115 protein-coding genes and 2 tRNA genes (1 of these 117 cut by a window edge) are annotated in these 109987 nt (G+C 68.5%); 59 read left to right on the forward strand and 58 right to left on the reverse strand.

The features are described from left to right. Window positions 1-114: 114 nt before the first annotated feature. Window positions 115-1389, reverse strand: coding sequence for a helix-turn-helix transcriptional regulator (locus tag ACZ6YV_RS05820; RefSeq protein ID WP_465508555.1), 1275 nt, complete (start codon window positions 1387-1389; stop codon window positions 115-117). 134 nt (window positions 1390-1523) lie between these two features. Between ACZ6YV_RS05820 and ACZ6YV_RS05825 the strand changes: the two genes are divergently transcribed. Continuing rightward, window positions 1524-2411: an NADP-dependent oxidoreductase gene (locus ACZ6YV_RS05825; RefSeq protein ID WP_465508556.1), complete on the forward strand. Its 888-nt coding sequence runs from the start codon at window positions 1524-1526 to the stop codon at window positions 2409-2411. Between the two features lie 219 nt (window positions 2412-2630). Here the strand turns inward: ACZ6YV_RS05825 and ACZ6YV_RS05830 are convergent, their stop codons facing one another. The 4 genes from ACZ6YV_RS05830 to ACZ6YV_RS05845 form a co-directional block, all read right to left on the reverse strand. After that, window positions 2631-3545 carry a lysophospholipid acyltransferase family protein gene (locus tag ACZ6YV_RS05830; protein ID WP_465508557.1) on the reverse strand — a complete coding sequence of 305 codons (915 nt, stop codon included), beginning with the start codon at window positions 3543-3545 and terminating at the stop codon, window positions 2631-2633. Then, window positions 3542-4324 carry a GNAT family N-acetyltransferase gene (locus ACZ6YV_RS05835; RefSeq protein WP_465508558.1) on the reverse strand — a complete coding sequence of 261 codons (783 nt, stop codon included), beginning with the start codon at window positions 4322-4324 and terminating at the stop codon, window positions 3542-3544. Before ACZ6YV_RS05835 ends, ACZ6YV_RS05830 begins: the two co-directional genes overlap by 4 nt. A 176-nt stretch (window positions 4325-4500) precedes the next feature. Then, on the reverse strand, window positions 4501-5460 hold the full coding sequence (locus tag ACZ6YV_RS05840; protein WP_465508559.1) for an electron transfer flavoprotein subunit alpha/FixB family protein: 960 nt from the start codon (window positions 5458-5460) through the stop codon (window positions 4501-4503). A 25-nt stretch (window positions 5461-5485) separates the two neighbouring features. Continuing rightward, window positions 5486-6271: an electron transfer flavoprotein subunit beta/FixA family protein gene (locus tag ACZ6YV_RS05845; protein ID WP_378237992.1), complete on the reverse strand. Its 786-nt coding sequence runs from the start codon at window positions 6269-6271 to the stop codon at window positions 5486-5488. A 243-nt stretch (window positions 6272-6514) separates the two neighbouring features. On the opposite strand from ACZ6YV_RS05845, the gene ACZ6YV_RS05850 reads away from it, so the two are divergent. Further along, complete coding sequence (locus ACZ6YV_RS05850; protein ID WP_465508560.1) at window positions 6515-7366, forward strand: DegV family protein; 852 nt, start codon at window positions 6515-6517, stop codon at window positions 7364-7366. Here ACZ6YV_RS05850 and ACZ6YV_RS05855 read toward each other — a convergent pair. Further along, window positions 7347-7787: a hypothetical protein gene (locus ACZ6YV_RS05855; protein ID WP_465508561.1), complete on the reverse strand. Its 441-nt coding sequence runs from the start codon at window positions 7785-7787 to the stop codon at window positions 7347-7349. The two genes, ACZ6YV_RS05850 and ACZ6YV_RS05855, sit on opposite strands and share 20 nt — an antisense overlap. A gap of 70 nt (window positions 7788-7857) precedes the next feature. Here ACZ6YV_RS05855 and ACZ6YV_RS05860 point away from each other — a divergent pair, with 70 nt between their 5' ends. The 5 genes from ACZ6YV_RS05860 to ACZ6YV_RS05880 all read left to right on the forward strand — a co-directional run bounded on the left by ACZ6YV_RS05860 (window position 7858) and on the right by ACZ6YV_RS05880 (window position 12208). Further along, window positions 7858-8631 carry a class I SAM-dependent methyltransferase gene (locus ACZ6YV_RS05860; protein WP_465508562.1) on the forward strand — a complete coding sequence of 258 codons (774 nt, stop codon included), beginning with the start codon at window positions 7858-7860 and terminating at the stop codon, window positions 8629-8631. After that, window positions 8628-10139 (forward strand): 1,4-alpha-glucan branching protein domain-containing protein, encoded by a 1512-nt coding sequence (locus ACZ6YV_RS05865; RefSeq protein WP_465508563.1) that lies wholly within the window; start codon window positions 8628-8630, stop codon window positions 10137-10139. The genes ACZ6YV_RS05860 and ACZ6YV_RS05865 overlap by 4 nt, the downstream gene beginning before the upstream one ends. A 12-nt stretch (window positions 10140-10151) precedes the next feature. After that, on the forward strand, window positions 10152-10640 hold the full coding sequence (locus tag ACZ6YV_RS05870; protein WP_465508564.1) for a glutathione peroxidase: 489 nt from the start codon (window positions 10152-10154) through the stop codon (window positions 10638-10640). A gap of 276 nt (window positions 10641-10916) precedes the next feature. After that, window positions 10917-11981: a chymotrypsin family serine protease gene (locus ACZ6YV_RS05875; RefSeq protein WP_465508565.1), complete on the forward strand. Its 1065-nt coding sequence runs from the start codon at window positions 10917-10919 to the stop codon at window positions 11979-11981. Beyond that, window positions 11981-12208, forward strand: coding sequence for a hypothetical protein (locus ACZ6YV_RS05880; protein WP_465508566.1), 228 nt, complete (start codon window positions 11981-11983; stop codon window positions 12206-12208). Before ACZ6YV_RS05875 ends, ACZ6YV_RS05880 begins: the two co-directional genes overlap by 1 nt. Here ACZ6YV_RS05880 and ACZ6YV_RS05885 read toward each other — a convergent pair. Beyond that, a complete protein-coding gene (locus ACZ6YV_RS05885; protein ID WP_465508567.1) occupies window positions 12196-13962 on the reverse strand; it encodes a glycoside hydrolase family 2 protein in 1767 nt (588 codons plus the stop codon). The genes ACZ6YV_RS05880 and ACZ6YV_RS05885 overlap by 13 nt on opposite strands. Window positions 13963-14081: 119 nt before the next feature. On the opposite strand from ACZ6YV_RS05885, the gene ACZ6YV_RS05890 reads away from it, so the two are divergent. Beyond that, window positions 14082-15335: a glycosyltransferase family 4 protein gene (locus ACZ6YV_RS05890; protein ID WP_465508568.1), complete on the forward strand. Its 1254-nt coding sequence runs from the start codon at window positions 14082-14084 to the stop codon at window positions 15333-15335. A 252-nt stretch (window positions 15336-15587) separates the two neighbouring features. Here ACZ6YV_RS05890 and ACZ6YV_RS05895 read toward each other — a convergent pair whose 3' ends face one another. From ACZ6YV_RS05895 to aceA, 3 genes are all read right to left on the reverse strand, one after another. Next, a complete protein-coding gene (locus ACZ6YV_RS05895) occupies window positions 15588-15719 on the reverse strand; it encodes a hypothetical protein (protein ID WP_465508569.1) in 132 nt (43 codons plus the stop codon). A gap of 340 nt (window positions 15720-16059) precedes the next feature. Beyond that, entirely contained in the window at window positions 16060-17664 is a 1605-nt protein-coding gene (gene aceB, locus ACZ6YV_RS05900; RefSeq protein ID WP_465508570.1) for a malate synthase A, read from the reverse strand. Window positions 17665-17768: 104 nt separating this feature from the next. Then, complete coding sequence (gene aceA / locus ACZ6YV_RS05905) at window positions 17769-19055, reverse strand: isocitrate lyase (protein ID WP_378237980.1); 1287 nt, start codon at window positions 19053-19055, stop codon at window positions 17769-17771. 228 nt (window positions 19056-19283) lie between these two features. On the opposite strand from aceA, the gene ACZ6YV_RS05910 reads away from it, so the two are divergent. Next, window positions 19284-20711, forward strand: a complete 1428-nt coding sequence (locus tag ACZ6YV_RS05910; protein WP_378237979.1) for a short-chain fatty acyl-CoA regulator family protein — start codon at window positions 19284-19286, stop codon at window positions 20709-20711. A 76-nt stretch (window positions 20712-20787) separates the two neighbouring features. Beyond that, entirely contained in the window at window positions 20788-21576 is a 789-nt protein-coding gene (locus ACZ6YV_RS05915; protein ID WP_465508571.1) for an SDR family oxidoreductase, read from the forward strand. 8 nt (window positions 21577-21584) lie between these two features. On the opposite strand, the gene ilvA is transcribed toward ACZ6YV_RS05915, so the two are convergent. Then, window positions 21585-22841 carry a threonine ammonia-lyase IlvA gene (gene ilvA / locus ACZ6YV_RS05920; RefSeq protein ID WP_465508572.1) on the reverse strand — a complete coding sequence of 419 codons (1257 nt, stop codon included), beginning with the start codon at window positions 22839-22841 and terminating at the stop codon, window positions 21585-21587. 106 nt (window positions 22842-22947) lie between these two features. Between ilvA and ACZ6YV_RS05925 the strand changes: the two genes are divergently transcribed. Then, window positions 22948-23514: an NADAR family protein gene (locus ACZ6YV_RS05925; RefSeq protein WP_465508573.1), complete on the forward strand. Its 567-nt coding sequence runs from the start codon at window positions 22948-22950 to the stop codon at window positions 23512-23514. A 137-nt stretch (window positions 23515-23651) separates the two neighbouring features. Here the strand turns inward: ACZ6YV_RS05925 and ACZ6YV_RS05930 are convergent, their stop codons facing one another. Further along, window positions 23652-24410 carry an acyltransferase gene (locus ACZ6YV_RS05930; RefSeq protein WP_465508574.1) on the reverse strand — a complete coding sequence of 253 codons (759 nt, stop codon included), beginning with the start codon at window positions 24408-24410 and terminating at the stop codon, window positions 23652-23654. Window positions 24411-24463: 53 nt separating this feature from the next. On the opposite strand from ACZ6YV_RS05930, the gene ACZ6YV_RS05935 reads away from it, so the two are divergent. After that, on the forward strand, window positions 24464-25423 hold the full coding sequence (locus tag ACZ6YV_RS05935) for a nucleoside hydrolase (protein ID WP_465508575.1): 960 nt from the start codon (window positions 24464-24466) through the stop codon (window positions 25421-25423). Then, complete coding sequence (locus ACZ6YV_RS05940) at window positions 25423-26547, forward strand: C40 family peptidase (RefSeq protein ID WP_465508576.1); 1125 nt, start codon at window positions 25423-25425, stop codon at window positions 26545-26547. The genes ACZ6YV_RS05935 and ACZ6YV_RS05940 overlap by 1 nt, the downstream gene beginning before the upstream one ends. Before the next feature lie 33 nt (window positions 26548-26580). On the opposite strand, the gene ACZ6YV_RS05945 is transcribed toward ACZ6YV_RS05940, so the two are convergent. The 3 genes from ACZ6YV_RS05945 to ACZ6YV_RS05955 all read right to left on the reverse strand — a co-directional run bounded on the left by ACZ6YV_RS05945 (window position 26581) and on the right by ACZ6YV_RS05955 (window position 29898). Beyond that, a complete protein-coding gene (locus ACZ6YV_RS05945; RefSeq protein WP_465508577.1) occupies window positions 26581-27942 on the reverse strand; it encodes a flavin monoamine oxidase family protein in 1362 nt (453 codons plus the stop codon). A 159-nt stretch (window positions 27943-28101) separates the two neighbouring features. Further along, entirely contained in the window at window positions 28102-29235 is a 1134-nt protein-coding gene (locus ACZ6YV_RS05950) for a cytochrome P450 (RefSeq protein WP_465508578.1), read from the reverse strand. A gap of 12 nt (window positions 29236-29247) precedes the next feature. Further along, on the reverse strand, window positions 29248-29898 hold the full coding sequence (locus ACZ6YV_RS05955) for a helix-turn-helix domain-containing protein (protein WP_465508579.1): 651 nt from the start codon (window positions 29896-29898) through the stop codon (window positions 29248-29250). A gap of 62 nt (window positions 29899-29960) precedes the next feature. Between ACZ6YV_RS05955 and ACZ6YV_RS05960 the strand changes: the two genes are divergently transcribed. Beyond that, window positions 29961-30491 carry a hypothetical protein gene (locus tag ACZ6YV_RS05960; protein ID WP_465508580.1) on the forward strand — a complete coding sequence of 177 codons (531 nt, stop codon included), beginning with the start codon at window positions 29961-29963 and terminating at the stop codon, window positions 30489-30491. Between the two features lies 1 nt (window position 30492). Here the strand turns inward: ACZ6YV_RS05960 and ACZ6YV_RS05965 are convergent, their stop codons facing one another. The 3 genes from ACZ6YV_RS05965 to ACZ6YV_RS05975 all read right to left on the reverse strand — a co-directional run bounded on the left by ACZ6YV_RS05965 (window position 30493) and on the right by ACZ6YV_RS05975 (window position 33922). Beyond that, window positions 30493-31626 (reverse strand): FAD-dependent oxidoreductase, encoded by a 1134-nt coding sequence (locus tag ACZ6YV_RS05965; protein WP_465508581.1) that lies wholly within the window; start codon window positions 31624-31626, stop codon window positions 30493-30495. A gap of 99 nt (window positions 31627-31725) precedes the next feature. Further along, a complete protein-coding gene (locus ACZ6YV_RS05970; RefSeq protein ID WP_465508582.1) occupies window positions 31726-33003 on the reverse strand; it encodes a carboxylesterase/lipase family protein in 1278 nt (425 codons plus the stop codon). A 13-nt stretch (window positions 33004-33016) separates the two neighbouring features. Beyond that, the gene (locus ACZ6YV_RS05975) at window positions 33017-33922 is read right to left on the reverse strand and encodes an MBL fold metallo-hydrolase (RefSeq protein WP_465508583.1); all 906 of its coding nucleotides are present in this window, start codon (window positions 33920-33922) and stop codon (window positions 33017-33019) included. Window positions 33923-34024: 102 nt separating this feature from the next. Between ACZ6YV_RS05975 and ACZ6YV_RS05980 the strand changes: the two genes are divergently transcribed. After that, window positions 34025-34963: a helix-turn-helix domain-containing protein gene (locus ACZ6YV_RS05980; protein ID WP_465508584.1), complete on the forward strand. Its 939-nt coding sequence runs from the start codon at window positions 34025-34027 to the stop codon at window positions 34961-34963. On the opposite strand, the gene ACZ6YV_RS05985 is transcribed toward ACZ6YV_RS05980, so the two are convergent. Next, a complete protein-coding gene (locus ACZ6YV_RS05985) occupies window positions 34868-35239 on the reverse strand; it encodes a VOC family protein (protein WP_378237965.1) in 372 nt (123 codons plus the stop codon). The two genes, ACZ6YV_RS05980 and ACZ6YV_RS05985, sit on opposite strands and share 96 nt — an antisense overlap. A gap of 53 nt (window positions 35240-35292) precedes the next feature. Between ACZ6YV_RS05985 and ACZ6YV_RS05990 the strand changes: the two genes are divergently transcribed. Continuing rightward, window positions 35293-35742, forward strand: a complete 450-nt coding sequence (locus tag ACZ6YV_RS05990) for a MarR family winged helix-turn-helix transcriptional regulator (RefSeq protein ID WP_465508585.1) — start codon at window positions 35293-35295, stop codon at window positions 35740-35742. Window position 35743: 1 nt separating this feature from the next. Here the strand turns inward: ACZ6YV_RS05990 and ACZ6YV_RS05995 are convergent, their stop codons facing one another. Further along, a complete protein-coding gene (locus ACZ6YV_RS05995) occupies window positions 35744-36178 on the reverse strand; it encodes a hypothetical protein (RefSeq protein WP_378237963.1) in 435 nt (144 codons plus the stop codon). Window positions 36179-36362: 184 nt separating this feature from the next. On the opposite strand from ACZ6YV_RS05995, the gene ACZ6YV_RS06000 reads away from it, so the two are divergent. Genes ACZ6YV_RS06000 through ACZ6YV_RS06010 form a run of 3 tightly spaced genes read left to right on the forward strand, consistent with a single transcriptional unit; the run spans window position 36363 to window position 37712 of the window. Next, a complete protein-coding gene (locus ACZ6YV_RS06000) occupies window positions 36363-36698 on the forward strand; it encodes a nuclear transport factor 2 family protein (RefSeq protein ID WP_465508586.1) in 336 nt (111 codons plus the stop codon). Then, a complete protein-coding gene (gene lexA / locus ACZ6YV_RS06005; protein ID WP_465508587.1) occupies window positions 36676-37332 on the forward strand; it encodes a transcriptional repressor LexA in 657 nt (218 codons plus the stop codon). The genes ACZ6YV_RS06000 and lexA overlap by 23 nt, the downstream gene beginning before the upstream one ends. Window positions 37333-37370: 38 nt before the next feature. After that, window positions 37371-37712: a VOC family protein gene (locus ACZ6YV_RS06010; protein ID WP_465508588.1), complete on the forward strand. Its 342-nt coding sequence runs from the start codon at window positions 37371-37373 to the stop codon at window positions 37710-37712. A gap of 2 nt (window positions 37713-37714) precedes the next feature. Here ACZ6YV_RS06010 and ACZ6YV_RS06015 read toward each other — a convergent pair whose 3' ends face one another. Further along, entirely contained in the window at window positions 37715-38062 is a 348-nt protein-coding gene (locus ACZ6YV_RS06015; protein ID WP_378237959.1) for a DoxX family protein, read from the reverse strand. 156 nt (window positions 38063-38218) lie between these two features. Here ACZ6YV_RS06015 and ACZ6YV_RS06020 point away from each other — a divergent pair, with 156 nt between their 5' ends. From ACZ6YV_RS06020 to ACZ6YV_RS06035, 4 genes are read left to right on the forward strand one after another with little or no spacing between them, the layout of a single operon-like run. Then, window positions 38219-38827 (forward strand): TetR family transcriptional regulator, encoded by a 609-nt coding sequence (locus ACZ6YV_RS06020; protein ID WP_465508589.1) that lies wholly within the window; start codon window positions 38219-38221, stop codon window positions 38825-38827. 2 nt (window positions 38828-38829) lie between these two features. Continuing rightward, entirely contained in the window at window positions 38830-39486 is a 657-nt protein-coding gene (locus ACZ6YV_RS06025; protein WP_378237957.1) for an enoyl-CoA hydratase-related protein, read from the forward strand. Between the two features lie 17 nt (window positions 39487-39503). Further along, complete coding sequence (locus ACZ6YV_RS06030) at window positions 39504-40532, forward strand: sigma-70 family RNA polymerase sigma factor (RefSeq protein ID WP_465508590.1); 1029 nt, start codon at window positions 39504-39506, stop codon at window positions 40530-40532. Between the two features lie 58 nt (window positions 40533-40590). Then, on the forward strand, window positions 40591-41442 hold the full coding sequence (locus ACZ6YV_RS06035) for a DUF4436 family protein (RefSeq protein WP_465508591.1): 852 nt from the start codon (window positions 40591-40593) through the stop codon (window positions 41440-41442). 55 nt (window positions 41443-41497) lie between these two features. On the opposite strand, the gene ACZ6YV_RS06040 is transcribed toward ACZ6YV_RS06035, so the two are convergent. The 5 genes from ACZ6YV_RS06040 to ACZ6YV_RS06060 form a co-directional block, all read right to left on the reverse strand. Next, window positions 41498-42475: an acyl-CoA desaturase gene (locus ACZ6YV_RS06040; protein WP_465508592.1), complete on the reverse strand. Its 978-nt coding sequence runs from the start codon at window positions 42473-42475 to the stop codon at window positions 41498-41500. A gap of 134 nt (window positions 42476-42609) precedes the next feature. Then, entirely contained in the window at window positions 42610-42891 is a 282-nt protein-coding gene (locus ACZ6YV_RS06045) for a hypothetical protein (RefSeq protein ID WP_465508593.1), read from the reverse strand. Window positions 42892-42933: 42 nt separating this feature from the next. Further along, on the reverse strand, window positions 42934-43785 hold the full coding sequence (locus tag ACZ6YV_RS06050; protein WP_465508594.1) for a nitroreductase/quinone reductase family protein: 852 nt from the start codon (window positions 43783-43785) through the stop codon (window positions 42934-42936). A gap of 849 nt (window positions 43786-44634) precedes the next feature. Continuing rightward, a complete protein-coding gene (locus ACZ6YV_RS06055) occupies window positions 44635-45060 on the reverse strand; it encodes an acyl-CoA thioesterase (protein WP_465508595.1) in 426 nt (141 codons plus the stop codon). Between the two features lie 28 nt (window positions 45061-45088). Continuing rightward, on the reverse strand, window positions 45089-45874 hold the full coding sequence (locus ACZ6YV_RS06060; RefSeq protein WP_465508596.1) for a helix-turn-helix domain-containing protein: 786 nt from the start codon (window positions 45872-45874) through the stop codon (window positions 45089-45091). Window positions 45875-45941: 67 nt separating this feature from the next. Here ACZ6YV_RS06060 and ACZ6YV_RS06065 point away from each other — a divergent pair, with 67 nt between their 5' ends. Next, window positions 45942-46661 carry a hypothetical protein gene (locus ACZ6YV_RS06065; protein ID WP_465508597.1) on the forward strand — a complete coding sequence of 240 codons (720 nt, stop codon included), beginning with the start codon at window positions 45942-45944 and terminating at the stop codon, window positions 46659-46661. Between the two features lie 72 nt (window positions 46662-46733). Here the strand turns inward: ACZ6YV_RS06065 and ACZ6YV_RS06070 are convergent, their stop codons facing one another. From ACZ6YV_RS06070 to ACZ6YV_RS06095, 6 genes are all read right to left on the reverse strand, one after another. Further along, window positions 46734-47108 carry a DUF427 domain-containing protein gene (locus ACZ6YV_RS06070; protein ID WP_465508598.1) on the reverse strand — a complete coding sequence of 125 codons (375 nt, stop codon included), beginning with the start codon at window positions 47106-47108 and terminating at the stop codon, window positions 46734-46736. Window positions 47109-47174: 66 nt separating this feature from the next. Further along, window positions 47175-47939: an HAD family acid phosphatase gene (locus ACZ6YV_RS06075; RefSeq protein ID WP_465508599.1), complete on the reverse strand. Its 765-nt coding sequence runs from the start codon at window positions 47937-47939 to the stop codon at window positions 47175-47177. Window positions 47940-47950: 11 nt separating this feature from the next. Beyond that, on the reverse strand, window positions 47951-49120 hold the full coding sequence (locus ACZ6YV_RS06080; protein ID WP_465508600.1) for a class I SAM-dependent methyltransferase: 1170 nt from the start codon (window positions 49118-49120) through the stop codon (window positions 47951-47953). A 3-nt stretch (window positions 49121-49123) separates the two neighbouring features. Continuing rightward, on the reverse strand, window positions 49124-50086 hold the full coding sequence (locus tag ACZ6YV_RS06085; protein ID WP_465508601.1) for a methyltransferase domain-containing protein: 963 nt from the start codon (window positions 50084-50086) through the stop codon (window positions 49124-49126). 5 nt (window positions 50087-50091) lie between these two features. Then, window positions 50092-50871, reverse strand: a complete 780-nt coding sequence (locus ACZ6YV_RS06090) for an enoyl-CoA hydratase/isomerase family protein (RefSeq protein WP_020630952.1) — start codon at window positions 50869-50871, stop codon at window positions 50092-50094. Between the two features lie 96 nt (window positions 50872-50967). Continuing rightward, a complete protein-coding gene (locus ACZ6YV_RS06095) occupies window positions 50968-51780 on the reverse strand; it encodes an ABC transporter ATP-binding protein (protein ID WP_378237944.1) in 813 nt (270 codons plus the stop codon). Between the two features lie 340 nt (window positions 51781-52120). Here ACZ6YV_RS06095 and ACZ6YV_RS06100 point away from each other — a divergent pair, with 340 nt between their 5' ends. Together ACZ6YV_RS06100 and ACZ6YV_RS06105 are read left to right on the forward strand one after the other, a co-directional pair. Continuing rightward, a complete protein-coding gene (locus tag ACZ6YV_RS06100; protein ID WP_465508602.1) occupies window positions 52121-52669 on the forward strand; it encodes a cysteine dioxygenase in 549 nt (182 codons plus the stop codon). Beyond that, window positions 52666-53061 carry a rhodanese-like domain-containing protein gene (locus ACZ6YV_RS06105; protein WP_465508603.1) on the forward strand — a complete coding sequence of 132 codons (396 nt, stop codon included), beginning with the start codon at window positions 52666-52668 and terminating at the stop codon, window positions 53059-53061. Before ACZ6YV_RS06100 ends, ACZ6YV_RS06105 begins: the two co-directional genes overlap by 4 nt. Before the next feature lie 4 nt (window positions 53062-53065). On the opposite strand, the gene ACZ6YV_RS06110 is transcribed toward ACZ6YV_RS06105, so the two are convergent. Both ACZ6YV_RS06110 and glgP read right to left on the reverse strand, forming a co-directional pair. Further along, on the reverse strand, window positions 53066-53899 hold the full coding sequence (locus tag ACZ6YV_RS06110; RefSeq protein WP_465508604.1) for a hypothetical protein: 834 nt from the start codon (window positions 53897-53899) through the stop codon (window positions 53066-53068). 115 nt (window positions 53900-54014) lie between these two features. Beyond that, complete coding sequence (gene glgP / locus ACZ6YV_RS06115; protein WP_465508605.1) at window positions 54015-56555, reverse strand: alpha-glucan family phosphorylase; 2541 nt, start codon at window positions 56553-56555, stop codon at window positions 54015-54017. 138 nt (window positions 56556-56693) lie between these two features. Here glgP and ACZ6YV_RS06120 point away from each other — a divergent pair, with 138 nt between their 5' ends. Next, complete coding sequence (locus ACZ6YV_RS06120) at window positions 56694-58166, forward strand: neutral zinc metallopeptidase (protein ID WP_378237938.1); 1473 nt, start codon at window positions 56694-56696, stop codon at window positions 58164-58166. Between the two features lie 246 nt (window positions 58167-58412). On the opposite strand, the gene ACZ6YV_RS06125 is transcribed toward ACZ6YV_RS06120, so the two are convergent. Beyond that, a complete protein-coding gene (locus ACZ6YV_RS06125) occupies window positions 58413-59390 on the reverse strand; it encodes a tetratricopeptide repeat protein (protein WP_465508606.1) in 978 nt (325 codons plus the stop codon). Between the two features lie 130 nt (window positions 59391-59520). On the opposite strand from ACZ6YV_RS06125, the gene ACZ6YV_RS06130 reads away from it, so the two are divergent. After that, window positions 59521-59904: a hypothetical protein gene (locus ACZ6YV_RS06130; RefSeq protein WP_465508607.1), complete on the forward strand. Its 384-nt coding sequence runs from the start codon at window positions 59521-59523 to the stop codon at window positions 59902-59904. Here ACZ6YV_RS06130 and ACZ6YV_RS06135 read toward each other — a convergent pair. After that, window positions 59901-60203 carry a thiamine-binding protein gene (locus ACZ6YV_RS06135; RefSeq protein ID WP_465508608.1) on the reverse strand — a complete coding sequence of 101 codons (303 nt, stop codon included), beginning with the start codon at window positions 60201-60203 and terminating at the stop codon, window positions 59901-59903. The two genes, ACZ6YV_RS06130 and ACZ6YV_RS06135, sit on opposite strands and share 4 nt — an antisense overlap. 87 nt (window positions 60204-60290) lie before the next feature. Here ACZ6YV_RS06135 and ACZ6YV_RS06140 point away from each other — a divergent pair, with 87 nt between their 5' ends. Continuing rightward, window positions 60291-60791 (forward strand): MarR family winged helix-turn-helix transcriptional regulator, encoded by a 501-nt coding sequence (locus ACZ6YV_RS06140; RefSeq protein ID WP_378237932.1) that lies wholly within the window; start codon window positions 60291-60293, stop codon window positions 60789-60791. Between the two features lie 73 nt (window positions 60792-60864). On the opposite strand, the gene ACZ6YV_RS06145 is transcribed toward ACZ6YV_RS06140, so the two are convergent. Both ACZ6YV_RS06145 and ACZ6YV_RS06150 read right to left on the reverse strand, forming a co-directional pair. Then, on the reverse strand, window positions 60865-61230 hold the full coding sequence (locus ACZ6YV_RS06145; RefSeq protein ID WP_465508609.1) for a DUF3817 domain-containing protein: 366 nt from the start codon (window positions 61228-61230) through the stop codon (window positions 60865-60867). A gap of 203 nt (window positions 61231-61433) precedes the next feature. Next, complete coding sequence (locus ACZ6YV_RS06150; protein ID WP_465508610.1) at window positions 61434-63824, reverse strand: GH92 family glycosyl hydrolase; 2391 nt, start codon at window positions 63822-63824, stop codon at window positions 61434-61436. Between the two features lie 284 nt (window positions 63825-64108). Between ACZ6YV_RS06150 and ACZ6YV_RS06155 the strand changes: the two genes are divergently transcribed. The 5 genes from ACZ6YV_RS06155 to ACZ6YV_RS06175 are packed head-to-tail and all read left to right on the forward strand — an operon-like array spanning window position 64109 to window position 68984. Then, window positions 64109-65095, forward strand: a complete 987-nt coding sequence (locus tag ACZ6YV_RS06155) for a LacI family DNA-binding transcriptional regulator (RefSeq protein ID WP_465508611.1) — start codon at window positions 64109-64111, stop codon at window positions 65093-65095. Further along, complete coding sequence (locus ACZ6YV_RS06160) at window positions 65092-66147, forward strand: class I mannose-6-phosphate isomerase (RefSeq protein ID WP_465508612.1); 1056 nt, start codon at window positions 65092-65094, stop codon at window positions 66145-66147. The genes ACZ6YV_RS06155 and ACZ6YV_RS06160 overlap by 4 nt, the downstream gene beginning before the upstream one ends. Next, a complete protein-coding gene (locus tag ACZ6YV_RS06165; protein WP_465508613.1) occupies window positions 66144-66908 on the forward strand; it encodes an ATP-binding cassette domain-containing protein in 765 nt (254 codons plus the stop codon). The genes ACZ6YV_RS06160 and ACZ6YV_RS06165 overlap by 4 nt, the downstream gene beginning before the upstream one ends. Then, the gene (locus tag ACZ6YV_RS06170; protein ID WP_465508614.1) at window positions 66905-67966 is read left to right on the forward strand and encodes an ABC transporter permease; all 1062 of its coding nucleotides are present in this window, start codon (window positions 66905-66907) and stop codon (window positions 67964-67966) included. Before ACZ6YV_RS06165 ends, ACZ6YV_RS06170 begins: the two co-directional genes overlap by 4 nt. 28 nt (window positions 67967-67994) lie before the next feature. Further along, entirely contained in the window at window positions 67995-68984 is a 990-nt protein-coding gene (locus ACZ6YV_RS06175; protein WP_465508615.1) for an ABC transporter substrate-binding protein, read from the forward strand. A 31-nt stretch (window positions 68985-69015) separates the two neighbouring features. On the opposite strand, the gene ACZ6YV_RS06180 is transcribed toward ACZ6YV_RS06175, so the two are convergent. Beyond that, entirely contained in the window at window positions 69016-69498 is a 483-nt protein-coding gene (locus ACZ6YV_RS06180) for a hypothetical protein (protein ID WP_465508616.1), read from the reverse strand. Window positions 69499-69569: 71 nt separating this feature from the next. On the opposite strand from ACZ6YV_RS06180, the gene ACZ6YV_RS06185 reads away from it, so the two are divergent. From ACZ6YV_RS06185 to ACZ6YV_RS06210, 6 genes are all read left to right on the forward strand, one after another. Then, on the forward strand, window positions 69570-70616 hold the full coding sequence (locus ACZ6YV_RS06185; RefSeq protein ID WP_465508617.1) for a sensor histidine kinase: 1047 nt from the start codon (window positions 69570-69572) through the stop codon (window positions 70614-70616). Further along, a complete protein-coding gene (locus ACZ6YV_RS06190) occupies window positions 70613-71383 on the forward strand; it encodes a LytR/AlgR family response regulator transcription factor (RefSeq protein ID WP_465508618.1) in 771 nt (256 codons plus the stop codon). The genes ACZ6YV_RS06185 and ACZ6YV_RS06190 overlap by 4 nt, the downstream gene beginning before the upstream one ends. Then, window positions 71380-71727 carry a hypothetical protein gene (locus ACZ6YV_RS06195; RefSeq protein WP_378237922.1) on the forward strand — a complete coding sequence of 116 codons (348 nt, stop codon included), beginning with the start codon at window positions 71380-71382 and terminating at the stop codon, window positions 71725-71727. The genes ACZ6YV_RS06190 and ACZ6YV_RS06195 overlap by 4 nt, the downstream gene beginning before the upstream one ends. After that, window positions 71727-73460 carry a sodium/solute symporter gene (locus tag ACZ6YV_RS06200; protein ID WP_465508619.1) on the forward strand — a complete coding sequence of 578 codons (1734 nt, stop codon included), beginning with the start codon at window positions 71727-71729 and terminating at the stop codon, window positions 73458-73460. Before ACZ6YV_RS06195 ends, ACZ6YV_RS06200 begins: the two co-directional genes overlap by 1 nt. 67 nt (window positions 73461-73527) lie before the next feature. After that, entirely contained in the window at window positions 73528-73869 is a 342-nt protein-coding gene (locus tag ACZ6YV_RS06205) for a DUF485 domain-containing protein (protein WP_378237919.1), read from the forward strand. After that, on the forward strand, window positions 73866-75494 hold the full coding sequence (locus tag ACZ6YV_RS06210) for a solute symporter family protein (RefSeq protein WP_465508620.1): 1629 nt from the start codon (window positions 73866-73868) through the stop codon (window positions 75492-75494). The genes ACZ6YV_RS06205 and ACZ6YV_RS06210 overlap by 4 nt, the downstream gene beginning before the upstream one ends. Window positions 75495-75551: 57 nt before the next feature. On the opposite strand, the gene ACZ6YV_RS06215 is transcribed toward ACZ6YV_RS06210, so the two are convergent. Both ACZ6YV_RS06215 and ACZ6YV_RS06220 read right to left on the reverse strand, forming a co-directional pair. Beyond that, entirely contained in the window at window positions 75552-76295 is a 744-nt protein-coding gene (locus ACZ6YV_RS06215) for an isocitrate lyase/PEP mutase family protein (RefSeq protein ID WP_465508621.1), read from the reverse strand. Continuing rightward, window positions 76292-76756 carry a carboxymuconolactone decarboxylase family protein gene (locus tag ACZ6YV_RS06220; protein ID WP_378243038.1) on the reverse strand — a complete coding sequence of 155 codons (465 nt, stop codon included), beginning with the start codon at window positions 76754-76756 and terminating at the stop codon, window positions 76292-76294. Before ACZ6YV_RS06220 ends, ACZ6YV_RS06215 begins: the two co-directional genes overlap by 4 nt. Window positions 76757-76802: 46 nt before the next feature. On the opposite strand from ACZ6YV_RS06220, the gene pdxR reads away from it, so the two are divergent. Further along, window positions 76803-78182, forward strand: coding sequence for a MocR-like pyridoxine biosynthesis transcription factor PdxR (gene pdxR / locus ACZ6YV_RS06225; RefSeq protein ID WP_465508622.1), 1380 nt, complete (start codon window positions 76803-76805; stop codon window positions 78180-78182). Here the strand turns inward: pdxR and ACZ6YV_RS06230 are convergent. Then, entirely contained in the window at window positions 78179-78859 is a 681-nt protein-coding gene (locus tag ACZ6YV_RS06230; protein ID WP_465509276.1) for a peptidylprolyl isomerase, read from the reverse strand. The genes pdxR and ACZ6YV_RS06230 overlap by 4 nt on opposite strands. 146 nt (window positions 78860-79005) lie before the next feature. Between ACZ6YV_RS06230 and ACZ6YV_RS06235 the strand changes: the two genes are divergently transcribed. The 3 genes from ACZ6YV_RS06235 (at window position 79006) to ACZ6YV_RS06245 (ending at window position 80459) form a co-directional block, all read left to right on the forward strand. Then, window positions 79006-79593: a hypothetical protein gene (locus ACZ6YV_RS06235; protein ID WP_465508623.1), complete on the forward strand. Its 588-nt coding sequence runs from the start codon at window positions 79006-79008 to the stop codon at window positions 79591-79593. A 136-nt stretch (window positions 79594-79729) separates the two neighbouring features. Further along, on the forward strand, window positions 79730-80083 hold the full coding sequence (locus ACZ6YV_RS06240) for a beta/gamma crystallin domain-containing protein (RefSeq protein ID WP_465508624.1): 354 nt from the start codon (window positions 79730-79732) through the stop codon (window positions 80081-80083). Window positions 80084-80105: 22 nt separating this feature from the next. Continuing rightward, window positions 80106-80459 (forward strand): beta/gamma crystallin domain-containing protein, encoded by a 354-nt coding sequence (locus tag ACZ6YV_RS06245; protein WP_465508625.1) that lies wholly within the window; start codon window positions 80106-80108, stop codon window positions 80457-80459. A 46-nt stretch (window positions 80460-80505) separates the two neighbouring features. On the opposite strand, the gene meaB is transcribed toward ACZ6YV_RS06245, so the two are convergent. After that, the gene (meaB, locus tag ACZ6YV_RS06250) at window positions 80506-81474 is read right to left on the reverse strand and encodes a methylmalonyl Co-A mutase-associated GTPase MeaB (RefSeq protein WP_465508626.1); all 969 of its coding nucleotides are present in this window, start codon (window positions 81472-81474) and stop codon (window positions 80506-80508) included. A gap of 5 nt (window positions 81475-81479) precedes the next feature. Further along, window positions 81480-82661: an acetyl-CoA C-acetyltransferase gene (locus ACZ6YV_RS06255; protein WP_465508627.1), complete on the reverse strand. Its 1182-nt coding sequence runs from the start codon at window positions 82659-82661 to the stop codon at window positions 81480-81482. A 131-nt stretch (window positions 82662-82792) separates the two neighbouring features. On the opposite strand from ACZ6YV_RS06255, the gene mce reads away from it, so the two are divergent. Further along, window positions 82793-83242, forward strand: a complete 450-nt coding sequence (gene mce / locus ACZ6YV_RS06260; protein WP_465508628.1) for a methylmalonyl-CoA epimerase — start codon at window positions 82793-82795, stop codon at window positions 83240-83242. Here the strand turns inward: mce and ACZ6YV_RS06265 are convergent. Then, window positions 83236-83799: a TetR/AcrR family transcriptional regulator gene (locus ACZ6YV_RS06265; RefSeq protein ID WP_020630991.1), complete on the reverse strand. Its 564-nt coding sequence runs from the start codon at window positions 83797-83799 to the stop codon at window positions 83236-83238. The two genes, mce and ACZ6YV_RS06265, sit on opposite strands and share 7 nt — an antisense overlap. 16 nt (window positions 83800-83815) lie before the next feature. Further along, window positions 83816-84184, reverse strand: coding sequence for an SPW repeat protein (locus ACZ6YV_RS06270; protein ID WP_378243053.1), 369 nt, complete (start codon window positions 84182-84184; stop codon window positions 83816-83818). 204 nt (window positions 84185-84388) lie between these two features. Here ACZ6YV_RS06270 and ccrA point away from each other — a divergent pair, with 204 nt between their 5' ends. The 6 genes from ccrA to ACZ6YV_RS06300 all read left to right on the forward strand — a co-directional run bounded on the left by ccrA (window position 84389) and on the right by ACZ6YV_RS06300 (window position 89890). After that, the gene (ccrA, locus tag ACZ6YV_RS06275) at window positions 84389-85729 is read left to right on the forward strand and encodes a crotonyl-CoA carboxylase/reductase (RefSeq protein ID WP_465508629.1); all 1341 of its coding nucleotides are present in this window, start codon (window positions 84389-84391) and stop codon (window positions 85727-85729) included. Window positions 85730-85833: 104 nt separating this feature from the next. Then, window positions 85834-86943 (forward strand): chromosome segregation protein, encoded by a 1110-nt coding sequence (locus ACZ6YV_RS06280; protein ID WP_378243584.1) that lies wholly within the window; start codon window positions 85834-85836, stop codon window positions 86941-86943. Window positions 86944-87050: 107 nt separating this feature from the next. Next, entirely contained in the window at window positions 87051-87500 is a 450-nt protein-coding gene (locus tag ACZ6YV_RS06285) for a universal stress protein (RefSeq protein ID WP_465508630.1), read from the forward strand. Beyond that, the gene (locus ACZ6YV_RS06290; protein ID WP_465508631.1) at window positions 87500-88663 is read left to right on the forward strand and encodes an adenylate/guanylate cyclase domain-containing protein; all 1164 of its coding nucleotides are present in this window, start codon (window positions 87500-87502) and stop codon (window positions 88661-88663) included. Before ACZ6YV_RS06285 ends, ACZ6YV_RS06290 begins: the two co-directional genes overlap by 1 nt. 499 nt (window positions 88664-89162) lie before the next feature. Next, window positions 89163-89579, forward strand: coding sequence for a hypothetical protein (locus ACZ6YV_RS06295; RefSeq protein ID WP_465508632.1), 417 nt, complete (start codon window positions 89163-89165; stop codon window positions 89577-89579). Between the two features lie 29 nt (window positions 89580-89608). Next, entirely contained in the window at window positions 89609-89890 is a 282-nt protein-coding gene (locus ACZ6YV_RS06300; protein ID WP_465508633.1) for a hypothetical protein, read from the forward strand. A gap of 137 nt (window positions 89891-90027) precedes the next feature. Here ACZ6YV_RS06300 and ACZ6YV_RS06305 read toward each other — a convergent pair whose 3' ends face one another. Genes ACZ6YV_RS06305 through ACZ6YV_RS06315 form a run of 3 tightly spaced genes read right to left on the reverse strand, consistent with a single transcriptional unit; the run spans window position 90028 to window position 93007 of the window. Then, window positions 90028-91266, reverse strand: a complete 1239-nt coding sequence (locus ACZ6YV_RS06305) for an aldehyde dehydrogenase family protein (protein WP_465508634.1) — start codon at window positions 91264-91266, stop codon at window positions 90028-90030. Window positions 91267-91317: 51 nt separating this feature from the next. Then, window positions 91318-92031, reverse strand: coding sequence for a M50 family metallopeptidase (locus ACZ6YV_RS06310; protein WP_465508635.1), 714 nt, complete (start codon window positions 92029-92031; stop codon window positions 91318-91320). Window positions 92032-92074: 43 nt separating this feature from the next. After that, window positions 92075-93007 (reverse strand): DNA-3-methyladenine glycosylase family protein, encoded by a 933-nt coding sequence (locus tag ACZ6YV_RS06315; RefSeq protein WP_465508636.1) that lies wholly within the window; start codon window positions 93005-93007, stop codon window positions 92075-92077. 141 nt (window positions 93008-93148) lie between these two features. On the opposite strand from ACZ6YV_RS06315, the gene ACZ6YV_RS06320 reads away from it, so the two are divergent. The 3 genes from ACZ6YV_RS06320 to ACZ6YV_RS06330 all read left to right on the forward strand — a co-directional run bounded on the left by ACZ6YV_RS06320 (window position 93149) and on the right by ACZ6YV_RS06330 (window position 96313). After that, window positions 93149-93919 carry a class I SAM-dependent methyltransferase gene (locus ACZ6YV_RS06320; protein ID WP_465508637.1) on the forward strand — a complete coding sequence of 257 codons (771 nt, stop codon included), beginning with the start codon at window positions 93149-93151 and terminating at the stop codon, window positions 93917-93919. Next, on the forward strand, window positions 93916-95244 hold the full coding sequence (locus ACZ6YV_RS06325; RefSeq protein ID WP_465508638.1) for a M20 family metallopeptidase: 1329 nt from the start codon (window positions 93916-93918) through the stop codon (window positions 95242-95244). Before ACZ6YV_RS06320 ends, ACZ6YV_RS06325 begins: the two co-directional genes overlap by 4 nt. A 91-nt stretch (window positions 95245-95335) precedes the next feature. Next, window positions 95336-96313, forward strand: a complete 978-nt coding sequence (locus tag ACZ6YV_RS06330; protein ID WP_465508639.1) for a trypsin-like peptidase domain-containing protein — start codon at window positions 95336-95338, stop codon at window positions 96311-96313. A gap of 100 nt (window positions 96314-96413) precedes the next feature. On the opposite strand, the gene ACZ6YV_RS06335 is transcribed toward ACZ6YV_RS06330, so the two are convergent. Further along, window positions 96414-96791 (reverse strand): DUF3224 domain-containing protein, encoded by a 378-nt coding sequence (locus tag ACZ6YV_RS06335; RefSeq protein WP_465509277.1) that lies wholly within the window; start codon window positions 96789-96791, stop codon window positions 96414-96416. Between the two features lie 47 nt (window positions 96792-96838). Then, window positions 96839-98353: a helicase HerA-like domain-containing protein gene (locus tag ACZ6YV_RS06340; RefSeq protein WP_465508640.1), complete on the reverse strand. Its 1515-nt coding sequence runs from the start codon at window positions 98351-98353 to the stop codon at window positions 96839-96841. Window positions 98354-98465: 112 nt separating this feature from the next. Between ACZ6YV_RS06340 and orn the strand changes: the two genes are divergently transcribed. Further along, window positions 98466-99074, forward strand: a complete 609-nt coding sequence (gene orn / locus ACZ6YV_RS06345; RefSeq protein WP_465508641.1) for an oligoribonuclease — start codon at window positions 98466-98468, stop codon at window positions 99072-99074. A gap of 77 nt (window positions 99075-99151) precedes the next feature. Further along, a tRNA-His gene (locus ACZ6YV_RS06350) sits at window positions 99152-99227 on the forward strand. A 204-nt stretch (window positions 99228-99431) separates the two neighbouring features. Here the strand turns inward: ACZ6YV_RS06350 and ACZ6YV_RS06355 are convergent. Then, window positions 99432-100652 carry a L,D-transpeptidase gene (locus ACZ6YV_RS06355; protein WP_465508642.1) on the reverse strand — a complete coding sequence of 407 codons (1221 nt, stop codon included), beginning with the start codon at window positions 100650-100652 and terminating at the stop codon, window positions 99432-99434. A 194-nt stretch (window positions 100653-100846) separates the two neighbouring features. On the opposite strand from ACZ6YV_RS06355, the gene ACZ6YV_RS06360 reads away from it, so the two are divergent. Continuing rightward, window positions 100847-100919 (forward strand) — tRNA-Lys (locus ACZ6YV_RS06360). A 187-nt stretch (window positions 100920-101106) separates the two neighbouring features. On the opposite strand, the gene ACZ6YV_RS06365 is transcribed toward ACZ6YV_RS06360, so the two are convergent. The 6 genes from ACZ6YV_RS06365 to ACZ6YV_RS06390 all read right to left on the reverse strand — a co-directional run bounded on the left by ACZ6YV_RS06365 (window position 101107) and on the right by ACZ6YV_RS06390 (window position 108497). Next, window positions 101107-102171: an integrase core domain-containing protein gene (locus ACZ6YV_RS06365; protein ID WP_465508643.1), complete on the reverse strand. Its 1065-nt coding sequence runs from the start codon at window positions 102169-102171 to the stop codon at window positions 101107-101109. A gap of 260 nt (window positions 102172-102431) precedes the next feature. After that, on the reverse strand, window positions 102432-103178 hold the full coding sequence (locus tag ACZ6YV_RS06370; protein ID WP_465508644.1) for a hypothetical protein: 747 nt from the start codon (window positions 103176-103178) through the stop codon (window positions 102432-102434). After that, entirely contained in the window at window positions 103178-105508 is a 2331-nt protein-coding gene (locus ACZ6YV_RS06375; RefSeq protein WP_465508645.1) for a hypothetical protein, read from the reverse strand. Before ACZ6YV_RS06375 ends, ACZ6YV_RS06370 begins: the two co-directional genes overlap by 1 nt. Continuing rightward, a complete protein-coding gene (locus ACZ6YV_RS06380; protein WP_465508646.1) occupies window positions 105505-105990 on the reverse strand; it encodes a hypothetical protein in 486 nt (161 codons plus the stop codon). Before ACZ6YV_RS06380 ends, ACZ6YV_RS06375 begins: the two co-directional genes overlap by 4 nt. A gap of 1047 nt (window positions 105991-107037) precedes the next feature. Continuing rightward, on the reverse strand, window positions 107038-107583 hold the full coding sequence (locus tag ACZ6YV_RS06385) for an STAS-like domain-containing protein (RefSeq protein WP_465508647.1): 546 nt from the start codon (window positions 107581-107583) through the stop codon (window positions 107038-107040). Window positions 107584-107657: 74 nt separating this feature from the next. Continuing rightward, window positions 107658-108497, reverse strand: coding sequence for a hypothetical protein (locus tag ACZ6YV_RS06390; protein ID WP_465508648.1), 840 nt, complete (start codon window positions 108495-108497; stop codon window positions 107658-107660). 215 nt (window positions 108498-108712) lie between these two features. Between ACZ6YV_RS06390 and ACZ6YV_RS06395 the strand changes: the two genes are divergently transcribed. Together ACZ6YV_RS06395 and ACZ6YV_RS06400 are read left to right on the forward strand one after the other, a co-directional pair. Further along, on the forward strand, window positions 108713-109732 hold the full coding sequence (locus ACZ6YV_RS06395) for an SMODS domain-containing nucleotidyltransferase (protein WP_465508649.1): 1020 nt from the start codon (window positions 108713-108715) through the stop codon (window positions 109730-109732). Continuing rightward, on the forward strand, window positions 109729-109987 hold the start of the coding sequence (locus ACZ6YV_RS06400; protein WP_465508650.1) for a ThiF family adenylyltransferase. 1289 nt of this gene lie beyond the right edge of the window; the window shows 259 of its 1548 coding nt (coding positions 1-259); it begins with the start codon at window positions 109729-109731; its stop codon lies beyond the right edge, outside the window. The genes ACZ6YV_RS06395 and ACZ6YV_RS06400 overlap by 4 nt, the downstream gene beginning before the upstream one ends.

A 109987-nucleotide genomic window follows, 5' to 3' on the forward strand; every position in this document is an offset into this window, starting at 1 on the left:
AATAGGGACGTCGAGCGTCCCTATTTCCACACACCCCTCACCCTGAGTAACAACTCGCGCCCTCGTCGACCCGACACCTTTGCCTTACCCCTCAAATAGAACCCGAAACGCCACTCACGACACCTGGCTGACGGGCGCCAGCCGCAGCTCCCGCGCCAGCACGGCGGCCTCGCCGCGCGACGTGACTTCCAGCTTTCCCAGGATCTTCCGCACGTGGAACTTCACCGTGTGCTCGGTCAGCTGCAGCTCCTCGGCGATCTGCCGGTTCCGCTTGCCGCGCGCGATCCCGGCGAGGACTTCGAGTTCACGCGAGTTCAGCCTGTCCAGCGGGCGCAGCTCCGGGGTTTCGGGGACGCCCAGCGGCAGGATCGCGGTGATCGTGGCGCCCCAGCCGGGCACGGCGTCGACCTCCCAGCGGCCGTCGAGCGGGGTGATCCGCTCGGTGAGACCGGTGGCGGGTACGGCGCGGGCGACGTCCGGGCCGTCGTCGCGCACGGTGATCCGGAGCGCTCCGCCGTCGATCGTCCAGGAGGCCCGGACCCGGGAGCTGCCGCGCTCCAGGGCGCTGAGCACGAGGCCCCGGGTGACCGTGCGCGCGGTGTGCGCGATGTCCTGCGGGAGCGGCCTGTCGTCGCCGGGCCCGGCGAGGTCGACGGTCATGTCGTTGTGGCGTACCAAGGGTTCCAGCTGCGCGGCGAGGGTGTCGAACGCCGCCGACGCCGGTTCCGCCGAGAGCTCCTGATCACGATCGGCGACCGAGCGCAGCTCGACCAGCGCGGACGCGGCGAGGTCGGTGGCCGTCTGGCGGGCGGCGGCGTCGCCGAGCTGCCGGGAGCGCAAGACCGCGAGCAGGGACGCCAGCGTGGTCGCGTGGGTCTGCCCCAGATCGGTGATCGTCTGCGCCCGCGCGGTCGCGGCCGCCAGGTTGCTCGCGATGATCTCGGGTTCGGGATCCGTGGCGCGCTGGGCGGCGCTGACGCTGACGATGCCCCACAGCCGGGCGACGATCTCGAGCGCGCGGTCCGCGGGCTCCTCCTCGGTGGGGACGAGCGCGATCGTCGCGCCCTTGCCGATCACCGGCGCCGAGGTCAGGACGACGAGTTTCCGCCGCTTCCCGCCGAGTGTCTCTTCGGCCACGACCGCCTGGCCGGGGATACCGAGCGCGGTGAGCCGCCGCAGTTCCGCGCTCGTGACCGCGCCGGTGATCGCCGGATCGCCGTCGACCTTGATCGGGATGCGGGAGCAGTCACCGGTCTCCATCGCGGCGGCCCGGTGCGGCAGGACGGCCGCGGCCGCCGCGGAGAAGCGCGGCAGGAGTTCGGCGCGCGTGGCGGCGAGCATGCGCTCGACCTGGCTCAGCACGTACAGCGGATCCGACCACTCGTCCATGACTCCACAGTAGGCGCGGTCTCCGCGCGGGACGCTGCTCGCCCGGCTAGCGAACACTGCTCGTCCGAGCGGTTCGGGCGGGGTCCGGGCGCCGGTTGACTGATCGCAGCGAAGAAACCGAACGAGGAGTGAACATGCGAGCGATCACCATCACCCAGTACGGCGACACCGGCGTCCTGCGGTCCGCCGAGGTCCCGGCGCCGGAGCCGGGCCCGGGTCAGGTGCGGGTCGCGGTCAAGGCCGCCGGCGTCAACCCTCTCGACTGGAAGATCCGGTCCGGTGCCATGGCGGAGGTCTTCCCGATCGAATTCCCGCACATCCTCGGCCACGAATTCGCGGGCGTGGTGGACGCCGTGGGCGAAGGCGCCGGATTCGCCGTCGGGGACGAGGTCTTCGGCTGGGCCGACACCGGGTCTTACGCGGAGTACGCGCTGGCGAGCACGGTCACCCGCAAACCGGCCGGGCTTTCGTGGTCCGAAGCCGCCGCGCTGCCCGTCGTCGGCGAGACGGCGTTGCGGGTGCTGGGCGAACTGGAGGTCAAGCCGGGCGAGACGGTCGTGATCCACGGGGCGAGCGGCCAGGTCGGCCGGATCGCGACGCAGGCCGCCGTCGCGCTGGGCGCCACTGTCGTCGGGCTGGCGGGCGCTTCGTCGCTGGACGAGGTGAAGGAGCTCGGAGCGCTGCCGGTCCAATACGGCGACGGCTGGGTCGCGCGGGTTCGCTCGGTCGCGCCGGACGGCGTCGACGCGGTGTTCGACGCGGCCGGGTTCGGTGTCCTGGGTGACTCCGTCGACCTGCTCGGTTCACCCGACAGGCTGGTCACCATCGCCGACCCGTCCGCGTACGCGCAGGGGCTGAAGTTCTCGGCGGGCGGGGAGCAGACCGCCGCGCTGCTGGAGGATCTCGTCTCGCGGGGGCTGAAGCTCAAGCTGGGGACCGCTTACGCGCTCACCGATGTCGCCGAGGCGCACCAGGAGAGCGAGACGGGGCACGCGGGCGGGAAGATCACGTTGACGCTCTAAGCCTCGTGAGTCACGAAGGCGTGACTCACGTGATCAGAGCCGTGACTCGCGTGATCAGAGCCGTGACTCGCGTGATGGGAGCCGGAACTCACGTGATCAGAGCCGCATCTCCGAGTGCGGTGTCCAATCACGCGAGTTCCGGCCTCGATCACGCAAGATCCGGCCTCGATCACGCGAGATCCGGCCTCGATCACGCGAGTGCGGTGTCGCGCCACCCGCTCAGGGGCCGGGCACTTTCGCGCCCGAGGCGGAAGCGGGAGCGGGAACCGAGGCGGTAGCAGGGGCCGGGGCACGGCGGCGGCGACGCTGAGCCGGGATCTGCACCCGGCCGAGTGCCGCCTGCACCGCGGATTCCGCCAGCGCGGCCAGTTCCCGCCGGTCCGAAGCGCGGCCCGGCGCGATCTCCGGGCACACGTGCACCTCCAGCACCAGACCGCGCAGGGCCGCCACCCGCCGCAGCGAGGCGATGAGCGACTCCGGCCCGATGAACGCGGGCTGCGTCGTCTCCCGCCCGTCGGCGAGCCGGAAGCGCAGCGCGAGCGGCCGCACCGGGACACCGCCGTCGATCGCGGCCTGGAAGGTCGCCGAGCGGAACCGGCCCGAACCCAGACCGCACCAGGTGGTGCCCTCCGGCGTCACGCTGACGAGTGATCCGCCGCGCATCGCGTCGGCGAGTTCACTCATCGTCGAAGGCAGGCTTCGCAGGTTCTCCCGATCGAGGAAGATGCTGCCGCCGCGACGCACCAGCAGGCCGAGCACCGGCCAGGTGCCGACCTCCTTCTTGGCGAGCGCCCGCATCGGCTGGACGGCGTTGACCGCGATGATGTCCAGCCACGAGATGTGGTTGTTCACCACGAGCGCGCCACGGCCTGGCACGGCGCGGAAACGCTCGTCACCGAGCACCCGCAGCTGTACCCCGAACGAGTGAAGGATCCCCGAGAACAGCAGGCGCACCAACCGTTCCCGGGGCATGCCGCGCAGCACGAGCACCAGCGGCGCGGCCACGAAAGCGCCGAGGATGACGCCGATCGCCGCGGTGAACCGCAGGACGCGCCGAGGGAACGCCACCGTCGGCGCCCCTTCGGTCAGGCAACCGTCGCCACACGGCGACTTCGGCATCCAGGCGTGTGTCATCCCTGCTCTCCCAGGAAGAACTTGAGATAGCGCTCGTCGACGTTGTGCAGATCCAGCAGGACGAAGAAGTCCGCGACACCGAAATCCTCGTCCAGCGCGGGCGGGCCGTAGGTTTTCGCGCCGAGGCGCGTGTAGCCCTTGATGAGCGGCGGGAGGACAGCGCGGGCGGGCCGCTCGACGCCTTCGGTGCGCCACGGGTTCAGCGGCGTCACACGAAGGGATTCATCCGCGTAGTGCTTGGCGCGCAGGACATCCCAGACGCCCGCCGCGTATCCCCCGCCGTCGGTCAGCGGCACGGACGCGCAACCGGCGAGGTACCGGTGCCCGGCCAGCAGCATGTAGCGCCCGATCCCCGCCCAGACGAGGCTCACCACGGCGCCGCTGCGGTGGTCGGGGTGCACGCAGGAGCGGCCCGTCTCGACCAGCGAAGGCCGCAGCGAATCGAGGGCGGTGAGGTCGAATTCGCTGTCGGAGTAAAGCTTTCCCGCTCTCGCGGCCCGATCGGGCGGCAGCATCCGGTACGTGCCCACGATCTCGCCGGTGTTGTCGTCCCGCACCACGAGGTGATCGCAGAACTCGTCGAAGTAGTCGACATCGAGGCCGGGTTCGAGCGAATTGAGCGTCGCTCCCATTTCCTCGGCGAACACCTGATGACGAAGGCGTTGCGCGGCAACGACTTCTTCGTTTCCGTTGGCGACGAGAAGGGAGTAACGCGGCGCGTCGGCCGGGAGTTCGACACCTGCCTGGTCAGTACTGACGAGGAGCTGTGACGTCGTCATAACCAAGGTCTACCCCTGGAGGGGTACCAACGACAATGCGCCCGATGGCCGATTAGTGCACGTTCAGTTAATTGCGGGTTCTCAGGCTTCTCTCAGGGTGGAAGATCACTTCCGGGTCACAGAAAAGGGACCGCCGGGGAAATAATCCCGGCGGTCCCTTTCGCGAAATGTGGGACTCAGCCCTTGCGCTTCTGGACCGCTTCGGTCAGCTGCGGCGCGACGTTGAACAGGTCGCCCACCACACCGAAGTCGGCGATCTCGAAGATCGGCGCCTCGGCGTCCTTGTTGACCGCGATGATGGTCTTCGAGGTCTGCATGCCCGCCCGGTGCTGGATCGCGCCGGAGATGCCCAGCGCGATGTACAGCTGCGGCGAGACCGTCTTACCGGTCTGGCCGACCTGGAACTGCGCCGGGTAGTAGCCCGAGTCGACGGCGGCGCGGGAAGCACCGACGGCGGCACCGAGCGAGTCGGCGAGAGTCTCGACGACGTCGAACTTGTCGGCCGAGCCGACACCGCGGCCACCGGAGACGACGACCGAGGCCTCGGTCAGCTCCGGCCGGTCGCCGCCGACGATCGGCTCGACACCGGTGATCTTGGCGGACTTCGCCGGGTCACCGGCGGGGACCTCGACGGTCTCCTCGGCGGCGGCACCGTCGGCCTGGGTCGCCTCGACCGCGCCGGGGCGGACCGAGATGACCGGGACACCCTTGGTGGACTTGGACTTCACGGAGAACGCGCCACCGAAGATGGACTGGTCGACGCTGCCGTCGCTGTTCACACCGACGGCGTCGTACAGCAGACCGGAGCCGAGGCGGACCGCGACCCGGGCGGACACCTCCTTGCCCTCGGCGCTGGCCGCGACGAGCACGGCGGCCGGGGAGGTCCGCTGGGCGAGCGCGGCGAGGACGTCCACCTTCGGGGTGACCAGGAAGCCGGTGGCGTTGTCACCCTCGGCGACGTACACCTTCGCGGCGCCGTGCGCGGCGAGGGCTTCCTTCGCCTTGGCGGCGGTGCCGGTCGGGCCGACGACGACCGCGGACGGCTCACCCAGTTCACGAGCGGCGGTCAGCAGCTCGAGCGTGACCTTCTTGACTTCACCGTCGACGTGGTCGACGAGGACGAGTACTTCAGCCATTTCCCTATTCCTCCTCGAACCTGTCTCAGATGAGCTTCTGCGCGACCAGGTAGGCGGCCACCTTGCTGCCGCCGTCACCCTCGTCCTCGACGCGCTCACCGGCAGTGCGCGGCGGCTTCGGGGAGGCTTCGAGCACGGACGACCAGGCGTTGCCGAGGCCGACCTCGCCGGCGTCGAGGCCCAGGTCCGCGACGGTCAGCGTCTCGACCGGCTTCTTCTTCGCGGCCATGATGCCCTTGAAGGAGGGGTAGCGCGGCTCGTTGATCTTCTCGCCGACGCTCACCACCGCGGGCAGGTTCGCTTCGAGGTGCGTGACGCCGTCCTCGGTGTAGCGGTCGGCCTTGATCGAGGTGCCGTCGACGGTCAGCTCGTTCACGTGGGTCAGCTGCGGCAGGCCGAGCAGCTCGGCGATGATCGCCGGCACGGCGCCACCGCGGCCGTCGGAGGCCTCGTTACCGGTGATGACCAGGTCGAAGCCTTCGACCTTCGAGATCGCGGCGGCCAGCACCTTGGCGGTGGCGATCGCGTCGGAGCCGTGAAGGGCCTCGTCCGAGACGTGGATGGCCTTGTCGGCACCCATGGACAGCGCCTTGCGGATCGCGTCGGTCGCGCGGTCGGGACCCACCGAGACGACGGTGACCTCGCCCTCGCCGGCTTCCTTGATCTTCAGGGCTTCTTCGACGGCCTTCTCGTTGATCTCGTCGAGCACGGCGTCGGCGGATTCGCGGTCAAGAGTGTTGTCGGCACCGGAGAGCTTCCGCTCCGAGTAGGTGTCCGGTACCTGCTTGACCAGGACAACGATGTTCGTCATGGGTCTACTTCGACCTCCCGTTAGTGGCCGGCGTCGGCCACGGGGCAACAGCTCTACTGGCCGGTAGATTAGGGCCATTTCGGCGCCGCGGCCCGCCGAGGTGACCTCATTCACCTGGATGCACGTTTTAGTGGGACCATCGTCCAGGTATTTCACCCGGAAGTGAGTGTAACCGGGCGACTAACCCGAACGGCCGTATTCCGGGGTACTCCCGGCGGGGGCGACGGGCTAACCTGCCCCACCATGCGTTCCATGCCCGGCCCTGTCGCCGTGATCACGGACTCGACCGCCTGCCTCCCCGCCCCGGTCGCCGAACGCTGGGGAATCGGCGTCGTTCAGGTCCAACTGCAGGTCGGGGAGCAGTTCGACGAGGAGAACCGCTACGACCGCGAAGAGATCATCGACCAGCTGCGCGCCGGGACGCCGGTGAAGACGGCGCCTCCCGAGGTCGCCGCGTTCTTCTGGGCGTTCCAGGACGCCGCGAGCAAGGGCGCCTCGGCGATCGTCAGCGTCCACATCTCGGGACGGATGTCGGAGACGGTGAACGCCGCCCGTGAGGCCGCCCAGCAGGTGAACATCCCCGTCCACGTGCTCGACAGCGGGACCACCGGGATGAGCCTCGGTTTCGCGGCGACTTCGGCGGCCAAGGTCGCCGCCGCCGGCGGGCAGGCCGCCCGGGTGATCGAGGCGGCCGAACGCCGGTTCCGCGGCAGCCGGGAGATCCTCTACGTCGACACGCTGGAGTTCCTGCGGCGCGGCGGCCGGATCGGCGCCGCGCAGGCGTTCCTCGGTTCCGCGTTCTCGATCAAACCCCTGCTGACGCTGAAGAACGGCGAGGTCGCCCCGCTGACGAGAGTGCCGGGCCAGCGGCGGGCGCTCACCAAACTCGTCGACCTCGCGGTGGAGGCCGCGGGCGATCAGGACGTCGAGATCGCGATCACCCGGTTCGGCCCGGACGAACGCGACCTCGAAATCGGCGGGCGACTGCGGGCACGGCTGCCCAAAATGGTCGACAGCACCCTGGTGGACGCCAGCATGATCCTCGGCGCCCACCTCGGCCCCGGCGCCATCGGCATCACGGTGTCGCCGGTGTAGCCCCTTCTTCTGGGATCGACACACGCGAAGGGATCAGCACCAGGACCAGCGGTATCACCGCGCCGAGCGCCGTCGTCGCGACGATCAGCACCTGGTCCACCGGCTCGAAATGCGAGACGTGGCCCAGGTGGTAGAGGAAGTGCGGCAGTCCGAAGAGGAAGGTCGCGAGCGCCGCGAGCCTGGCCACGGCGGTCGTCCCGATCACGGCCGCGCCGATCAGGATCGCGGCGAGCGCCAGGTTGAGGCCGCCGAAGTCGCGGAGCAGGTGTTCGTTGAAGGGGCCGTCCATGGCGACCCAGCCGGTGCGGAAGCCGGGGAAGTCCCGGTAGAAGCCGTCCGGGCTGAGCAGTGGCCACAGCCCGACGGGCAGTTCGACGAGACCGAAGACGACGAGCAGAACGCGGGTGATTGTCCGTTGCATGTCTTCTGGACTCCGGCAGCGCGCGAAACGTGACACGCGAGCCGAAGTGACCGGCCGGTAGGGTCGCGGCGTGACCACCCCAGCCACCAGGGCCGAAGCGCTGCACCTCACCGGTGAACGCACCGTGCCGGGCATCGCCGAGGAAAACTACTGGTACCGCCGCCACGAGGCCGCGTATCAAAAGCTCCTGCCGCTGTGCGAGGGCAAGACAGTCCTGGAAGCCGGCTGCGGTGAGGGCTACGGCGCCGGGCTCATCGCCACCGTCGCCGAACGGGTGCTCGCGCTCGACTACGACGTCCTCACCACCGAGCACGTCGCCCGCCGCTACGCGAGCGTCGGCGTGGCGAGGGCGAACCTGGTGTTCCTGCCGCTGCGCGACGCCTCGATCGACGTCGTCGCCAACTTCCAGGTGATCGAGCACCTCTGGGACCAGGGCGCGTTCCTCGCCGAATGCCGCCGCGTGCTCTCCCCCGGCGGACGGCTGATCGTTACCACGCCCAACCGGCTGACCTTCACCCCGGACAGCGACACCCCGCTCAACCCGTTCCACACCAGGGAACTCGCACCGTCCGAATTGGACGAACTGCTGCGCGACGCCGGCTTCGAGGTCGAGACCCTGCACGGCCTCCACCACGGCGAAGGGGTGAAAAAGCTCGACGACAAGTACGGCGGCTCGATCATCGACGCCCAGCTCGACGTCGTGATGGGGCAGCTGCCCGGCCAGGCGACCTGGCCGCCCGCACTGCTCGCCGACGTCGAAGGCATCCAGGCCGCGGACTTCGCCGTCCACGGTGAAGACCTCGACGCCAGCCTCGACCTCGTGGCCGTGGCGGTGCGCCGATGAGCGAGTACGAGGGCACCTTCTGCCTCGTCGTGCACAGCCACCTGCCGTGGCTGCCGCACCACGGATCCTGGCCGGTCGGCGAAGAATGGCTCTACCAGGCCTGGGCACATTCCTACCTGCCGATGGTCGACCTCCTGCGCCGCTTCGCCGACGAGGGTCGCGAAGACGTCCTCACGCTCGGCATGACGCCGGTCCTCGCCGCCCAGCTCGACGACCCGTACTGCATCGGCGCGTTCCACGACTGGCTCGGCCACTGGCAGCTGCGTGCCTGGCACGCGTCCACCCTCTGGCGCGGCGACCCGCTGCTGCGCGACCTCGCCGCGAGCGAGTACCGGACGGCGGTCAAGGCGTCCGAAGAACTCGAAACCCGCTGGCGGCACGGATTCTCACCGATCCTCCGATCCTTTGTGGACAACGGGACGATCGAACTGCTCGGCGGGCCGCTGGCGCATCCGTTCCAGCCGCTGCTCGACCCGGCGGTCCGCGACTTCATGCTGCGCGGCGGCCTGGCCGACACCGCGTTGCGGATCGGACAGCGTCCTGAAAGCATTTGGGCCCCTGAATGCGGTTACGCGCCCGGCATGGAGACCGGGTACGCGGCCGCGGGTGTCCAGCGCTTCATGGTCGACGGGCCGTCGCTGCACGGCGACACCTCGGCGGCGCGGACCGTCGGCGATTCCGACGTCGTCTGCTTCGGACGGGACCTCGAAGTCACGTACCGCGTCTGGTCGCCGAAGGCCGGATACCCCGGCCACGCCGCTTATCGCGACTTCCACACCTGGGCGCACGAAGTCGGACTCAAGCCGTCACGGGTGACCGGCAAGACCATCGAGCCGCCGGACAAGGCGCCGTACGAGCCGGCGATGGCGGCGGCCACCCTCGGTGGCCACGTCCAGGACTTCGTGGACACCGTCGTCGCCCGCCTGCGCTCGCTCAAGGCGGAGCACGGCCGAGAGTCGCTCGTCGTCGCCGCGTACGACACGGAACTGTTCGGACACTGGTGGCACGAGGGACCGGCCTGGCTCGAAGGCGTCCTGCGCGCGCTGCCCGAGGCGGGCGTCCGCGTCACCACGCTCAAGGGCGCGCTCGAAGCAGGCCACCTCGGCGGGAAGGTCGATCTCCCGGCGTCCTCGTGGGGCTCGGGCAAGGACTGGCGGGTCTGGGACGGCGAACAGGTCGCCGACATGGTGCGGGACAACACCGCGCTGCAGCACCGGATGCTCGACCTCGTCGCCGGAATGGACACCACGACCCGGGACGCCGTCCGCGACCAGGCCGTCGCCGAGGCGATGCTGGCGCTTTCGAGCGACTGGGCGTTCATGGTCACCAAGGACTCCGCCGCCGACTACGCGCGCCGGCGCGCGAAGGCGCACACCGACCGGTTCGACACGCTCGCCGGGCTGCTCCGCGACGGCGCGCACGAGCGGGCCAGGGAGACCGCGGCCGCGTTCCGGCGCGACGACGGACCGTTCGGGCACGTCGACGCGCGTGACCTGCTGAGGAAATGACGAAAGGAAATCATGGGGATCCACGACATTCCGTTGAAGACACTCGCGGGCGAGGACACGACCCTCGGCGCGCTCGAAGGCAAGACGCTGCTGGTGGTGAACGTGGCGTCGAAATGCGGTCTGACGCCGCAGTACACCGGGCTGGAGAAGCTGCAGGAACGCTACGCGGACAAGGGTTTCTCCGTCGTCGGGTTCCCGTGCAACCAGTTCGGGGGCCAGGAGCCGGGCACCGCCGAGGAGATCCAGACCTTCTGCTCGACGACGTACGGGGTTTCGTTCCCGCTGTTCGCGAAGCTGGACGTGAACGGGGAAAGCCGTCACCCGCTCTACACCGAATTGACCAAGGCGGCCGACGCGGAAGGCGCCACCGGCGACGTGCAGTGGAACTTCGAGAAGTTCCTCGTCGCCCCGTCCGGTGAAGTGGTGGGTCGATTCCGACCGCGCACCGAACCTGAGGACGAAACGATCACCGGGGCGATCGACGCCGCGATCGACGCCTGATTCTTTTCCGGCCACGGGCGGGTTTCCGGATCACTCCGGAAACCCGCCCGTTTCCTTTTCCGGGAAACCGGTGACCAAAGTCCTCGAACATCCCCGCCACCGGCACGATGACCGGTGGATCATTCACAAACCCTTACCACACAAGGGAAGCTCGCCATTCGACAGTGAAGCGGTGTACCCGATTGCACTATGGCGCGACCCCGCGTACGGGGGAAGACTCTTTCGTCGGGGCTCCCGCACTTAGTCAACGCCGACAACCAGAAAAGTGTGGCCGAAATGATCGAAAAGAACATGATCCCGAAGGAATTCCTCTCCCTCGCGAACGTACAAGCGTCCGAAGAGAGTGCTCTGCTCGACCGGCAGAACGTCGTGGGCGTCGCGCTGGGCAACAAGTGGTCGCACGGAACGGAAACCGACGAAAAGGCGATCACGGTCCTGGTCGACACGAAGCTGCCGCAAGAACTGCTCCGTGAGGAGGACCGCATCCCCGCGAAGCTGTCCGGTGTGCCCACCGACGTCCAAGAGGTCGGCGTGCTGCAAGCGGGCCGGACCATCGCGGCACCGAAGACCAACGGCGCCGCCCCGTCACGCGACGATGTCCAGGCGTCCCAGCCCGTCCGCCAGGCCGAAGGCACCCGCGAGACGGTCGACCCGTTGGCGCTGGCCAGGCGCTTCCGTCCGGCGTTCGGCGGGGTGAGTGTCGGTCACTTCCAGATCACCGCGGGCACGTACGGCACCGCTGTCTACGACGCCACGGCGTTGCCCGGCATCCCGTCGAGGTTCTACATCCTGAGCAACAACCACGTGCTCGCCAACACCAACGCCGCGGCCGTCGGCGACCCGATCCTGCAACCGGGACCGTTCGACGGCGGCGTCATCCCCAGCGACGTCATCGCCAGGTTGAGCCGGTACGTGCCGATCAAGTTCATCACCCCCGGGCAGCCGGTCCCGCTGAACTTCGTCGACGCGGCCGTCGCCGAAGGTCAGTTCCACGACCTCGACCGGCGGATCTTCTGGGTCGGCGACCTCCGGGGCGTCAACTCGGCGCCGACCGTCGGCCTGGCGGTGCAGAAGACCGGCCGCACCACCAGCTGGACGACCGGGCGGATCACGAACATCAACGCCACCGTCGACGTCAACTACGGCGGCGGCCGGGTGGCCCGGTTCGCGAGCCAGCTGCTGACCACCAACATGTCCGCCGGCGGCGACTCGGGCAGCATCGTGGCGGAACTGGACAACGACTTCGCCGTCGGCCTGCTGTTCGCGGGTTCGCCCGCGGTCACCGTGGTCAACCGGATCACGCTGGTCCAGGCCGCGCTCGGGATCAGGGTGTATCCGTAGTGGCCGAGGACGTATCCGATGTGGACGCGGCCCTCGTCACGGCGTCGAGGTGGCTCGACGACGTCCCCGGGGTGGTCGGGGTCGGGCAGGGCGAGGCCGAGGGGGCACCCACGATCGACGTGTGGATGACCCCCGGTCACGATCCCGGACGGCTGCCTTCTCAGCTGCTCGGGGTGCCCGTCCGGGTCCGTGACTCCGGCGGTCCGATCGAGCCTCAGCCGGGCTGACCCGCCTCGATGACCGCGCGGTTGCGGGTGGCGACGGCGGGCAGGTCCACCTTCACCACCCGCCGGTCGTAGGTGAGCAGGCCGTTGACCTCGTTTTCGACGTCGGTGGCCTGGGTGTAGATCGCGCCGGAAAGGCCGGTTCCGGCGACGATCCGTTCGAGGTGTTCGCCGACCTCGGCACAGCGCTCGGTCAGCTGTGCCGAGGTCGGCGTCATCTCGTAGGCCTGCGGTTTCCCCGGCCAACGGTGTTCGTCGAGGACCAGGCCGAGGCCGCCGTACTCACCGTCGACGATCACCCGGCGGTCCTTCACCGCGGGTTTCCCCGGCCCGACATAGGTGTGATCGTCGTAGACGTCGCCCGCGCCGGTGTCCGGCCGCGAGAAGCAGCAGTTCACTCCGCTGTTCGCGACGACGAGCCTGGTCGGGTCGAGGTCCTTCACCAGCTCCGCGATCCGCGCGGTGTCGAATTCGCCCCAGCCCTCGTTGAACGGCACCCAGCCGACGATCGAGGTCACCCCGCGCAACTGCTCGATCATCTCGGTCAGTTCGGCTTCGAACCGCGCCTTCGCTTCGGGCACCGGGTCGGGCGCGGGCCCGGGAGGCCCGTCGAAGGAGACCGTGAGCGAAGGCATGTCCTGCCAGACGAGCAGGCCCAGCCTGTCCGCCCAGTGGTACCAGCGCTCCGGCTCGACCTTGACGTGCTTGCGGACGAAGTTGAAGCCGAGTTCCTTCGTCTTCTCCAGGTCGAACCGCAACGCCTCGTCGGTCGGGGCGGTGTAGATCCCGTCCGGCCAGTAACCCTGGTCGAGCGGGCCGTGCAGGAAGGTGATCCGGCCGTTGAGCGCGATCCGCGGCCTGCCCTCGGCGTCGATGACCGTGCCGATCGCGCGGAACCCGGTGTAGGACTCGACGACGTCCAGCACGGTGCCCCTCTCGTCGAGCAAGCGGACCTCGACGTCGTAGAGATAAGGGTCGTCCGGCGTCCACAGTCGCGGCGAAGGCACCTCCGCGCGCAACGGCCGTCCCGCGTCCCCTGCGACGCGCGCCACCTCCCGGCCGCCGGGCTCGCTGACGATCGCTTCCACCCGGGCGCCGCCTGTGACCTTGGGCACAACCGTCGCCCCGGTGAGGTCCGGGACCACTTGGAGATCGGCGACGTGCGCGGACGGCACCGGCTCCAGCCAGACGGTCTGCCAGATGCCCGACGCGGCGGTGTAGAAGATCCCTTTCGCGTCGTTGCGCTGCTTGCCGACGGCGTGGGTCGAGGCGTCGGTGCGGTCGATCGCGCGGACGGTCAGTTCCTGCGATCCCGACGGCCGCAACGCGTCGGTGATGTCCGCGCTGAAGGCCGTATACCCGCCTTCGTGGACGGCGACCTCCTGGTTGTTGACCCAGACCGTCGCGGACTGGTCGACGGCGCCGAAGTGGAGCAGCACCCGCTGACCGTCCCAGCCGGACGGGAGCTCGAAAACCTTGCGGTACCAGAGGGTTTCGTCGTGCCGCCCGATACCCGAGAGCGCCGACTCCGGCGGATACGGCACCAGGATCCGCTCGCCGTACCCGTTCCGGCCGGGCGAGCGGTCCCCCGCGTACTCCCAGACGCCGTTGAGGTTCAGCCAGCGTTCGCGGACCAGCCGCGGGCGCGGGTACTCGGGCAGGGCGTTGCCAGGTCCGACCTGCGCGGACCACGGGGTCGACAACACCGGTTCGACGGGCTTGAAGGCCGGTTCGGCCGCGTTCACCGAGGACGTCATCAACCCGATGGTGGCAAAGATCGCCGTCCCTGTCGCCCTCGCCAAGACCTTGATCGACTTTATCGCCGAGGGTGATCGCCCCGTCCCGGTGACGACCGACTCACGAGTAACCTCCACCCATGCGCGTGCTGATGTTGTCGTGGGAGTACCCACCCGTGGTCGTCGGCGGACTCGCACGGCATGTCCATGCCCTGGCCCGGCACCTGGCCAGGCAGGGGCACGACGTGGTCGTGCTGTGCCGTCACACGGCGGGCACCGACGCCGAGACCCATCCGAGGACCGATCGCGTGGTCGAGGGTGTGCGGATCATCCGGGTCGCCGAAGACCCGATGCACGTGACCTTCGAACGGGACCTCGTCGCGTGGACGCTGGCCATGGGGCACGCGATGGTCCGCGCCGCGACCGATCTGCTGCGCGGCTGGCAGCCGGACGTCGTGCACGCGCACGACTGGCTGGTCACCCATCCCGCGATCGCGATCGCCGAGGCCGCACGGGTCCCGCTGGTCGGCACGATCCACGCCACCGAGGCCGGGCGGCACTCCGGCTGGCTCTCGCATCCGCTGAACCAGCAGGTTCACTCGGTCGAATGGTGGCTCGCGAACCGCTCGGACGCGCTGATCACCTGTTCGCAGGCCATGCGCCGTGAGGTGTCGCATCTGTTCGAGGTCGACGGCGGCGCGGTCACCGTCATCCACAACGGCATCGAGGAACGCACCTGGCAGGTGCCGTCGGAAGAGGTCGCGCACGCGCGCGAGGTCTACAGCCCCTCCGGCGCGCCGCTGCTGCTCTACTTCGGACGGCTGGAATGGGAGAAGGGCGTGCAGGACCTGCTCGCCGCGCTCCCCCGGATCCGCCGCGCCAAACCGGGGACCCGCTTGGTCGTCGCCGGCAAGGGCAGGCATCTGGAGGAACTGGTCGAGCAGGCCCGCAAGCTGCGCGTCCGCCGCGCGGTGGACTTCGTCGGGCACCTGTCCGACCGCGAACTGCGCGCCGTACTGGCCGCGGCCGACGCCGTCGTGCTGCCCAGCCGCTACGAACCGTTCGGGATCGTCGCGCTGGAAGCGGCCGCCGCGAAGGCGCCGCTCGTGGCGTCCACCGCCGGCGGGCTCGGCGAGGTCGTCGTCGACGGCGAGACCGGCCTGGCGTTCAGCCCCGGCGACGTCGACGCCCTCGGGGACGCCGTCGAAGCGGTGCTGGACGACGAGGTCGCCGCTGCCCGGCGGGCGCTGACCGCGCAGTCGCGCCTGGCCGCGGACTTCGACTGGGGCCGGATCGCCGAAGCGACCGTCGCGGTCTACCGGCGGGCCCGCATCGGGGAGCCGGTGGAACTGGGGCGCCCGAAGATCGCGACGGGCAACGCTTTCGAGCCGTAAACCCGCATTCAGAGGACTACACGCGCCCGACTCGGTGCCGGCGCCCTCGCCCTCACCTGAGGTACGTGAAGGACCCCTTCATTGCGCTAGGCGCCGTGAAGGGGTCCTTCACGTACCTGGGGAGTGCATTCAGAGGACTAAACACGGAGGGCGGAGGGGGAACCCGGGACGTCGGGGGACTCGGATCCCCCCTCCACGAGTGTCGCGGGTCGCGAGGGGCGCGACCCCCGGGGCTGTTCTAGGTGGCGAAGATCAGAAGTGGCAGGGCCGGACGCAGTCCGGGCGCGCCGAGACCGCCACCGAGGCGGACACCGCCGGTGCGGCGAGGACGACGGCGAGGATGACGAAGGCTGCGGCCAAGACGCTTCTCAACTGCTTCTTCATGGTGACTCCTCGGGGAAACGGGCGGAATCCCACCCGGCGCCGAGCATTCGCGCGACCCGCCGCGGAAACAACGGGGGTATCACTAGGTACCGCTACCTATTCGCGGTCCGTGTGCGGTCAATCCCTTTCCGCTGGTCAGCGGAAGCCCCGTCCACTGCGGTGTGGGGGTGGACGGGGCCTCCGCGACAGCGCACGCCCGACAGCGCTACCGGAAGAGCGCGCGCGTGAAACGGGTCCGGCGGCGGGGAGCCACCGCCACCGGACCCGTTGGGCCACACCGTCCCAAACCGGTGTGGAACCCGGCCGCCCCGCGTCAGGTAGGGGCGGCCGGAGCCTTGAGTCAGCGCGCGGTCAGGTACCGCGCGTACGCGCCGGTGGTGAGGAAGCTCGGCAGCTTCTCGCCCAGCGCGGTCTCGGTGAAGATCTCGTAGGCGTCGCCGAGACGGTTGCCCTCGCCCAGTTCGGCACGCACCGAGGCCAGCTCTTCGTCCAAATAGGACACGGCGAGCTCGTGGGTGAGCGCGGTGCCGTCTTCGAGCTTCGTACCGTTGCGGATCCACTGCCACACCTGGCAGCGGGCGATCTCGGCGGTGGCGGCGTCCTCCATCAGGCCGTGGATCGCCGCCGCGCCGGTGCCGCGCAGCCAGGCGTCGATGTAGCGCAGCGCGACGTTGATGTTGGCGCGGACACCGGCTTCGGTGACCTCGCCACCGGCGCTGGCGACGTCGAGCAGGTCCTCCGCGGTGACGATGACGTCTTCACGGAGCTTGCCGAGCTGGTTGGGCCAGCCGCCGAGCACGCCGTCGAACACTTCGCGGCAGACCGGGACGAGACCGGGGTGCGCGACCCAGGAGCCGTCGAAGCCGTCGTTCGCCTCGCGTTCCTTGTCCTGGCGGACCTTCTCGAGCGCGGTCGCGTTGATCTCCGGGTCCTTGCTCGGGATGAACGCGGCCATGCCGCCGATGGCGTGCGCCCCGCGCTTGTGGCAGGTGCTCACCAGCAGTTCGGTGTAGGCCCGCATGAACGGGACGGTCATCGTCACCTGCGCACGGTCCGGGAGCACGAAATCCGCGCCGTGCGAGGAGAAGTTCTTGATGACGCTGAAGATGTAGTCCCAGCGGCCGGCGTTCAGCCCGGCGATGTGCTCGCGCAGTTCGTAGAGGATCTCCTCCATCTCGAACGCGGCGGTGATCGTCTCGATCAGCACGGTGGCCCGGATCGTGCCGCGCGGGATGCCGAGTTCCCGTTGCGCCAGCAGGAAGACGTCGTTCCACAGCCGCGCTTCGAGGTGGTTTTCGAGCTTCGGCAGGTAGAAGTACGGGCCGCTGCCGCGGGCCAGCAGCTGGCGCGCGTTGTGGAAGAAGTAGAGACCGAAGTCGACCAGGCTCGCCGAAACCGGGCGGCCGTCGATGCGGATGTGCTTCTCCACCAGGTGCCAGCCGCGAGGGCGGGCGACGATCGTCGCGGGCTCGTCACCGATCGTGTAGCGCTTGCCCGCCTCGGTGGTGAAGTCGATGTTGCGGCGGATCGCGTCGAACAGGTTGAGCTGGCCGTCGATCACGTTGTGCCAGGTCGGGGAGGTCGCGTCCTCGAAGTCGGCGAGCCAGACCTTCGCGCCGGAGTTGAGCGCGTTGACCGTCATCTTGCGGTCGGTCGGGCCGGTGATCTCGACGCGGCGGTCTTCGAGACCGGGCGCGGCCGGGGCGACCGACCAGCTGCTGTCGTCGCGGACGGCGCGCGTCTCGGGCAGGAAACCCAGGGGCTTCTCACCGGACTGCAGCTCTTCGCGGCGCAGACGGCGGGCGTCGAGCAGCTCGCGGCGGCGGCCGGCGAACGCGTTGTCGAGTTTGGCCACGAAGTCCAGCGCGGCCGGGGTGAGGATCTCGTCGAACCGGTCACCGGCGGGTCCGCAGACGTCGATCCGGTAGTTCAGCTTCTCAACCATGGTGTGCCTCCGCTGGGCATCGCGAAAGATAGAAGGGGAAGGGGTGCGGCGGCGGCCTCCCCTGGGGGTCGGAAGACCGCCGCCTGGCACCTACTTGCGAGGGATCAGAACTGCTCGGCCTCGGTGGAGCCGGCGAGCGCGGTGGTCGAGCTCTCCGGGTTCAGCGCGGTCGCGACGTTGTCGAACCAGCCGGTGCCGACCTCGCGCTGGTGCTTCGTGGCGGTGTAACCGCGGTCCTCCGAAGCGAACTCGCGCTCCTGCAGGTCGACGTAGGCGGTCATGCCTTCGCGGGCGTAACCGTGCGCCAGGTCGAACATCGAGTAGTTCAGGGCGTGGAAGCCCGCCAGGGTGATGAACTGGAACTTGTAGCCCATGTGGCCGAGTTCGCGCTGGAACTTCGCGATGGTCGCGTCGTCCAGGTGCTTCTTCCAGTTGAACGACGGCGAGCAGTTGTAGGCCAGCATCTGGTTCGGGTACTTCGCCTTGATCGCCTCGGCGAACTGGCGGGCGACCTCGAGGTCCGGCTTGGAGGTCTCCATCCACAGCAGGTCGGCGTACTCGGCGTAGGCGAGACCGCGGTCGATGCAGGGGTCGATGCCGTTGGTGACGTTGTAGAAGCCCTCGGCGGTGCGCTCGCCGGTGACGTACTTGCGGTCACGCTCGTCGACGTCGCTGGTGATCAGCGTGGCGGCCTGGGCGTCGGTGCGGGCGACGATCAGCGACGGCACGTTCAGCACGTCCGCGGCGAGGCGGGCGGCGTTCAGCGTGCGCTCGTGCTGCTTGGTCGGGATCAGCACCTTGCCGCCGAGGTGACCACACTTCTTCTCGGAAGCGAGCTGGTCCTCCCAGTGCACGCCCGCGGCACCGGCGGCGATCATGCCCTTCATCAGCTCGAAGGCGTTGAGCGGGCCACCGAAGCCCGCCTCGGCGTCGGCGACGATCGGGGCGAACCAATCGGTGTCGGTGTTGCCCTCGGCCCAGTTGATCTGGTCGGCGCGGCCCAGCGCGTTGTTGATGCGGCGGACGACGGCGGGCACCGAGTTGGCCGGGTAGAGGCTCTGGTCCGGGTAGGTCTGGCCGGAGAGGTTGGCGTCGGCGGCGACCTGCCAGCCGGACAGGTAGATGGCCTTGAGGCCGGCGCGGACCTGCTGCACGGCCTGGTTACCGGTCAGGGCGCCCAGTGAGTGGACGTAGTCCTCGTTGTGCAGGAGGTCCCAGAGCTTCTCGGCACCGCGGCGGGCGAGCGTGTGCTCTTCGACCACACTGCCACGCAGCTTGACCACGTCAGCCGCGGAGTACGACCGCTTCACGTCCGCCCAGCGGGGGTCGGTCGCCCACTGCTTGGCCAGTTCGGCGGCCGCCTGCTCCAGCTGCTGCGCGTGCTGAGTCATCGGATTCTCCCGGTGTTGCGAAGTTTGCGAGTGATCGCCTTTCCTGATCCGACCCTGACACGACAGGGGAAACCCGATCCAGGGCTCCAATTTGCCAATTTCTGCGAAGCTTCCGTAGCATCTTGCGAAGGTTGCGAATCTCGCGTTCGCAAGCGAAGCGAAAATCCACGGGCTTGACCGTTCACTGAATCGTTCAGGCCCGGAAACCTTGCGGACAGAGAGGCCTCTGTGGACAAAACCTTCGCCGGAGCGAAGCTGCGGCATCTGCGCGAAAGCCGGTCCATGAGCCAGGCGGATCTCGCTCGTGTGCTGGAGATCTCACCCAGTTACCTCAATCAGATCGAGCACAACTCGCGTCCGCTGACCGTCCCGGTGCTCCTTCGCATCACGCAGGCGTTCGGAGTGGACACCGAGTTCTTCGCGAACAACGACACCGCCCGGCTGGTGGCGGACGTGAAAGAGGCACTGCTCGACGAGGTGCTCGGCGTGGACGTCACGAACAGCGAGCTCAACGACCTGGCCACGAACCTGCCGACGATCGCCCAAGCCCTGGTCAAACTGCACCGCAGCTACCGCAACGCCGTCGAGAACACCGCCGCGCTGACCACGGAAAACGGCCTCGGCCTGCACGGCAGCGCCGCCACCGCCCTGCCGCACGAAGAGGTCCGCGACTTCTTCTACGAACGGGAGAACTACGTCGCCGAGCTGGACGAACGCGCCGAACGGATGGCGCACGACATCCCGTTGCAGCGTGGCCAGGTGCTCGCGGCGCTGAAGGAAGCCCTGATCCAGCGCTACGGCGTCGACGTCACCAGCGAAGGCATCGACGAGGTCAACGGCCAGCAGCACCGGTACGAGCCGGGGCCCCGCGTGCTGAGGCTGGCGCCGAGCCTGCGCGTCGGGCAGCAGGCTTTCCGGATGGCTTCGCAGATCGCTCTGCTCGAATACGACGACCTGATCACCGAACTCGCCGACTCCTGGGCGTTCTCCGGACCCGCCGCGCGTTCGCTGGCCCGGGTCGGGCTCGCGAACTACTTCGCGGGCGCCCTGATCCTCCCCTACGGCCCTTTCCTGTCCACCGCGGAACGCTTCCGCTACGACATCGAGCGCCTGTGCGACCACTTCGGTGTCGGCTTCGAGACCGTCTGCCACCGGCTCTCGACGCTGCAACGGCCGAAGAACCGCGGGGTGCCGTTCTCGTTCGTGCGCGTCGACCGGGCCGGGAACATGTCGAAACGCCAGTCCGCGGCCGGTTTCCACTTCTCCCGCGTCGGCGGCGCGTGTCCACTGTGGAACATCTACGAGGCGTTCACGCAGCCGGGCAAGATCCTCTCCCAGATCGCGACCCTGCCCGACGGCAAGAGCTACTTCTGGATCGCGCGGACGGTGTCGCGCAACATCGGCGGCTACGGCAGTCCCGGCAAGACGTTCACCGTCGGCCTCGGCTGCGAACTGCGGCACGCGAAACGGCTGGTCTATTCGACCGGGCTCGATCTCGACGACCGCGCCGCGGCCACCCCGATCGGCATGGGTTGCAAAGTCTGCGAACGCCCCGCCTGCTCACAGCGTGCGTTCCCCACGATCGGCAAACAGCTGACCGTGGACGAGAACACCAGCACCTTCGTCCCGTACCCGGCGGTGCCCAAGGCACCTTGAGCCGTCTTGATCTCCCTGGCAGGGTGGCCGACGACGGCCGCGGTGTGACGGCGGCCACCGCACTGGGGAGAATCGCATGATCTTGGTGACCGGGGCCGGCGGCAACGTCGGCTCGGAACTGACCAGAATCCTGGCCCGCGACGGACATTCCGTCAGAGCGCTGGTCCGCACGCCGCGGCCGCTGCCCGACGGCGTCGAAGGGGTGAAGGGTGACCTCAACGAACCGACGAGCCTGAAGACCGCTCTGGACGGCGTCCGGGCGGTCTTCTTGCTCTGCGGCCACGACGACCTGCCCGGCGCGCTCGCGGTGATGCGGGACGCGGACGTCGAGCAGGTCACGCTGCTGTCGTCGCGTTCGGTCGTGGGCGGGCAGCGCTCCGGCAACGCCGTCGCCGGGACACATCTGGCGGCCGAGGCGTCGGTGCGCGCGTCGGAGCTGGCGTGGACCTTCCTGCGGCCGAGCGGGTTCATGTCGAACACGCTGCGGTGGGTCCCGCAGCTGCGGGCGGGGGACGTCGTCCGGGAGCCGTTCGCGAACGTGCCGGTGGCGACGATCGATCCGTACGACATCGCCGCCGTCGCCGCGGAATCCCTGACCACGCCGGGACACGAGGGCCGGGCGTACGCCATCACCGGTCCGGGTTCGCTCCGGCCCGCCGACCGGCTCCGTGTCCTGGGCGAACTGCTGGGACGGGAACTACGGCTGGAACCGCTGCCGGACGCCGAATCCCGGGTGACGACGAGCGCGGAGATGCCGGAGGAGTTCGACGACTCCGTGGTCACGGGTGCCGTCCAGGACCTCACCGGGCGGGCGCCGCGGCCTTTCGCGGACTGGGCGCGGACGCATCTCGCCGCTTTCCGCTAGGGCGTCTTTCACACCAGGAAGTGGAAGAGCGGGCTGCCCGGCTCCACCCGCTCCACCTGCAGCGGGCTCGCCTCCAGCCGGTGCAGCAGGCCTTCGAGGTCACCGGCCCGCGCGAGTTCGACGCCGATCAGCGCCGGGCCGGTCTCGCGGCTGTTGCGCTTCACGTACTCGAACCGCGTGATGTCGTCGTCCGGCCCGAGGACCTCGTCGAGGAACCGCCGCAGCGCGCCGGGCTCCTGCGGGAATCCCACCAGGAAGTAGTGCTTCAGCCCTTCGTGGATCAGCGACCTTTCGAGCACTTCGCCGTAGCGGCTGACGTCGTTGTTGCCGCCGGAGACGACGCACACCACGATCTGGCCGGGGTCGATCTTCACCGTCGTGCCCAGCGCGGCGGTCGCGAGCGCGCCGGCTGGCTCGGCGATCACGCCGTCGGACTGGTACATCGCGAGCATTTCCGTGCAGATCGCGCCCTCGGCGACCTCGGTGAGTTCGACACCGCCGTCGCGGACCAGCGGATACGTCACCGACCCGGCCAGCGCGACCGCGGCGCCGTCCACGAAGGTGTCGACAGCTCCGAGCCGCACCGGTTCACCGGCCGCCAGAGCGGCCGCCATGCAGGCCGCGCCCGCCGGTTCGACGCCGACGATCCGCATCTCCGGCGCCCGTTCCGCGGCCCACGCGGCGATCCCCGCGAGCAGGCCGCCCCCACCGACAGGCACCACCATGACGTCCGGGACGAACCCGAGCTGCGCGACGACCTCCATCGCGACGGTGCCCTGACCGGCGACCGTCTCCGGCGCGTCGAACGCGGGGACCAGCGTCGCGCCGGTGCTTTCCGCGTCCCGTTTCGCGGCGGTGAAGGCGTCTTCGTAGGTCTCCCCGATGACGATGACCTCGATATGCGAGCCGCCCAGCGTCGCGATCCGTTCGCGCTTCTGCCGGGGAGTCGTGCCGGGCACGTAGACGCGGCCCTTCGCGCCGAGACGGCGGCACGCGTAAGCGACACCCTGCGCGTGGTTGCCCGCGCTCGCGCAGACGACACCGCGCTCCCGGTGCTCCGCGTCGAGCTGGACGATGAAGTTGTAGGCGCCCCGGATCTTGTACGAGCGCACGGTCTGGAGGTCTTCGCGTTTGAGCCAGACCCGGGCGTCGACCCGCGCCGAGAGTCGCTCGTTCGGTTCGAGCGGCGTGCGGGTCACCACCCCGGCCAATCGCTTGGCGGCCTCTTCGACCGTTCGGGCGCTCACCGTTTCGATCCCTTGCACGAAGGCTGAATGTACCGACCGCCCCCGGCCACGGCGGAGAGTGGTCCGTGTCGGGGCGCTTGAGCCAGTTCGCAAGTTGTCGGGGGCTTGTGGTCAACTGGTCGCCATGGTGAGCAAGGTCGACGGAGTCCGGAGTCTCGATGCGTTGCGCGAGCTGGTCCACAGCGGCGCGGAGCCCGAGTACCAGCTCTTCTACGGCCACACCCCGCTCAAGAGCGGCCGGGTCAACGCGGCCTGTCTGAGCCAGTGGTGGCACGCGCCGTTCGTCGCGGGCGGCGGGCGGTACCCGACGGCCGAGCACTTCATGATGGCGAGCAAGGCCGAACTGTTCGGCGACGTCGAGGCCGCGGAGGCGATTCGTCAGGCGCCGGACCCCAAGACCGCCAAGATCCTCGGCCGCGAGGTCACCGGTTTCGACGGCGAACTGTGGGAGCGGCACCGCTTCGACATCGTCATCGACGGGAACCTGGAGAAGTTCCGCCAGCACGCCGAACTGCGCGAGTTCCTGCTGAGCACCGGCGACAAGGTGATCGTCGAGGCGTCGAAGATGGACCTGGTCTGGGGCAGCGGCGTCGCCCGCGAGGACAAGAACGCCACCCGCCCCGACTACTGGCGCGGGCAGAACCTCCTGGGCTTCGCGCTCATGGAGGTCCGCGAACAGCTCCGCGGCTAGTCCTCGATGAGCGCGAGGGCGTGACTCGCGTGCTCAGAAACCGCACTCGCGTGTTTGAAGGCGGATCTCACGTGCTTGGAGGCGGAACACGCGAGTTACGTCTCCAAGCACGTGAGTTACGCCTCTGATCACGCGAGTTACGAGTCGGCGCCCAGGGTCTTCTGGAGCGCCTTGTTCGCCTTGCGCGCCATGTCCGCGACAGCCTCGCGGCGGACAGCGTCGGCGGCGTAGTCGTCCTGCCGGTTCCGGACGACGCGCGCCGGCGAACCGACGGCGATCGAGTAGTCCGGGATGTCGCCCCGCACCACGGCGTGCGCGCCGAGGACACAGCCGCGGCCGACCCGCGTGCCCTTGAGCACGGAGACCTTGGTGCCGATCCAGGTGTCCGGCCCGATCCGCACCGGCGACTTCACGATGCCCTGGTCCTTGATCGGGACGGTGATGTCGGTGGTGACGTGGTCGAAGTCGCAGATGTACACCCAGTCCGCGACGAGGGTGGCCGCGCCGAGTTCGATGTCGAGATAGCCGTTGAGGACGTTCTGGCGCCCGAACACCGCCTTGTCGCCGATGCGCAGCGAACCCTCGTGGCAGCGGATCGCGTTGCCGTCGCCGATGTGCACCCAGCGGCCGATCTCCAGCCGCCCGTAGCCGGGACGGCAGTGGATCTCGACGTCCTTGCCGAGGAAGACCATCCCCCGCAGGATGATGTGCGGGTGCGCGACGCGGAACTTCAGCAGCCGCCAGTACCGGACCAGGTACCAAGGCGTGTACGCGCGGTTCCGCAGCACCCAGCGCAGCGAATCCTTGGTCAGGAACTTCGCCTGACGCGGATCCCGGCGGGCCTGGCCCCAGGCGCGGAGCCGCGACAGCGCGGGCGCACCCCACATGGACGTCATACCGGTGACCGTAACCTGTGATCAGGCCGTCGACCGCAAAGGGGAGCACGCGCATGGGCACCAAGCTGATCATCGACACCGACCCGGGGGTCGACGACGCCTTCGCGCTGGCATTGGCCACGCAATCCGAGGACGTCGACCTGCTCGGCGTGACCACGGTGTTCGGCAACGTCCCGCTGAGCCACACCACCGCCAACGCTCGCCGCCTGCTGCAGCTTTTCGGCCGCGAGGACGTGCCCGTCGCCGCCGGCGCCGCGCGGCCGCTGATCTACGACAACGCCAAGCCCGCCGGGTTCGTCCACGGCGAGGACGGCCTGTCCGGCCACGCCGGCACGCTGCCGAAGGCGAAGCGCCCGCTAGACGGACGCGGCGCCGTCCGCCTGCTGGCGGACCTGCTCGAAGCCGCCGACGAGCCGGTGACCATCGCCCCGATCGGGCCGCTCACGAACATCGCGCTGCTGCTGGCGGCGCATCCCGAGGTCCACGAGAAGATCGGCCGGATCGTCATCATGGGCGGCGGGGTGACCAAGGGGAACTCCACCACGGCCGCCGAGTTCAACATCTGGAGCGACCCCGAGGCCGCGCGCCGGGTGCTGGTCGACGGGGACGTCCCGACGGTGCTGGTCCCGCTCGACATCACCCACCAGTGCTCGGTCGACACCGGGTGGCTCGGCAAACTCGCCGCGTCCGGCCCGCTCGGCGCCGCGCTCGAAGCGCTGACACCGACCTATGTGAAGCACTACACCCCGATCCTCGGTTCGCCCGGGATGGTCATGCACGACGCGGTCGCGGTGGCCGAAGCGATCCAGCCGGGCATCCTCCACACCGAGTCGTACCCCGTGGACGTCGAGTGCGGCTTCGGCCCCGCGCGCGGCGCGACACTCGTAGACCGGCGAAGGCTGCGAAGCACCGATCCGCAGGCCGTGCCGGGCCGCACCATCGACGTCGCGCTGACCACCGATGTCACCGCGTTCCGCGAGTTCGTCCTCGGCCGGATCACCGGAGACCGGTGATGGCACAGGAAACCTCCCGCCGCCGCAGACTTCCGGTGATCATCGCCGCCGTGGTCGTCGCGGGCGCCGCCCTGATCGCCGCCATCACCTTCGCGCCGAAGGACGAGCCGAAGTCGGAGGCCGCCGCGGTCCAGTCGTCGGCGCCGCCCGCGCCGCCGTCGTCGTCCGCTCCCGCGGAAATACCGAAGGAACAGCCGAAGGTCCCCCAGCAGATGGGGCAGGAGTTCGACGCCTGGGTGTCGAAGACCAGCGGCTGGCTCGACATCCCGCTGCGCGCGATGACCGGCTACGCGAAGACCACCGTGACGCTGAGCAAGGAGATGCCCGGCTGCCGGCTGTCCTGGGTGACGCTGGCGGCCCTCGGGAAGATCGGCTCGGACCACGGCCGCGCCACCGGTTCGAGCCTGAACGCCGACGGCGTGATGACCGTGCCGCTCGGCTCGGTCGAGGTCCGCGACTTCTACAACAAGGTCGTCTCGTCCGCGAACGCGAGCGGCCCGCTGCAGCTGACACCGTCGGTGTGGAACCAGTTCCAGGCCTCGGCGAGCGGCGGGAAACCGAACCAGCAGAACATCGACGACGCCACGCTCACCGCCGGGCGCGCCCTGTGCGCGGGCGGCCGCGACCTCGGCCAGGGCCAGACGTGGTGGAGCGCGGTGAGCACCCTGCAGCCCGCGCCGCTGCTGATGCACCGCACGCTCGCGACGGTGAACGTCTACGGCACGGTCGGCCAAAACCCGCAGCCGCCGAACGCGGCGGCGCTGAGCGCGGTCAACTTCGCCATCGACAAGATCGGCCTGCCGTACGTCTGGGGCGGCAACGGCACCGGCGGCGGCGACCCCGGTTTCGACTGCTCCGGCCTGACGACGGCCGCGTACGCGAGCGCCGGCGTCAAGCTCATGCGCACCGCCCACACGCAGTACCACAGCGTGGCCAGGGTGACCGATCCCCAGCTGGGCGACCTGATCTTCTACGGCGAGCCGAACACGAAGATCCACCACGTCGGGCTGTACATCGGGAACCAGCAGATGATCGACGCCCCGCAGACCGGGCAGGCGGTGCAGGTGCACACCTACCGGAAGCAGGGCGACGACTACGCCGGGGCGGGCCGCCCGGCCGCCTGAGGTCGTGGCCCGCCGCCGCGCCGGCCCTGCTGCCTATCGGGACAAGAGCGGTGTGACGGCGTCCGCCGCGGCCTCACCCGAGCGCACCGCGCCCTCGATGTAGCCGTACCAGCGCGTCGAGGTTTCCGTTCCCGCCCAATGGATCCGGCCGCAGGGTGCGCGCAGGGCGGTGCCTGGCCCGGTCCAGGCACCCGGAGGGAACACCGCCGAGTAAGCGCCTCGCGTGAACGGTTCCTCGTTCCAGTTCCGCTCGGCGAAGCCCAGGGGCGCACCGGCTCGTGGACCGAAGAGGCGGGTCAGCGCGTCGAGCAGGATCCTTCGGCGGACGGCCGGGGAGCGAGTGCCGAGTTCCCGGGCCGCCGCGCCGGTGACGAACCCGATCAGGACGCCCCTGCCGCCGGATCGCGGGCTGCTGTCGACGGTCATCGCGATCGGGCCGCGCAGGCTCAACGCGGCACCGCTGAGATCCGCCTGCCGCCAGAACGGCTCCGTGTACGTGGCGACGCATTTGAGCACGCTGCCCATCGGAAGCCGCTGCACCAGGTTGTCGCGGGCGGGCGGAAGCGGTGGGTGGAAACCGATCCGGGCCGCGAGCGGCGGTGCGACCGCGACCACCACGTACCCGGCCCGCCAGGCGGTGCCGTCTTCGGCGGTCACCGTGACACCGGAATCGTCCTGCTCGATCCGCCGGACCGGCTCGCCGAGCCGCAGGACCGGGCCCAGCCGCTCGGCGAGCTTCCCGGCGAGGCCGTGGGCGCCGCCGTCCAACCGGTCTTGTTGCGCGCCGCCTTCGACGTCGGTCAACGCCGACAGGCTGCCCGCGGCCCTGATGTAGAACAGCGCGTGCAAGAGCGACAGTTCACTCGGTTCGCAGGCCCAGATGGCCTGGCAGGCGAGGGTGAGGAACCGGCGCCCGCCCCGGGTCTTCGCGGTGCGATCGATCCAGGTCCGCAAGGTCTGCCCGTCGAACGCGTCCGGGCCGCGCCAGGGCGCCTCGGTGTCGACGGAGCGGGCGAGCCTGTCGAGACGGGACTGGGCTCGCCCGACGTCGAGCAGCGTCAACGGGCCGAGTTTCGGCACCATGCCACGAAACCCGCGCAAACGCCCGGTCTCGGTTTCGAGGAGGTTCGCCCCCGCCGTGTACGTCGGGAAGACGGCCACACCGAATTCCTCGGCCAGCGCGTACACCCGGTCCTGACCTGGTCCGACGAACTGGCCGCCGAGATCGACGGCCTCGCCGCCGACTTCGGCACCGACGGTGCGGCCACCGGCTTGACGGCAGGCTTCGAGCAGAAGAACCCGTACTCCGCGATCGCGGAGACGGTGCGCGCAAACGAGACCTGCCATACCGGCGCCGACCACGACGACATCGATCTCGGAACTGTGGTGGGACACGAAACCTCCTGGTGGGTGAGTCGTGTTCGCGACCAGCACGAACACGACAGCGCACCCACCGACCACCACGGCGCTGACTTGGATTGTCTTCAGTTGTCGGCGCAGATCATTTCCATCCGGCGCCGCGGTGTCAACCGGTCAGGACTGCCGCTGCTGGGATCAACAGCTTGGGAGCGGTGGACCGCCGCAGCGCGGGTACTGGCCTGCCACGGAAATCGCGGCGCCCAGGGCGAGCTTCACGACGTCGATGCCGACAGGCGTCCGGTGGGTGTCCAGGTCCGTGATCCGCCAGGAGCGTTCGAGCAGGGCCGCGAGCGCGATCCGGACCTCCATCCGGGCGAGATGCGCACCCAGGCAGAAGTGGACGCCGTGGCCGAAGGACAGGTGGGGGTTGGCGGCCCGGTCCGGGTCGAAGGTGTGCGGGTCGGCGAAGACCTCGGGGTCGCGGTTGGCCGCCGTGATCATCGCGACGACCCGTTGCCCCGGCTGGAGTTCCCGGCCGCCGAGCGTGGTGGGCCGGGTGACGAACCGATCCGTCCCGCCCGTGGGCGGCAGGTAGCGGAGCACCTCCTCGACGGCCCGCCGCAGATCGGCCGGTTTCGGCCGGGAAGCCAGGCACAGCACCGAGTTCACCAGCAGTGTCTTGGTGGTCTCGTGGCCGTTGATCAGAAGCAGCGCGCAAAAGCCGAGCACCTCGTCCTCGGTGAGGTCCGACGCCATCAGGGTCGCGATGATCCCGGACGGCCGCTCCGCCTCCTCGCGGAAGAAGGTGCTCATTTCCGCCAGCGCCCGGTCGAAAGCGGTCCGGCGGGCCTCGTCCGCGGTGAAGGTGCCGAAGAACGACGTGATGGCCTCGGTCCACCGGACGAAATCCGGCCACCGCGACGGCCGCACCCCGAGCAGCCCCGCGATCGTGTGCACCGAAAGCGGGTACGCCACTTCGCCGATCAGGTCGAAATCCGGTCCGGCGGTGTCGAGCAGCGCGTGGACCTTCGCCGTGATCACCGGTTCCAGCGACGACACGGCCCGGGGCGTGAACACCTGGCTGACGATCCGGCGCAGCACGTGATGCCGGGGCGGATCGGTCGCCAGCAGGCTGGTCAACAACGGGTTCGAGCCGTGCGGAATCGGCTGAGTGCTGTGGCGCAGCTCGTCGGAAGAGAACACCGCGTGGTCGGTGAGCACTCTGTCCACATCGGAATACCGGGTGGCCACCCAGCCGCCGAACGGCTCGGCGAACCGCACCGGACCCACTTCCTGCGCGTGGAAAGCGAAGATCTCCTCAAGGGGCATTTCCCCAGGGTGCTACCCGCCCGCGGCCGAGTCTTGGAAGAACCGGACACAGGACGATCCGACCGCGCGCCGGAACTCCGCGAGCATGTGCGGCTGGTCGTAGAAGCCACTTCGGACCGCTATCTCCGCCCAGTCCGGCGCTGGGGACGACCGCGCCATCGCCATCGCCTCGTGCAGCCGCACCACCCGCGCGTACGCCTTCGGGCTCATCCCGACAGCCACCAGGAACCGCCGCCGCAGCTGCCGTTCGGACAAGCCGGCGGCGGCCGCGTGCCGGGACACCGGCGCCCCTGGAGCCGCGCGGATGGCCCGGAGCACAGGGTCCATCGCCCGATCGGCCTGCCGCGCCGGTGCCCGCAACGCCCGCAACCCGTCGTCGAGCCCCGAACCGGGGAGCCGTATCCCCGCCAACGGCACCTCGTCCGCGGCGATCCCCAGCACCGAGGCGCACGTCCCCGGCCGCAGCCGGATCCCCGTCAACGGCTCGGTCAGGCTGCCGGTCCTGGACTCGGTCTCCGGCCCGGTCAGCCATAGCGACCCGTCCGCGAACACCAGCAGATCCACGAACGGCTGCGGCAACGCGGGCGGCAGTTCCCCGCTGCGCCGCCACACGCGGCTGACCCGGCCGCGCAGATCGGCGGGCGGAACGACGTCGCTGGTCACCCTGGAAGTGAACCTCGGGCGAACGCTCCCCGCCACCGAAATTCGGTGCCTATAGTGACCGCGTGTATTCACCGATCCCGGTCCTGAACGAGCTGAAGGACCTCTACGACTCGACCCGCGACTTCCTCGCCGACGGCTTCGAGCTGTACGACTACGACGACAAGAAGAGCTTCCCCCAGGAACTGGACGATCCGGAGTTCCTGTCCCGGTTGATCCCCATCGCCCAGGCGAACGGGAGCGGCTCGACTTACGCGATCTGGCGATCCTCCGACGAGCCGGATCTCGCCCTGCTGCCTGTCGTGGTCTTCGGCGACGAGGGCGGCGAACACGTCGTCGCCCGCGACTTCCGGGATCTCCTGCGGCTGCTGGGGTTCGACGCCGAGATCACGGTCGACCACGACTCGGCCTACTACTTCCGGGACGAGGACGACGACCACAGCGGCTCGCACGAGATGTTCGTCGAGTGGCTTCGGGAGCGCGGCCTGGCACCGGCCGAGGATCCGGACGCCGTGATCGCCGCCGCCCAGGAGATCCACGGGGAACGGTTCCGGGCGTGGATCACCCCGTTCTACGAGAAGGTCGGCTGGGCCTGACTCAGGCCTTGCGCTGGGCCTCGAACATGGTGATCAGCCGCTCAGGGACGTTGTCGCCGAAGATGCTTTCGATCATGACGTCCTCCTCGATGATCGTCTCACTGCGGACGAACATCGCCGGCTCGTACTCGGCGAGGGCGGCCTCGACGTCGCCGGGACGCGCCGCGAGGGCCTTGCCGAGTTCGGCGCCGTCGAGCATGGCCAGGTTGGCGCCTTCCCCGTTCGCCAGCGCGAGATGGGCCGCGTCGCCGAGCAGGGTCACGCCAGGGACCCGATCCCACCGCAGCCCGAACGGCAACGCGTAGGCGGGACGGTGGATCGGCGCGATGTCGCTCTCGGCGATCAGCGCGGTGAGCTCCGGCGACCAGCCGTCGAACTCCGCCACCAGCCGCGCCTTGGCCGCTTCGGTGTCGGCGAAGTCGATGGCGTCGAACCAGTCCATCGGCCGGACGAGCTCCACGTAGGCGTGCAACGTGTCGCCGGCTTCCCGGTGGGCGTTGATGCCCATGCCCGGCGTGGTCCCGTTCCCGAACATCGAACCGCCGCCGACCGTTTTCGCCACGTCGGCGTGGCGGGTGTCGGCCTCGTACAGGTACGTCTCGACGATCGACGTGCCGCTGTATTCGGGGATGGCGCCGGTGAGCAGCGGCCGGATCCGCGACCACGCGCCGTCCGCGCCGACCAGGAGCCCGGCGACGACGGTGGTGCCGTTTTCGAACTTCACCTCGTGGCGGCCGTCGTCGAGCGTCCGGGCGCCGGCGACCTTGTGCCCCCAGCGCACGGTGCCCTCGGGAAGCGAGTCGAGCAGCATCTTCCGCAGGTCCCCGCGCTGCGCCTCGGGACGGCCGCCCGTGCCGTCGTCGGCCCGCTCGAACAGGACGGTCCCGTCGATGTCGAGGACCCGCAGCGCCTGGCGGCCCTCCAGGACGATGCCGCGGAACTCGTCCATCAGTTCCGCCGCCTCGAGGGCGAGCTGGCCGTTGTAGTCGTGGATGTCGAGCATCCCGCCCTGCGAACGCGCGGCGGGGGACGCCTCCGCTTCGTAGACGGCGGACGGGATGCCGTGGACGTGCAGGACGCGGGCCAGCGTGAGGCCGCCGAGCCCGGCGCCGATGATCGTGACCGGTGTGTTCATGGTGACTCCTCGGATCGCGACTGGAATGACATTCCAGAGACTGTCGCGGACCGCTGTCAGGCCACGCACACGACGCTGGCACCGGCCTGGCACGTCCTGTCAGCCGAAGAACTCGACAGCGTCGTACTCGCCCCACCCAGGGTCCCCGGTCTTCGCGAACGCGACCCACGCGCCGTGCATCCTGGCCGCGAGCCCGTCCGGGACGGGGTCAGGCCCGAGGAGCCCCGCGTCCCCGTGCAGCCACGGCTCGTCGGCGAGGTCGAAGACGAACGGCAGCTCGACGGTGTGGGCGGCGCCGAGCCGTCCGTCCAGCGCCGTCGAGCGGTAGCCGAACGAGTAGGCATACGTGCGGCCGTCCGAGCTCCGCGCGTGGGCCCGCGCCATCCGCGCCGTTCCGGCCCCGAACAACGTCTCCCCGAGCTCGGCGGGATTCGCGGCGCCATAAAGGTTTCCTTCCTCGGTATTGGTGCCGATCAGCAGATCGACGTCGCCACCGAGGAGACCGTCGGCGGGCTGGACCGGCAGCACCAGGCTGAACGGGCTCAACCCGGCCAGCGGATCCGAAGCGGTCTCGGTCCGCAGGTCGAGACCGCTCAGCGCGGGCAGGATCTCCAGGAATCGCTCGTCCGGGATCGCCCCGAACGCTTGGGCGGTGGGCTCGATGCCCAGCGCCGAAGCCACCGCCGCGGTGACCCTGGCCGCCTGCTCCGGCGTGAAGGCGCCCGTACCGCTGCCGCTCTGGACGATCGCCCGCCGGAACAGCCCCTTGGCCTGCGGCGTCGCCGGCAACGCCCCGGTAATCGTGGCACCCGCGGACTGCCCGAAGACGGTGACGTTGTCCGGATCGCCGCCGAACACGGCGACCGTGTCCCGCACCCAGCCGAGCGCGGCGAGCACGTCGAGCAGCCCCCGGTTCGCCGGAGCACCCTCCAGATCGAGGAAGCCGGGGACACCGAGGCGGTAGTTCACCGTCACCAGGACGACGCCGTCGCGCGCGAACGCCCTCCCGTCGTAGAGCGCGGCGCGAGTCGAACCGGTGACGAATCCGCCACCGTGCACGAAGACCAGCACGGGACGCCTGCCGTCGTCCGCGGCGGGCGTCCGGACGTCGACGGTCAGGTACTCCTCGCCCCGCACCCAGCCCGGTCCGAAGTAGGGAGTCATGTCGAGACGGCCGAAGTCGCGCACCGGCTGGGGAGCCGTCGGCGAGGGCCCGGTCCCGTCGCGGACGCCGGACCATCCCGGATGCGGCGACGGCGGACGAAAGCGGCCGGGACCGAGCGGAGCGGCCGCGTACGGGATGGCGCGGTAGAGCTCACCGAAGGAGTCGCGACGGCCGCGCACGACGCCCGCCGGTGTTTCTGCTTGCGGGAACACGAAAAAACTCCTCTCAGGAAAGGTGGGAGAAACCGGCCCACCGCGCGATCGCGAACTTCGGCCCCCGGCGCTCGACCCGTACAGCGCCCTGGGCACCGAAGTGCGCCGGGAAGACGAGCGCGTTGCCGTCGGCGGCCTGGCCGAGCAGCTTGTGCCGGGTCGCCCTGGAACCGGCCGGGTCTTCGCAGTAGGGCGAGTTGGTGTCCGGCTCCACGATCTGCAGCGCGGTGTGCACGAGATCCCCCACGAACAGCGCCCGCTCCCCACTCGATTCCAGGGTGAGCACGGACGAGCCGGGAGTGTGACCGGGGGCGAGGTCGAGCCGCAGGTTCCGGTCGATGCGGTGAGTGCCGTCCCACAGGTGGGTCAGTCCCGCTTCGTGCACCGGCGCGACGCTGTCCTCGAAGACGTTCTGATTTCCGCGTCCCAGCACGGAATCGTGCGCTTCGGCGGGGTTCCAGAACTCGAAGTCCGGCCGTGGCATCAAGTACGTCGCGTTCGGGAAGGTCGGCACCCAGGTGCGGCCTTCGAGCCGGGTGTTCCAGCCGACGTGGTCGATGTGCAGATGCGTGTTGACCACGACGTCGACGTCCTCGGGCCGCACACCGGCGGCCGCGAGGTTGTCGAGATAGGCGGTGTCGAGCCGGTTCCACACCGCCGCGTAGGGCCGGTCCTTGTGGTTGCCGACCCCGGTGTCGACGAGGATCGTGCGTCCTTCGCTGCGGATCAGCCATGACTGGAGCGCCGCGTGGCATTCGTCGGTCTCGGGGTTCCAGAAGTCGGGCGCGAGCCAGCCGCGGTGTTCGTCCCACGAGCCCTCCGGGCTGTCCGGCAGGAATTCGGCCGGGGTCATGCCGAGCGAGCCGTAGAACTCCTTGACGCGGGTGACCGTGACGTCCCCGATGGTGATCTCTTCCATGCGACCGAGCCTGGTCATCCAGCCGGGCGGGGACCACGCCCCGGTTGTCCTCCCACTGGGAGGGTGTGGCTGAGGCCGGCCAGGCCACGGATACTCGGGCTCATGGACGGACCTGGACCGCTCGGCGACTTCCTGCGTGCCCGACGGGCCGGGCTGCGGCCGGAAGACGTCGGCCTGCGTGACTTCGGGCCGCGCCGCCGGGTGGCCGGGCTGCGGCGCGAGGAGCTGGCCCAGCTCGCCGGTGTCAGCGTCTCGTACTACGCGCGGCTGGAACAGGGCATGTCACGCGGCGCTTCGGCCGAGGTGCTGGACGCCATCGCCCGCGCGCTCCGGCTCGACGTCCACGCCCGCGAACACCTCGGCCGTCTCGCCGGTGCCGCCCGCCACACGCCGCGGGCGCGCCGTCCACGGCCCGAGAAGCTCCACGACGAGACACGGGACCTCCTGGGCACCGTCGACGCGCCCGCGCTGGTGCTCGGCCGCCGCTCGGACGTCCTGGCATGGAACGCCCTCGGCCACGCGTTGCTGGGCGGGCACCTGGACTTCGACGCACCGGACGACCCGGCGCGACGGCCGAACATCGGCCGGATGCTGTTCCTGGACCCGCACAACCGGGAGCTGTACGTCGACTGGAGGCGGAAGATCCGCGCGGTGGTCGGGAATCTGCGGATCGCGGTCGGCAGGCATCCCGACGACCCGCTGCTCGCGGAGCTGATCGGCGAGCTGACGATGAAGAGTCCCGAGTTCGTCTCGCTCTGGGGCGATCACCGCGTCCAGCCCTGTGACGCGGCGTCCTACGAGCTGCACCATCCGATCGTCGGCAGGGTGACGGTGACGCAGCAGACGCTGTCGATCGCCCGCTCGCCGGACCAGTTGCTGATCGTGTGCACGACCCCCGCGGACTCCCCCGGCGCGCGGGCGCTCGCGCTGCTCCGGCAGGCGAGCTCAGACCTTGTCGTGCACAGTGACCGCGTAGCCGTCCGGGTCGGCGAAAGCGAACGTGCGGCCGAACGGCCCGTCGAACGGTTCCGTGAGGATTGAGACGTCCGCCGCGGCCAGCCGGTCGTGCAGCGCCTGGGCGTCGTCGGCGTGGAACCACAGCGCCACTCCTGAGCCCGGCCGCGGGGAAATCGCGTCCAGGTCCAGTCCGGGCACCGGTTCCCGCACCGCGAACGGGATCGGCTCGGTGCCGAACACCACGGCGTGGGGCGGCGCGACGGGCAGCCTGCGCAGCCCGAGGTGGGTTTCGTAGAACGCGGCGGCGCGGTCGAGGTCGCGCACCTGCAGCGAAAGGAAAGAAGGTCCGGTCAGCGTCATGTCGTCCTCCATGTCAGCGTATTGACATAGCGACGGTATGTCATGATGCTGACATGAGTCAAGGCGAGACTGTCGGACCGCTGAGCCAGTCGGTGGGATACCTGCTGAAACGGGCCGCGACGGCGCTTCGCGTGGCCATGGACGCCGCTTTGCGCCCCCTCGACCTCACCGTCCCGCAGTACTCCTGCCTCGAAGTGCTGTCACAGCGGCCGGGACTGTCCAACGCGGAACTGGCCAGGGCCGTTTTCGTCACCCGCCAGTCGATGAACCTGGTGCTGCGCGGATTGCAGGACCGCGGCCTGGTCACCCGTCCGACGACGGCGCCGCAGGGCCGCGCCTTGCCCAGCACGCTCACCCCCGCCGGGCGTGCTCTGCTCCACGCCGCGAGCGGCCTCGTGCGCGCGGTGGAGAAACGGATGCTGGAGCCGTTTTCCGCGGCCGATCAGGACAGGCTGCTGCACGATCTCGCCGCCTGCACCGACGCGCTTTCCCCGAAGGAGTGACTCAGGACCTCGTGTTCACGAGCGTCTCCGGCTTGAACGCGAACACGTCGTCGCCCTGGACGAGCACGTGCCATTCGCCGCAGACCTTGTCGGTCCGGCCCTCCTGTCCCTGCGGCCACCACTGGGCGGCGAGCGTGGCAGGCTGCGTCGAGGCCGCTCCCGGGCCACAGTCGGCGGGCAATGTCCCGCCGGTGAACCGCAGGATCCGCTCCGAACCCGTCGTCCGGATGACCTCCGTGACAGCCCGCGCCCGGTCCGGCACCCACTCCGGCAGACGGGCGTTCTCGTCCCGTTTGCCCGCGGCGCCGGTCGTGTAGCCGACCGTCTTGACGTGGCCGTTCGCCTTTTCGGTCAGGCCTTCCTTGAGTCCGCAGCCGGACAGGGCGACCGTGGCCGTCGCGGCGGCGAGGATCGCCGCGGTGATCTTCGTGTTCATACCATCGAGTCAACCTCGCGGAAGCGTTCGCGGGATCGGACTTTCGGCTCGGCCGAGCCGCCATCCGGCCGATCTCCACGGCGGATAACCGCCAGCGCCCACGGACTCCGCGCATCACAGTGGTCGTCGTGACGGCCCCGGTAAGGCGACCTTCGCGCCACTCGCCCCGTTCTTCTCCCCCGAGGTGGTGCTGCACCAGGCGGACGCCTTGCCGTACGGCGGAATCTGGCGTGGCCACGAAGGCCTGGAACGGTTCTTCCTCGCCATGGGCCGCACTTGGGAAGTCTTCGACATGGTGGAGCAGAGCTTCCTGAGCGAGACCAGCCCGCTGGTCGTCCTGACCTGGACGCACGTCCGGGCGAGGGCCACCGGCCGTGAGCTGGACTTCCCGATCCTGCAGACCATCACCGTCGAAGACGGGCGCATCACCGAGGTGCGGCCGTTCTACTGGGACACCGCGGCGATCGCGGCGGCCTGCACGAACTACCATCCCACTGATGACCGCCTACCACGATCTTGACGTGTTCGAGGAAGCCGCTTCGCTGCCGGAGCGCCAGCAGAAGATCCTGCTGACCATCCGCGAATGGGTGGTGGAGCACGGGTACTCGCCGAGCACGCGCGAGATCGGTGAAGCGGTCGGGCTGCGCTCCACGTCCTCGGTGTCGAAGCATCTGGCGGCGTTGGAGGAGAAGGGTTTCCTTCGCCGCAGCAGTTCCATTTCGCGCCCCATCGACGTCCGCGCCTTCCTGCACGGCACCGCACCACGGGAATCCACAGAGGACTCCGTGCCGGTGCCCGTCGTCGGTGACATCGCGGCGGGAACGCCGATCTCAGCCGTCGAACACGTCGACGACGTGATGAACCTTCCGCGCGAACTCACCGGCCGGGGCAACGTCTTCGGGCTGCGGGTGCGCGGCGACTCGATGATCGACGCGGCGATCTGCGACGGCGACATCGTCGTGGTGAAGCAGCAGCAGGAGGCGCACTCCGGTCAGATCGTCGCCGCGATGATCGACGAGGAGGCCACGGTCAAGGTGTACCGCCGCCGCGACGGCCACGTGTACCTCGAACCGCGCAACCCCGCCTACGACGTCATCGACGGGGACCGCGCGGCCGTGCTGGGCGTCGTGGTCTCGGTCCTGCGCAGCGTCTGAGCCGGTTTCTGTCGGTGGCCCGGGGTAGCTTCCGGGCCATGTACGAAATCGACTTCGTCGAGTTCCCGTCGAGTTCGGCGGCGGGCTCGAGCAGGTTCTTCGAAAAGGCTTTCGGCTGGACTGCGGCGTCGTACGGCCTGACGTACACCGACGTCCAGAGCGGTGGCGCGGTCTCGCTCGGTTTCCAGCAGGACACCGCGCAGCAGACGGCGGCGCCGCTGGTGACGATCCGCACCGACGACCTCGGCCAGGCGAGGGGTTCCGTCGAGGCCGCGGGCGGAGTCGTCACCGTCGAGCCGTTTTCGTTCCCCGGCGGGCGCCGGTTCCACTTCCGCGAGCCCGGCGGCGCCGAACTCGCGGTGTGGTCCCCGGACTCCTGACATCAGGCGGCGAATCCGAGCACCAGCGAAGCGGCGACAGGCGCCATGTACATCAGCGGGAACGCGACGTGCGAGGCCCAGTGCGCGCGGAGCACGGTGATCACGGCGCCGGCGAAGTAGAGCACCAGGCCGATCCCGGCCGCGACACCGAGTGCGGGCACCCACAGGCCGGCGATCAGGCCGAGCGCGCCCGCGGCCTTGGCGACGCCGAGCGGGTTCCACCAGCCGCGGGGGACGCCGTAGTCGGCGAGAGGCTGCACGACCCATTTGGCGCGGAAGAAGATCGAGGCGGCCGAGAAGGCTGCCATGAAAGCTCCGAAGACGGTGACGATGACGTAAGCGGTGGTCATTTCGGTTTCTCCTCGGTTTCTCGGTGGTTCGTCGGGTTGACCCCGGCCACCGGCCCGATGTGACAGCCCCGCGCGTGAAGCACGTCACAACCCGATACGACGCGTTCGTTCAGGCGTGCCGCCGTTTTAGAGCAAGCGCTCTGTTACTCTCGCCCCATGGCCCGCCCCCGCCTGCACGACCTGGACAGGCTGCTCGACGCGGCCGAGCGCCTCGTCGTCGAGGGCGGCGCCCAGGGCGTCACCGTCCGGTCCCTCGCGGCCGCCGCGGGGGTCCCCAACGGCACGATCTACCACGCCTTCGGCTCACTCGGCGCACTGCTGGCCCGGGTCTGGCTCCGCGCGGCGGGCGACTTCCTCGACCTCCAGACCGAGTTGGCCGATCAAGCGGCGGACCCGGCCGCGGCGATCGCGGCAGCGGCGGACGCTCCTGCCGCTTTCGCCGACCGAAGGCCGGAGGCGGCCCGCCTGCTCATCACCGTCAAGAAGGAGCATCTGCTCGGCCCGCAGGTCCCCGAAGACCTCGCCGGCGACCTCCTGACGCTCGACAAACGCCTGGTCTCCTTGCTGGTCAGGCTCGCGGACGGGCTCTGGGAAAGGCGGGACGCACAAGCCGTCGAGGTACTCACAGCCTGCGTGGTCGACCTGCCGACGGCCCTGTTCCGGCGCGCGTTCACCGCGGGCGAGCCGATCCCCGAAGACTCCCGCGTACGGCTCGCCGCCGCGGTCCACGCCATACTCCTGCTCCCACCCCCACGAAAGGACTGACGATGCCGACGCTGCGTCACGACGCCCCGGTGTTCCTGCTCGACCTCGGAGACGACGAGAACCGTTTCTCGCCGTCCTGGCTGGAAACCGTGCATTCCCAGCTCGACACCGTCGTCGCCTATCCGGATCCCGCGGTACTGGTCACCGTCGGATCAGGGAAGTTCTATTCGAACGGCCTCGACCTCGAATGGCTCACCAGCAACGCCGTCCAGGCCGCGCAGTACGTCGCCGACGTCCACGAACTGCTGGCCCGCGTGCTCACCCTCGGCGTGCACACGGTCGCCGCGATCAACGGGCACGCCTTCGGCGCCGGGGCGATGCTGGCGATGGCGCACGACTTCCGGGTGATGCGCGCCGACCGCGGGTTCTTCTGCTTCCCCGAAGCCGACATCAACATCCCGTTCACGCCGGGGATGGCCGGGCTCATCCAGAGCAAGCTCACCCCGTCGGCCGCCATCGCGTCGATGACCACGGGACGGCGATTCGGCGGCACGGACGCGCGGGATCTGGGGCTCGTGGACGCCGTCGCCGAGAAATCCGCACTGCTGGAGTACGCGGCCGACCTCGTCCGCCCGCTGGCCGGGAAGGACCGCGGCACGCTGGCCGCGATCAAGACGACGATGTTCACCCCGGCCCTCACCGCGCTTCGCGCCAAGTAAGGGCACAATCATCGACTGTGAGCGAAGACATCCTGCGCGCCGAGGACCCGGACGTCGCCGAGGCCCGTAACGGGGACGACGCGGCGTTCAACCGCCTGGTGGAGCCGCTGCGCCGCGAATTGCACGCCCACTGCTACCGCATGCTCGGCTCGACCCACGACGCCGACGACGCGCTCCAGGACGCTCTCCTGCGGGCTTGGCGGGGGCTGGAACGGTTCGAGGGCCGGAGCTCCATGCGGACCTGGCTCTACACCGTCGCCACCCGCACCTGTCTCGACACCGCCGCCGCACGCGGCAAGCGCGCCCTCCCGATGGACCTCGGCCCGTCGAGCGAGCGGGCGGTGCTCGAACACGCGCCGGTGACCGAGGTCGCGTGGCTCGGCCCGTATCCCGACGGGAGCCTCGGCCGGGGCCCTGCCGGGCCGGACACCCGGTACGAGCAGCGTGAGGCCGTCGAGCTGGCGTTCGTCGCCGCGCTGCAGCATCTGCCGGGCAACCAGCGGGCCGCGTTGCTGCTCTTCGACGTCCTCGGCTTCTCCGCCGCCGAGATCGCGTCCACAATGGACACTTCGGTCGCGGCGGTGAACAGCGCGCTGCAGCGGGCGCGGGCGATCGTGGCCGAGAAGGTCCCGTCGCCCAGCCAGCAGCAGACGCTGCGGAAGCTCGAAGACGCGCGGGTCCGCGAGATCGCCGCGGACTTCGCCTCCGCGCTGGACCGCGGCGACGCCGACGCGCTCGTGGCGTTGCTGACCGAGGACGTCACCTGGTCCATGCCGCCGCTCGCGCACTGGTACCGCGGTATCGAGGCCGTCTCCGATTTCGCCGTCGAGGTGCCGATCGGCCGGTGCCCGAGCTGGCGCAACGAGGTCATCACCGCCAACGGCCAGCCGACCGTCGCCTGCTACGTCGGCGAATCGGCCGACGCCGTCCACCACGCCTGGTCGATCAACGTGCTGTCGCTGCGGGACGACCGGATCCACGAGATCACGTCGTTCCTCGATCCGGCCCTGTTCGCGCAGTTCGGGCTTCCGCCGACGAAGCCCTGATCACCCCTCCGCATGACAACGGCGGCCGAACCGGCTCAGGCCTGCCACGATGGCCGCCATGCGGAAGATCACTCCGGCGCTCAAGATCGTCGCCACCGGGCTGGCCGTGGTGATCGCCGCCGGCCTCGGCCTGTGGTTGCACGCGGCGGACCGGACCTCGGGCGACACCGGGCATTGGGTGGGCTCGCACGCCCCGGACCGGATCGAGGTCAACGCGTCCGTGCTCAAGGTGGACGCCGCCGCGCGGGAGGCCGTGCTGCGCGTGCTGGTCGTCCCGCTCGGGCGGTTCGGGGAAGACGACGGCGTCGCGTCGACCGGCGAACTGCGGCTGCTGACGTCTTCCAGCCTTCGCGATGACCGCGTCTTCCCCGCGCACCATCGGATCTCCAGTTTCGATCTCCCGATCGCGCTGACCGGCGGCGCCGTCACCGACTACCCGTTCGACGGCTACGAGGCGCGGATCGAGTTCGCGGCCGTCCACGGCGGGGAACCCGCTCCCGTGCTGTTCACACTGGACAAAGTGGACAGTCTGTTCTCGTTCTCCGTCAAGGACTATCGCGCGGCCGACGACCAGGGCGGCCTCGATGTCCGGTTCAGCCGTTCCACCAGCGTGCTGGTCTTCGCACTGTTCATGATGATCACCATGTGGGGCCTGGCCATCGCGGTGTTCTTCGGCGCGCGGCATCTGATCGCGCGAAGGAAGGGCTTGGTCTGGCCGTCGTTCGGGTTCATGGCCGCGACACTGTTCGCGCTCGCCGGATTCCGCAATCTCGCCCCGGGTTCACCACCGATCGGCTCGCTGTTGGACTACACGGCCTTCCTGTGGGCCGAGGTTGTCATCGCGCTGTGCGTCGTGGTCGCGGTTGTCATCGGCGCGATCACCGAACACGGCAAACCGGACGCCGGATGAGCATGATGGAGGCGTGCGCGGGAAGGTGCTGCCCGAACCGGCCAACGCAGGCAGCTCAGGCGCTCCGGCGCAGAGACAGGGAGTGGCCGGGGTTGAGCTTGCGGCCGAGACGGTCGGCCTTCGGCCAGCGGACGTCGGTCGCCCAGCCCGCCTTCTCGAACAGCCAGATCAGCCGCGCGGAGATGTCGAGCTGGCCGCGGCGGACACCGTGCCGGGCGCCGGTCGGGTCCGCGTGATGCGAGTTGTGCCAGGACTCGCCCATCGAGGCGATGGCGAGCGGCCAGAAGTTCGCGGACTTGTCGCGGGCGGCGAACGGGCGGTCGCCGATCAGGTGGCACAGCGAGTTCACCGACCAGGTGACGTGGTGCAGCAGCGCCACCCGGACGAGGCTCGCCCAGAAGAACGCGGTGACCGCACCCCACCACGACAGCGTGATCAGGCCGCCGAGGACGGCGGGCGCGAGCAGCGTCACGACGGTGAGCAGTGGGAACAGGCTGTCGACACGGGCGATGTCACGGTCGTCGAGCAGGTCCGGGGCGAATCGCCGGGCATTGGTCTTCTCACGCTCGAACAGCCAGCCCATGTGGGCGTGCCAGAAGCCGCGGGCCAGCGCGGCCGGGCTGGTACCGAACCGCCACGGGGAGTGCGGGTCGCCTTCGCGGTCGGCGAAGGCGTGGTGGCGCCGATGGTCGGCCACCCAGCCGACGACGGGGCCCTGCATGGCCATGCTGCCGGCGACCGCGAGGGCGATCCGCAGGCCGCGGTTGGCTTTGAAGGCGCCGTGGGTGAAGTAGCGATGGAAACCGATGGTGACGCCGAGGCCGGTCAGGAAGTAGAACCCGGCGGCCAGGCCGAGGTCCACCCAGCCGAGTCCCCAGCCCCACGCGAAGGGGACGGAGGCGGCCAGCGCCACCAGGGGCACCACCGCGAACAGCTTGACGAGGAGATTTTCGGTACGGGACTGCTCCCCGGACATCAAGGGCTGCGGCGCCTGCCGCTCTTCGCTGTCCGGGAGTCTTAGCGCTGAGGTCATGTCGCCGTTTCTGGTCGATGGCCGGGGCATGTGTCAGCCGCGGAAGCCTGAGCACGACGCGGCGCACGAGAAGGCATGCCCGCGACGAATTCTGCGCGAGCGTGCCTGGACAACACGACACCCAAAACGTTGAGCTACTCCGTGGAACGATCGGCGTCGACCGAAGGTTCCGATTCGGGGTAAGAGGGTTCGCGAAAAAGATCCAGGTATCGCTCGCCCTGAGGAGTCGCCGGATCGTGTCGCTCGACCTGGATGTCGAGCGGATGGCTGAACAGCGCACTGTCGGTGCTGTGAGTTTTGACGGTGAAACCTTTCAAAGGGGACCGCTGGTCAGCGGTCTTCGGCGAGGCCGGGGGCGAATTCCACCCGCCTCGTGCCGGATCGGCGTCACGCTGTGAAGCGCCGACATCGACCACGGTACACGCCCTGGGGCCGGAACCCCAGGGCGTCCACCCTGATCAGCCGGGTGCCGTCACGTTGAGTGCCGTCACGACGGTTCGTTCTTCATGGGCGAAATGCGCTTCGAGCCTGCCCGCGAGCTCGTCGAAGTCGTCACGCAGCCGGATCGGGTCGGTCTCGCCGTGGACGTAACCCTCGACGAGCACACGAATCCGTTTCTGCAACGCCGCGACGACGACATGGTCCTCCCCCAGCTTCGTCAACACCGGCGCGAGCGCCGGAAACCGTTGCACCAGCATCGGAAACGCGCCCATGTCCTCTCCGGTGTGATGCTTGGTCAACGCCTCGCAGAACGAAACACAGTGCGCCCGCAGGGATTTCTCCATGGTGAGCGAATCCGCGCGACCGGCCACGAGGTCGTCCACCCCGGCGCGCAGCGTCTTGAGCTCCTCCCGTAGCCACTCGTGGACCTCGACCAGGAAGTCGCCCAGCCCCCGCACCCTGTCGTCGATCCGGTGCAGGATCACGACGGGCAGCTCACGTGTCGTTTTCGCCTGGTACTCGGCGAATCCCGGGTCCTCGGCGGCGACCTTCGCGAACAACGCGTCACGCTCCATCGTGGACGGAAGGGCCGCGATCGCCTCATAGGTCTCGACCCCCGTCTCGACGGTGACCCGATGGTCGTGCCGGATGTTGTGATACCACCCCGGATTCCTCGGCGCCCCCATGTTCGAAGCGACAACGATGGTCTTGCCGTCGATTTCGAGGTACCCCAACGGGTTCGTCCACCGCTTGCCACTCTTGGCGCCGGTGGTGGTGAGCAGGATCAGCTGCCACCCCTCGAACATGCCGCCAGGTTTTCCCTTGTTCTGCCTGAATTCTTCGATCACCTGGTCGTTGAAGCCGGTCAATGCGATCCTTTCCCGTCGATGTGTCGACAGGAGGGCGCGGAACGATCACCGGAGAAATGCTCACGAGTCTTGGCACGCCCAGGTTTCGAGCGCGCGCATGGAGGCGTCATCCCACTGACAAGGGAATGAGTGAATGCGAGAGACGGTGTGAGCCGATCTCTGGTGGCTAAGTAGCCGCTACCTCCATGCATAGGCCCATACGGGGCTCAGGAACGACGTTAGCACAGGGCTTCCCCGCCGCGCACTCATACTTGCGGGTGCCACATAAACGTGCGATAGAACATCTGTTCGACTGCGGGTAGCGTTGCTTCCGTGGCCAGCGACAACGCACCCCCGACAACGCCCACCGAGTGGTGGCGCGTCGACACCGCGACGTTGCACGCCCGCAAACAAGAACTCGAAGTCCTCAAACGCCAGTTGGATGCTGTAAAGATGTCGTGTTCGCTGTGCGGCGACCCCTCACCGCACAGCGATGTCTCCAATGTGGCATTGGGGACCTTGAGCGTCCCCAATGCCACATTGGAGACATCCTCCCTGCTTGGAGCACTGGCCCCTGCCCATGGCCGGCAGAGTCGCGAGCAGCCGAGCACGACACCTTTGACCTGCCCTCAATAACGACCCAAATCACTTACGACCAGGCTTCACCGATCGCGAGTGACTGCCCTGATCCAAAACCAACTCCCCGACCTTCTGATCTCCGCTCATCTCGCCTGTCGGCAGGAATCCGAGCCTCAGATAGAAGCCCTCGGGACCGTCCTCGCCCGGGTGCCAGGTGGTGGTCAGCCGATGACCGCCTCGGCGGCGGATCCCACCAGCCTTTACGAAAGGAGAGTCACCGCCGGCGAATGATCACGGCAGCCCGAGGATTTCCGGCCGCGCCGCGTACTTCCGCCAGTGCTGTCCGGGATCCGGGACCAGGCGCCGATGTTCGAGATCCAGCAGCCCGGAGAGGCTTTCGACTTCGGCCACCACGGCGCCGTCCGGGGCGACGAACTCCTGGACCACCCGCGACACCTTGCCCGGCTCCCAGGCGAACCGGGTCAGGACGTCGACGCGGGCGCGGGCCCGAAGCTCTCGGCGGAACCGGATGGTCGTTTCGAGGTTGACGGCGCCGAGGTTCGCGGCCTTGAGGGCCAGCGGGTCCACTCCCGCCGCCCACACGCATTCCCAGCGCGCGTGATCGGCGTACGCGAGATAGGCGGGGCCGCGGACGTGCCCGTTGATGTCGAGATCGTCCGTGCGGATGTCGAGGGTGACGCGGAAAGGTTCGGGCACTCCCCGATCTTCGCCTCGGGGGCCTGCCTCAGTCTGGAACGTTTCGGCCAGTCCAGGAACGCACGAGCGCGCCGGGCGAGGCGCCCGCCAGCCGCCGGCACTCCCGTCCGAGATGGGACTGGTCCGCGTAGCCCACTTCGGCGGCGACGTCGGCGAGCGACGATCGGTCCCGCGCGACGTCCTCGACTCGCTTGAGGAATCTGTGAAACCGCAGCACTCGCTGCAGTTCCTTGGGACCGACGCCGACCTCGTGCCGTACATGCCGCCGAAGACCACGTTCGCTCACGCCCAGCTCCGCCGCCACTCGATCGGCGCGGGCGCCGGGCGACCGCAACGCGCGAGCGGCCTCGATCGTGAGCCCGTCCAGCTCGACGTCGCGGAGCCTTTCCGCGACCAGCGCCTCCAGCACCGAACGCGCCTCGCCCGGGGTGCCGCACTCGGCCAGTCTGGATTCGGCACGCCGGGCGCTGCCAGCCCACAGGTCGCGCAGCGGGGTGGCCTCCGCCGTCAGATCCGTCAGATCCGTCATCGGCAGCCCCAGTACCGCGCCGGCGGCACCGCACCGCAGGCGAAGCCCGACGGTCCACTCCGCCGACGGCAGCTCGTGCCGCAGCACCCCGCGCACAGTGGTGACGGCGGTAAGCCCTCGCCCGTCCCAGACGAGGTCCACACAGCCGTCCGGGAACACCCGCAGCGGACGGCTCCACCCCACTAGACCCGTCCAGGCGCTCTCGACCACCTCCGCCACCTTCGCGACCGGCACACTTTCGCGGTACGTCGAACGGCCCGACCGGCGACGCAGCGGAACACCCACGTCCGGCAGTATGCCCCCGCCCACCGACAAGATGCGCCCCGCTTGATCTTGCTGAAGACTTGCCGTCGTGCTGAGGCCGGTACTCGACCCGTCCCCCGCCGGCTGGATCTCCTCCAGGCTCGGCGGGGCGTTCGGCGCCGCCTGCCGCACGGTCCCGCGTGGCTACGCCGCCTACGCCCGCCTCTGTCACCCGGCGGAACGCGACCGCGGCGGCTGGGCGAGCTGGCGCGAGGCCGCGACCGAAACGGGACGGCGCGCCCACGGCACCATGCAGTGGCACGCGCTCGTCGGCTCCCCGGATCCGGTGAACCTCACGGGCTCGCTCTGGCGGGGCTCGCCGCCGGGACGCGGCACGCTGCCGTCGCACAGCCTCACCGCGCTGCTGGCCGTCCTCGGCGACCACACGTCCTCTTCGGACGGCTGGTTCTGCCTTTGGGAGGGCTACGACTGGGCCGACGAGGCGACGTTGTCCCGCGAGCACCTCGACTCGCCGCGCCTGCGGCATCCGGGCCGCGACTACCTGATGTTCGCCGGGCCGCTGACCTCGGCGACGGAACTCGGCTGGCGGCCGCGGCCAAGCTGGTTCGAGGCGCAGTCCCCCAACCTGTTCTGGCCGGAAGACCGCGCTTGGTGTGTGGCCACCGAGGTCGACTTCGATTCGACCCTCGTCGCGGGCGAGGAGGCCCTGATCGACGCGCTCCTCGATTCGCCCGGCCTCGATGCCTGGCGGATCGAGCCCGACACCTCACTCGCGGCCGACGGGGACCGGATCAATCACCTCGCGTGACCGCAATCCAGAAGAGTGAAGGCCTCCTTCCCTACCCTCAAGGTAGGCAAGGAGGCCTTCACGGACAGCGGGTCAGCGCTCTTCGATCGCGTCGACCTTCGCCGGGTAGAACGCCACGTGGTCCTTGATCTCGGCGACCGCGTCGTGCGGCGCCTCGTAGGTCCAGACGGCGTTCTCGGCGACGCCGTCGCCGGTCCGGATGCTGTAGTACGACGCGTCGCCCTTGAACGGGCAGTACGTCGAGTGTTCCGTCCGATCCAGCACGTCGAAGTCGACGTCGGCACGCGGGATGTACTGCGCCGGCGGGTAGTTCGCCTCTTGCAGCGTGAGCGCGTTCGCGCTGTCCGCCACGACCTTCCCGCCGACCGTCACGACCACGCGCGCCTTGTTCGGCGCCACCGTGATCGGATGGTTCGCGCTGGGCTTCAGCACCTTCTTGTCAGGCATGGATCAGCTCCCTCGGGGGTTTCTCCGCTACCTGGCACAGCGACGCCGCCCGTGCGGATATTCCCCTCAGGGCAGGTAGTACATCGGGTTCGGCAGCTTCACCGGGAACTCTGCGTAACCGCCTTCGAGGTCGCTGAACTGGTCACCGAAGTTGGCAAGGATCGTCGCGCCGGTCGAGGCGATGTGCTTGCGCGTGCCCGCCTTGTACTGGACGGTGGTGCAGGTCAGCCCGCACGGCAGGTAGTCCGGCGCGGTGGTCTTCGGCTTGAAGAACGCGCCGGCGGGCGCCGGGTAGCCCTCGTTCGCGAGGTTCTTGAGCGACTGCGGGCCCTGGAACTCGTTGCGGCCGGTCAGGAAGTAGACCTTCACGCCGCGCTGCGCCGCCCAGTTCGCCAGCTCCAGCACCGGCTTGTTCGCGACGAACGTGCCCTTGTCGATCGCTTCCTGCTGCTTCTTCGGGTCGAAGCCGAAGTCGTTGTCGACCTCCCAGCCGTAGGTGACCTCGGCGGTGTCGTCGACGTCGAACACGACGGCGGGGTTCTTCACACCGCGGTCCAGCCGCCGCGTGAGGTAGCGCTTGGCGTCCGAGACCTGGCGCTTGGTGTCGGAGACGAATCGGCTGTTTTCCGAGTACTGGTGCTTGCCGTCGGGGCCGACGACGTCGCCGTAGTAGGCCTTGACGTCGAGTTTGACCTGGCCGATGTTGGCGGGCTCGTGCCCGCGCCGCCAGGAGGCGTCGTCCTGGTTCGCGACGGCGGTGGCACCGCCCGCGAGAACGGCTCCGGCGGCCGCGGCGGCGGCCAGTTTCAGCAGACCGGTGAACCGGCTCATGGAAGTGCTCCTCACGTCAGCTGTGCGCGGCAAAGGAACGCTACTCCAGAACGGCCGATTCTGGTCAGTACCAAAGTCGCTTCTTCACCGCCACGGGGTTTCAGCTTGCGCCGCAACGCATCCGGGTCTATGTCGAGACCGCGAACGAGGATCTCCAGCCGACCGATATCATGCTTCTTCAGCAGTACGCGCAAATTCTTCTCGCTGTACGGTCCGTACTCGAACACCCGGAACGCCCGGATTCCCGGTGGCGGTACGTCCCCGGTCAGGTACGCGATGCGTTCGTCGAGCTGCCACAAACCATGCCGTGCCGCGTAATGCCGCACAAGTCCGGCCCGGACGACAGCGCCGTCGGGGTCGACGATCCATTCACCCGGCTCACGCACGGGAATGTCGTCGGGATCGGCGTCGGTGACAGTCCACTGTGTACCGTCCGAACGCAACACCGTCGCGCGCCGGGTCACGGTGGATCCCACGCCGCGCCACAAGCAGGCCTCGCGGACCTGACCGTCCAAAGAGACCAGTTCGACTTCGTCCGCCCAGGGCGCGATGGAGAAATCGAGACCCGGCGCGCATTTGACCGAAAGTTCGCGGCCCGCGTACGCCTCGATCAGGCCGTCCAGCGGCGGGAGGAAATCGGCGGGCTTCCACGCCCGGCGCCCGGCCGAGTCACGGCGGGCGGGATCGGCGACGACGACCGAGGACAGGCTGACCGGCCGCAACGCGTCGGCCCGCACCAGTACCGGCGAAACGCCGGCTTCGAGAGCGTTGTGCCGGGCCATCGCCAGCCGGACCTCGTCCAGATCCGAGCCCATCGCCCGATCGGCGACGCGGGCGATCTCGATCAGGTCCGCACCGACGGAACACGTCACGTCGTGGACGTCGCGCCCGGCCAGTCGCGAGGCCCGGTGCCGGGCGACCAGCGTGGCGCTGGCCTGCTGAAGGGCGTCACCAGTGAACAACCATGAACCCGCGGAGTCCAGTTTGGACGACGACTTCCGCCGCAGCACCACCGTTTCCAGCACCGCGGCCGCGTGCTCCGGGGAGATCCGGCGGACGGCGGCGACGTCGGCGATGCGGGTCTTGTCGGTCAGTGGCAGGGACGAGCATTCGGCGAGCGCCGCGCTTCCCGCGCCGGAGCGCAGGAAGGCGACGTCGTCGAGGGTGAACTGATACGGCACTACCTACGGCCGCTTGGTGCCGGTGATCATCACGTTGTAGAACAGTTCGCGCGGCAGCACCTTGGCGAGCAGCTTCTTGTCCAAAGCGGACAGCCGCAGCCACAGCCGGTACGCGAACAGACGCCAGCGCAGGGTCAGTTTCTCCTGCGGGACGGCGGCTTCGAAGGTCCGGATCGGCCAGCCCGCGAGGGCGGCGGCGAACTCCTCGGTGACCGCGCGGACATCTTGACCGCCCGCACCGCGGGCCATCGACTCGAGGTCGGACGGGTCGAACGTGTGGATGTCGACCACGGCCTCCAGCGCGGCCGCGCGGGAGGACTCGTCGAGTTCCTCCTGCGGGCGGCGCCAGCCGTTCAGCACCGGGAGCTTGGTCAGGTTGGTGGTGAGGTACCAGGTGATCTGGCCCAGCTTGCGGGCGTAGAAGTCGCCGACCTTCGTCGGCTCGCCCGCGAAGACGAACCGGCCGCCCGGCTTCAGCACCCGCAGCACCTCGGCGAACGCCGCGCGGACGTCCGGGATGTGGTGCAGCACCGCGTGCCCGACGACGAGGTCGAAGCTGTTGTCCTCATAGGGGATCCGCTCCGCGTCGGCGACCCTGCCGTCGACGTCGAGGCCGAGTTTCTCGGCGTTGCGCAGCGCGACCTGGACCATGCCGGGCGAGAGGTCGGTGACCGACCCCTTCTTGATCACGCCGCCCTGCATCAGGTTCAGCAGGAAGAAACCGGTGCCGCTGCCCAGTTCCATCGCGGTCGGGTAAGGCTGGCCGTCCTCACCGGCGACGGCGTTGAACACGCCGGTCGCGTAGGAGATGCAGCGCTCGTCGTAGGAGATGGACCACTTCTCGTCGTAGGTCCCGGCTTCCCAATCGTGGTAGAGCACGTTGGCGAGCTTGGGGTCGTCGAAGGCGGCCTTGACCTCTTCGGCGGTGGCGTGCGGGTTCGGCGCCGGGTCGTTCACCTGGGTCATCGTGCTTACTTCCCCTCGAAGGTGGCCTTGCCAGGGCCGTTCTCGATGAACGACTTCATGCCGTTGCGCTGGTCTTCGGTCGCCCAGAGCGCGGCGAAGAGGTGTGACTCGAGCTTGAGGCCGCTCGCGAGGTCGGTGTCGAGACCGCCGTCGATGGCGGCCTTCGCGGCGCGCAGGGCCACGGCCGGGCCGTTCGCGAACTGGGCAGCCCACTTGTGCGCGGCGGCGTAGACGTCGTCCGGCGCCACGACCTCGTCGAGGATGCCCAGCGCCAGCGCTTCTTCGGCCTTCACGAAGCGGCCGGTGAACACGAGGTCCTTGGTCTTGCTCGGGCCGATGAGCCGCGCGAGGCGCTGCGTGCCACCGGCACCGGGGATGACGCCGAGCTGGATCTCCGGCTGGCCGACCTTGACGTTGTCGCCGGCGATCCGGCGGTCCGCGGTCAGCGCGAGTTCGAGGCCGCCGCCCAGCGCGTAGCCGGTGATCGCCGCGACGACCGGCTTCGGGATGTTCGCGATGGTGGCCAGCGACGCCGTCAGCGCCGCGCCGAACTTCGCGATCTCGGGGTAGGTGCGCTCGGCCATCTCCTTGATGTCCGCGCCACCCGCGAAGGTCTTCTCGCCGCCGTACAGGATCACGGCGCGCACGTCGTCGCGCTCGGAGGCCTCACGGGCCGCCTCGGCCAGCTCGGCCTGCACCTGGTTGTTCAGCGCGTTGACCGGCGGACGGTCCAGCCGGATCGTGCCGACCCCGCCTTCGACCTCAAGGCTTACGAACTCTCCCACGCCAGTCCTCCTCAACGGGCCGTCCACAACGACAGACTCACACGCTACCGGTCAGTACGACCCCTTCGGGGGTCTGGGGGTCGTCCCCCAGAAGCTTCAGCGGCGACGGGCGAAGTAACGATCACCGGACCGTTCGAGCAGGAGGTCCTGGTCGAACGTCTTGGACAGGTTGTCGCTGGTCACGACGTCGTCCACGAGACCGGACGCGACCGCGCGGCCGTCACGCAGCAGCAGCGCGTGGGTGAATCCCGGCGGGATTTCTTCCACGTGATGGGTGACGAGCACCATCGCCGGGGCCTCGGGGTCGAGGGCCAGCTCCGAAAGGCGCGCGACGAGGTCTTCGCGGCCGCCGAGGTCGAGTCCGGCGGCGGGCTCGTCGAGCAGCAGCATCTCCGGGTCGGTCATCAGCGACCGCGCGATCAGCGCCCGCTTGCGCTCGCCTTCGGACAGCGTGCCGAAGGTGCGCTCGGCCAGGTGCGGGATGCCCAGCGCGGCCAGCAGTTCGCGGGCGCGGTCGGTGTCGAGGCTGTCGTACTCCTCACGCCAGCGGCCGACGACGGCGTATCCGGCGCTCACCACGACGTCGATGACGCGTTCCTCGCCGGGCACCCGCTGCGCGATCGCGGCCGAGGTGAACCCGATCCGCGGGCGCAGCTCGAAGATGTTGACCTTGCCGATCCGGTCGCCGAGCAGGTCGACCGTTCCCGAGGTCGGGTGGAGTTCGGCCGCGGCCAGCCGGAGCAGGGTGGTCTTGCCCGCGCCGTTCGGGCCGAGCACCACCCAGCGCTCGTCCAGTTCCACGGTCCAGTCGAGGTCGGCGAGGAGGTCGTTGCCTGTTCGGCGGACCCCGACACCGGTCATCCTCACCACGAGGTCGTCAAGTTCGCTGGGCTGGATCGGCTCGCTCACGAGCCCATTGTGTCCGCACACGCGCGCGCGTGTGCACCGGGCCGCCGCTCGACGGAAAGCGGCTGGTCCAGGGAGTGAGACAGAGCTGTTCCGAGTAACCGCCGAACCGGCGGCTGTGGCAACATCGAAGACGTGATCAGGTCCGTGCCCGCCGCCTTCCCCGTCATCGGGGGCTCTTTCTGGCGCCGCCGGACCATCGACCTGCTCCTCGTCGCCTCGTCCGGGTGTACCACCGCGCGACACGGCTGAATTCCTGCTCTTTCCCTGGCACCCCGGGTGCCGGGAAACCGTGTCGCGCCGCGTTCGGCCCTGCCCGCGAACCTTCACGAGGAGCCTCACCGTGACCACGTCCGTCTCGCCCCGCCAGGACTTCGAGATCCACCCGCAGCTGATCGACCCGCTGCTGCCGGAGCTGCTGCACCCCGAGCGCCTGCTCTGGACGCCCCGGGAGCTGGCCGACCTGACCACCACCGTCACCACCGAACTGACCTCGGGCCTGCGCGGACTGCTGCGCTTCGACGAGGACCGCCGCTGGTGGGCGCGGCTCGCGCTGACCGACGGCGTCGAACTGTGGCTGTTGTCCTGGCTGCCTGGTCAGCAGACCAAACCGCACGACCACGGCGGCGCGTCCGGTTCGTTCACCGTGCTGCAGGGCGAACTGGGCGAGGAGTACCGCTACCCGGGCGGCCCGATCCGGCGCCGCACGCACGCCGCGGGCGAGGGCATCGGCTTCGGCGCGGGGCGCGCGCACCAGGTGACCGGCATCGGCACCGCACCCGCCGCCAGCGTCCACGCCTACTCGCCGCCGCTGGTCGCGACCCGCGAATACGTGACCCTCGCCGACGTTCCCGCCGAGATCCCCTCGCTGGCCCCGATACTGGGCCGATGAGCGCTATCGACGAACGGCTGGCCGCCGCCCGGTCCGGACTGAACCGGGCGGAGCCCGAGCAGGCACAGCGGCTGCAGCGCGACGGCGCCCTGATCGTGGACATCCGCCCGCACGTCAACCGGTTCGAGGAGGGCGAGATCCCGGGCTCGGTGATCGTCGAGCGGATTCACCTCGAGTGGCGGCTCGCGCCGGACAGCGAATGGCGGCTGCCGGAGGTGAACCCGGACTCGACGGTGATCGTCGTGTGCAACGAGGGGTACTCGTCGAGCCTGGCCGCCGCCGACCTGAAGCGGCTCGGCCTGCCGGGTGCCACCGATCTCGAAGGCGGTTTCCGGGCCTGGCGTTCGGCGGGCCTCCCGGTCCGGGAAGGCGGCACCCCCGCCGTTCCCTGACGCCCTACCGGCGGATCGCCAGCCGGGCTATCGAGTCCGGGGAAAGCGGAAGCGCCGCGTGGATCCCGGAGCCTCGCGTCGGTCTGGGGTTGACCAGGACGCCCGTCGCCACTTCCCGCCTGGCGGCCGCGAGCACGACCTCGCGGCCGGTCCGGGGCCGGATCCGGGCCCAGCCCGCGCCGGTGATCGCGCGGTACTCGGCCAGCAGGCGCTCGTCGGTGAAGACACAGAGCCAGTCGCCGTACGCGCCGAGGCGGGCCGGGATCGGCGCGCCCGCCTCGTCCGCCGGACCCCACACCGTGCCGTCGAGGAACATCCGCATGACCGCGGGGACGGGGTCGCGCAGGCCGCCGTCGGTCTGCTCCCGCTCCGGACGGACGTTCCCGGCGATCCACTGCGACGCGAGCCTGAAGTCCTCGCCGGTGAGGTCCTCCTGGAAACCGTCCAAGCTGTTCTTGACGGTCCCCAGGAAGTCGTAGAACCGCCGGGTGCAGGTCCGCTCGGAGACCGCCACCCGCCCGCGGCCGACCATGGTCCTGATCCGGCCGACCATGCCAGCCCCGCCGGTCACCGGATCCACGCCGAGGTTGTAGGCGGTCCAGACGATTTCGGGCATGAGCGGATCGGCGAACCGCTCGAGGACGCGGTTCAGCCGCAAAAGGACGATCTCGCGAACCCTGCCGGGCTCGGCGTCCTCGGCGACTCCCCAGATGGCCCGCAGTTCCGGCCCCAGCGCGCGACGCAGCCCGTCCTGCTGGATCCCGGCACGGGCGTGGACGTGATGCAGCCGGTCCTTGGCCCTGCGCGATGTTTTCGTTTCCTTCGCCGAAGCCACCATTCCTCCGCGATTCAGGATCGGCCCGGCAAAGTGTATTTCACCGGCCTGCTCCGCATTGTTCGGCGGAAATCGAGAATCAACGGTTTCTTTTGTTCGGTACCGGCTTGACGAAGGCTTACGCGTGGACCACCCGGGCGAGTTCCGCCGGTGTGGCCAGCAAACGGTGCTTCGGCAGCACCCGGACGGTGTAGCCGATCGACCCCGGATGCGGCAGCTTCAGCCGCGCCGCGAACGCGCCGATCCCGTCGCCGGACATCGCGACGGTGACGGGATCGGTCAGCTCGTCCCCGTCGCCGACCTTGCCGACGACGGCCTGAACGTCCACTTCGGACGGTTCGAGACCGGCGAGGTCGATCCGGGCCCGGATGATCACCTCGGTCCCGGTGACCATCGGCGCGGCGTCCTCGACGAGCAGTTCGGTGTCGAAGATCCGCACGCGCGGCCAGGAGACGTCGAGTTTGGTCCGGTAGTCGGCCAGCGACAGCGCGCCGCGGTACCCGTCACCCGTCGCCTCCGCGACCATCCGCGAGGCGGGCAGGTAGCCCGATTCGACGTACTCCCGCACCATCCGCGACGCCTGCACGCGCGGCCCTAGGCTCTCCAGCGTGTGCCACACCATCGACAGCCAGCCGCCGGGCACGCCACCGGCGTCGCGGTCGTAGAACAGCGGCGCGATCTGGTGGCCCAGCAGGTCGTAGAGCGCCGCGGCCTCCAGTTCGTCGCGGCGCAGCGGGTCGGTGACGCCGTCCGCGGTCGGGATCGCCCAGCCGTTGCTGCCGTCGTAGCACTCGTCCCACCAGCCGTCGCGGATGGAGAGGTTGAGGCCGCCGTTGAGCGCGGACTTCATCCCCGAGGTCCCGCACGCCTCCAGCTGCCGCACCGGCGTGTTCAGCCAGACGTCGCAGCCGCGGTAGAGGTAGCGCGCCATCGACATGTCGTAATCCGGCAGGAAGACGATGCGGCGCCGCACCTCGGGATCGTCGACGAACCGGACGATCTGCTGGATCAGCTGCTTGCCGCCCTCGTCTGCCGGATGCGACTTGCCCGCGACGACGAGCTGGATCGGGCGCCGCTCGTCCAGCAGCAGCGCGCGCAGGCGCTCCGGGTCGCGCAGCATCAGCGTCAGCCGTTTGTACGTCGGCACGCGGCGCGCGAAGCCGACGGTCAGCACGTCCGGGTCGAAGACCGTGTCGGTCCAGCCGAGTTCGAGCGCGGACGCGCCGCGCTGCATCCACGCGGCCCGCACCCGGCGCCGGACCTCGGCGACCAGCTTCTCCCGCAGTTCACGCCGCAGCGCCCACAGCTGCTCGTCGCTGACGCCGTCCCGCAGCGGCTTGCCCTGCGTGCCGTCGAGCCCCAGCTCCTCGTGGTTGCGCCCGAGCAGCGCGCTCAGTTCGCGCGCCACCCAGGTCGGCCCATGGACGCCGTTGGTGACCGAGGAGACGGGCACCTCGTCGAAGTCGAACCCTGGCCACAACCTGGAGAACATCCTCCGCGACACACGGCCGTGCAGCGCCGAGACGCCGTTCGCGCGCTGGGCGAGCCGCAAGCCCATATGCGCCATGTTGAACAGGCCGGGGTTGTCCTCCGCGCCGAGCGCGAGCACGCGGCGCGGGTCGACGTCCGGGACCAGCCTGCCGTCGGCGAAGTACCGCTGGACGAGGTCGACGGGGAACCGGTCGATCCCCGCGCTGACCGGCGTGTGCGTGGTGAACACGGTGCCGGCGCGGACCGCGGGCAGCGCCTCGTCGAAAGCCAGCCCGTCGGTCTGGATGATCTCGCGGGCGCGTTCCAGTCCGAGGAACCCGGCGTGGCCTTCGTTGGTGTGGAACACCTTCGGCTGCGGATGCCCGGTCAGCTCGCAGTAGCGCCGCACCGCGCGGAAGCCGCCGATCCCGGACAGGATCTCCTGCCGGATGCGGTGGTCGGCGTCGCCGCCGTAGAGCCTGTCGGTGACGGCGCGCAGGTCCTCGTCGTTGGCTTCGGTGTCGGTGTCGAGCAGCAGCAACGGGATCCGGCCGACTCGGGCCTTCCAGATCTGCGCGTGCAGCGTCCGCCCGGCGGGCATCGCGACGTCGACCAGCACCGGCTCGCCACCGTCGGTCAGCAGCTCCAGCGGGAAGGCGTTGGGGTCGATCACCGGGTAGTGCTCGACCTGCCAGCCGTCGAGCGACAGCGCCTGCCGGAAGTACCCGGCGCGGTAGAGCAGCCCGACCCCGATCATCGGCACGCCGAGGTCCGACGCGGCCTTGAGATGGTCACCGGCGAGCACGCCGAGGCCGCCGGAGTAGTTCGGCAGCGCCTCTGTGACGCCGAACTCCATCGAGAAGTACGCGACGGCGGGAGGGAGATCTGTGCCGTCCTGCTTCTGGTACCAGCGCGGCTCGGCGAGATACCGGTCCAGATCGGCGACGGCCTCGCGCGCGTGGGCGAGGAAGGCTTCGTCGACGGCCAGCTCCTCGAGCCGGGTCGGCGGCAGCGCGGTGAGCATCCGCAACGGATCGCGGACGCGGTTGAACAGCTCCGCGTCCATCGACGCGAACAGGTCGCGGGTGGGCGGATGCCAGGTCCAGCGCAGATTCGTAGCGAGGTCACCGAGGCCGGAGAGCGACTCCGGCAGGCTCGCGCGGACGGTGAACCGGCGGACTGCTCTCATGAGGAGCGACCATATCGGCAGAGCCCCCACCCCGCTCAAGACCCACTTCGGGGATTACCTGCACGCGAGCCATAAGCGCTGGGTAGGGTCCCTGCTTGCCGGTGTACGCGGCCCGGTCGGGGCCCTGACGACAAGCGAGTGAACATGATCCAAGGGGGAGGTCGGGGCCTCTACCGCCCGGCTCTGATCGCGATCGTGGTGACGCTGGCCCTCGGGCTGAGCGCGTGCAACGACAAGGGCGGTTCGACGGCGGGCAAGGAAGGCGGCCAGCCGGGCGCCGGTGACATCGCCGGTCTGCCGGTCACGCACTTCGAAAGCGGCCTGAAGCCGGACGCCCCCAAGCCGGACCTGCAGGTCCGCAACGAGGACGGCTCCGAAGACGACCAGCTCGCCATCGCCGCCATCGCCGACGCGCAGACCTACTGGACCGAGGTCATGCCTCGCGACTTCGGCCAGCAGTACGAGCCGCTGAAGTCGCTGCTGTCCTACAGCGCGCGGTCCGACGACGAAGACACCAAGTGCGGCAGCGTCAAGGGCCTGGTCAACGCCTTCTACTGCCCGCCGGACGACTCTGTGGCGTGGGACCGCGGCGTGCTCCTGCCGATGCTGCGCGAGCGGTTCGGGAAAATGGCGAGCGCCGTCGTGCTCGCGCACGAACTCGGCCACGCTGTGCAGTACCGGCTCGGCGAGAAGGCCAACATCAAGAAGACCACCCCGTCGATCGTCAAGGAGCAGCAGGCCGACTGCTTCGCCGGCGGCTACTTCCGCTGGGTCGCCGAGGAGAAGAGCAAGTTCTACAAACTCTCCACCTCCGAGGGCCTGAACCAGGTCATGGCGTCGCTGTTCCTGATCCGCGACCAGGCGGGCACCAGCGCGACGAAGCAGGGCGCGCACGGCACGGCGTTCGACCGTACGTACGCGTTCCAGGTCGGGTTCGAGAAGGGCCCGAAGGAATGCGCCGCGATGAACGAGGAGAACATCAAGGCGCGCATCACCGAGCGCCCGTTCGACAAGGGTGACAAGGGCAAGGGCGACGCGAAGCTCGACGCCGAGATCATCGGGATCCTGAAGAAGAGCCTCGACGAGGCCTTCAAGGGCGCCGGCGTCCCGGGTCCGGAGATCACCGAGGACGGCAACGGCAGTTGCTCCGGCGGCCCCAGCACCCCGCCCGCGTCGTACTGCCCGTCGAACAACACCGTCAGCATCGACATGGCCAAACTGCGCGAACTCGCCCAGCCCGTCGACCAAGAGGCCGAATGGAAGAGCGGGCACAGCGAGGGCAAGGGCGACTTCGCCGCGTTCTCGGAAATCGCGTCCCGCTACGCGATGGGCATCCAGAAGGGTGTCGGCGCGTCGATCGACAACGCGAACGCGGGACTGCGCACCGCGTGCCTCGTCGGCGCGTGGGCGAAGGCCAGCTCGGTGCCCGGCGGGACGCTGCGGCTCTCGGCCGGTGACCTCGACGAGGCCATCTCGGATCTGCTGAGCCCGGAAAGCCTGGTCTCGGCCGACGTCAACGGCAAGCGCGTCGACAACGGTTTCGAGCGGATCGAGGCGCTGCGGAAGGGCTACCTGGAGAGCTCCGCGGTGTGCTCGACGCAGTACGGCTGATCGGTCCGGTCACGACTCCGTGAAGTGCCATGAAAGGGGCGTTCAGGACACTTTTCGTCCTGAACGCCCCTTTCATGACACTCGGCGGGCCGGGCGCAAGGGGGTCGTGAGTGGCAAAGCGCGTTAGAACGCGACTTACCACTCACGACCCACTGCCACTCACGACTCCTCAACCCCGCCCAAGTACATGAAGGCCCCCTTCACTGCGTCTAGCGCAATGAAGGGGGCCTTCACGTACAGCCAGACTCAGTAAAGCGCGCTCGCCAGATCCCGCCGCGCCTTCATCACGCGCTCGTCCGCCGGGTCGAAGAGGTCGAACAGCGCCACCAGGTGCTCCCGCACCTTGTTGCGCTCGTCGCCCGCGGTCCGCCGCACGGCCGCGATCAGCCGCGCGAAGCCCGCCTCGGGCTGCTGCCCGGCGACTTCGAGGTCGGCGGCGGCGAGCTGGGCGTCGAGGTCGGCCGGGTCGGCGTCGGCCTTCGCGATCGCGTCCGGGCCCGCGGCCTCGGCCCGCGCGGTGAACTTGACCTGCGCGAGCGCGGTCTTGGCCTCCTCGTTCGCCGGCTCGACGTCGAGGATGCGCTCGTAGGCCGCCTGCGCCGCGGCGAAGTCACCGCGTTCGAAGGCGTCCTCGGCCTCGGTGAACCGCGTGTCCTCCGGCACCTCGACGCCGCCGCCGTTCTCCTCGGCGGCCTTGATGCCGGGCAGCCGGTCGCGCAGCGCGTCGAGCAGCGAGCCGAGCCACTTGCGGATCTCGGGTTCGGGCAGCGCGCCCGAGAACGCGTCGACCGGCTGGCCGCCGCCGATGGCGATGACCGTCGGGATCGACTGCGCGCCGAAGAGCTGGGCGATGCGCGGGTTGGCGTCGACGTCCACCTTCGCGAGCACCCAGGCGCCACCGGCCTCGGCGGCGAGGCGCTCCAGCACCGGGCTGAGCTGTTTGCACGGCCCGCACCATTCGGCCCACAGGTCGACGACCACCAGCTGCTGCAAGGAGCGCTCGACGACGTCGGTCTGGAAGCTCGCCTCGGTGACGTCGATCACGGCGCCCTCCGCGACGGGGCCGCCCGGTACGTCACCGTCGGCTGACGGCGGCCGTGGTGGGGCCGGAGGCTGTTTCTGGGGCGCTTCGGCACGCGCCTTGAGGGCGGAAAGGTCGACCGCGCCGGAAAGCGCGGCGGACAGGGCCGCCGTCTTCGATGCTGATCCGCGTGGGTGTGTCACGGTTCCATCCTGGCACGCATCCCCGAGCGATTCACCGCATGCCCCCGGCTGCCCGCTTGGCAGGACGGTCCCGTTCCGGCAGGCTCCCCACGAGGGGGTGATCGACATTCCGACACGCAGGACAGCCACCGTGACCGTCGCGATAGGCATCGCCATCGTTTGGGTGAGCGTCATCACGGTGCTGATAGCGCATCAGCCCGACCCCGGCGTCGGCAGTCCGGGACAGCTCCGGGAGGGCCTCACCGCCGCGCTCAACGAACACGACGTCGAGGCCCTCTCCGAGCTCATCGACTACCCGCCCGCCTCGGCGGACGACTTCGCGAAGTCTTATATCGACGCCCTGACGGGCCGCGGCGCCCACGACGTCACAGTGAAGTTCGTGCCGGACGACACCGCGCCGACTTCGGCCACCGTCAGCGGGAAACTGGGCGACGGCGGCAAGTTCGGCTACTCGGTGGCCATCGCGGTCAAGGACAAGCTGTGGCTGGTCTCCTTCACCCCGCCGCTCCCCTAGCCTTCCAGGTGCTTCTCGACGCGCTCGACCTTCGCGGTCAGCTGGCCCTCGTAACCCGGCCGGATGTCGGCCTTGAGCACCAGCCCGACCCGCGACGATCCCTCACCCGCGGCCTCGACGGCCCGCTTGACCACATCCATGACCTGGTCCCAACTGTCTCCCTCTACATTCGTAAACATGGCGTTGGTCGAATTCGGCAGGCCGGACTCGCGCACCACTTTCACCGCGCGGGCGACCGCTTCGCTGACACCGCCGTCTTCCTCGGCCGCGGACGGGCTGACACTGAAAGCCACGATCATCTTCTGCTCCTTGTTCGGACACTTTTCCCACGGATAACACCCGGTCGCGCGCCATGGCACGGGTACCCGCTGGTAACTTCGATCGCCATGAGCCGTCCGTTGCCGTTCGACCCGATCGCCCGCGCGGCGCAGCTGTGGGAGGCCCGCATCGGGCCGTCCGAAACCATGGCGGCGGTGACCGGGATCATGCGCGTGCAGCAGATCATCCAGTCCGCCGTGGACGGCGCGCTCAAACCACACGGGCTGACCTTCGCCCGATATGAGGCGCTCGTCCTGCTGACCTTCGCCCGCGCCTCCCACCTGCCGATGCGCGTGATGGGCGAGCGGTTGCAGCTGCACCCGACGAGCGTCACCAACATCGTCGACAGGCTCGAAAAGGACGGACTGGTCAAGCGCGTCCCGCATCCGACCGACCGCCGGACCACGCTGGTCGAGATCACCGACGAGGGCCGCGCACGCCGCGAGGAGGCCACGCAGGCGGTCACCGAGATCGACTTCGGGCTGACCGGGCTCACCGGCAAGCAGACCGAGCAGCTGACCGACCTGCTGACCAAGGTCCGCAAGGCCACCGGCGACTTCACCGAATAACCCCGCAAGTACGTGAAGGCCCCCTTCATTGCGCTAGGCGCAATGAAGGGGGCCTTCACGTACTTGCGGAAGATCAGGCGGCGGCGGGTTCCGGGGTCCTGGTGAACAGGCCGACACCACCGTGCGTGAGCCGCTGCGGGCCGTCGAGCTTGCCGTTGCGCAGCGCCCAGGACTCGAACAGCCAGGTGAACAGCGGCGGGATGCTGGAGAGCAGCGCCAGGATCAGGGTCTTCGGGCGCCAGCCGAGCGGCTTCGCCACGGACAGGGAGACCAGCACGTAGAGGGCGAAGACGACGCCATGCACCATGCCGAGGACGGGGACGCCGCCTTCGCCGAGCTTGACGGCGTACTTGAGGAACATCCCGACCAGCAGCCCGGCCCAGGAGAGGGCTTCGGCTACCGCGGCCACGCGGAATACTAGAGCGGCCTTGCTGGACACGTTCTCCTCCTGTGGGGTCTCACCACTATGTGTGTTTACATGACTACGTCCGACGAGCACTGTCCAAGGCGGACTCGCCAGGGACGTCAACAGCGCTGTCGGACGTGGTGAGACCAGTGTGAGGCGTGACGGCCCTCACCGGAACACCGGGGGCCGTGATGCTTCTCACGACCCCCGGCGCGAACCGGTCTAAACCACTCGGATCACCCGGCGCAGGGCGATTTCGGGGCACCTTCGGGGCCTGTCGCCCAAGTGGCTTTCGCCGCGTTGTCAGTCAACTTGAAGTCCAAAGTGGTCCCTCGCGTCAACTGTTCCAAGCCGACATACGCCCGCTGCGACCCGGATCCCAGTCCTTGGACGTACTGGAGCTTCGACGGGTCTGCGCCGTCCGCCTTGATCGTGATGTCACGGCCGTTCTCCAGACGCAGCACCGACTTCTCGAACCTCGGCGCGTTGAGCACGAACTGCCCGGTGCCCGGCACCGCCGGATACAACCCCAGCGCGCTGAAGACGTACCAGGCGGACATGGTCCCGAGGTCGTCGTTTCCGGTGACTCCGTTGGGCGCGTTGGTGAACAGCGTGTGCGCCGCGCGGACGACGGCCGAGGTCTTCCACGGCTGCCCGGTCAGCGTGTACATCCAGGGCGAGTGCAGATCCGGCTCGTTGTTGGGGTTGTAGCGGAACTGGTTGTAGTAGTTGTACGGACCGACGACCCATTCCTCGCGCACGGTTTTCGCCGGGTCCTTGACCAGATCCCCGTAGGCGAAGAAGTCGTCGAGCCGCTTGCCGGTGTTCTCCTTGCCGCCCATGCGGTCGACCAGGCCGGGCACGTCCTGCTGGGTCAGCCATTGGTACTGCCACGACGTGCCCTCGTGGAACCCGTCCGGGCTCTGCGGGGTGTACGGCTTGTCCGGCGGGCTGAACCAGTCGCCGCCGGTGACCTTGGGCCGGTAGAAACCGGTGAAGCCGCGGTCGCTCACCGACGAGTCCCACAGTGTGCGATAGCTGCGTCCCTTGTCCGCCAAGGCCTTCGCGTCGTCCTTCTTGCCGAGACCGGCGGCCATGATCGACAGCGAGCAATCCGCGAGCGCGTACTCCAACGTGGCCGAGGCGCCGTGGTTCGGGTCGGTGTCCTGCCCCTTCTTCGGGAAGTCCTTGTCGTACTGGACGAACCCGTCCTTCTGGTAGGTCGCGTTCCCCGAACGGCCCTGGAACGGCGAAGACGCGGGCGGGATCTCCCGCGAGTTCTGCAGAAGCGCCTGGTACGCCTTGAACTCCTGCCCGGACAGCGCTCCGAAGCGCCACAGGTCGACCAGGAACGGGGTGACCGGATCGCCGGTCATCGTGTTCGTCTCCTGGTTCGCGTACGCCCAGCGCGGCAGCCAGCCGCCTTGGTCGTGGATGGCGAGCACGGACTTCGCGACGTCCTTCGCCCGTGCCGGCCGCAAGAGGGCGAGCAGCTGGTTCTGCGTGCGATAGGTGTCCCACAACGAGAAGAACTCGTAGTACGTCCAGCCCAGCGCCCGGTGGATCTTGTCGTCGAACCCGCGGTAGCGGCCGTCGGCGTCGTTGCCGGTCAACGGCTGCAGCAGCGCATGGTAGAGCGAGGTGTAGAACACCGTGCGGTCGTCCTTCGCCCCGCCCTTGATGTCCACTGAGGACAGTTCCTTGCGCCAGGCGCGCTGGGCTCCGTCGCGGACAGCGTCGAAGGAACGGCCCTTCTCGGACGCCAGGTTGAGCTTGGCGCCGAAAGCGTCCACGTGGGAGATCGCCGTCGTCGCGGTGACCTGCCCGCCGCCGAAAGTCAGCCAGGCGCCACGCAGGCCTTCACCGCCCGCGGACTCCTTCGAGCCCGGGGTGCCGCCCGTCGGCGACCAGGTCCCGGAGGACTTGAACGGCTTGTCGAACGTCGTGGTGAACCAGGTCTTGTACGGCTTCCCGCCGCAGAACGCCTGTGACTCCACCATCCCTTCGACCGTCCGGTCCCCGACGACGCGGATCTGGCTCGCCGTCACGGGTTCCTTGTCGTTGGCCTGCCCGACGTTGACGAAGACATTCGCGTCACCGGACTTGGCGAACGTGTACCGCTCGACGCCGGTCCGCGTGGTCGCGGTGGTCTCCGCGTCGACGCCGCCGTAGCCGGTGAGCCGCACCTTGTAGTAGCCGGGCTTCCCGACCTCGCCCTCGTGTGTGTACGGCGAGGCGTACTTCTTGTGGTCGAAGGTCTCCGGTTTCGTGGTGTCGAACGCCGCGCCGGGCCCGACCGCGCCGGTGGTGGGCAGGGACGACACGAGGCCACCCTGCTCCCAGCAGCCCGCGCCGGACAGGAAGAAATGCCCGAAGCCGCGGATCGCGGTGTCGTCGTAGCGGTAGCCGGCGTAATGCGAGGAAATCGGGCTGACTTGAGTCATCCCGAACGGGGCCGAAGCGCCGGGGAAGGTGTTGCCGTCGTCCTTGGTGCCGATGAAGGTGTTGACCGCGTCCACGGGGTCGCCACCACCGGGCGCCGCCGCCGCGACGGGCGTGCAAAGCCCGGCGGGAACGACGAGCGCGGTGAGCAACCCGGCGACGCGGGTCGAAGTACGTGCAGGCATGAGAAAGGCCGCCTCCTGACAACGTTGTCGCTGCCTGCTCACCTTCGACAAGAACAGACCACCTGGTCAAGAGGTCCGCGAAACCCTGTCCGATTCCGGACAGAGACCACGCGAAAGGCCTATCGAAGGCACCCGGCAGTAACGGTTCGACCTCGGAAAGCGTCTTCGAAGCAGACCGGGCATTGACATCGACGCGGCGCTCGCGTTCAATTCCCGCCACTATGACAACGTTGTCTTCCAGCGGACCGGACAACGGTCACCGCACTGCCGGCCGGCGGGCCACGATGAGCGACGTGGCCCGGCTCGCGGGCGTGAGCATCAAGACCGTCTCGCGGGTCGTGAACGACGAGCCCGCCGTCCATCCGGACACCGCCGAGCGCGTCATGGCGGCGATCGAGCAGCTCGGGTTCCGCCGCAACCTCGGCGCGCGGAACCTGCGGCGCGGCTCGACGACCGGGACGATCGGCCTGATCGTCGAGGACGTCGGGAACCCCTTCTATTCGGAGCTCAACCGGGCCGTCGAACGCATCGCGACCTCGTTCGGCCGCCAGGTGCTGACCGGTTCGTCGGAGGAGAACTCCGACCGCGAACGCGAACTGGTGCTCGAGTTCTGCTCCCGTCGCGTCGACGGCATCCTCGTCGTCCCCGCCGGGATGCAGCACGGCTACCTGGTCCCCGAGATGCGCGCCGGCACGCCGGTGGTGTTCCTCGACCGGCCCGCCGGCGACATCGTGGCCGACACGGTGCTGGTCGACAACATCGGCGGCACCGTCGAAGCGGTCGCCCACCTCGCGAAACACGGTCACCGCCGGATCGCGTTCCTCGCCGACAGCCCCGACATCTTCACCGCGGGCGAACGCCTGCGCGGGTTCCGGGAAGGCTGCGTCCGCAACGGGATCCCCTACGACGAAAGCCTCGTCGCGATGCGGACCCCGACGGCCGGGAGCGTCGGCGACGCCGTGCGGCGACTGCTCACCGGGCCGAACCCGGCCACCGCCGTGATCGCGGGCAACAACCGGGTCGCCGTGCACCTGCTGCGCGCGCTGGCCCACGCCGAACGGCGGCCCGCGATGATCAGCTTCGACGACTTCGAACTGGCGGATCTGCTGGATCCGCCGGTCTCCGTGATCGCGCACGACGTGAGCGCACTGGGCCGGGCGGCCGCGGAACTGCTGTTCGCCCGGGTCCAGGGAGATCAATCCGCACCGAGAAAGGTAGTTCTGCCCGTGCATCTCGTAGCCCGCGGTTCCGGGGAGGTCGCCCCTTCATGAGCGGTCACCTCGAACCGATCCGCCTGCCGGCGAACCAGCCGCCGCAGTTCTACCGCGGCGGCGACGCCATCGCCGCGTTGCGGGGCGCGTCGCCGGAATCCAAGTACGGCCCGGAGGACTGGGTCGGCTCGGCCACCACGATGTTCGGCCAGGAGACCAACGGCCTGACCAAGCTCCCCAGCGGGATCTGGCTGCGCGACGCCGTCCGCGAGAACCCGTCCGCCTGGCTCGGCGCCAAGCACGTCGAGGCACTCGGCGATTCGACCGGTCTGCTGGTGAAGCTGCTCGACGCGGGCCAGCGCCTGCCGGTGCACTTCCACCCGTCGGATTCGTTCGCGCGGCGGCATTTCGACTCGCACTTCGGCAAGACCGAGGCGTGGATCGTGGTCGGCACCTACGGCGAAGACCCGCGTGTCTACCCGGGCTTCAAGGAGACCGTCGACAAGGCGACGGTCAACGAGTGGGCCCGCAGCCAGGACGCGCCCGCCATGCTCGACGCGCTGAACAGCGTCGCGGTCACCCCTGGCGACACGGTCTACATCCCGGCGGGGCTACCGCACGCGATCGGCGAGGGCGTGTTCGTCGTCGAACTCCAGCAGCCGACCGACTTCTCGCTGACCCTGGAATGGCGCGACTTCCTGGCGAACCCGGAGAAGGCGCATCTCGGGATCGGCTTCGAAACCGCCATCGAAACCCTGGACACTTCGGGCTGGGACGAAGAACGGCTCGGCTCGATCGTCAAGCGCACCGCGGCCGACGAAGCGTCCACTGTGGATCTGCTCGCCGACGGCAGCGACGCGTTCTTCCGTGCCGACCAGCTCCGCCCCAGTGTTTCCGGTGGGTCGACAACGTTGTCACTCGACCCGTCGTTCGCGGTGCTGGTCGTCATGGACGGTTCGGGGACGCTCCGGACCGAACACGGCGGCGAGTACGCACTGGGCAAGGGCGAGACCTTCGTGGTCCCGCACGACGCCGGTCAATCCACTGTGGAGGGCGACGTCACGGTCATCCGCTGCAGGCCACCGGCACCCGAGAAGAGGGAGCGATCGTGAGCGAACTCCTGCTCGACGCACAGAACCTGGTCAAACGGTACGGCTCGGTCGAAGCGCTGCGCGGAGCGTCTTTCCAGGCCCGCGCCGGTGAGGTCACCTCGCTGATCGGAGACAACGGCGCCGGGAAGTCCACTTTGGTCAAATGCCTGTCCGGCGCGGAACAGCCGACGTCGGGCAAGATCCTGCTCGACGGCGAGGAAACGCACCTGGACTCCCCGACCACCGCCCGGCGGATGGGGATCGAGACGGTGTACCAGGACCTCGCTGTCGCGCCGGAACTCGACCCGGCCGCGAACCTGTTCCTCGGCAGGGAAATCCACCGCAAGGGGATCCTCGGCAAGCTCGGGATGCTGGACAAGGCCGAGATGAAGCGGCAGGCCGTGGACGAGTTCAAGCGGCTCGGCGTGACCCTGCAGAGCACCGACGTCCCGATCGGCTCGCTTTCGGGCGGACAGCGGCAAAGCGTCGCGGTCGCGCGGTCGGTCGTCTGGGCCTCGAAGGTCGTGTTCATGGACGAGCCGACGGCCGCGCTCGGCGTCGTGCAGCGCGAACGCGTGCTCGACGTGATCAAGAAGGTGCGGGACAAGGGCATCGCCGTCGTGCTGATCAGCCACAACATGCCCGAGGTGCTGTCGGTGTCCGACCGCATCGAGGTGCTGCGGCTCGGCAAGCGCGTCGCCCGGTTCACCGGCGCCGACACGAAACTGGAAGACCTGGTCGCCGCGATGACGGGCGCCCTCGTACAAGAGGAGGCGGCGTGACCGTGTCCACTCCGACGAAGAAAGACCCCGAAATCCAGTCCTCTGTGGACGGCGGCTTCGGCAAGCGGTCGATCGGCCAGCGGCTGATCGGGGCCAACACCTTCTGGATCGCGCTGGTGCTGCTGGCACTGATCATCGTGTTCACCGCGATCGCGCCCGCCGAGTTCGCGACCGTGTTCACCTTCCAGACGCTGCTCATCGAGACCTCGGTGCTGCTGGTGCTCTCGGTCGGCATGACGTTCGTGATCATCACCTCGGGCATCGACCTGTCGGTCGGTTCCGTGCTGATCTTCGCGGGCATGGTGGCCGGTAAGACGATGGAGGCGATGAGCCCGGACGGCGACGCGACCAAGGCCGGATGGGACGTCATCCTCGTCGGCCTGCTCGCCGCCGTCGTCGCGGGCACGATCTGGGGGCTGATCAACGGCTTCCTGATCGCGGTGGCGAACATCCCGCCGCTGATCGTCACGCTCGGCACGATGGGTGCCGCGCTCGGCGCCGCGTACCTGCTGAACAACGGGTCCGACGTGCGCAGCGTGCCGACCGAGCTCAACAAGACGCTCGGCTACGGGACGTCGTTCGGCGGGGTGCCGAACCTGGTGCTGGTGGCCGTGGTGATCACCCTGATCGGCGCCTGGCTGTTGCACACCACCAAATTCGGCCGCTACACCTACGCCGTCGGCTCCAACGCCGAGGGCGCGCGCCGGGCGGGCATCGGGGTGACCGCGCATCTGCTGAAGGTGTACACGCTCACCGGTTTCCTCGCCGGTGTCGCCGGTTTCCTCTCGCTGGCGTACTACGCGTCGACGACGATTTCGGCGCACACCACCGACAACCTCAACGCCATCGCCGCCACGGTGATGGGCGGCACGAGCCTCTTCGGCGGTGTCGGTTCGGTGCTGGGCACGGTGATCGGCGTGTTCATCCCGGCCGTGCTGAAGAAGGGCTTCAACATCACGCAGGTCCAGGACTTCTGGCAGATGATCGCGGTCGGCGCGGTGCTGATCGCCGCGGTCTGGTTCGACCAGCGGCGCCGTCGTCGCCGCAACTCTCGTTAGTTCCTACGCACAAAGAGGTGCTATCCCCATGAAGAAGACCCTGCTCGTCACCGGTGCCGTCCTGTCCGCCGCCGCGTTGCTGACCGCCTGCGGTGGCGGCACTGTCGGCGGATCGTCCTCCGGTGACTCCGCCGCCAAGACCAACAACAAGAAGCTGTCGCTGATCCCGGGCGTGCAGGCCGAGCCGTTCTACATCTCGATGCAGTGCGGTGCCGAGGCCGAGGCCAAGAAGTCCGGCTACGAGCTCACCACGCAGGCGCCGCAGAAGTTCGACGCGGTCATGCAGACCCAGCTGGTCAACGCGCTGGGCTCCAAGCCGCCGGCCGCGCTGCTCATCGCGCCGACCGACGCGCAGGCGATGCTCGCGCCGATCCAGCAGGTGAAGACCGGCGGCGCGAAGATCATCGAGGTCGACACCGCGCTGAAGGACACCAGCGTGGCGGAGTCGTCGATCTCCTCGGACAACGCCGAGGGCGGCAAGCTCGCCGCGAAGACGATGTCGGAACTGGCCGCGGGCAAGACCGGCTCGGTGCTGGTGCTCGACACCATCGCGGGCACGTCGACCACGAACACCCGCGCGAAGGGCTTCGAGGACGAGCTGAAGAACTACCCGAACCTGAAGTCTGCGGGCGTGCAGTTCACCCAGAACGAGCCGGACCAGGCCGCGTCCAAGGTGACCGCCGCGCTGGCGTCCACCCCGGACCTGATCGGCATCTTCGCGACGAACCTCAACACTGGTGAGGGCGCCGCGACCGGCCTGCGGAACGCGGGCAAGATCGGCGCGGTCAACCTGATCGGCTTCGACGCTTCGCCGTCGGAGATCGAGGGCCTGAAGAAGGGCGAGTACCAGGGACTCATCGCGCAGGACCCGGCCGCCATCGGGCAGCAGGGCGTGCAGCAGGCGATCGCGGCGTTGGAGGGCAAGCCGGTGACGCGCAACCTGACCGCTTCGCTGCACTCCATCACGAAGGCGAACATGGACGCGAACGCTCAGTACTTCTACAAGCAGAGCTGCTGACCGAAGGGGCTCGTGAGTGATTTGGGTCGTTCTAACGACCCAAATCACTCACGAGTCCCGCGGGCGCGAACCTTTCCAACGCCGCGTACAGCCTGGCGCCCCCACCAAGGTGCCCCAGCGCGTACGCGTACTCGCCGTCCTCAAACAGCACCTCGGGCCCCGAACCGGTCCACTCGAGCCGGTAGTGCCACCAGTGCATCCACCGCCCCACGCGGCGCTTCTCCCGCCACACCCGCAGCCGAGTCACCTCGGTCCACCGGACGTCGAAAACCCCAGGCACCGAGAAGCCCGAGGCCGACAGCGTCAGCACCGAAGCCGAGCGCCGGAGAGCGAGCAGGATCAGCCCCGCGAAGGCCACGCTGAGCAGCCCGAACACCTCTCCGGACACCCCCGGCGTGGACAGTGCCACGACGACGGCCACCACGCCGCCCCCACCGAAGACCACGAAACCGACCAGCGCGACCCGACGCATCACCACGTCCAGGCGCAGCACCACAGCATCACCGGGGACCATGTCCGGAGCGTAACCGGCGAAACCACGTAGCGACGTTAGGATTCGGTCTTCGACGTCGCGGAGGAGGCCGGATGACCACCCGTCTGCCCTGGCGTCCCGCCGCGACCGCGGATCCGGTGCCGGTGCTCGCCGCCGCCCAGCGTGTCTCGGACGATCTCATGGACGGCCTCGCCGGTCCCCGCGCCCGCCACGCGACACACGGCCTCCGCCGACTGTTCGGGGTCCCCGGCCTCGGGCTCACAGATCTCTCCGGTTCGCTCATCTGGTCCGGGCGCCCGGCGTCCGACGACGTCGTGGTCTCGGCGCTCGACGAGGTCCTCCACTCCGAGACGCCGGTGTCCGAGCCGGGGCTGCTGGCGCTGCCACTGCACGTCCACGACGAACTTTCCGGTGTCCTCCTGGTCGCGGGCGGGACGAACACGATCGCCCGCCAGGCCGCCGAACTCGTCGTCCACGCGCTCGAACGCGGACGGCTCGAGGCGTCCGCCGAGCAGGCCGCGGAGGCGGAACTGCGCGCGCTGCGGGCCGAGATCTCCCCGCATTTCGTCTACAACGCGCTCACCGTGATCTCGTCGCTGGTCCGCTCCGATCCGGACCGCGCCCGCGACCTGATGCTCGACTTCGCCGACTACACCCGCTACAGCCTCGCCCGGCACGGCGAGTACACGATGGTCGCCGAGGAGTTCCGCGCCATCGAGACATACCTGGCGTTGCAGCGCGCGGTGCTCGGCGAGCGGCTCCGGGTGCAGGTGCGCGTGGCACCGGAGGTCCTGGCCGTCGCGGTGCCGTATCTCGTGCTGGAACCGTTGGTGGAGAACGCGATCCGACACGGGATCGAGCCGCGCGCCGAGGCCGGGTTCATCCAGGTGCAGGGCATGGCGGAAGGGAACGACTGCGTGATCAGCGTCGAGGACGACGGTCTCGGCATGGACCCCGCCCGCGCGGCGGCGATCCTGGCCGGGCGCGGCGACGACGGCGGCGTCGGACTGGCCAATGTGGACAGACGACTGCGCAGCGTCTACGGGCCCTGGTACGGCCTGACGGTCGAAACCGAGACCGGCGCGGGCACCAGAGTCGTGGTGCGCGTGCCCCGATTCCAGCCGGGGGTGCTGCCGTGACGAACGGGTTGCGGGTACTGGCGGTCGACGACGTCCCGCCCGCCCTCGACGAGCTGTGCAGCCTGCTGCGCGAAGCGCCGGAGGTCGCCGAGGCGGTCGCGGCCGGTGACGCGCTCACCGCGCTGAAGATGTTGCAGGGCAGTCATTTCGACGCCGTCTTCCTCGACATCTCCATGCCCGGCCTCGACGGGCTCGAACTCGCCTCGCTGCTGTCGCGGCTCAGCGAACCACCGGTGATCGTGTTCGTCACCGCGCACGACGGTCACGCCGTCGCCGCGTACGGCATCGGCGCCGTCGACTATCTCCTGAAGCCGGTCCGCGCGGAACGACTTTCCGCCGCACTGTCCAAAGTGGTCCGGATGGCGGGCAACCAGGCCGACGAGCCGCACCCCGCGCCGGACGCGATGTCCGCGCTGCCGGTGGAATCCGGCGGGCGCACGCGGTACGTCCGGCGCGACGACGTCCAGTTCGTCGAGGCGCACGGCGACTACGTCCGGCTGCACACGAAATCCGGCGTCCACGTCACGCGGATGCCCCTCTCCCGGCTCGAAGAGTATTGGGAGGGAACGGGATTCACCCGCGTGCACCGGGGTTTCCTGCTCGCAGTGGACGCGGTGCTCGAACTGCGCAGCGACACCACCGGCGGGCTGCTCGCGCATACGGAGGCGGGCGACGTCCCGGTGAGCCGTCGCCACGCGCGCGACCTGCGGGACAGGCTGCTGGCCGCCGCGCAACGCGGTGAGCTGGGCCGGGGAAGCCGCCCGTGAGCCGCGTCAAACGGGTCGCCGTCACCAGTCCGCAGACCAGGCTCGCGCATTCGCGGCGCCGGGCTCGCGGCCGCTGGCGGGTCCCCCGGCTGGCGGCGGGCGACGCCGAACGCGCGGACCTGCTCTACCGCGCCCAGCGCCGTCGCGGACTCCCCGCGCTGGCCGGGATGTTCGGGCTGGTGTTCGGGCTCCCGCTGGTGTTCGGGCTGTTCCCCGGGCTGGATTCGGTGCGGCTGCTGGGGATCCCGCTGTCCTGGCTGATGATCGCCGTCCTCCCGTATCCGGCCATGGCACTGCTTTCGTGGTGGCAGTTGCGCCGGGCGGAAAAGATCGAGGACGACTAGTGGTCGCGGCTTTCGCGGTGGCCCCCGTCGTGCTGGTCACCCTGCTGATCGGGTTGCGCGGCGTCGCCGCCATGCGCACGACGTCGGACTTCCTCGTGGCCTCGCGCCGGATCTCGCCGCTGGTCAACTCCGCCGCCGTCTCGGGCGAATACCTGTCCGCGGCGTCGTTCCTCGGGGTCGCGGGGCTGGTGGTGAAGGACGGTATCGGCGCGCTCTGGTATCCGGTCGGGTTCACCGCCGGGTACATCGCGATGCTGGTGCTCGTCGCGGCGCCGATGCGGCGTTCCGGCGCGCTCACCGTCCCGGACTTCGCCGAAGCCCGGCTCGCCTCCCCCGCCCTGCGCCGTCTCGCCGCGTTCGTCGTCCTGGTGATCGGAACCCTTTACCTGGTCCCGCAATTCCGGACCGCGGGGCTCGTGCTGACCGCCGTCGGCGGGACGCCGTACTGGGTCGGCGTCGTCATCGCGGGCACCGCCGTCAGCGCGACACTGGCGCTCGGCGGGATGCGCGCGGCGACCTACGTCCAGGCGTTCCAGTTCGTGCTGAAGCTGCTGCTGTTCATCGTCCCCGCGATCTGGCTGGTCTCCCAGGCCTCACCGGAGGAACGCTCGGCTTCGGTGCACCCGGTGGAATTCACCCACTTCGCGCGCGACACCAGCCTGTCCTTCGAGATCGACGTGACACTGACCCTGCGCGAGCCGACCACCCTGCTCACCCCGGAAAAGCATGTCGTGCCACCGGGGGAACTGGTGGCCAGGAGCGGCGAGTCGCTGGAATTCGCCGCGGGCACACCGGTTCCCGCAGTCCGGGGCGGCGCCCCGCTGGGCGGGCCGGATTGGCAACGGCCGCTGCTCGACCTTGGCGACCACGGCTACCCGCTGCTGGGTACGTGGGCGATCCTGATCGCCACCATGCTCGGCACGATGGGCCTGCCGCATGTCCTGATGCGCTTCCACACCAGCCCGGACGGCCGGGCCGCCCGCCGGACGGCCGCGATCACCGTCGCCCTGCTCGGCGTTTTCTACCTGTTCCCAGGGGTTTACGGCGTCTTCGGCCGGGTGCTGGTGCCGGAACTGTACGTCTCCGGCGCGACGGACACCGTCGTCGTCGCGCTGCCGGCGCAGATCGACGACGGCTGGGCGGGGTCGCTGTTCACCGGCCTGCTGACGGCGGGCGCGTTCGCCGCGTTCCTGGCGACGTCGCTCGGCCTGCTCCTGGTGATCTCCGGCGCGATCGCGCACGACCTGGCGCCCGGCGGGCTGCGGCGACTGCGGTGGTCGGTGCTCGGGGCTGCGGCGGTGATGGTCCTGCTCGCGCTGCCGTCGGCCAGACTGGACGCGGGCGTCCTCGTCACCTGGGGTTTCACCGTGGCCGCGTCGACGTTCTGCCCGCTGCTGGTCCTCGGCATCTGGTGGAACCGGCTCACCGCGGCGGGCGCGATCAGCGGTGTCCTCACCGGACTCGTCGCGTCTTCGGGCTCGATCCTCGTGGCGTTGTTCGCCCCCGGGCTGAGCGGTCTGCCCGCGATCCTGGTGTCGCAGCCCGCGCCGTGGTCGGTTCCACTGGCATTCGGCGTAATGATCGTGGTTTCCTGGCGGGGCAGGCCGCCCGCCTGGTCGACGGCCGCCATGCTGCGGCTGCACTTGGACGATCGCACGGCCGAGACCCCTTCGTCGTGGTCCGACCACCGTTCGTCGACCGTTCGTCGTCTCGGCAGGCGTTTGAACCGCTGAAGGTTCCGGTCTCCATGCCCCCTCCCTAACGTGTCGCGGAACACATTCGCGGCGCGAGGAGAGCACGATGAGCACCGAAACGGACACTCCCAGTCCGCCCGAGGTGGACTGGGACAAAGCCCACGACAGCCCCGAGTTCAAAGAGCTGCGCTCGCGACTGCGCCGGTTCGTGTTCCCCGTCTCGGCGCTGTTCCTCGTCTGGTACCTGCTCTACGTGCTGCTCGCGGACTACGCGCACGGCTTCATGAGCACGAAGCTGGTCGGCAACATCACCGTCGGCCTGGTCTTCGGTCTGCTGCAGTTCGTTTCGACCTTCGTGATCACCGGGCTCTACGTCCGCTACGCGAACAAGAAGCTCGACCCCATCGCGGAGAAGATCCGCACGGAAATCGAGGATGAGGCCAAATGACCCTCGCCGCCGGAGTCGAGGGCAGCAGCCCCGCACTCAACATCACCATCTTCGGCCTCTTCGTGGTGGTCACGCTGTTCGTCGTGTTCCGGGCCAGCCGCAACACGAAGACGGCCTCGGACTACTACGCCGCGGGCCGCGCGTTCACCGGTCCGCAGAACGGCGTCGCCATCGCGGGCGACTACCTTTCGGCCGCGTCGTTCCTCGGGATCGCGGGCGCGATCGCCGTCTACGGCTACGACGGCTTTCTCTACTCCATCGGCTTTCTGGTGGCCTGGCTGGTCGCGCTGCTGCTGGTCGCGGAACTGCTGCGCAACACCGGCAAGTTCACCATGGGCGACGTCCTGGCGTTCCGGATGAAACAGCGCCCGGTGCGGGCCGCGGCGGCGACGTCCACCATGGCCGTCTCGTTCTTCTACCTGCTGGCGCAGATGGCGGGTGCCGGTGGCCTCGTCGCGCTGCTGCTCGGGATCGAGAGCAAGGCCGGGCAGGCCGTGATCATCGTGATCGTCGGCATCATCATGATCGCCTACGTCCTCATCGGCGGGATGAAGGGCACCACCTGGGTCCAGATCATCAAGGCGGCGCTGCTGATCGTCGGCGCGCTCGCGATGACGCTGTGGGTGCTGGGCATGTACGGCTTCAACCTCTCCGCGCTGCTGCAGGGCGCCGTGGACAAGGCGGGCAAGGCCGGTGAGGCGCTGCTCGGACCGGGTAACCAGTACGGCAAGACCGGCACCACCAAGCTGGACTTCCTGTCGCTCGGCATCGCGCTCGTCCTCGGGACCGCAGGCCTGCCGCATGTCCTGATGCGCTTCTACACGGTGCCGACGGCGAAGGAAGCCCGCCGATCCGTGGTGTGGGCGATCGGCCTGATCGGCGTCTTCTACCTGTTCACCCTGGTGCTCGGCTACGGCGCCGGCGCGCTGGTCGGCGCGGACAAGATCAAGGCCGCGCCCGGTGGCGTGAACTCGGCGGCTCCGCTGCTGGCGCTCGAACTCGGCGGCCCGATCCTGCTCGGCCTGATCGCGGCGATCGCGTTCGCGACGATCCTCGCGGTGGTCGCCGGCCTGACGATCACCGCATCGGCGTCCTTCGCGCACGACGTCTACGCCAACGTGATCAAGAAGGGCAAGGCGTCACCGGCTTCGGAGGTGAAGGTCGCCCGGATCACCGCGCTGGTGATCGGCGCGGTCGCGATCCTCGGCGGGATCCTCGCCAACGGGCAGAACATCGCGTTCCTGGTGGCACTGGCGTTCGCTGTCGCGGCGTCGGCGAACCTGCCGACGATCCTGTACTCGCTGTTCTGGAAGCGGTTCAACACCCAGGGCGCGTTGTGGAGCATCTACGGCGGGCTGATCGTGTGCGTCATCTTGATCGTCTTCTCGCCGGCTGTTTCGGGTAAGCCAGTCGATGCGAAGACGGGGAAGAGCGCGTCGATGATCCAGGGCGTCGACTTCCACTGGTTCCCGCTCGACAACCCCGGCATCGTCTCGATCCCGATCGCGTTCTTCCTCGGCTGGCTCGGGACGGTGCTGTCCAAGGAACACAACCAGAAGAAGTACGCCGAGATGGAGGTCCGCTCCCTCACCGGCGCGGGCGCCGAAAAGGCTGTCTCGCACTAGTCGCCGGGACGGTGCGGCCGGCATCCAACGCCCCCGGCCGCACCGTCCCGGTTCCCATCAGTAGGGAAGCTTGCCCGACGCGAGCCCGGTCAGTTTCGCCCGGAGATCGGCGCGGACCGACTGCCACAGCCCGGTGCCCAGCGAGATCCGCGCCACCCCCAGATCGGCGAGCGCGGAGAGATCTGGGCCTCCCGGCATCGGAGCGGCGTTGACCGCACCCGGCGCGACAGCCTTCACGAACTCGCCGAGCACGTCCGGCGACTTCACCAGGATCGGGTAGACACAGTCCGCCCCGGCCTCGAAATACGCCTTGGCCCGCGCGATCCCGTCCTCAAGAACGGCCTGCTCGTCGGACGCGCCGAGGAAGACGTCGACGCGGGCGTTGATCACCAGCGCGTCCCCGGCGGCCTTGCGCAGCTTCGCGATCCGGTCCGCCTGCGCTTCCAGTGACCGAAGTCCACCGGAAGTGTGATCGGTGTCCTCGTAGTTGCAGCCGACGGCACCCGCTTCGGCCAGCCTCGTCGCGAGTTCTCCCGCTTCGAGCCCGTACCCGCCTTCCGCGTCGACTGTCACCGGGACCGAGACCGCCCGCGCGATCCTCGCGGCCGCCGCGAACATCTCGTCGATGGGCGCCTTTTCCCCGTCGTCGTACCCGAGGGCCTTGGCGACGGCGTGGGAACTCGTCGCCACGACGGGGAACCCGGCGGCTTCCACGAGATGCGCGCTGTCGGCATCCCACGCGTTCGGCAGGAGCAGCGGCGTACCCGCGACATGCAGTTCCCGCAGCCGCGCCGCGGTCATTCGGCGCGCTCGGGCAGCGGCGCGTGGCTGGTCACGCACATCCGGTTCCAGCTGTTGATCGCGATGATCTCCCACGCGACAGCGCGGTACTGGGCCTCGTCGAAGACTCGCGTCGCCTCTTCGTAGACGTCGTCCGGGACGTCGTGGAGGGTGGCGACGTTGGTCATCGCCTCGGTCAGTGCCAGCGCGGCGCGCTCCTGCTCGGTGAAGAGCTCGGTCTCGCGCCAGCCCTCGAGCACGTACAGCCGCCTCGGCGACTCGCCCTGCTGCACCGCGTCGTGGGAGTGCATGTCGAGACAGAAGGCGCAGTGGTTGATCTGCGACGCGCGCATCTTCACCAGTTCGAGGAGCTTCTGCTCGACGCCGGCGTTGGCGGCGGCCTTCTCGACTTCGGCCTGCAGTTTCGCCATGGCCTGGTAGATCTCGGGCACTCGTTTGCCCAGGTGGATTCGCTCTGTCATGACTTCGAATCTAGTGGCAACTGGCCCACGAGTATGGTCCAGTCACATGGCAGAATCATGGTCCAGTTCGGGAATGGACGTGCACCTGGACTGGCGCCCCGAGAGCGGCCGGACCGGGCTCGCCACCGCGATCCGCGCGGCCATCCGGGCCGGACGCTGGCAGCCCGGCGCGGCGGTGCCCTCGACCAGGGCGCTGGCGCAGGACCTCGGGGTGGCCAGGGGAACGGTCACCCGCGTCTACGCCGATCTCGCCGCCGAGGGGTACCTGCGGACAGCGCAGGGCGCCCCGACCCGGGTCGCGACGGCGGGCGCGCTGCCCGCGTCGCCGCCGAGGCCCGTCCCCCACGACCCGGCTCCACGCTGGGACCTGCGCCCCGGCAGGCCGAACCTGTCCGCGTTCCCCCGGTCCGCCTGGCTCGCGGCGACCCGCCGGGCCCTGCACCGGGCGCCGATGTCGGCGTTCGACTACACGGCCGAGTCCGGTGCGGCGGAACTGCGGGAGACCCTCGCCGCCTACCTGGCCAGGAGTCGCGGCGTGGTCGCCGACCCCGAGCGCATCCTGGTGTGCTCCGGGTTCTCGCACGCGATCGCGATCCTGGCCCGGGTCCTGCACGCGCGCGGCGCGGACGAGATCGCGTTCGAGAACCCGTCGCTGCACATCTACCGGGACATCGCCGCCGCCAACGGTCCCCGGGTGGTCGGCGTCCCCGTGGACGACCACGGGATCACGGTGTCCGCTTTGGACAGTCCGGCGGTGGTGGTCACCCCGGCGCACCAGTACCCGCTGGGCGTCACCCTCGCCTCGCAGCGACGAGCGGAACTCACCCGATGGGCGGAGGAGACCGGTGCCGTCGTCATCGAGGACGACTACGACGGCGAGTTCCGGTTCGACCACCAGCAGGTCGGCGCGCTGCAGGCGTTGGCACCCGAACGGGTCGTGTACGTGGGGACGACGAGCAAGACACTCGCGCCGGCGTTGCGCCTGGGCTGGATGGTGCTGCCGCGGTTCCTGGTCGAACCGGTGCGCGCGGAGATGGCCGCGAGCGGCGCGCGGCCCGCGTTGCTGGACCAGCTGGCGATGGCCGAACTGATCGAATCGGGCGCCTACGACCAGCACATCCGCCGCTGCCGCACCGAGTACCGCTCCCGGCGTGACAGGCTGCTCGCGGCCTTGCCGGATTCGGTGCTGCCGCAGGGGATCTCCGCCGGGCTGCACCTGGTCCTCCAGTTCCCCGGCGAGATCCCCCGGGAGATGGAGGTGATCGCCGCCTGCCGCCGCCGCGCGATCGGGCTCGAAGGGCTCAGCGGCTACTGGATCGGCGAGCCACAGCGCGAAGGGCTCATCATCGGGTACGGCGCCGCCGCGAAGCACGCTTTCGGCGGCGCCACCCAAGCCTTGCGCGAGGCCATCTTCGAGGTCACCTAGCAGAACCAGGGGCGCGCCCGGAGGATGTCGGTCTTCAGGACGGGGGCGCCGTCGACCGGGGCGGGGGCCTCCGGCGTGGGCTTGATCCCGCCCGCGGCGACGTCGTCGAGGGTTTCGAGGCCTTCGTGACCGACAGTGCCGAAGATCGTGTAGTTCGGCCGCAGCGCGGAGTCGCCGTACACGACGAAGAACTGGCTCCCGTTCGTCGCCGGGCCCGCGTTGGCCATCGCGAGCACGCCGCGCGAGTACACCTTGCGCTCGCCTGTCGGATCGGTCGGCGCGGGCGGCAGGCCGACGGGCAGTTCGTCCTTGTACTTGTAGCCGGGGCCGCCCTCGCCGGTCCCGCTCGGGTCACCGCACTGCAGCACCTTCAACGTCGGGTACGCGGTCAGCCGGTGGCACGTCGTCCGGTCGTAGAACCGGTGCGTCGCCAGGTGCAGGAAGCTCTGCACCGTGCACGGCGCCTTCGCCCGATCGAGGGTCAGGTCGATCTTGCCCTGGTTCGTCTTCAGCTGCACCGGCACCTTGCCCCGGCTCGGTGTGCGACGGGGGTCCGGCGGCAGCGGGACCGGGCGCACGGCCGGGTCGTCCGGTGTCTGCGTGTACTGGCACGGCCCCTTCGTGACCTTCGGCGGAACACCCTCCGCGGACGCCGTTCCGGTACCGGCCGCGAGCATCAGCCCGGCGCCCAGCACAGCCACAAAGACTTTCGCGATCCTCTGCACGGTTCCTGCCTCCCAGCCGTGGACGAAGAAGAGAGCATAGGGTGAATCCCCACCGCTCACACAGGTCCGGAAGTAGGTGCGCGGTTAGGGTCGGAGCCGTGGAGATCGCCGAACGACACCAATGGCAGCTGAACGCGCTGACCTTCCTCTACGCGTACACGCAGTATGTCCTCGTGCACGAGAGGGTCATGGCCGGGCTGCCGCCGGAGAAACCGGCCGAACTCGACAAACCGCGCATGCTCAGGCTCGCCAAGGTCGTCGACGACATGATCCTCGACTTCCGCCGGGAGGACGGGCTGACCGATCTCGAACGGCGCCGGGTCATCCGGCTCGCCAGGGAGATCAAGTCGCACGTCCGGGAGAAGTGGCCGCCTCGGGAGCCGTCGCTGACCGAGTGGGTCGCCTCCGCCGCGGCGCACTTCTACTGCGAGGAGCACATCAACAACGGCTACGTCCGGATGGGCCGCGTCTTCGACCCCGACATGGCCGACAGGTTCCTGGAGCGCGTCGAGTTCTGCCGGGGGCAGACGGTCACGATCACGAACTACGCCGCCAAGGTCGCCGACGGCGAACAGCTCACGTTCGGCGAGACCAACCAGCTCGAGGTCTGGAAAGAGGACGCGGTCAGCCACCTGGACAATCTCGACAGCGACTTCGGCGACATCAAGATGTACGTCGAATTCTGACCGCTGCACGGTAGGCCAGACTTGCCTGTCCCAAAGCACCCGTGAAACCGCCGGGAAATTGACACCGGCCACACCTGATCGAGATGCTCGAAAGCGCACGATGCACCTCCTTTTCCCTTCACTAAAGGAGAATTCCGTGATCTCGAGCAAGAAGACAGCGGGACGTATCGCGGCCGTGGCGGCCGCCGTCGCCGCCACGTTCACGATGGTCGTCCCGACCGGGACGTCGTTCGCCATCGACCACATCCCCTGCCGCGCAGGGGAGAACTTCCTGAAGATCTGGTCGCACCTCGACGGCCGGGACAGCGTGGACTGCTACGCCAACCGCGGGAGGATCAGCTTCGGCGGCTGGTGGGTGGACAAGATCGAGACGGGCAACAACGACCTGATCTACAGCGACGCCAACGGCGATTCGGTGAGAGTCAACCGGTGGACGATCATCACGTACCCGAACCGCCCGCCGCGGGTCAACCACATCGAGATCCTCTGACCTCACCTTGTAAGGAGAAACCGTGATCTCGACCAAGAAGACGGCGCGGCGCGTTCTGGCCACGGCGGCCGCCGCTGCCGCCGCGTTCAGCCTGCTCGTGCCGACCGGCACCTCGTTCGCCATCGACCACATCCCTTGCCGGGACGGGGAGAACTTCCTGAAGATCTGGTCGCATCTCGGCGGTGGCACCAGCGTCGACTGCTACGCCAACCGCGGGAGGATCAGCTTCGGCGGCTGGTGGATCGACCGGATCTACACCGGCAACAACGACCTGATCTACTACGACAGCAACGGCTCCGATGTCAGAATCAACCGGTGGACCGACATCAGTTTCCCGAATCGGCCGCCGAAGGTCCGCGTCATCGAAATCCTCTGACCAAAACCTCGTGAGTGGTAAGGACGGTTAGAACCGTCCTTACCACTCACGAGTCCCTAAGCTCTGCGATGAGTTCTTCGGCCGCCGCGAAGGGATCGAGCTTGCGCCCCACCACGCGTTCGGCCAGTTCGGTGAGCCGGTCGCCGGAGCGCAGATCGACGATCTCCGCGCGCAACCGCTGCACGGCGATCGCCTCGACCTCGTCACGAGCCCGCGCCGCGCGGCGCCGGGGCAGTTCGTCGCGCTGGACCAGCCAGTCGTGGTGGTCACCCAGCGCGCGGACGACGTCTTCGACACCTTCACCGCGCGAAGCCACCGTTCGCACGATCGGCTGACGCCAGCTCGGACCGCGGATCTCCCGGCGTACCAAGGAGATCATCTGCTTGAGGTCGTGGACGGTCGCGTCCGCGCCCTCCCTGTCGGCCTTGTTGACCACGAAAACGTCCGCGATCTCCAGCACGCCCGCCTTCGCCGCCTGGATCCCGTCGCCCATCCCGGGCGCGAGCAGGACCACCGTGGTGTCGGCCAGTTTCACGACGTCCACTTCGGACTGCCCGACCCCGACGGTCTCGATCAGTACGACGTCGAACCCGGCCGCGTCGAGCACCCGGACCGCTTGCGGTGTCGCCCACGAAAGCCCGCCGAGATGCCCGCGCGTGGCCATCGAGCGGATGAACACACCGGGATCGGTGGCGTGTTCGGTCATCCGGATCCGGTCGCCGAGCAGGGCGCCGCCGGAGAACGGCGACGACGGGTCGATCGCCAGCACCCCGACCCGCAGGCCCTGCGCCCGCAGGGCCGTGAGCAGCGCGGACGTCGATGTCGACTTGCCGACACCGGGCGGGCCGGTCAGCCCGACGACCCGCGCGCTGCCGGTGTGCGGCGTCAGCTTCGCCGCGACCTCGGGCAACTGCGGATGGGCGTCCTCGACCAGCGACAGCAACCGGGCGATCGCGCGGGGGACGCCGTCCCGCGCGCGACCGACCAGTTCGTCGATGTCCAGCTGTACCGGCAAGGGCTTTACGGAACGCGGAGCAGCAGCGCGTCGCCCTGGCCGCCACCGCCGCAGAGGGCGGCCGCGCCGAGGCCGCCACCGCGACGGCGGAGTTCGTGGATCAGGTGCACGGCGAGCCGCGCGCCGGACGCGCCGATCGGGTGGCCGAGCGCGATGGCGCCGCCGTCGACGTTGACCTTCTCCGGGTCGAGCCCGAGCTTGTCGGCCGAAACCAGGCCGACGGCGGCGAACGCCTCGTTGATCTCGACGAGGTCGAGCGCGTCCGCGGTCAGCTTCTCCTTGGCCAGCGCGGCCAGGATCGCGTTCGACGGCTGCTCGTGCAGGCTGGCGTCCGGACCGGAGACCACGCCGTGCGCGCCGATCTCGGCGAGCGGTGTCAGGCCCAGCTCCTCGGCCTTGGCCTTGCTCGCGACGATGACCGCGGCCGCGCCGTCGGAGATCTGCGAGGCCGAACCGGCGGTGATGGTGCCGTCGGAGGCGAACGCCGGGCGCAGCTTCGCGAGGCTTGCCGCGGTGGTGTCGGCGCGGACGCCCTCGTCCTTGGAGAAGACGACGGGGTCGCCCTTGCGCTGCGGGATCGACACCGGCGCGATCTCGGCGTCGAAGCGACCGGCCTCGATGGCGGCGGCGGCGCGCTGGTGCGAGCGCGCGGAGAACTCGTCCTGCTGCTCACGGGTGAGCCCGTAGCGGTTGTTGTACTTCTCCGTCGAGGAGCCCATCGCGACCTGGTCGAAGGCGCAGAACAGACCGTCGTAGGCCATGTGGTCGACGAGCGTGGTGTCGCCGTACTTGAAGCCCGCGCGGGACTTCGGCAGCAGGTGCGGCGCCTGGGTCATCGACTCCTGGCCGCCCGCCACGATCAGGTCGAACTCGCCCGCGCGGATGAGCTGGTCGGCGAGCGCGATGGCGTCGAGACCGGAGAGGCAGACCTTGTTGATGGTCAGCGCCGGGACGGTCATCGGGATGCCGCCGGCGACCGCGGCCTGGCGGGCGGGGATCTGGCCCGCGCCGGCGGTGAGCACCTGGCCCATGATCGTGTACTGGACCGCGTCCGGTGAGACACCGGCCTGCTCCAGCGCCGCCTTGATGGCGAAACCGCCGAGTTGCGCGCCCGAGAAGTCCTTCAGGGAACCGAGCAATCGCCCGATCGGTGTACGGGCGGCACCCAGGATCACGGAACCGGACACGGCGTCCTCCAAGCATCGGCGCAAGGGCAAAGGGGGTCTTCGCGACCATACCCGGGTCACGGGCGTCTTGATGGAGCCAGTGTGAGGCGGCGCACGCCGGTTCGTCCGCCCCCGCACCTATCCTGCTCTGCATGAACCAGGCGCTGAAACCGTTCGTGACCGCCATCGACCACGTCGGCATCGCGGTGCCCGACCTCGACGCCGCGATCGCCTTCCACACCGAGCACTTCGGCTTGGAGGTCTCGCACGAGGAGGTCAACGAGGAGCAGGGCGTCCGCGAGGCGATGCTGCGCGCGCCGGGCACCGCCGGGACCGAGACCGCGATCCAGCTCCTCGCGCCGCTGCGCGACGATTCGGCGATCGGCAAGTTCCTCGCGAAGAGCGGCCCCGGGCTGCAGCAGCTGGCGTACCGAGTGTCCGATGTGGACGCCGCCGCCGCGGCACTGCGCGCGCAGGGACTCCGGCTGCTCTACGACGAGGCGAAGCGCGGCACGTCCAACAGCCGGGTGAACTTCGTCCACCCCAAGGACGCCGGTGGCGTGCTGGTGGAACTGGTCGAGCCCGCCAAAGACGGTCACTGACCGCGCGTCAACGCTTCGGCGATGAAGGCGACCTCACGATCGATCTCGGCGGGGTCGCCGTCCTCGTTGTGCCGTGCTGTCGCGTGACGATGGCTGACAGCCCTCGCGAGCAGCCCCGACGCCGAATCGACGTCGGCGATCGCGAGTTTGCCGCCGGTCGCGGCGACGATCACCGCCTTCACCTGGCGGACGAGCTGCTGGAACCGTTCGGCCAGCGCGTCGCGGACAGCGCGGTGCGTGTCGGCCTCGCGCCACAGCAGGTGTGACAGCGCCAAGGACCGGTTGAACCGCCTGTCGAGTTCCACGACGAGGCCGCGCAGGCTGCCCGCGAGGTCGCCGGGGACCACCACGACGGCCGGTTCGATGCGGGCGTCCGGCAGTTCGGCGACCAGCGCGGCCAGCAGATCCGACTTGCGCCGGAAGTAGTAGTGCACCAGGCCCTTGGGGACGCCGGCCTGTTCGGCGATCCGGGACGTGGGGGTGGCGTCGAAACCGGACTCGGCGAACAGCGCCTCCGCGGCCCGCAGGATGCGCTGTTTCGCCGAGTCCTCTTTCACGCCGTCTCCTCTTGCGTCAGTGCTGTCCCGCCGTCTTGTGCGTCGCCTGGGCGATCGGCATCGCGGCCGCCCCGGCCACCACGGTCAGGACGCCACCGACCCAGGCCGTCCAGGACGCGCCCATGAAGGTGGCGAATCCCATGACCCAGGGCGAAACGAACAGCAGTGCGCCCAGGACGATCTGAATGCCTTCGCCGTAGACCATGCCAGGCATCGCGAGCGACGCGAGGCCGTCGAGGGCGATCAGCGCGCCGAGGACGACGAGTGACCACATGGCGATGTTGTCCGTGGTCATCCAGAGGGGTGAAAGCGCGACCACGACACCGATGACCACCTCCGCCCAGTCATGGGGGCGGGTCCAAGGGCGCGTCGTGGGTTCGTTCATGCGTGCTCACCTCCGAAATTCGGCTGAACCTGCAGGTCGGAGAGATCTCCACCGCCCATGCTCCGCTTGGTTGGCCGGCCGGTCAAGACCGGTCGATAACACTTCGGGATGTGTACGTGCTCCACGTCTCGTACAGTTGTGGTCTTGGTTACCGGTGAGTAATTTAAGCCGCCACACGCCACCACCCCATTCGCGGAGGTTCCGATGTCGCAGCTCGGCGAGATCCAGCAGGCCATTCTGAACGATGACCTCGGCGCCGTGGCGTCGCTCGACGTGCCGGAGGCCTATCGCGGTGTCACCGTGCACAAGGACGAAGCCGACATGTTCCAAGGCCTCGAAAGCCGGGACAAGGACCCTCGCAAGTCGCTGCACGTGGACGAGGTCCCGACCCCGGAACTCGGCCCCGGCGAGGCGCTGGTCGCGGTCATGGCGAGCGCGATCAACTACAACACCGTCTGGACCTCGATCTTCGAGCCGGTCTCGACCTTCAAGTTCCTGGAGCGTTACGGGCGGCTTTCGCCGTTGGCGAAGCGCCACGACCTGCCGTACCACGTCGTCGGCTCGGACCTGTCCGGCGTCGTGCTGCGCACCGGCCCCGGCGTGCACAACTGGAAGGCGGGCGACGAGGTCGTCGCGCACTGCCTCAACGTCGAACTCGAAGGCCCGGACGGGCACAACGACACGATGCTCGACACCGAGCAGCGGATCTGGGGCTTCGAAACGAACTTCGGCGGGCTCGCCGAGATCGCGCTGGTCAAGTCGAACCAGCTGATGCCGAAGCCGGACCACCTCACCTGGGAAGAAGCCGCCTCCCCCGGTCTGGTGAACTCCACGGCCTACCGCCAGCTCGTCTCGCGCAACGGCGCGGACATGAAGCAGGGCGACGTCGTGCTGATCTGGGGCGCTTCGGGCGGCCTCGGCTCCTACGCGACGCAGTACGCGCTCAACGGCGGAGCGATCCCGGTGTGCGTGGTCTCCAGCCCCGAGAAGGCGGAGATCTGCCGGAAGCTGGGCGCGGAGCTGATCATCGACCGCAATGCCGAGGGCTACAAGTTCTGGAAGGACGAGAACAACCAGGACCCGAAGGAGTGGCAGCGGTTCGGCAAGAAGATCCGCGAGCTGACCGGCGGCGAGGACCCGGACATCGTCTTCGAGCACCCGGGCCGTGAGACCTTCGGTGCTTCGGTCTACGCCGCGCGCAAGGGCGGGACGATCGTCACCTGCGCGTCGACGTCCGGATTCATGCACCAGTACGACAACCGCTACCTGTGGATGAACCTGAAGCGGATCATCGGCAGCCACTTCGCCAACTACCGCGAATCGTGGGAAGCAAACCGGCTGATCTCGAAAGGTCTGATCCACCCGACGCTGTCGAAGACCTACGCGCTGGAAGACACCGGCCAGGCCGCGCTGGACGTGCACCGCAACGCCCACCAGGGCAAGGTCGGCGTGCTCGCCCTTGCGCCGGAAGAAGGTCTGGGTGTCCGGAACCACGAGTTGCGCGAGAAGCACATCGACGGGATCAACGCGTTCCGGAACGTTTAGCGCGCCAGAACGCACTTTCGCCGCGCGTTGCGTGGGTGCTCACCCTTCCGTGACCCCAGCTCGACTACGGTAGAAGGATGAGCCTTGGCGAGGAACGGGAGCTAGTGCCGCTGGGAGCCGGCTTCGACGTGGCGAAGCGCGGTTACAGCCGTGCGCAGGTCGACGAGCATCTCGAGCGGCTGGACGCCGATCTGAAGATGCTCACCGCCGATCGCGATGCCGCCATCGGGCAAGCGGGCGACCTGGCACGGCAGCTGGAGATCGCGCGCGGCGAGATCGCGGACCTGCGCGGGCAGGTCGACAGGCTCGCCCAGCCGCCGACGAGCGTCGAAGGCCTGTCCGAGCGGCTGCAGCGCATGCTGCGGCTGGCACAGGACGAGGCCGCCGACACCAAGGCGCGCGCGGAAGCCGAAGCCGGGCACATCCGCGCCAAGGCGGAGACCGACGCGAGCGCCATGCGGGCCCGCTACGAGCAGCTGCTCAACGAGCTCGACCTCCGTCGCAAGGAGATGGAGGCCGAGCACCGCGGCGTGCTGGAGACGGCCCGCGCCGAAGCGAAGGACATCACCGACAAGGCGAAGGCCGAGCGCGACAAGCTCGACGCCGAGTCGCAGCAGCGCCGCACGCAGGTCGAAGAGGACTTCGAGATCGCGATGGCGTCGCGGCGCACCGAAGCCATGCACGCGCTGGCCGAGCAGGAGGCCGCGAGCAAGGCCGAGGCCGCCCGCCGGGTCCGTGAGGCCACCGATGACGCCGCCGCCATCCGCGCGAAGGTGCTCGAAGAGGAGACGACGGCCAAGGCCGACATCGAGCGCCGTCAGCGGGAGTCGGTCGCGGACGCCAACAAGCGCAAGCAGGACTCGATCACCGAGGCCAACGCCAGGCTCGCCGAGGCGGCCGACGAGGCACGCCGCCGCGTCCGGCAGGCCACCGAGGAGTCCAACCGGCGGATCACCCAGGCCACCGAACGGGTGGAAGCGCTCCGCAAGGTGCGCTCCAGCCTGGCCGAGCAGGTCCGCACCGCGCGGACCGCGCTCGCCGAAGCGACGCACGTCCTCGGCGACGAACCGCACGTCCCGGCGGATCTGAAGGCGAAGCCGTCACCCGACTCGGAGGCCACCGTGCAGCTCCGGATGGCCGATGTGCCGAAGGCCACATCCGGTGCGAAGGCTTCACCTCGGCCTGCGGCGGCACAGAAACCGACTGGCGAGTAACCTTCTCACCCGACCGCCTTCGCGACGGCCTGCGGGCCGATCGTCCAGCGGTTATCGTCGCTGCTCGCGCGCGTGTGCGAGCCGGAGGAGATCGGTGGAGGTTGCGGATGGCTGCATATCGGACCGTGGTCGTGGGCACGGACGGATCGGATTCCTCGTTCGCCGCGGTCGACAAGGCCGCGGGCGTCGCCGGGGACTCCGGCGCGACCCTGGTCATCGTGTGCGCCTACTACCCCGCCGCCAAGGGTGACGTGGAGAAGGCGCAGGACGTCCTCGGCGACGAGGCGTACCAGGTCGTGGGCTCGGCTCCGGCCGAGGACACACTGCTGTCCGCGCGTGACAGGGCCGCGAAGGCAGGCGCGCGGAGCATCGAGACCGCCGCTGTCGTCGGCGACCCGGTCGACTCGCTGCGCAAGGTCGTCGCCGACCGTTCCGCGGATCTGCTGGTGGTCGGCAACCGCGGGCTGAACACGATCACCGGCCGCATCCTGGGCTCCGTACCGTCCGAGGTCGCGCGAAAGTCCGGGGTGGACGTACTCATCGTCCACACCACCTGATGCCCGAACCCGGCGAGATCTCGTCCGACGCGCTGCAACAGCGCCTCGAACGGATCCTGCTCGGCGGAAAGCGCAAGTACACCCGGCTCGAAGTCGCCGAGAAGGCAGGCGTTCCCGAGGAACGCTCTCGGCGGCTTTGGCGCGCGCTGGGCTTCGCGACTGTCGAGGACGACGAGGTCGTCTTCACCGACGCCGACATCGACGCGATCCGCACGGCGGACCAGCTGATGAACTCGGGGATGATCGACCCGAGCATCGAGCTGGCGGTGACGCGCGCGCTGGGCCAGCACCTTTCGCGACTCGCGGAATGGCAGGTCCACATGCTGTGGACGATGATCACCGAGAACAAGGAGATCGGCAGCAGCGAACGCCAGATCGGGCGGCTCGTGGAACGGCTGCTGCCCGAACTGGAGAAGGTGCAGGACTTCGTCTGGCGCCGCCATCTCGCGGCCTACGCCGGCCGGGCGATGGCCATGCCGGACGAAGACCTCGAGACGAGGACCGAGGTGGTCGGGTTCGTCGACATGGTCGGCTACACCCGGCTGACCAGGCAGGTCGGCGAAGACGAGCTGACAGCCATCCTCGACCGGTTCGAATCCGTCGCCACCGAAGTGGTCGCCGATCACCACGGGCGGATCGTGAAGATGATCGGCGACGAGGTCCTGTTCGTCGCCGATTCCGCCGTCGACGGCGCCGAGATCGCCCTCGCGCTGTCCGAACGCGCCGACGCCGACGAGACCCTGCCCGCCGTGCGCGCGGGTCTGGCGTCGGGCCGGATCCTCAGCCGGTTCGGCGACGTCTACGGCTCGGTCGTGAACCTCGCCGCCCGCCTCACCTCGACCGCGCGGCCGGGCACCATCCTGGTGGACAAGGAACTCGCCACCGAACTCCTGGGACTCCCGGCGTACGAGGTCCGCACGCGGCGGCCGGTTTCGGTCCGGGGGTACAACCGGCTGCGGCCTTCTTCCCTGCGACGGGCGCGGGACAGGCCTTCGGGCATGTTCGCGTCTTCGCAGCAGCTTGCCGCGGAGATGCTGGGACTGGGTGCTTCCGGGGCCGCCTCGGAGTCTCCTGACGTCGAGGAGCTCGCCGAGGAGATCGAGGACGCCACAGCGACCTCGTTACCGCCTCGGCCTCGCTCGAAGCGACGTCGGCGACGCTGAGCACTTCGCTCGCCGCGGGAGCAAGGGACCTTTGCTATCGCCCGCGTAGCCGGACGGCAACTCCGCCACGAACGCATCGCGCACGGATGGTCCCTCGACAGCGTCGCGAAGGAGTTGACGTGCCGGCGTCACGGTCTGGCGGCGGGAAAACGACAGCCGGAAAACGCACATACTCCGGCATCTCCAGATCTACGCCCTAGATCTCGGCTACTCGATCCGGCTCACCGTCGAACCGATCGAAGATGGACTGGTGCTGTAGCTCGGCGGCCGGCGAATTGGAGCTGACATGGCGTCCTCACCTGTCACGAATCGGCTGACCGAAATTGTGAGGGGCACGGGATTTGCAATTAAGTAGCTATCGGGTTTCCGCCATCCGGCGGTAGCTTGCGGCTGGTAGCGCTGACTTACTTGACCATATAGTTGCTTACTGCTGTATTGCGACTCAGGGGGAATTATGCATAACTCGCGTTTCCGATTTCGCAGGCGGATACTGGGTGGAGTGTTTGCCGTTGGCGCCATGTTATCGCTCGCTCCGGCAGCGGTTGCCGCGCCGAGCGAGGTCAACGCGCCGGTCGATGTCAGCGAGGCTCCGGCGACCGCCGGCGACCAGCGTATCGCTCGAGAATGCAATCCCATTCCGGCCCTGAACAACTCACTGATCTGCGTCAGCACGGGTCCCGGGGTCCCGACAACGGTATGGTTCGATAATCGTAGTGGTTCGAGGTTCGGACCGTCGCAACTCAAGGTTACCGGGCTCAATACGGGCCTGGTTCGTTTTTCGGAGTCCTTCACCGCCGAGCCGGGGAAAATCAAAGGTTCCCAATGGTCCGGCTTTGCGAATGATTGTTACTACGGTTCGGTCAAGGTGCCCGGCCGTGACCACTTCTGGCGCACCGCCAAGCCCGCCTGTGTCTAGATGGTGCGATTGTCAAGTACGGTGAAACCATGGAGACCCTGCGGTCAGGTGGCCCCGAAGAGGAACCGGAAAGCTCGTGTGAGGTGAACGGGATCGACATCGCCGTGGATGGCGGGGCAATGCGGCCGATCGCCTGCCCTCAATGCGGCGCGACGGCTCCGCTGACCGTCTTGGCGGACGCGACACTCGTCTGCCCGGGACAGCACACTTTCACGAACTCCGCGATCGTGCCCGAGACGACACCGGCCGCCCTGCGCAGGCTCGGTGCTGTCGGTCCCCCGGCGGTAGAGGAAGCAGGAACTGCGCCGTAGGCAGGCCGCCGAGCGCCCGCGAGCGTCATCGTGGAAGCACGAAGAGGCCAGGCAGTCCCGGCACAGCAGGGATTGCCTGGCCTCGCGCATGTCCGGATCACGACGGCTGGCGGGTGCTGACAGGTGGCTACCGCAGATCAGCGAACATCCGGCAGCACGGCGTACTGGCGCACGTAGAGATCGGTGTAGGTGACCGGGCCGCGCGGACCCGGGACCCTGTCCAGGTTGATGCCGGTCTCGGGGACGGCCAGGAGTTTGAAGCCGTCGAGCAGCCGGGTGGGCGCGTTCCAGAAGACACCGGTGCCGGTGTACGCGTCGAAGAACGCGTCGGCGGCTTCGCTGCTTTCGGTGGCGATGCCGGCGGCCAGGCCCGAGGTCCGCTCGTTGGCGATCTCAGCCGCTTCGGACAGGCTGGCGACCTTCGCGACTGTGACGGTCGCTTCGCGGTCTGAGTCGAGCGCCCATTCGTAGCCGATGGCGTGCTCGTGCGGGGCGAGCGACGGCGTGACGCCGCGTTCGGCCAGCGCGGCGGAGATGCCGGGCCAGACGCGGTCGTGGGCGGCCTCGTGGATCAGCAGCAGGTTCAGCCGGTTGCAGACGCCGAGCCTGTCGAGGCTGTTGAAGACGAGATCGCGCACCTTGTCGGTGTCGGCCGCTTCGTCGACGTACAGCACTCCGCCGCCGTCGGCGTGGGCCAGCGTGCCGACGCCGTGGACGGCCGCCTCGGTGGCCAGCGCCCGGGTGCTGTCACCGCTGCCGCGCAGGATGACCAGCGGCACGAGCGCGGGGAACCGGACCAGCGCGGAAGCCGCTTCGCGCTCGGCGCGCGGCACCAGCTGGATGACGTCCGCGTCGATACCCGCCTCGGCGAGCGCGGGGGCGATCACGGTCTCGCGCAGGCGCTGGGCCGAGCCGAGCGCGGCGGAGCCCGTGCGGAGCACGCCACCGTTGCGCGACTTCACCAGCTGCGAGGCGACGTCGACCGTGACGTTCGGGCGCGCTTCGTAGTTCGCGCCGATCACGCCGACCGGGCGGCGGCGTTCCACCAGCCGCAGTCCACCGTCCAAAGTGGACACGTCGACGGACCGCTCCTGGTGCGGCGCACCGGCCAGGAGACGGAGCTGTTCGGCCATGCCGGTCAGGCGCTCGGGGGTGATGGTGAGCCTGTCGAGCAGGCCCGCGCTCATGCCGTCCTCGCGCGCCTTGGCGATGTCGGCCTGGTTCGCTTCGAGCACGACGTCGGCGTGTTCGACCAGCTTGTCCGCCATGGCGTTCAGCGCGGCGTCGATAGCCTCCGCGGAGGCGGCGGCCAGTGACGGCGCGGCCCGTTTCGCCGATCGAGCGCATTCCTCGACGGCCTTGGCGACCTCGTCCATCCCCGACTCCTTCCGCGCGGAACGAGCCATCAGTCTGCCGTACCGCCCCGGTCAGGCGACGGTCGGCTCCAGCAGCCACAACCCGCCCGCGAAGAGACAGCTCACCGTCAGCACGGCCATCACCAGCACCCACAGCACCGCGGGCATCGCGGTGAGCCTGCCGAGCTGATCGGCGTCGGAATCCCTCGCCCCGCCCCGGCGCCGCTTGATCTGCAGCTCGACCACCGGCCGGACACCGCCGAACAGCAGGAACCAGGTCAGCAGGTAGACGAAGATCGCCTGGAACCACGACGGCGCCACCAGCGCGACCAAGCCGAGCACCACCGAGCTGGTGACCACGGCGAACACGCCGTAGGTGTTGCGCACCATCACCAGCACGCCCAGCAGCATCAACGCCATCACGATCAGCACGACGGTGATCAGGTCCGACGAGAGCAGCCCGGCGAACACCAGTCCGAGCACCGCGGCCGCCGGGTACCCGGCCAGCGCGGTGAACGCCATCCCCGGCCCCTCCGGCTTGCCGCGGGAGACTGTGACGCCGGAGGTGTCCGAGTGCAGCTTGATGCCCTGCAATCGGCGGCCGACCAGCACCGCCGCGAGCGCGTGGCCCGCCTCGTGGACGAGCGTGATCAGGTTGCGGGCGATCCGCCATGGCCTGCCCGACAGCACCACGAGCAGTGCGAGACCACCGGTGACCAGGGTGATCGTGCCGGGCGGGGTGGACTGGGCGATGTCGGAAACCGTTTCGGCGGGAGACGAGCTCACCTCACCAGCTCACCACAAGCCGGATATGCCCGGTGTCAGGCGGTCATCGAACCTCCGTTCCCGCGCGTGCGAGACTCCGGTCGTTTCGCAGGGCGAAGGCCACCCAGCTGCGGAACGGCCGCCACACCGTGGACAGCTCCTCCAGCTCCTCTGTCGGCGCCTCGGGCAGGTCGTACGCGACTCGCATGGCCTCCTGCACCCGAGGCTCGTCCGCCGGGAAGACGTCCGGGTGGCCGGCGCCCCGGATCAGGATCAGCTGGGCCGAGAACGGGCCGATCCCCGGCAAACGCTGCAACCAGTTCAACGCGTCCGAGACCGGCATCGCGCGCAGATACGCGGCGTCGAGCAGACCGTCCTTGGCGGCGTTGGCCACCGCGCGCAGCCGCTCGGCCTTCACCTCCAGCAGGCCGCGCCCGGCCTCCGGTCCGGCCAGGACGTCCGGCGCCGGGAACGACATGAGGATCTTCCCGCCGACGTCCACCGGCCTGCCGAACTCCTCGGCGAGCCGTCGTTTCATCGCGGCGGCCTGCGACATCCGCGTCCGGTAACCCAGGATCGCCCAGCAGGCCGCTTCGTACGGCGAGTGGAACAGGACGGGCCGCAGCCCGGGGAACGCCAGCTGAAGACGGCGCACCACGGGATCCGCGGTGCCGACCTTGGCGAAGCCGACACCGTCGACGTCCACCGAAAGGATCCGCCGGACCTGGGCGCCGACCTCGACGGCGAGCCCCTCTTCGGCGAAGACCTCCACTTCGATCGAGCCGGGCGATCTCTGTCTGACGGCCGCACCGACATGCTCCCAGCCCGCTTCGGCAGGAAAGGCCAGGCGCAGGGTGCCGGGTTCGGAGGCGGCGTCGGCGCGGCACGCGGGCGGGAAATCGGTCAGGAACCGGATGGACTTGTCGAGGTCGAACGGGCCGCGCACCGGGATGCGAAGCGTGGTCGTGGCGGTGGGCTGCAGGATCGAGCCGGTCATTTCGGGCTCCTTCGGCTGGGGAACGGCGACTCCCTCCGACGTTAGAGACGGCCACCGACAGTTTCGGGTCGCGGCGGCGGGAATGTCGCGAACGGGCCGGTCATGGCAGATTCTCGGGTGGACACCGTGAAGGGAGCAGCGATGCCGGACAACCGCGAACGTCTCTTGGGCCTGCTGCGGCCGGGCACCACGACCACCGGGCCGGACAAGGGTTTTCTCGATCTGCTGGGCGAAATCCCGCAGGCGGGGCCGCCGACAGGGCTCGCGCAGCGGCTGATGCGCACCGCCGCCGTGCCGATGATCTACGAGCGGTATTGGCGTCCGACGCTGGGCAGGGTCGCGAAAGGACTGAACGGCCCGAGCATGGCGGACGAGATCGGGATCGCGGTCGAAGCGCTCGGCCTGCGCCCAGGCCAGGTCTCGCTGGACGTCGCCTGCGGCACGGGCCGGTTCACCCGCGCGTTCGGCGAAGCGGTCGGCCCGGACGGGCTGTCCATCGGACTCGACGGTTCGGTCACCATGCTGGAGAAGGCGCTTGCCGCTCCGAACCCGGCTTCGGTGGCCTACCTGCGTGCCGACGCCGTCGACCTGCCGCTCGGCGATTCCACTGTGGACGCCGTCTGCTGTTTCGCCGCGCTGCACATGTTCGCCGACCCGGACGCGGCGCTGGATTCGTTCGCCCGCGTGCTCAGGCCCGGCGGTTCGCTGGTGCTGCTGACCAGCGCCCGGCACAGCGACCAGCCGATGCGGCTGGCGGACACCTTCCTCGGCAGGCTGAGCGGACAGCGGATGTTCGACCGCGGCGAGATCGCGCTGAAACTGTTCCGGCGCGGATTCGACCGCGTCGGCGAGCGGTACTCCGGTGTCACGCAGATCGTCACGGGAGAGCTACCGGTTAACATCCGGAAATGATCCGCTCTGAGCACGCTTCGCCGATTCCGCCCGACGACAGCTACCTCCGCTCGCTGGTCGACGCGACCGCGGACGCCGTCGCCGCGGCCGAACCCCTCGGCTCGCCGCACGACGGCGCGGACCCCGCCACCCGGGACGCCGTCAGCGCCGGGATCCGCGCGCTGACGGCGGAATTGGTGGAGCTGAGCCAAGACCTGCACGCCCACCCCGAAGAGGGCTTCGCCGAGCACCGCTCGGTCCGCGCGCTCGGAGACCTGCTCGAACGGCACGGGCACGAGGTGACGATCGGCGCGGGCGGACTGGACACCGCCCTGGTCGCGACCACTCCCGGCAGCGGCCCGCACATCGCGGTCCTCTCCGAATACGACGCTCTTCCCGGCCTCGGCCACGGCTGCGGGCACAACGTCATCTGCACCGCGGGCGCGGGCGGTTTCCTCGGCGCGGCGGCGGTCGCCGAACGGCTGGGCGGCCGGGTCTCGCTGATCGGCACGCCGGCGGAGGAAGGCGGTGGCGGCAAGGAAACCATGGCCCGCGCGGGTGTTTTCGACGACGTCGACGCGGTGGTCATGCTGCACCCGTTCAGCCACGACATCGCCATGCACCCGTTCCTCGGCAGGCGGCAGCTGGAGATGGTGTTCCACGGTGTCGGCGCGCACGCTTCGGCTCAGCCGTTCATGGGACGCAACGCGCTCGATGCCGCCGTCGCCGCCTATCAGGGTGTCGCGGCACTCCGGCAGCATTTGCCCTCCACCGACCGCGTCCACGGCGTCTTCACCGACGGCGGCGCGCGGCCGAACGTCGTCCCGGAACGCGCGGCGCTGCTGTTCTACCTCCGATCCGCACAGCCGGACACGTTGCGCGACCTCGCCGAGCGGGTTTCGGCGGTCGCGCGCGGCGCGGCGGAGATGACCGGCTGCGGGGTCGAACTGAAATGGGACGCCCAGCCCGCTTACCTGCCGATCCGGTTCAACACCACCCTCGCCGGACGCTGGTCGGTGCATCAGGTTGACGCCGGCCGCAAACCGCTCCCGCCTGGGATCGTGCCCGAATTCCTCACCGGCTCGACCGATCTCGGCAACCTTTCCTACCGGATGCCCGCGATCCACCCGATGATCGCCATCGCCGGGCCGACGACCGCCTTGCACACCAAGGAATTCGCGGCCGCGGCCGGTTCGCCGGACGGCGATCGCGCGGTCGTCGACGGCGCGCTGGGGCTGGCATTGACCGCCGTCGATTACCTGGCCGACGCGAAACTCCGCGCCGCGGTGCACGAAGAGTTCGAGTCCTCGGGTGGCGCGTTGGACGTGCCCGCGTTCTTCGACTGAGGAAACGCTGAGAATTCTCAGGGGATTCTTCTCAGCAAAGCCAAGGGGTTTTCCACAGGCGGCTCACAAGTACGGGCGCGAATCTTGTTCCATGACCGAGAACGAGAGTCGGCCCGGCCCCGCCTCCACCGGTGGGCACCAGCCGCCGCACCAGCAGCAGTACCCCGGTTACACCCCTTGGCAGGCCGCGCCGAATCCGCTCTTCACCCCGCCGCCCGTCCAGGCACAGACGCAGACGCCGGTCCCGCCGCCACGCAGGAAAGGCGGCCGGATCGCCGTCCTCGTCAGCGCGACGGCGCTCGGTGCCGCGCTGATCGGCGGGGTCGGCGGAGCGGCGCTCGTCGGGTTCGGCTCGGCGTCGTCGGCGTCCGGCGCGGGTTCATCGTCGGTCGCCACCGGGCAACCGGTCGGGAACACCACTTCGGGTGACGTCAGCGGGGTCGCCGCGAAGGTGACGCCGAGCGTCGTCCAGGTGAACGTGACCACCGCGCAGGGTGAGGCCGTCGGTTCCGGCGTCATCCTGACGGCGGACGGGCGCATCCTCACCAACGCCCACGTGGTCGCCGACGCCCAGGGCGACGTCACCGTCACGCTCTCGAACGGCAAGCAGTACAAGGCGAGCGTGGTCGGCGCCGACACGAAGGCCGACATCGCCGTCCTGCAGGCGAAGGACGCAAGCGGGCTGACACCGGCTTCGCTCGGGGACTCGAGCAAGCTCGCCGCCGGTCAGCAGGTCGTGGCGATCGGCTCGCCGGGCGGCCTGCAGAACACGGTGACCACCGGCATCGTGAGCGCGCTGAACCGCAAGCTCGACGAGCTCAGCAGCGGCCAGGGCAAGCGTTCGCCGTACAGCCGGACCACGAACGAAAGCGGGCCGAGCTACACCGCGATCCAGACCGACGCCCCGATCAACCAGGGCAACTCGGGCGGGGCTCTGGTGGACGCGCAGGGGAACGTCATCGGCATCAACTCGGCGCTGTACAACCCGTCTTCGACCGGCAGCATCGGCATCGGCTTCGCGATCCCCATCAACGACGCGAAGAAGATCGTGGAACAGATCGTCGGCTGACCCGGCCGTCTGGACCGCTGTCAGGGGGCGGCCCAGCAGGCGATGTCCGTGAAGGCCTCGTTGAGGGACTCGGGGTCCCTCAACGAGGCCTTCACGGATTTCAGAGTTCGTAGGTGAGGGTGAAGGTGTGGTTGCCTTCGTCGTCCTGGACGATCTCCGCCGTTCCGGTGAGGCCGGCCAGTTCACCGTGACCGGAGCCCGGCAGGACGATCAGGTGATGCCCGTTCTCCCCCGCCGAGTGATGCAGGACGAAGCCGCCCTTGCGCCCGTCGACGGACACGGACAGCCGCTCGAAGGCGACGTACGCCGACGACGTCTCGTTCACCGCCGTGAGCATCTCGACGGCGCTGGTCCCCTCCACGTTCCCGGTGAACGTCTTGGTCAGGAGCACCCGCGAGAACTCGGTGCCTTCGGGCTTCTCGGTGGCTTGCGGATCCCAGCCGTCCACGGTGAACGACGCTGTCGCGGTGTTGGTCATGGCACCGAGTCTGCCGGACATACCTGACAGAATGCGTCAGGTATTCCTCACCGCCTCCGGTTCCCGAACAGGCCGCGCGTGATCTCCCGCCCGAGCGCGCTCGCCGCTGACCGGAGGAACGACTTCACCGCCGGGTTCTTCATCGCCTGTTCGACCATGCCCGGCTCTTGCTTCTCCGGTTTCGGAGCGGGGGGAGCCTCCCCGGCAGGCGGCGCGGCCACCTTCTCGGCGAGCTTCTCGTAGGCCGACTCACGGTCGATCGTCTCGGCGTACTTCGCGTGCAGATCCGAAGCCGCCGTCGCCGCGGAGATGGCTTCGGCGCCGATGGAGCCCATCTTCGAGCGCGGCGCGCGCAGGCGGGTCCACGCGACCGGCGTCGGCGCGCCCCGTTCGGAAAGCACGGTGACGATCGCTTCGCCGATACCGAGCGACGTCAGCGCCGAGTCGAGTTCGTAGTGCTTCGTCTTCGGGTACGTCTTCACCGTCTTCGTCAGCGCGGCCTGGTCCTCGGGTGTGAACGCGCGCAACGCGTGCTGCACCCGCGCGCCCAGTTGCGACAGGACGTTGTTCGGGATGTCCGTCGGAAGCTGTGTGCAGAAGAACACGCCGACGCCCTTCGAGCGGATCAGCTTCACTGTCTGCTCGATACGTTCCAGGAACGCCTTCGACGCGCCGTTGAACAGAAGGTGCGCCTCGTCGAAGAAGAACACCAGCTTCGGCTTGTCGAGGTCGCCTTCCTCGGGCAGCTCCTCGAACAACTCGGCCAGCAGCCACATGAGGAACGTCGAGAACAGCGCGGGCTTCGACTGGAGGTTGTCCAGCTCCAGCAAGGTCACCATCGCCTTGCCGTCGACCTGGCGCATCAGGTCGTGGACGTCCAGCTCGGGCTCGCCGAAGAAGTCCTCGCCGCCCTGAGCCTCCAGATTGGACAGCGACCGGAGGATCACCCCTGCCGTCGCGGCCGAGACGCCGCCGATGCCCTTGAGGTCCTCCTTGCCCTCGTCACTGGTCAGGTGCGTGATGACCGAGCGGAGATCCTTCGTGTCCAGCAGCGCCAAGCCGCGCTGATCGGCCCAGTGGAAGATCAGGCCGAGCGTCGACTCCTGGGTGTCGTTGAGCCCCAGCACCTTCGACAGCAGGATCGGGCCGAAACTCGTGATCGTCGCCCGGATCGGCGCCCCCTTGCCGCCCGTGCCCAGCGACAGGAACTGCACGGGGAACGCGGCGGGCTCCCACGCATCGCCTAGTTCCTCCGCGCGTTTGGCGATCTTGTCGTTGCTCTCGCCCTGCGCGGCGAGCCCCGACAGATCACCCTTCACGTCCGCCAGCACCACCGGCACCCCCGCGGCCGACAGCTGCTCGGCGATCAGCTGCAAGGTCTTCGTCTTACCGGTACCGGTCGCGCCCGCGACCAGCCCGTGCCGGTTCAGCGTCGCCAACGGCAGGCGGACCGCCGCACCGGCGTCGGCCTTGCCGTCGATCACGACGGCGCCGAGTTCCACCGCCGCCCCCTCGCTCACGTAACCCTGCGCGATCTCCTGGGCTGGACCCTGTTCGGCCACTGTCGCTCCCTGGTCTGTGATATGGCTCACCTGAGGATGCACACGCTGCCAGCAACGCGCCGAACCCGCACGTCGCGCGTCGCGAATCCCCGGGTCGGGTTAGGGTTTCGGGGTGAACGACCGCCTAGTCTGGATCGACTGCGAGATGACGGGGCTCGACCTCGGCAAGGACGCGTTGATCGAAATAGCCGCGCTGGTGACCGACGCCGAGCTCAACGTCCTCGGGGAAGGCGTCGACATCGTCATCCACACCGACGACGAAACCCTCGAAGGCATGCCGGAGGTCGTCCGCGAAATGCACGCCCGCTCCGGCCTCACCGAAGAGGTCCGGCGCTCCACGGTCACCATGGAAGAAGCCGAACAGCGCGTGCTCGAGTACATCCGCGCGCACGTGCCCGAGGCCAACGTCGCCCCGCTCGCCGGCAACTCCATCGCCACCGACCGCGGCTTCATCACCCGCGACATGCCCGCCCTCGACGGACACCTGCACTACCGCATGGTCGACGTCTCGTCGGTGAAGGAACTCGTCCGGCGCTGGTACCCGCGGATCTACTACGCCAAGCCCGAAAAGGGCCTCGCGCACCGCGCCCTCGCAGACATCAAGGAATCCATCGGCGAGCTCGACTACTACCGGCGCGCCGCCTTCGTCCCGCAGCCCGGCCCGACCACCGAACAGGCCAAGGCGGCGGCCGCTGAAGTGCAGGAACGCCACGAACGGTAACCCGTTGCGAGCCCCGGCAACGGGCACGCTAATATAGTGCGGCCGAGGTGATGGGAAGCTTCCCGAGCCCGGCAATGGTGGGCGTAGCTCAGTTGGTAGAGCACCTGGTTGTGGTCCAGGAGGTCGCGGGTTCGAAACCCGTCGCTCACCCCATCACCCCAGTCTGTTCGGGGCTCTCGCGAGCCTCCCACAGGCTGGGGTTTCGCCTTTTTTGGGGGCCGAGCCCCCAAACCCCCGCCGGAGGGCTGCGCCCCCGGACCCCCATCACATCGGTGCCGTCGCCGGTTCAAGTGCGGACGCCAGAAGGGGTCTTCTTAGGACGGATTGTGTCCTAAGAAGACCCCTTCTGGCGTTAAGTCAGTTCCTGTCGCCGCCGGTCTTCCAGTCGTCCCAGGACATCTGCCACACCGACCAGCCGTCGGTCGGCTCCAGCACCTGCGGGCCCGAGTTTGCGACCGTGATGATGTCGCCCTTCTTCGAAGTGTCCATGAGCCACTTCGCGTTCTCGGTCGACAGGTTGATGCAGCCGTGGCTCACGTTCCGCTTGCCCTGCGAACCGACCGACCACGGCGCCGAGTGGTAGAAGATGCCGCTGTTCGACATCCGCACCGCGTACTTCACGAACGTCCGGTAGCCGGCCTTGCTGTCCGACGGGACGCCGTAGGTGCCCGAGTCCATCGTGTACCCGGTGTGCTCGCTCATCACCGTGTAGGTCCCGGCCGGGGTGCTGCTCGACGGCTTGCCCATCGAGATCGGCATCTGCTTGACCTCTTGGTCGTTCACCACGACCTTCATCTGGTGCGTGCCGCCGTCCGCGGTCGCGACCAGTTTGTCGCCGACGACCACCTTGGCCGGCTTGTCCTCACGGCCGAAGGTGTTGTTGCCGAGGTTCTTGCCGTAGATCGCCGCGTTGACCGAGATCTTCGTGCCCGGCTTGAAGTACTCCTTGGGCCGCCACATCACGGTCTTCTCGCCGAACCAGTGGAACGCGCCCTCGGCCTGCGGCTCGGTGACGATCTTCAGTGCCTTCTCGGTCGCCGCCTTGTCCGGCACGTTCCCTGTGAAGCTGAAGATCAGCGGCAGCCCGACACCGACCGTCTCGCCTTCGACCAGGTTGATCGAGACACCGATCTGCTTGCCCGGTTTGGACGTGGAGAACGTCGAGGTCGCGGTGACCGGCTTGCCGTCGGTCCCGGTCGCGGCCGCGGTGACCGTGTAGGTCTTGCTGTAACCGAGCGGCTCCGCCGACTCCCAGCCCGAACCGTCCTCCTTCGGCTTGCCCGCGACGACCTTGCCGTCGGCGCCGGTCAGCTTGACCTCGCCGACCTTGCCGTCGGCGACGGCGACCGTGACCGGCTCGCCGGGCGCGACGTCCGCCGCACCCTGCGCCGGGGTCAGCGTCATCGCGGCGGGCTTCGGCGCAGGAGCGGGCTCACCGCTCTGCTGCGAACCACCGGGAGCGCCGCCCTGCGACGGCGCTTCACCCGACGGTGTACTCGTGCACGCGGCCAGTGTGAACCCGGCCACCAAAGCCACCAACGCCACCCGCGACCGCCCCGTCGCTCCCCAGACCCTCATGCACACCGCCCGTTTCGCCTGGTACCAACCCCTACGTCTGGCTATAGTCTGCCTGACCGGCCGCAACGCCTGCGGCCGGATGGCCGAATCCATGCCGGCCCGTCGTTGGGGACCCCCCTGAAACGGGCCCCAGCAACCCTGTGTTAATGTTTTCCACGTCGCCAAGGGGAACACCAAAGCGGCGGAACAAGCAGGCGCCATTAGCTCAATTGGCAGAGCAGCTGGCTCTTAACCAGCGGGTTCGGGGTTCGAGTCCCTGATGGCGCACATTCAGGCCCCACGTTTTCGGTTTCGATGACGTGGGGTTTTGTGTTATACGGACGCATTTCTTCCACTTCCTTACTGTCCATTGTGGTCTGATCCGCGCCCGAGACGAGCCCGAGCTTTCGGGCGGAGTTCCTGGGGATGAGCCTGCGGGGTTCCACAAGTCTGCCGACGGCTCTGACCAGTAGGTTTACGCCGTTCGTTCGTACTCGTTGATCAGGCCTCCGAGAAGCCGCTGTCGCCTGATCCGCTGAGAGTTGAGGTCTGCCGCGGGGTGGGTCGGCTGTGGTGGGCGAAGCTCGCGGGAACGGTGCGGCCGTCGACCGTTGTAATGTCGGACGTACTCGGCGAGCACGGCGCGCAGATGCCGCTCGCTCAGAATCAACATCCGGTCAGTGAGCTCGGTTCTGGCCGTGAGCACGAACCGTTCGGCGTAGCAGTTCGCCCGCGGGCAACGCGGAGGAATCCTTACCGCCTCCATGCCGACGTCGGCCAGAACGGCGTCGAACGAGGCCGAGAACTGGCCAGCCCGATCACGGATGAGGAACCTGAACTCGTCGATGCGATCACCAAGATCCAGCATGAGATTGCGGATCTGCTGGGTAGTCCACCGGCCGTCCGGATTCGTTGTCGTGCCCAGGATGTGGACGTAGCGGCTGCCGACCTCCAGCACGAAGAACACGTAGATCCTCCGGAGGGTGAGCGCGCAGTCGATGTGGAAGAAGTCGCACGCCAGCATCGTCGAGGCCTGCGTGCGCAGGAACTGCCGCCAGGTGGTGTCGGTGTGCCGAACGGTCGCGGGAGGTATGCGTGCCCGCTTCAGGATCCGCCGGATGGTCGAGGCATCGACCCGGTCGAGCTTGAGCAGCTCACCCTGAATCCTCTTGTAGCCCCAGCTGTGGTTCTCTGTGGCCATCCGTTCGATCAGCCTGGCGATCGCGTCGTCGACTGGTGGTCGGCCGACCCGGTGTGGATAGGTCCACTTCGCGGCTATCAGGCGCCGGTGCCAGCGCAGGATCGTCCCCGGGGTGACCAACCGGTGCAGCCGCAGCGCCTTGGGCAGCAGGCGGACCAACGCGGCGAACACAGCCCGGTCAGCCCAGTCGAGACGAGGTTTCGGGTTGCCTCTGCGTAGCACGGCGACCTCGTGGCGCAGTACCAGCAACTCGACGTTCTTCGACGCTGACGACCGGCCGAGCAACACCACCAGGCCCACCAGTCGAGAGAAGATCAGATAGAGCAGACGCAACGACATTGCCGGCGATCATGCCCTACCCGTCGAACGCGCCTGTCGCCGCAGGTCTGATGCATGAACCGACTTCTGGAACCCCACAGGTTCGAGCGGTTCCTCAACATGGAACCACGCGACCCACGACGCCCCTTCCGCTGTAGGAATCACGATTACCAACCCGTGACTGCTCCGGCAACCGACAGCCTTCAAATATCCGACTCCTCCTAGCACTCGGAATCAATCGATTTGGATTACCTAGGGGACCGAGTCGACTGGCGATGACATCACGGTTCGATTCGGAGTGACTCAGCGTTCGCCTGGTGCATCAAAGCTTCGGCGAATTGCCGGCCAAGTTCAGCCTCACTGAAACGCTCCATAATGTCGCGTCCAAGTTTGCCCAGGGTGATTAGCTGGTTCGGGGTCAGCTTCTCTCCGAACTCGATCAACTGTTTGGCTGCCTTCACCCACCCTGAGTCCGGCTCCCACTTCTTTACGAAGTCGATAATCTTGTCCGAGTCCGCTGCGGGGTGTGTCTCTGTTAGTCGCGGCGACGGGGGAAGAAGCGTGAAGATCTGGGCAGATGCAGGATCACGGAGGCACTCTTCGCGAAGGAAGGTCATCCGCGCCCTGATCTGTCGATGTGCTAGATCGTCTAGCTCAAGTTCGTGTCGAGCGTGCTCGATCCGCTGCGCGGCCGCCAGGTCCTCGGGACGTGCGTGCACGGTGACTGTAGCGTCTCGGAAATCCGCCGAAGACACTGTAAATGGCAGCTTCTCGAGCAACGCTGTCGCCAAGATATGGCGGACCGTATGACGGCGGAGAACGGTGTACTTGCGTGTGATTTCCTCAAAGTCGGCGCGGATCTTGTCTCCGCCGGAATCTCCTGGCTCGTCGCGAGCTGCTTCGTTCGACCGGGGGTAGCCGAAGAAACGAACACGGATATCGAAGTACAGACCGTCGTCGTGGCTGGCCAGAAAGTCCTGGTAGTCCCATACCTGGTAGACGTCGCGTCCACGGCGTCGATGGCGCATCACAGAGCCTCGCGTGGTTCATCCAGAGCACGCATACGAACGAAGTCGTCGTCGAGCCGACCGTTGATCCTGTTGTACAAGCTCTCTCGCTGATCAGCATCGACAGCGGGCGACTTGCTCCACTGGCGAGCCAAGCCTGTCAGGCGGTTACGCGGAGACTCACGACCGGCGATCTCCGGACCTTGCGCAGCTTGACACAGCACCTCGATGATCCGCTCGGTGTGGCCCGGTGCGGCAACGCCGGCGTCAAGCCAGAAGAACAGGGCCCTCTGTAGCTCAGCATCGCTGTTTTCGGGTGCAAGCAGACACCGCCACCCCGTAGCGAGCTCGGTCTCCGTGGATGCGGGTTCGTCGCCCTCTGTCTGTTGCGCAGTCATCAACCAGGGCCGGGTCGGATCCTTGGGATCCTCTGCGACGACAAGCGTGCCGAACGAACGACGGCCCACCTCAACGGTCTTGTCATCGTTGCACCACGAGACGACCGCGGTGAACAGCGAACCACGTACACTGGAGTCTTGCCAGAGAGTGCGCACAGCGGCTTGGACGGCCTCGATCACCCTGCTGTCGTACGACTTCGCCGCGTGCTTCAGCCGGACCAACGCTTTGCCTGTTTGCTTGCGCCCGAACTGACGTGAGCAGATCTCGGCGACCGCGAGCTTACGTGACTGGTCGACTTCCGATTTCGAACTCGCCCAGCTGAGTAGCATAGGATGGATGCTCCGTGCCGTACTGGGCTGGACTGCCGCACGATCGAGGACCTCGATGAACTCAGACCAGAGGATGCTGTCCTTGGACCAGGTGTTGGCGACCTTCTCGAGCGGCAGCGCGCGGTTTTGGCGGACAGCCCAGTCCACCGCCAGCCCGGATATTCGTGATGCGAGTTCGCGACGTTGTGTTTCGTCGAGTGCTTCCAGTGCTTCCCGCTGCTGCTGCACAGCAGTTTGCGCCAACCACTCGAGGAACTGGGTCCGCGACAGCGGGCGGTCGATCCAGAAGTACTGCAGTGCCGCGTCGTCCCACCCAACCCGGTCGAAGATCACCGTGTTCCGTTCTGTCAGATCAGCACCAACCGCGTCGACGAGTTCGATGACCCCGGGACTGGCTTGCCCAGTCACAGCGCCTTCGATCTTCTCACCGAGCCTTTCGGCGAGGTCGGAAGCACCGGCGTAGACATGGGCGACCGGCGCACCTTTCTGTGCGGCCGCAGAGATCAGAAAATTGCGTTCGAAACTCGTCCGCTCCTTCTGACGGTGCCAGTCGAGCAACTGGTCCTTCCAGTTGCGACGTGCGGCAACGACCATGTCCACGCGCTTGACGAAAAGCCAGTCTTTACCCAGCGCAAGCTCGCCTGCGGAAACGCCGTCAGTCGTTCCCGGATTATTTTTCTCCTTGAATTCCGCCTCGGGCATTCGTTGTGCCGCATAGATCAGGTCGACGACTCGTTGCACATCTGCGGGCTTGTGGCCGTCGACCAGCTCTTGCACCCGTTTCGTGTCCAGCCAGTCCTTCACAGGGAAGGATGGGTCGCGGGCGCGCAGCGCACGTTCAGCGATATCACGGGCGATGACTTCTCCAACGGGCATCTTGATATCACCAGGCGCCTGCGCTTCCGCGCGGTTCCACTGGTCCGGGCTCATAAGCATGATCATCCAGCAATGCCGGTCCTTCAGCTTCTGCTGCAGAGACCGAAGACTGCTGCCAAAGCTGGAGTGGAGCTTGAGGTCGGCTTCATCGGCGGGCACCTCGACCAAGTACGCCCAGTTCTCGTCGTGCGGCAGCCGCTTGCTCGGGAACAGGCTGCCTCCGCCGAACGGTAGAGCGCCGACCTCGACACCGCGACGTTGCCGAATGGCGGCCAAGAGCGCGTGGGCGGTGATAAACCGTCCGACATCCGGCCCAGGTGCAACTACGACAAGGTGAGAGCCCAGCCACCTGTCGACCACCTGCTCGAAGCCCTCTGGAGGCGCGAACAGCTCTAGTACGGCCTCCAGGTATTTGTCATCGGCGTGGAGTTGTTCGAGAGTCTCCTGCAAGTTGTTGACGATCTTGACCGCGTTGACATCGCCATAGTTGAAGTTAGCGAATGCCGTCGCCTGAGCAGCCTTGGCTAGAGATTCCGCAGTCGCGACGGTCGCAGCAGTCGAGACCGCGCGCATCTGATCGGCCACAGCCGCCTCGGCCTCGGCCGCACTCGCCTCCACAGCAGGGCCACAATCGGACTCGCCCAAGTCTTCTCCGTAAGCCTGGCCTGGGGGTGCCACGGGTGCGCGTTCCGGTTCGTCGAGCGGCCGTCCTGACTGCGGCGCATTACGGTCGCGGAACAGGTTCACCCGAGCCTCCCGTCGATCCGCATACCGGTCACCTCGCCACCTCGACGGACCTTCGCAGCGCGAACCCGCACCTCCGCATTGGCGCCCGCATCAACCTCACCGACCGACAGCCCCGTCACCTTGCCATCAACGTCGTCGTGCTCCATGTCGACCCGTACACCTGTACGAGCGACAGCCTCGATGTCAATGGGGCGGCCTTCCAGACGCTCAAGCTCGGAGTGAACATCTGACAGGCTCTCCACGAGGTCCGAATCATCTGGCGTCACCTGAATACCTTTGGATTCGTATACCTTGAGAACTTTTATGGCAGCCTTGAGTTTGTCCACCTCTTTACCGTCGCTTACCTCGGAAATCCCGCTATCCGCATCGAGCTTTTCCTTGCTTCGCCGATCCAGGACGGAGTTCGCGCGATCAAACAGAAACTTGAAAACTGCCGTGAGCATCGGTCCGGTCATGGTTGCCAGCGACAGCGCACCCGACATGCCGTCATCACTCTCCCTCGTAGCCGATCATCAACCCGCCTGCAGAGAATGCTGCCCTACGCGACCAGAAACAAGATCCACAAGCAGCAACCACCCAACAGGTGCAATTACCTTAAATCTTCATCAAATAATGTATCTGCAGTCCCGCTCACTAACGCAACGTTCCGAGCCAGGAAAACCTTGAACTCCCGGAAGCTGCACATGCAGACTGCAGTTGCCCACACTGATGGGGACGGGGCATTTCGCTGCGATTTCGGTAATTTTGACCTGTTTCTGGTCCGCATTTCGTGATCGTCTCGCCCTGCTGCGGCGGCCCCAGCAGGGCTCTGTGATCATGATGCGCCGCTTCTAACGCGCCGACGGTGTCGATGAGTTGCCGACCAAGGCTCGCGCCGGACGCCTGGCCAAGCTCGGCGAGTACAAGCCTTACCTGCGTCAGCCGCAGAACGAGGACTGCGCCAACGTCCCAAGTTGCATCGTGCGGTCTCCGCCCAGGCACCGCAGAACTGCTTACCGATCCGCAGAACCAGACCGACTCTCTCCCCGGGTCCACCACTCACGTCGTAGCCCAGTACGACCCACGGCGTCGTAGCACGTCGATCGGCGTTCCGCCGCGCGAAGGGACGCGCCGCGTCATGACAATGCAGTACAGGTGTGCATCGGCGGATGCGACCTCGTTCTCCAAGACAACCGACCGCGCCCGGCTCGAGGTTGTGCTCGCTTAGTCAGGCCGCACCTGATTCCCGGGCATGAGACGGGCCTCGCCGAACCAGAAGGTGCGCGAACAAACCCGAAAGAAGGGTGATCGCCGACTTGCACCTGGACTACAGGAACTTTGCCACCAGGGACTACAGCGCCTGATGGCCGATGACTTGAGCTGGCGATCTTGGCTCGCCTCAAGATCGCAATTCGGATTCCAGCCGGCATGATCGCCAGGTGCGGTTACCAGGCTGCGTATGCTGAGCGGGAGTAGTCCAAAAACAAATGCTGCACCAAACTCGGGGTGGACGGGCACCGCGACGGAAGATGTGCCACAGTCCTGGTAGTTTACGCAGGCCTTTCGAACCACGAACCCGGGATCGTGTAAACGAATTCTTTGCCACCCCTGTTGGACGGAATACTCTTTTCGCGTTTGAGCGTGCCGCTCGAAACTAGGCGTTTCAATCGATTATTGACGTTCTGCAGCGTGACCCCGAGACGTTCGGACAGCTCCCCGGCGCGAAATCTTCGCAGGGCAAAAGCTTGGCGATACGTCTCGTCAAGATGCTCTGGCGCAGCTATCAAGCGAATCTCGCCACCGTCCACAGTGGCCGCCATCAACTCGCGCCGATCAAGACAGACCTGCATCGTCTCGAGCGTCTCCTCGTTGAGCCCCTGCAACAGCACGGCCGATACCGCGACATCTCCGGCCGCGACCGCGGCGTAGAACTTGCCGAGGAACTCGTCGGCGAAACTGATGGTCATGGCATCGACGCCAGCGAAGTCGATGACGACCTCGGTGGCGTCCGATCCAGCGGAGGACTCATGCTCCAATGACTCCCGCGCCGCCTTGGCTGTGCTCCGGGCGGCGAGGAAGGAACCGTGCTTGCCCACCCGGTAAAGATGTTCCGAACCCATCACAAAGCCTCCCGGTTTCATTGAAACCATTGAAACACAGGCCGCGAGAACTAGTAAGGATGTACCCGCAATGACGCCCAGGTCCCCGCCACGTCAACGTCGGCGGACACGCACGTCGGACGCCTCGAATCGCCGTGGCCGACGACACTGGCGAGACCTTTGCCACTGCGGAGCTGAAGTCGGGCAACACCGCCCTTCGGCACCGCCCGCCACAGGTCGTTCAGACCATGACCTCGCACCTCCTGAGTTCCGGTCACCCCAGGCTCGAGCGCCGTCTCGAGGGCAGCTACATCGTCGACCAGGACATCGTCGGCCAAGTTGTGACCGAGGTGCGCACGCACACCGATCCCGGTATCGCAGACCGCGAACTCGATACCAGGCAGACCACTTGTTGCTCCGGTATAGACCTGCGCCGCGACGAAGGCGCCGATATCGCTCGACCCATGGCTGATCGCGTTGTCGATCAGCTCACCGACCCCAGCGAAGTACCGACGGCCTAGATCGCCGTAGTGCCGAGTGAGCATCCACCCCATTCGCTCACCCAGCCGGTCAGCGCCATCAGGAGTCAAATGCGTTACTTCGAGCAAGCGATCCGGCAGGTCCATACGCGGACCGCCTGGGAGATCACCGACGACATCTGTACCCGGGGGCAGGCTACTGATGACGTCCAGCCGCTCGAGGTATGACGCGACATTGTGATCACGCGGCGTGATCAGCCGTACCTTTTCCCCTCGCGATCCGGCTGACCGAGCGAGCGCCACGATCGCCGCGAGGTCCAGCGGCGACGCGAACGTGAGCCGCTGACCGTCCAAGACCAGTAAGCCAGCCTCCGGCTTGACCGGGCAGAGCCGGCGCAGCAGCGGCTGCCGACCGACGAGCTCGATGCGCACTCCACGAGTCTTTCAGATCAACACGCCGAGGGAGAGGGTGCCGCACAACCTCTCGGTTTCATCTGTTTCAATGAATCCGTTGCACGGATCGACGGGCCGCGCGCCCAACGAAGGAGGTGCTCGGGCATGGCCGGGGAGAAAAACGTCAAGCACCAGGTCCTGGCGGCATTCGCCTACACCGGGCCCTCGCCCAAAGCTCGGAAGGAGAAGCACTGATGGCGATCCTCGCCACGCAGTTCAAAGCGGCGCTAAGCCGCATCGAGCCGGAGGTCGACGCGCAGAACGCCGCCGAAGCTCACAAGCTGGTGACCGCGGCCTTGAAGGCCGACGACAAGCTGAAGAAGCTGGGAATCTCTGCCTTTCTCATCGGTTCCTACGGTCGGCAGGTGTCGATCAAACGGGTCAAAGACGTCGACGTGTTCGTGCGCCTGGAGAAAGCGACCAACTCTTTGCGGCCAGGCGAAATACTCGACCACGTGACCGATATTCTCGAGGATGTCTTCCCCGGCCAGGTGACACGGCAGCGCCGCTCGGTCATGATCAAGTTTCCGGACTTCGACCTGTCGGTCGACGTCGTCATCGCCCGCCCGTGCGTCGACCACCCCACGGAGCACTGGCAGATCCCAGAGAGAATCGAAGAAGACGGGCGCGCTAGCTGGATCGAGACCAACCCGGTCAAGATGAGCGAGCTCACGACCGAGGCGAACGACGACTTTCTCCTGTCCGGGTCCGGAGTCTACGTGCCTTTGGTCAAGCTGATCCGGCAGATCCGGCGCACCTGGGTCGACGAACAGCCGGGCGGATACTACTTCGAGGTCCTCGCCTACCACGCCTTCCAGGATCTCGAGCCGGGCGAGAACACCGTCGCCGGGTACCTCTGCGTCATCCTGCGGGAGATCGCGGACCGGCTGCCGGACTACGTCACCGACGGCCCTGCCGACCCGACGCTCGACGAGCGCACCATCACGACTAAGGCGACGCAGGAACAGATCGAGGCCGCTGCCGAGCGGATCGCGGAGGCCGCCCAGCTCGCGGAGGATGCGCTCAACGAGGAGGACATCTGCGCGAGTGCCTTGAAATGGCAAGAGCTGCTGGGCAAGACGCAGCAGACCGATGAACCCGAGTTTGTCTTCGCCCCACCCGAAGCGTGCAACGCCGACGGGACAGAGAAGCCGACGGGCGCTCTGGTCAAAGGTGCCCCGGCGGTGCCAGCCGGCCGCGACCGGTACGCATGAGCATGTTCTCTGCTGACATCGCCCGGTGGCGAGAACAGTTCCCCACTCTCGGCTTCACCGATGACGGCGAACGGCTCCACGGCCCTGTGCGGTGGAGCGAGCCAGTAACGCCCGACCAACCGACGACCGTGTTCACGGCGCAAGTGGAGATCATGTCCGGCGCGACTTTTCCCTTCGCGCCACCGATGGTGCGACTCTTGGACCCCGGCAGGCCTCTTAAGATCACCTTCCACATCAACGCCGACAACACACTAT

It is taken from the genome of Amycolatopsis sp. NPDC102522, from assembly GCF_055584485.1.

Excerpts from the sequence above, each read along its gene's own strand:
- ACZ6YV_RS05820 (WP_465508555.1), bottom strand. The coding sequence starts at position 1,389 with ATGGACGAGTGGTCGGATCCGCTGTACGTGCTGAGCCAGGTCGAGCGC.
- ACZ6YV_RS05825 (WP_465508556.1), top strand. The coding sequence starts at position 1,524 with ATGCGAGCGATCACCATCACCCAGTACGGCGACACCGGCGTCCTGCGG.
- ACZ6YV_RS05830 (WP_465508557.1), bottom strand. The coding sequence starts at position 3,545 with ATGACACACGCCTGGATGCCGAAGTCGCCGTGTGGCGACGGTTGCCTG.
- ACZ6YV_RS05835 (WP_465508558.1), bottom strand. The coding sequence starts at position 4,324 with ATGACGACGTCACAGCTCCTCGTCAGTACTGACCAGGCAGGTGTCGAA.
- ACZ6YV_RS05840 (WP_465508559.1), bottom strand. The coding sequence starts at position 5,460 with ATGGCTGAAGTACTCGTCCTCGTCGACCACGTCGACGGTGAAGTCAAG.
- ACZ6YV_RS05845 (WP_378237992.1), bottom strand. The coding sequence starts at position 6,271 with ATGACGAACATCGTTGTCCTGGTCAAGCAGGTACCGGACACCTACTCG.
- ACZ6YV_RS05850 (WP_465508560.1), top strand. The coding sequence starts at position 6,515 with ATGCGTTCCATGCCCGGCCCTGTCGCCGTGATCACGGACTCGACCGCC.
- ACZ6YV_RS05855 (WP_465508561.1), bottom strand. The coding sequence starts at position 7,787 with ATGCAACGGACAATCACCCGCGTTCTGCTCGTCGTCTTCGGTCTCGTC.
- ACZ6YV_RS05865 (WP_465508563.1), top strand. The coding sequence starts at position 8,628 with ATGAGCGAGTACGAGGGCACCTTCTGCCTCGTCGTGCACAGCCACCTG.
- ACZ6YV_RS05870 (WP_465508564.1), top strand. The coding sequence starts at position 10,152 with ATGGGGATCCACGACATTCCGTTGAAGACACTCGCGGGCGAGGACACG.
- ACZ6YV_RS05875 (WP_465508565.1), top strand. The coding sequence starts at position 10,917 with ATGATCGAAAAGAACATGATCCCGAAGGAATTCCTCTCCCTCGCGAAC.
- ACZ6YV_RS05885 (WP_465508567.1), bottom strand. The coding sequence starts at position 13,962 with ATGACGTCCTCGGTGAACGCGGCCGAACCGGCCTTCAAGCCCGTCGAA.
- ACZ6YV_RS05890 (WP_465508568.1), top strand. The coding sequence starts at position 14,082 with ATGCGCGTGCTGATGTTGTCGTGGGAGTACCCACCCGTGGTCGTCGGC.
- ACZ6YV_RS05895 (WP_465508569.1), bottom strand. The coding sequence starts at position 15,719 with ATGAAGAAGCAGTTGAGAAGCGTCTTGGCCGCAGCCTTCGTCATCCTC.
- aceB (WP_465508570.1), bottom strand. The coding sequence starts at position 17,664 with ATGGTTGAGAAGCTGAACTACCGGATCGACGTCTGCGGACCCGCCGGT.
- aceA (WP_378237980.1), bottom strand. The coding sequence starts at position 19,055 with ATGACTCAGCACGCGCAGCAGCTGGAGCAGGCGGCCGCCGAACTGGCC.
- ACZ6YV_RS05915 (WP_465508571.1), top strand. The coding sequence starts at position 20,788 with ATGATCTTGGTGACCGGGGCCGGCGGCAACGTCGGCTCGGAACTGACC.
- ACZ6YV_RS05925 (WP_465508573.1), top strand. The coding sequence starts at position 22,948 with ATGGTGAGCAAGGTCGACGGAGTCCGGAGTCTCGATGCGTTGCGCGAG.
- ACZ6YV_RS05930 (WP_465508574.1), bottom strand. The coding sequence starts at position 24,410 with ATGACGTCCATGTGGGGTGCGCCCGCGCTGTCGCGGCTCCGCGCCTGG.
- ACZ6YV_RS05935 (WP_465508575.1), top strand. The coding sequence starts at position 24,464 with ATGGGCACCAAGCTGATCATCGACACCGACCCGGGGGTCGACGACGCC.
- ACZ6YV_RS05940 (WP_465508576.1), top strand. The coding sequence starts at position 25,423 with ATGGCACAGGAAACCTCCCGCCGCCGCAGACTTCCGGTGATCATCGCC.
- ACZ6YV_RS05950 (WP_465508578.1), bottom strand. The coding sequence starts at position 29,235 with ATGCCCCTTGAGGAGATCTTCGCTTTCCACGCGCAGGAAGTGGGTCCG.
- ACZ6YV_RS05965 (WP_465508581.1), bottom strand. The coding sequence starts at position 31,626 with ATGAACACACCGGTCACGATCATCGGCGCCGGGCTCGGCGGCCTCACG.
- ACZ6YV_RS05975 (WP_465508583.1), bottom strand. The coding sequence starts at position 33,922 with ATGGAAGAGATCACCATCGGGGACGTCACGGTCACCCGCGTCAAGGAG.
- ACZ6YV_RS05980 (WP_465508584.1), top strand. The coding sequence starts at position 34,025 with ATGGACGGACCTGGACCGCTCGGCGACTTCCTGCGTGCCCGACGGGCC.
- ACZ6YV_RS05985 (WP_378237965.1), bottom strand. The coding sequence starts at position 35,239 with ATGACGCTGACCGGACCTTCTTTCCTTTCGCTGCAGGTGCGCGACCTC.
- ACZ6YV_RS05990 (WP_465508585.1), top strand. The coding sequence starts at position 35,293 with ATGAGTCAAGGCGAGACTGTCGGACCGCTGAGCCAGTCGGTGGGATAC.
- ACZ6YV_RS05995 (WP_378237963.1), bottom strand. The coding sequence starts at position 36,178 with ATGAACACGAAGATCACCGCGGCGATCCTCGCCGCCGCGACGGCCACG.
- lexA (WP_465508587.1), top strand. The coding sequence starts at position 36,676 with ATGACCGCCTACCACGATCTTGACGTGTTCGAGGAAGCCGCTTCGCTG.
- ACZ6YV_RS06010 (WP_465508588.1), top strand. The coding sequence starts at position 37,371 with ATGTACGAAATCGACTTCGTCGAGTTCCCGTCGAGTTCGGCGGCGGGC.
- ACZ6YV_RS06015 (WP_378237959.1), bottom strand. The coding sequence starts at position 38,062 with ATGACCACCGCTTACGTCATCGTCACCGTCTTCGGAGCTTTCATGGCA.
- ACZ6YV_RS06020 (WP_465508589.1), top strand. The coding sequence starts at position 38,219 with ATGGCCCGCCCCCGCCTGCACGACCTGGACAGGCTGCTCGACGCGGCC.
- ACZ6YV_RS06025 (WP_378237957.1), top strand. The coding sequence starts at position 38,830 with ATGCCGACGCTGCGTCACGACGCCCCGGTGTTCCTGCTCGACCTCGGA.
- ACZ6YV_RS06035 (WP_465508591.1), top strand. The coding sequence starts at position 40,591 with ATGCGGAAGATCACTCCGGCGCTCAAGATCGTCGCCACCGGGCTGGCC.
- ACZ6YV_RS06040 (WP_465508592.1), bottom strand. The coding sequence starts at position 42,475 with ATGACCTCAGCGCTAAGACTCCCGGACAGCGAAGAGCGGCAGGCGCCG.
- ACZ6YV_RS06070 (WP_465508598.1), bottom strand. The coding sequence starts at position 47,108 with ATGCCTGACAAGAAGGTGCTGAAGCCCAGCGCGAACCATCCGATCACG.
- ACZ6YV_RS06075 (WP_465508599.1), bottom strand. The coding sequence starts at position 47,939 with ATGAGCCGGTTCACCGGTCTGCTGAAACTGGCCGCCGCCGCGGCCGCC.
- ACZ6YV_RS06085 (WP_465508601.1), bottom strand. The coding sequence starts at position 50,086 with ATGACCCAGGTGAACGACCCGGCGCCGAACCCGCACGCCACCGCCGAA.
- ACZ6YV_RS06105 (WP_465508603.1), top strand. The coding sequence starts at position 52,666 with ATGAGCGCTATCGACGAACGGCTGGCCGCCGCCCGGTCCGGACTGAAC.
- ACZ6YV_RS06110 (WP_465508604.1), bottom strand. The coding sequence starts at position 53,899 with ATGGTGGCTTCGGCGAAGGAAACGAAAACATCGCGCAGGGCCAAGGAC.
- glgP (WP_465508605.1), bottom strand. The coding sequence starts at position 56,555 with ATGAGAGCAGTCCGCCGGTTCACCGTCCGCGCGAGCCTGCCGGAGTCG.
- ACZ6YV_RS06135 (WP_465508608.1), bottom strand. The coding sequence starts at position 60,203 with ATGATCGTGGCTTTCAGTGTCAGCCCGTCCGCGGCCGAGGAAGACGGC.
- ACZ6YV_RS06140 (WP_378237932.1), top strand. The coding sequence starts at position 60,291 with ATGAGCCGTCCGTTGCCGTTCGACCCGATCGCCCGCGCGGCGCAGCTG.
- ACZ6YV_RS06150 (WP_465508610.1), bottom strand. The coding sequence starts at position 63,824 with ATGCCTGCACGTACTTCGACCCGCGTCGCCGGGTTGCTCACCGCGCTC.
- ACZ6YV_RS06155 (WP_465508611.1), top strand. The coding sequence starts at position 64,109 with ATGAGCGACGTGGCCCGGCTCGCGGGCGTGAGCATCAAGACCGTCTCG.
- ACZ6YV_RS06160 (WP_465508612.1), top strand. The coding sequence starts at position 65,092 with ATGAGCGGTCACCTCGAACCGATCCGCCTGCCGGCGAACCAGCCGCCG.
- ACZ6YV_RS06175 (WP_465508615.1), top strand. The coding sequence starts at position 67,995 with ATGAAGAAGACCCTGCTCGTCACCGGTGCCGTCCTGTCCGCCGCCGCG.
- ACZ6YV_RS06180 (WP_465508616.1), bottom strand. The coding sequence starts at position 69,498 with ATGGTCCCCGGTGATGCTGTGGTGCTGCGCCTGGACGTGGTGATGCGT.
- ACZ6YV_RS06185 (WP_465508617.1), top strand. The coding sequence starts at position 69,570 with ATGACCACCCGTCTGCCCTGGCGTCCCGCCGCGACCGCGGATCCGGTG.
- ACZ6YV_RS06205 (WP_378237919.1), top strand. The coding sequence starts at position 73,528 with ATGAGCACCGAAACGGACACTCCCAGTCCGCCCGAGGTGGACTGGGAC.
- ACZ6YV_RS06210 (WP_465508620.1), top strand. The coding sequence starts at position 73,866 with ATGACCCTCGCCGCCGGAGTCGAGGGCAGCAGCCCCGCACTCAACATC.
- ACZ6YV_RS06215 (WP_465508621.1), bottom strand. The coding sequence starts at position 76,295 with ATGACCGCGGCGCGGCTGCGGGAACTGCATGTCGCGGGTACGCCGCTG.
- ACZ6YV_RS06220 (WP_378243038.1), bottom strand. The coding sequence starts at position 76,756 with ATGACAGAGCGAATCCACCTGGGCAAACGAGTGCCCGAGATCTACCAG.
- pdxR (WP_465508622.1), top strand. The coding sequence starts at position 76,803 with ATGGCAGAATCATGGTCCAGTTCGGGAATGGACGTGCACCTGGACTGG.
- ACZ6YV_RS06230 (WP_465509276.1), bottom strand. The coding sequence starts at position 78,859 with ATGCTCGCGGCCGGTACCGGAACGGCGTCCGCGGAGGGTGTTCCGCCG.
- mce (WP_465508628.1), top strand. The coding sequence starts at position 82,793 with ATGAACCAGGCGCTGAAACCGTTCGTGACCGCCATCGACCACGTCGGC.
- ACZ6YV_RS06270 (WP_378243053.1), bottom strand. The coding sequence starts at position 84,184 with ATGAACGAACCCACGACGCGCCCTTGGACCCGCCCCCATGACTGGGCG.
- ccrA (WP_465508629.1), top strand. The coding sequence starts at position 84,389 with ATGTCGCAGCTCGGCGAGATCCAGCAGGCCATTCTGAACGATGACCTC.
- ACZ6YV_RS06285 (WP_465508630.1), top strand. The coding sequence starts at position 87,051 with ATGGCTGCATATCGGACCGTGGTCGTGGGCACGGACGGATCGGATTCC.
- ACZ6YV_RS06290 (WP_465508631.1), top strand. The coding sequence starts at position 87,500 with ATGCCCGAACCCGGCGAGATCTCGTCCGACGCGCTGCAACAGCGCCTC.
- ACZ6YV_RS06300 (WP_465508633.1), top strand. The coding sequence starts at position 89,609 with ATGGAGACCCTGCGGTCAGGTGGCCCCGAAGAGGAACCGGAAAGCTCG.
- ACZ6YV_RS06305 (WP_465508634.1), bottom strand. The coding sequence starts at position 91,266 with ATGGACGAGGTCGCCAAGGCCGTCGAGGAATGCGCTCGATCGGCGAAA.
- ACZ6YV_RS06315 (WP_465508636.1), bottom strand. The coding sequence starts at position 93,007 with ATGACCGGCTCGATCCTGCAGCCCACCGCCACGACCACGCTTCGCATC.
- ACZ6YV_RS06320 (WP_465508637.1), top strand. The coding sequence starts at position 93,149 with ATGCCGGACAACCGCGAACGTCTCTTGGGCCTGCTGCGGCCGGGCACC.
- ACZ6YV_RS06325 (WP_465508638.1), top strand. The coding sequence starts at position 93,916 with ATGATCCGCTCTGAGCACGCTTCGCCGATTCCGCCCGACGACAGCTAC.
- ACZ6YV_RS06330 (WP_465508639.1), top strand. The coding sequence starts at position 95,336 with ATGACCGAGAACGAGAGTCGGCCCGGCCCCGCCTCCACCGGTGGGCAC.
- ACZ6YV_RS06335 (WP_465509277.1), bottom strand. The coding sequence starts at position 96,791 with ATGACCAACACCGCGACAGCGTCGTTCACCGTGGACGGCTGGGATCCG.
- ACZ6YV_RS06355 (WP_465508642.1), bottom strand. The coding sequence starts at position 100,652 with ATGAGGGTCTGGGGAGCGACGGGGCGGTCGCGGGTGGCGTTGGTGGCT.
- ACZ6YV_RS06365 (WP_465508643.1), bottom strand. The coding sequence starts at position 102,171 with ATGTCGTTGCGTCTGCTCTATCTGATCTTCTCTCGACTGGTGGGCCTG.
- ACZ6YV_RS06370 (WP_465508644.1), bottom strand. The coding sequence starts at position 103,178 with ATGCGCCATCGACGCCGTGGACGCGACGTCTACCAGGTATGGGACTAC.
- ACZ6YV_RS06380 (WP_465508646.1), bottom strand. The coding sequence starts at position 105,990 with ATGTCGGGTGCGCTGTCGCTGGCAACCATGACCGGACCGATGCTCACG.
- ACZ6YV_RS06395 (WP_465508649.1), top strand. The coding sequence starts at position 108,713 with ATGGCGATCCTCGCCACGCAGTTCAAAGCGGCGCTAAGCCGCATCGAG.